This is a genomic window from Paenarthrobacter sp. TE3676 (genome assembly GCF_056279165.1).
The window spans coordinates 1-112081 of sequence record NZ_JBWBQU010000009.1 but is presented as its reverse complement, the minus strand read 5'-3'; the positions used below and the strand labels follow the sequence as shown (position 1 = coordinate 112081).

Sequence of the window (112081 nt, the reverse complement as noted above, 5' to 3'; positions counted from 1 at the left end):
CGCCGTGCCCAGCACGGCGAACACAGAAGCCACCAGCATCTTGGTGAGAATCGGAGAGTCCGGAGCAAGCACTGTGACCACCAGGATCCCGAGCGTCGCTGACTCAACGGTGCCCACGGTGGACGGCTCGACAAAGCGGTTCCGGGCCATGAGCTGCATGATCAGCCCGGCAACGGCGACGGCCATCCCGGCCAGGACCACGGCCAAGGTGCGCGGCACCCGGGAGACCCAGAAGATTTCCCAAGCACCGGCGTCGTTAGCCAACAATGCGGGCAGCGAGACATCACTGACCCCAACGAAGATACTTCCGACCGCGATCACCAGCACAACGGCAGCAGCCGCAACCAGGCGGGCGGTCTCGCCAGTCCGGTTGCGGCTTGCTGGTGCCGTGGGGCGCACGGCTGTAGTTGTCACGTCAAGATTTCAGGTGAGGCAGTATCAGGCGACAGAATCAGCCACTGCCGTGACCATGGCCTGAACGTTGTTCAAGCCGTAGCCGACGATGTACCAGCCGGCGGGGTCCAGGTTGACGATCTTGTTGTTCTTGGCCGCGTTGGTGGACTTCACGAGCTCGTTGTCCAGGATCGGGTTGGCGGTGGAACCTGCGGTGCCGATCGCGGTGTCGCGGTTGATGACATAGAGGATGTCCGGGTTGGTCTCCTTGATGTATTCAAAGGAAACAGCCTCGCCGTGAGAGCCCTCAGACTTGACGTCGGCAGCGGTGGGGACGCCCAGGACGTCGTGGATGATGCCGAAGCGGGAGCCAGCGCCGTATGCGGTAACTTCGCCGCCGGAGGTGAGGACGATCAGGCCCTTGCCAGCCGAGGCCGCCTTGGTCTTGGTGTCCGCAACGGTCTTGTCCACCTCTGCGAGCTTGGAGGCGACCTCGTCTTCTTTCTTGAAGATCTTGCCGAGCTTCTCCGTCTGTGCCTTGAAGCTTTCCATGGGCTTGGCGGCATCCACGGAGAGGTCGATGGTAGGTGCGATCTTGCTCAATTCCTCATAGGCGCCGGCGGTGCGGCCGGAGACGATGATGAGATCCGGCGCGGCGGCGCTGACGGCCTCGAAGTCCGGCTCCTTGAGCGAGCCCACCTTGGTGTACTTGGCCTCGGAGAACTTCTTGAGCGCTTCCGGGTAGCTTGCTTCGGGAACACCGGTGGGCTCGACCCCGAGCGCGTTCATGGTGTCCAGGACGCCGAGGTCGAACGTGACAACCTTGGCCGGGTTCACAGGAACGTTGGTCGTGGAGCCTTGGGCGTGCTCGATGGTGATGGTGCCGGCTTCCTCGGTCTGCGAGGATGCGGTGGCCCCGCCGCCACACGCCGTAACGGTCAGCAAGGCTGCGCCTGCAGCCAGTGCCCCAATGTAGCTCGACAGCCTCTTTTTCACGCCAGTACTCCACTCACTAATAAGTCATAGATGTGTTGCCTAATTGCTTTTTGACTCTATTAGTAAGGTGAGGCTAACTTCAAAACCGAAAGGCTCTCCAGCGGTCGAAAGTGACGGAACTCACTTGTTTTTCTCCCGCCGGAGAGCCTTTGTTACTTTCGGGTGGCGCTTACGCTTCGGCCTGACGATCCTCCACGAGCTTTTGGACGGCCGGGAACAGTGGGTGCGACGGCGTAAGTTCCGTGATGCGCTCGACGGCGGCAGCCGGGTCCAAGTCGGACAGCATGTTGGCGAGCTCCACGGCTTCGTCGTCGTTCCCGTCGTCGAAACGGAGGGCCGCGGACATCGCCTCGAGCAAGGCCACCGGCGTCACGCCACGCTCGGCCAACTCCGCGGCGGGACCGATGAACCGCTCGTGTCGGCTGAGCTTCCGCAAGGGCGCCCGGCCCACTCGATTCACGGTGTCCGGCAGGTGCGGGTTGGTGAAACGGGACAGAATCTTCTGCACATAGGCCTCCTGCTCGGCCTCAACGAACCCGTGCTTGGCCACCAGCAGTTCCTTGGTTTCCTCCAGCACCGCCCGGACCTTCGCGGCAACAGACGGATCCGCCATGGCATCGGAGATCTTCGCCAGCCCGGCCTGGTAACCGAAATACGCCGCCGACGCGTGACCGGTGTTTACCGTGAACAGCTTGCGTTCGATGTACGGGCCCAGCTCATCCACGAAGGTGGCTCCAGGGATGTTCGGCGCGGTGCCGCCGAACGGCGTACGGTCGATGACCCACTCGTAGAACGTCTCCACCGTGACGTCCAGGCCCTGGCCCGGTGCCTGGTTAGGGACGATGCGGTCCACTGCGGTGTTGGCAAAAACCGCGACGGTGTCCAGGTCCCCGGCGGAGTCGTCCCAAGCCGCCCGGATCTCCGTGTGGAGGAGATCCGTGGCGTTGATGGCGTTCTCGCAGGCCATGACCTGAAGGGGTGGCAAGTCCGCGGGCCGGGCGGCCAGCCCGCGGGCGATCACCGGTGCCACGAACTTCAGGATGTGCGGCCCCACAGCAGTGGTGAGCACATCCGCCGTCGAGATTTCCTCCACAACAGCAGCTTCCTGCGAAGCGGAATTGAAGGCACGGAAGCCGCTAACGGTCTTGACCGCCGGGTTCTCGCCCACCTCGTGGACGTCGTAGCTGCTAGCCGAGGCGAGCTGGTTGATCAGCGCGTCCGCAACATCCGCGAACACCACCTCATAGCCGGCCTCGTGAAGCAGCAGCCCCACGAAGCCACGCCCGATGTTGCCTGCCCCAAAATGAACTGCCTTCACTATGCGTTGACCTTTCCGAACAGCTCCAAAACTTCATCAACCGTGGTCGCTTCCTCCAGCTGGGCCACCTGCGCCTTGCTGGTGAAGATCTTCGCAATCGAGGACAGGATGTGGAGGTGCTCATTGTTGAGGCCAGCCACGCCGACCACGAACTTCACTTGCTTGCCGCCCCAGTCGATGCCCTCCGGGTAACGGATGATGGACACCGCCGAGTGGTTGATGTGTTCCTTGGCATCGTTGGTGCCGTGCGGGATGGCCAGGAAGCTGCCCATGTACGTGGACACGGATTCTTCGCGCTCGTGCATGGCGTGGACGTAGCTGACATCAACGGCACCGCGGTCCAGCAGGAGCTTGCCCGCTTCGTCGATCGCTGCGTCCCGGTCCGTTGCCGTTCCGTTCAGGACCACGCTTTCGCGGAGCAGGACACCTTTACCTTCGGCGGCTTGACCGTCGACGGCGGCAACCGGCTCGGCGACATGCGCACCGTGGCCGGCGGCTACTGAGGTGGCGGCGGTGGGCTGGGCTCCGGCGGTGGATTCCGCCGTCGTGCCTGTTTCAGCTGCAGCGCCTTCACTGTTGCTGCTCCGAACCAGTTCAACAATGTCGTCGTACTTGGGGCTGTTCATGAAGTTGTCCACCGAGTAGTGAACTGCGCTGGCCGTCCGCGGCTGGGCGCGTTCGGTCAGGTCCTGGTGCGTGACCACAACGTCGTAGCTGTCGTTGAGGTTGGCGATGGCCGAGTTAGTGACCTTGACCTCCGGGAAGCCGGCCGCCTTGATCTTATTGCGCAGGACCGAGGCACCCATGGCACTGGAACCCATCCCGGCGTCGCAAGCGAACACGATGTTCTGGACGGGGCGGGTGAGCACTGTACCGGCCTGGGCGCCAGCGCTGTTACCGGTAAGTGCCGAGGAGACGGAGCTCTTCTTGCCCTTCATGGCCTCCATGCGGGATGTGGCTGCGGAGAGGTCGTCCTCACCCTTGTTCTTGGACGTGCGAAGGATGACTGCGGCAATGAGGAAGGACACGGCCGTGGCCAGGATGACGGCAAGAATCACACCAACGTAGCTGTCACGTGACGTCTGGGCCAGCACCGCGATGATGGAACCCGGCGCGGCAGGAGCAACCAGGCCGGAATTGGTGATGGCCAGGGTCGCGATGCCCGTCATGCCACCACCAATGGCAGCGAGGATCAGGATGGGCTTCATCAGGACATACGGGAAGTAGATCTCGTGGATACCACCGAGGAAGTGGATGATCGCAGCACCGGGAGCCGAAGCCTTCGCGGCGCCGCGGCCGAAGAACATGTAGGCCAGCAGGATGCCCATACCGGGCCCGGGGTTGGCTTCGAGCAGGAACAGGATGGACTTGCCCTGTTCCAGCGACTGCTGGATGCCAAGTGGAGTGAGCACGCCGTGGTTGATGGCGTTGTTGAGGAAGAGGACCTTGGCCGGCTCGATGAAAATGCTGGTCAGTGGCAGCAGACCGTTGTTGACCAGGAACCCTACAACGGCACCGGCGCCATCAGTGAAGCGCTGGACTACCCAGGAAAGGCCGTAGAAGCCGCCCAAAGCCAACAACGCGCCCCAGATGCCTGCGGAGAAGTTGTTGACCAGCATCTCGAAACCGGGGCGGATCTTGCCGTCCCACAGGGCATCGATCTTCTTCATGGTCCAGGCACCCAGCGGGCCCATGATCATTGCCCCGATGAACATCGGCGCGTCAGTACCTGCGATGACGCCCATGGTCGCGATGGCACCGACCACGCCGCCCCGGACGTCGTAAACCATCCGGCCGCCTGTGTAGGCGATCAGGATCGGAAGGAGGTACGTGACCATTGGACCGACAATGCCCACGTTGGGATCACCCTCGGCGTTCGTGCCGAAACCGCCCAGTTCCGCAACTGGAATCCAGCCCTTCTCGATGAACAGGGCCGTGATAAGGCCCCAGGCGATGAAGGCGCCGATGTTGGGCATGATCATGCCGGACAGGAATGTTCCGAACTTTTGGACACCAACGCGCACGCTGGTGCGGGGCTTCGCAACTGTCTCTGTTGCCATGTGAATTCCTAACGTGTGTCCCGCGGCGGCGCGGGGTCAGTCGATATAGATCGAGAGAGCGCAGCCTTAGGAGCTGCTGGAAATGCGGTGAAGCCATTCAAGGAAGAGCTTCAGTTCAGAGCTGGAAAGTTGGTCCGAATGCGAGGCCTGCAGTGCCGCATTCAGGGCGATTGCCGCAACAACTACCGAGGACTTACCGGAGTCCTCCGCTGCGGCGCCACGGGCGGTGTCCGTGGAGACGGCAAAAATCATGGAATCCCGGGTCATGGTTGAGAGCTCGAGATTCCGTTCCTCCACCGGTTCTGCGATCAACATGAGCGTGACACCCACATTGGCCGCCAGAATGCTTCGCGCCGCTTCGCGGGGCGGCACGTTAATCTGGCCGGAGATAGCAGCCTTGTTCAGCATCTCCTCCAGAAGCGCTTCAGCATCGGCCACGATTGCTGGGCGGCTTTCCGGCCGGATATTGCCGAACATCACCAGATACAGATGGGGTTGACTGAGTCCGAACTGGACGTGGTTGTCCCACATCCGCCGGACATCTTCCAAGGGCTCCCCGGACGGTGCAAAATCCCGCTCCCCCGCCACATACTCTTCAAATCCGGCTGAAACGACGGCGTCGAACAGGCCTTCTTTGTCGCCAAAGTGGTGGTAAAGCGTGGGCGCTGTGACCCCGGCAAGCTTGGTGATCTGGCGCGTTGAGACCGCTGACCCCTCCGAATTCGCCAGCAATTCGGCAGCTGCGCGAAGCAACCGAATTTTAGGCGGAAGCTGGTCATCGAAACTCATAACCGCTACCCTAGCACCTATAGCGTTGCTATATGAAGTGGCTCACAAAGGAATTTTGTAGGCTAGTTTTCGAGGCTCCCGGTGCCGTCGCCGGAGGGCCTGAACCAACAAGCAGGAACAGAGGATTCAGTGCAGAATTTCCAAGGAGTAGGGGTAAGCCCTGGCCGCATCATTGGTTCCGTCCGCCAGATGCCCAAGCCGGTGAGTGAGCCGCCGTCGGGAGATCGATTGGCTGCGGACGTGAGCCCGGAAGACGCCGTCGCGGGCTTGAAAGCGGCTGCGCAAGCCGTCCACGACGAACTCAAAGGACGTGCGGACAGCGCTTCCGGCGACGGCAAGGCCGTCCTCGAAGCCACAGCGCTCATGGCCAAAGACACCATGCTCCTGAAATCCGCGAGCAAGCTCATCAACGCCGGCTCCTCTGCAGAGAGGGCCATCTGGGAAGCCGGTGCGTCCGTCTCCGAAATGCTGCACAACCTGGGCGGCTACATGGCCGAGCGTGCCACCGACGTCCTGGATGTCCGCGCCCGCATCGTGGCCGAACTTCGCGGCGTCCCCGCTCCCGGCATTCCTGCCTCCGACACGCCCTTCATCCTGGTGGCCGAGGACCTCGCTCCCGCCGACACCGCAACACTGAATCCCGCGGTGGTTCAGGCGCTGGTGACTTCAGGCGGCGGCCCGCAGTCCCACACGGCCATCATTGCGCGTTCGCTCGGCCTGCCCGCCGTGGTTGCAGCCCATGGTGTTGACGACATCGCGGATGGAACCGAGGTGTACGTGGACGGCGCGGCTGGCTTCATTGCCGTTTCGCCCACCGACGAGCACCGTGCGGCAGCTACGGCCTGGGCGGAAACCTCCGCCACCCTCGCCGAATTCGACGGAAACGGCACGACGGCGGACGGCCACTTGGTGCCGCTCCTCGCCAACGTCGGTGGAGCCAAGGACGCCGTGGCAGCTGCCGCTTTGGGCGCCCAGGGAGTGGGCCTGTTCCGCACGGAGTTCTGCTTCCTGGAGCGCGACACCGAACCCTCCGTGGACGAGCAAGCCGCAGCCTACAAAGCCGTCTTCGACGCGTTCCCGGGCAAGAAGGTGGTCCTCCGCACCCTTGACGCGGGCGCCGACAAGCCGCTCCCCTTCCTCACGGATGCCACCGAGCCCAACCCTGCACTGGGTGTCCGCGGCTACCGCACCGATTTCACCACACCAGGCGTTCTGGAGCGTCAGCTCGAGGCCATCGCCCGGGCAGCTTCGGAGTCCGAGGCAGACGTTTGGGTCATGGCCCCCATGATCTCCACGGCCGCCGAAGCCGGACGGTTCGCCTCACTGTGTGCCGCCGCCGGAATCCAAACGCCGGGTGTCATGGTGGAAGTTCCCTCTGCCGCGTTGACTGCTGCCACCGTGCTGCGCGAAGTCGGTTTCGCCTCTTTGGGCACCAACGACCTCACCCAGTACGCCATGGCCGCCGACCGCCAGCTTGGACCCCTCGCGGAACTCAACACTCCGTGGCAGCCTGCCGTGCTTCGGCTCGTGCAGCTCACCGTCGAAGGTGCGGAGCAGGAAAACTCTGGTCGCGAAGGTACTGCCAAGCCCGTGGGTGTCTGTGGTGAGGCAGCAGCTGACCCTGCGCTCGCCGTCGTACTGACCGGCCTGGGCGTCACCACACTGTCCATGACCGCGCGCTCCTTGGCCGCCGTCGGGACTGTGCTGAAAACCGTCACCCTTGAGCAGGCGCAGGAACTCGCACAGCTCGCTTTGTCTGCGCCGAGTGCCCTCGAAGCCCGCGACTGGGTCCGCGCCAAGCTCCCCGTCCTCGAAGAACTCGGCCTCTAACCTCAGTTTGTTTTCTGTCAAAGGAGAAACCATGCCCGAACGCACAGCCACCATCGCCAGCCGCTCCGGCCTGCACGCCCGGCCTGCCGCCCTGTTCGCGGAGGCCGCCGGCGAGCAGCCGGTTGAGGTCACCATTGCCATGCAAGGCGACCCTGCCGATGACGCGCTCGACGCCGCCAGCATCCTTTCGCTCATGACCCTCGGCGCCGCTAAGGGCGACGTCGTTGTGCTGCGGGCCGAGGGCGACGGAGCCGACGCTGCGCTGGACGCACTGGTGAAGCTGCTGGAGACGGACTTGGACGCGGAGTAGTTTTTGCCGGGCGGCCGTTTCGATGGTTCCCTGCACACCATGCCGTGCGCACGGCATGGCCCGCAGGGAACCCCCGAAATGGGCAGCCCAACCACACAGGCTAGGCTTCTGCCATGGCATTGATAGCTCCCCGCGTCACGGCTGGCCTCCCCGCCGATGACGCCCGGAATCTGGCGCGCTCCCTTGAGGACAGCAACGACATCACCGTGTTCGTGGATGGCACGGTCCACCGCCTGCCGAACGAGGCGAGGGACGCCGTCGTCGACCTCCTCGCAAGACTGAGCCGCGGCGAAACCGTGACGGTGAGCAGCGTCGAGGAAATGCTCACCACATCCCAGGCCGCAGAGCTCGCGGGCATCTCTCACACCTATCTGCGCAACATGACCGACCGAGGCGAGATCCCGGTGGAGTACCGGGGAACGCATCGTCGGATCCGTCAGGCTGCCATCATGGCTTGGCTGGAAACGCAGAAGAAGAGGCAGCAGGCCGAGGCGAGCGCAGGGGCTGACGAGTCCACCGATTCCCACGGCTAGCCGCCCCGAGTCGCCAGCATGCTGTTCAATAGCGGTATGGCTTCAAGTAAACCTTCCACCGTTTGGCCCGTGGTGCACCATGAACGCCGTGCCCTGTTGAAGGATTTGGAGCCGCTTCCGGCAGCTCAATGGCAGACGCCGTCGCTGTGTGCCGGTTGGAGCGTGCACGACGTCCTGGCTCATGTGATCGACAGCGCCAAGACGACGAGGTTGAGCTTCATCCGCCGGCTGGTTGCCTCCCGAATGGACTTCGACCGTGATAACGCCGTAGGTGTGGAGCGCGAAAAGACACGAGAACCTGCGCAGACGTTGAACGGGCTGCGCGCGGTGCTTTCGCGGACCTCGGGCCCGCCGGCGAGCTTGGCTACCCGGTTGGTTGAGGCGTTCGTCCACGGAGAGGATATCCGGCGCCCTTTGGGGATCCATCGCGACTACCCCGCCGAGCACGTGGCCACCGCCCTTAGCTACCAAGTGAAGACCACCACCAAAATGGGTGGCGGCAAGGAAATCGCTGAGGGCTGGCGCTTGGTAGCCACTGACACGTCATTCCGACATGGCAACGGTCCGGCGGTTGAAGGCTCCGCCCTGGCCCTGCTGTTGGCCGTCTCCGGTCGGCCCATCGGAGCCCACGAAGTGAGCGGGCCAGGGGCTCCCGTGTTCTTGCAGTGCTTGGAAAACCAGTGAACGCGCTGGGCAAGGCGCGCTCCAAAGCGGCAACACTCCTGTCCGCCGACGTCGACGTGATGGGCCTGACCGGACGGATTCTCTGGACCGAGGGCACGCCCCGGCCCGAGCCGGGCGCAGAGCCTCGGAACGAGCCCGCATACGTCTTGATTCATGGCATTGGCGTGTCGCATCGGTACTTGGCGCGCTTGCATGGAGTCCTGGCCTCGAACGCGCCTACCTATTCGTTGGACCTGCCCGGTTTTGGCGGCACACCCAAGCCCGGCCGTCAGTTGTCCGTGGAGGATTACGGCGCTTTCATTGCCGAGGCACTCAAGAGCTGCGGCATCGATTCCTATGTGTTGGTGGGCCACTCGATGGGCGCGCAATTTGCCATCGAAGCGACCTTGCATGCCCCGGACCAGATCCGGCAGTTGGTGCTGATGGGGCCGGTGGTGGATGCCCGGCACAAGAATGTGTGGCGGCAGTCGCTGGCCCTGACCCTCGACGGAATGATTCGCGAGAGCCCCGCCTCCAACTGGATAGTCATCTCCGACTACATCCGCTGCGGCCCGCGCTGGTACCTCACTGAGCTTCCCGTCATGATGAGTTACCCCACGGAGAAACGGCTCGCCGGCGTCCACGTGCCGGTGCTGATTCTGAGGGGAAGCCGCGACCATGTGGCAGGACCGGACTGGGCGCTGCGGCTATCAAGGGCAGTCGCGCAGGGGCGTCTGGTGGAGATTCCGGGGGTCGGGCACGTGGCGCAGCACATGCGCCCCAAGGCTGTGGCGGATGCCATTCGGAGCTTTGTCACCGCGACCACGCCTCACCGTTGACCCCTGACGCACGACGCCGGCGCCTGAGTTGGGGTCCCTTGTTGGGTTAGGTTGCGGGCTCGGTTTGTTGGCTCACCTTGTTGGGTTAGCCGGTCCCGGTTAGGCTGGCGGAGCATGCACATTAGTAAGATTGCTTACGAAAGGGCTGATCGTGACCGACAAAGACTCGAATAAGGAAACCCAAGGCTTCGGCGCAACCGGCGCTACGGGACCCTACGACACTACGTCCGATGCCGACAGCATCCACGAGGATCCCGACATGCGCCAGGATGAGGACGAGGACCCCGCTGCATCCGCCAACCCCGACCCCCTCGACGGCAACGTCACCGGCTTGGAGCCGGGCGGCGGAGTCCCTCCCGGAGAAACCCCGCCGGCCGAGGGCAGCATGAGCAGCGATCAAGGCCACGAGGAGTAACACAGTCGCCAACCCGCGGCTCCGTTGGTACCCAGCGACATAGCAGCGGGTTGGCAACGTTCTAGCTGTTCGGCAGCTGCAGGATCTCCCCGAGATCGTATTCAGCGGGCTCCTCCAGTTGCGAGTACGTGCAGCTCTCGGGGGTCCTGTCCGGCCGCCACCTACGGAACTGCGTGGTGTGCCGGAACCTGTCGCCTTCCATGTAGTCGTACTTCACTTCGATCACGAGTTCGGGGCGCAGGGGCACGAACGAGAAATCCTTGCCCCCGCTCCACCGGCTTTGCGCGCCGGGCATGCGTGAACCCCCGGCAGCTTCGTCCTGGTTGGCCCACTCACCCCAGGGATGCTCGCTGAGTTCGACTTGATACGGCTCAAGCTCGGCCACCAGGGCCTCCCTCCGGGCCATGGGGAACGATGCCACCACTCCCACGTGATGCAGGCGGCCAGTGTCATCGTGGAGGCCGAGCAGCATCGAGCCAACAACCTTCGCGGTCTTGTGCCAGCGGAATCCGGCCACCACACAATCCGCCGTGCGCTCGTGTTTGGTTTTGAACATCACGCGCTTGTTGGGTTGATAGGCCCCGGTCAACGGCTTGGACAGCACCCCGTCCAGTCCCGCGCCTTCCAACTGCACGAACCATTCCTGCGCCCGCTCGAGATCCGTCACTGCGGGGGTCACATAGACAGGCGGCTCGGCCTTGGCGAGCGCACGCTCCAGGATGGCGCGGCGCTCGGAGAACGGCTTGTCCATGAGGTTCTCGTCGCCCAGCGCCAGGATGTCGAACGCAATCATGGAAGCCGGAGTCTTCTCGGCGAGCATCCTCACGCGGCTGTCGGCGGGATGGATCCTTTGCTGGAGTACCTCGAACTCGAGCCTCTTGCCCTCGATCAGGACGATCTCGCCGTCGATCACGCATTTGTCCGGCAGGTTCTTCCTGAGAGCCTCCACCACTTCGGGGAAGTAGCGGGTCATTGGCTTCTCGTTGCGGCTGCCCAGGATGATCTCGTCGCCATCCTTGAAGACGATGGTCCGGAATCCGTCCCACTTGGGTTCGTAGTGCCCAATATCGGGGATGGCCGGAACGGATTTGGCGAGCATGGGCGAGACGGGTGGCATCACAGGCAGGTCCATAGACAATGTCTACCTGCCGGTGCACCGCGAAGCTAGTGTTAGGCCATGGATATCTTGCTCGTGTTGGCGGCAGTGCTCGGATTCCCGGCCCTGCTGGCCGGCGTTTGGTACTGGTCATCGCGCCGGAGCAGCCAGGGCAAAGTCCGGCGTGGAGCCACCGGCGGAATGCTTGGAGTCGTGGAGGAAGTCTTCCGCCCGGAAACTCATCAAGCCGTGCAGATCCAGAAGATCCAGCATGAGTTGCCGGCTCCCTCACCGGCACCGAAGCCTAAGTCATAGAAACCCCTCGGTTGGGCAGGCCTACCGCCCGTTACATTAATGTGACTTTACTTTCCGGCTCATGTACCGTCGTAGAGCGACCCGTATGTCCGCTGGGCCGCTTCCGGATTGACGCCGAGCTCTGCCGCAATCCGGGATCCGCCAGACCCGCGGCAGAGGCGGGGGACCCACAGTTCCCGGGCTTGGTATCCAAGTCCTCGGGGTGAAGCCGCTTAGGCGGCCGGACGGCCTCGTCCGAACCCGACAGCTAACCTCGAAGGCGTTGAGAGGCAACCACCATGTCCCCAACCATGGATCAGCCGCGCCGCGCCCAGACTGAAGGCGAGCGCACCAAGCCAACCGGACGCCGTCGGGCCCAATCCAGCGGATTCCCCACCGGAAACCCAGATGACACTGGCGCCACTAACACTGAAGCTGCTGTTACAGGCACGGTTAACACAGGCACGACGCCGGAACCCGCCACTGCGGCCATGCCCACCACGGTGGCGCCTGCCACTCGTGCGGAAATTCGTGCAGCCGAGCGGGAGCGTGCAGCCCTTGCCGTGATTGCGCCTGAGGCCTCGGCCCCACAGCCGGCGCCCGAACCGTCCGAGCAGGCGGAACCCATGACTGCCGCGATACCTACGGGGCAGCCAGCGGCACGGAGGTCGACCCCACCGGGACCCCCTACCGCGGCAATCCCCATTGTGACCCCGGCAAGTGCGCCCCCTGCCAGCGCACCCCCTGCTGGCGTGGAGCCGGATCCTCAGGAGCTGAGCGCCCAGGAGCCCGCAACCGCAGCAATTCCAGTGGTGCAGGCTTCAACGCCGGAACCTGCCACGACGGCCATTCCGGTAGTGCCTTCCCGCGAAGAATCCACGAGCACCCCCGAAGCCGCCGAGTCACCGAGCAACGACTCGCCCCGCACCGAGTCCCTGCAAACCGAGTCACCTCGGGGTAAGTCTCAGGCGCAGCTTGCTGCCGCGGCAACGGCGTCGGCAGCACTGGCAAGCCGCAAGGATGTTCGCCGGCAGGCTGCCGCACCCGCTGCGGCACCCTCCGCGGCCAGGCCCAGCGTGGGGTCCACCTCATCCTTCGGCCGCGAACCCCACGCCGCCCTTCGGAAAGCAGCGTCGGTCAAGCACATGAGCCAGCGCATGGCCGTGGTTGCAGGTGCGCTTGGACTAGTACTGACGGCCGGGACTTTGGGGCAAGCCCTTGAGCTTCCGTTCTTCGGCCAGGAAACTCCTGCGCATGAAGCCAGCGGTGCCGACAGGAATTCGGGCTCCGCAGCCCCTGCGCCCAGTGCCTCGTATTCCACGGCTTCCGCACCATCAGCGTCGTCGCCATCAGCCTCTTCACTTGCCACAGCGTCCTCGGAGGCCGGCCAGCCCGCGACATTAGCCGAGGCACCCACGGCCGGGTCGTCGTCGCCGGCTCCGACCCCGAAGGTGTCCCTTGCCAACCCGGTTTGGGTTCCATCGGCTGTCCCCTCCTCAGTCCCGGCCGTCCCTGGGGTGATAAGCCCAGCCCCCACCCAGCCAGCTCCCGCGCCGAGCGAGGTGCCGTCGGACACGGTAACCACACCGCCCACGACTCCGACGCCCACAACCTCACCAACCCCGACGGTCACACCAACACCGACGCCGACGCCCACACCAACGGAAACTGCAACCCCGACGTCCAAGCCCCGGCCGAGCAAGCCGCAGGCCGCCTCGGCTCCCCAGCCCAGCGAATCTGCGCTTCAAGACATCCTGGACGCAGCCCAGAAGGTCCTCGGTTGAGCACCCGCCTGCCCCGTACCTCCACTCACGCGGGGTGGCATAGCCGGTACTGCAGCAGCAGCCGGACTGCCGCTTTCCGTCGCCGGATGGGACGTTGGAGCTGCCAGCGTTTGCGGCGCTCGTAGGCTCAGATCCGCGGCCGCCCGGCCCAGCGCCGAGCCTTCAGGGCCGCATGTAACTCGAGCCGGATCGCGCCACTCAACGGATCAGCACCGATGAGTTGGCGGATCCGGCCGAGCCGGTTGTAGATGCTGCTCCGGTGGAGGTGAAGTTTGGCGGCGACGTCCTGCACCGAGCCGTCATTGTCATAGAGCAGTTCCAGGACAGGCAGGAGTTCGCCGTTTTTGTCCTGGTCCTCAAGGGCCTGAAAATGCACCGATCCTGTGTCATCCCAGCCTCCGGGTGCCACCAGACGATCGAAAAGTTGATAGACACCAACGGTCCGGCTGTCCACGAGCTCACCTAGCGGGAGGTCCACGGCGGCCGCCTGCGCAGCAACCTTCGACTGACGGTAAGCGCCCGATAGCTGCCGGATGACTTGGAAGGGTTCACTGATGCCCAGGATCACCCTGTCCACCTTGCGGCCAGCGCGCTTCGCAAGCTCCAGTTGATAATGCACCAGCACCTGGGCATGGTCTGCCCGGCCGCCCGACTCGCGGAACAGGACCACCGAATGCGTCTCCGTTCCGGCGCTGAACAAGGCGGCGTTGACGCCGATAGTGGACTGCAGCGCCGCTGATCGATGCGTCAGGGTAGCGGCAATAGGATCGACGTCGGACCTCGCACCATCCGGGTCGAGTATGGTTACCAACTGCCACGGACCGCGCCCCTGGATTTCCTTCCAACCCGCGACGGCGGCCACAGCGTTCGATTCGCCGCCGCAGGCTGACAGGAACTCCTGCTCACGCCTTCGCCGGAACTCAGATTCGGCCGTATTGGAATCAAGGAGCAAGCCCGCCAACAGGTCCAGCTCGTCCCGCACGCCGGGCAGTTCGGCGAGTATCGCCGTCGCACTCTGCTCTTCAAGGTCCAGCTGCACCCACAAGTACCCCACACGGAAACCGCGGACCAAAAGCGGCACGCAGACGCGGCCCAGCATGCCGAGTTCGTTGTTGGCAGGAACGACGACGGGTCGCACGGCCGTGGCGATGCCATGAGCGAGTTGCCAGGCGCTGACGTCGCCGGGGACCCGCTTGCTGAGGAGGAAGTTCACGCGAACGCGGTCGGCGTGGGACTGGTTGGAGCTATAGGCGAGAAGAACGCCGTCGAGATCTTCCAAGGACAGTCCGCGGCCCAGCTTTAAGGCAACGCGTTCAACGATCTGTTCCACGTCCTGCAGCATCTGGAAAGCGTACCAACAGCAGGCGACACTTGACGCTCCAGTGCTCGACAAATGTCGAGCTGGCTGGCAAAAGATCCCTGGATTTTCGGACTTTCCGCATGAGGGCGGCCCCGGGTCCATGTCGCCTGCCTCACAGCCGGATCTATTCTGGAATCACAGCCCGCAACACATTTTTCGGCCGAAGAGGCCGCTAACGATGGAGCCCACAGATGATCATCGGTGTCCCCAAAGAAATCAAGAACAACGAGTTCCGCGTAGCCATCACGGCCGCCGGTGTCCACGAGTTCCGCACCCACGGACACACCGTTCTGGTTGAACGCGGCGCAGGCCTTGGCTCGGGCATCACCGACGAGGAATACTCGATCGCCGGCGCCGAAATCGTCAACGAAGCAGATGACGTCTGGGCCCGCGCGGACATGGTCATGAAGGTCAAGGAACCCATCGCGGCCGAGTACCACCGCTTCCGCAAGGGCCTCATCCTCTTCACCTACCTGCACCTTGCCGCAGAGCCCGAGCTCACCGCCGAGCTCATCAACTCCGGCGTCACGGCCATCGCTTACGAAACCGTGCAGGAAGGCCGCACCCTTCCGCTGCTCGCCCCGATGTCCGAGGTCGCAGGCCGCCTGTCCGTCGTGGTTGGCGCTTCCTCGCTGATGGCTCCGGCCGGCGGCAAGGGCGTCCTCCTTGGCGGCGTACCGGGCGTGCGCCCTGCGAAGGTTGTTGTCCTCGGCGCAGGCGTTGCGGGAACCAACGCTGCCGCCATGGCGCTGGGCCTCGGTGCTGATGTCACCATCATGGACATCAACATCAACCGGCTGCGCGAACTCGATGCCCTCTACCAGGGCCGCCTGAAGACCGTCGCCTCCAACGCCTACGAGATCGAGAAGTCAGTCATCGACGCAGATCTGGTGATCGGCTCCGTCCTGATCCCGGGCGCCAAGGCTCCCAAACTGGTCACCAACGAACTCGTCTCCCGCATGAAGCCGGGCTCGGTTCTGGTGGACATCGCCGTGGACCAGGGCGGCTGCTTCGAAGACACGCACCCCACCACCCACCAGGAACCGACGTACAAGGTCCACAACTCGATCTTCTACTGCGTTGCCAACATGCCTGGCGCTGTTCCGAACACCTCCACATACGCACTGACCAACGTCACCCTGCGCTACGCCGTGGCACTGGCCAACTTGGGCGTCAAGGCCGCCTTCGACCGCGACCCCGCCCTGGCTGCCGGCCTCAATATCGCCGCCGGCCACGTGGCGCACCACTCCGTTTCCGAGGCGCACAACCTGCCCCTCGTCAACGACTGGCACACGCTGGTCTCCGCATAGCTTCAAGCTCGACGGCGGGGTGCGGCTTCCACGCGAAGCCGCACCCCGCCGTCGTGGTTTAACGCGCGCCGAGATGGCACTTAATGCCAATGTTCGCGAAGAACATTGGCATTAAGTGTCACTTCGCGGGGAGGTTTGGGGCCTGGAGACTAGGGCTTTCCGGGGAGCGACGGGATCAGTTCCGAGGGAACCGGGACGGGGACGCCCGAAGGGCCGAGCTTTGAGGGATCGATCTTGGAAGGGTCGATCTCCGGTGGGGTCACAGGCAACCCTGGCGGTGTGGGGATGACGCCGTTGCCGGGCTCCCTGTGCGACGGAGCCTTAGGTGTGTGCGGCGACGCTCCACCGGGCTGCGGCTCAGGAGCGGGAACCACCGGGATGCGCGGCGCGGCCGGCGTCGGCTGGGGTACGACCGTCGCAGGAGCTTGCTGCGGCTCTTCCCCGACAGGCAAGGGCTCTGGGCTGGTACCGGCTGGGGCATCGGGCTGGGGAGCACTGCCGGAACCGGGGTTTAGTTGCGAGACCACCGAACCGATGGCTGCCCCGAGGTGCTGGAAAGCACCCGGCAGGCCGCCCTCGGAGGCGACGGCAGCGGTCGCGCCGCCAGCCAAGGACACAGCTACGGCGAGGCCTGCGATGGCCGTCCGACGCTTCTTCCGACGCCGGGCGGCAAGTTCGTCAACAGGCAGGTCGTTCGCAGGAGCGGATTCCGCAGCAACCGTGGCGAGTACCGCCGTCGGTGCACCCGCGGACGCCGCCGGAGCGTCCGCCGTCGTGATCCTCTGAGTGGCTGTGATCTGCTGGGTGGCTGCGGCCGGGCTGCTGACCATGAGCGCGCGGACTGCTGCGGACGGCAAAGGGGCAGTGTTCGCCAGGGAACGGAGCTCGAGGAGTTCAGTGCGGAGGTCGGCGTCGCCTGTGAGGCCGGCGTCGGCCAACAGGAAGTCGATTGCCTGCTGGTCATGACGTCCGCGAGGCGTATGTTGTTCGCTCATGATGTGCCGTTCCTTAGTAGTGCACGCTTCTTCAGTGCACTCAATGCCCTGCGCTGTAGCTGCTTGACGGCTCCCTGGGACTTGCCCATGATCGCCGCCGTATCTTCCACCGACACGTCGGCGACGACCCGGAGGGCCAGAACCTCCCGATAATCGTCGGGGAGGTCGTCCAAAATTTCAGTGACGCCCAGGCCTGCAACCCGTCCGAAGGCCTGGTCCTCGGCCGATGGCGACCGCCGCGCGTCCAGGTCCGGTTCGTACGGCGTCGCGTCGGGCGTTCGTTCGCGTTTGCGATAGTGGTCCACCATCCGCGCATGCGCGATGGAGAACAACAAGGTTTTTGCCCCTTGCAGCCCGCCGTGGAGCGTTTCCAGCTTCGGATACAGGGCGAGGAAGACGTCCTGCGTCACGGCCTCCGGGTCGTCCACGCCCCGTGCCCGGAGGTAGCCAAACACCGGTCCGGCGAAGTTATTGTAGGCAGCCGTGAAGAGCAGGGCGGGATCGTCCTGATCCGCCTGCACATATTCATCAGCCAAAGGGTCAAGCACCCGTGGATGCCTCCGTCCCACACACTACGTAGCGGGGCTCCTTGTCCTAAGCCAAGGAGCCCCGCCCTTAAACCGTAACCGCTGCTTGCTTAGCGGACAGAATCGAGGGGTGCAGCCGGAACGTCGGTGGGTACCTGTGTCGGCAGCTCAGGCGTCGCGGGGACGGCAGGCACTGCGGGGACAGCGGGCGTCGCGGGAACGGCAGGAACTCCCGGCACAGCGGGCACTGCAGGAACAGCAGGCGTTACCGGCAGTTCGGACGTCACGGCAGCATCGACGTCGGCCTCTGCCGTCGCCGAACCGTCAGCCTTCAGGCCGGCAGCCTTACCCGCCTCCACCACAGCCTCGCAGTGCGCCTCCACCTTGGCTTCGCCACCGGCAGCAATGGTCAAGGACTCGAAGCCGGGGACCTTGGCGTCAGACTTCAGGCCGCCGTTGAGGAGTGCGGTGCAGAGGCCAAAAGCCTCCGGGGAAGTGGCGTCTTCCACCGTTGCTTTGGCATCGGACAAGGCGTCGGCGGCCTTGGCCTGGCCTGCTTCAGCGGCCTCGGTTGCAGTTGCCTGCGCGGTCTCGACGGCGTCAGTTGCCTTGGTCTTGGCGGTTTCGGCTGCATCGGCTGCTTCAGCGGCCTTCTCAGCAACAGGGGCCGGTGCGCCAACGAGGTCATGCGCGGATTGCTGGATTCCGGTGGGAAGCGCGCCATTGAAGGCAGCGACGCCGGTTCCACCGGCAGCTACAGCTCCGGCAGCCAGGACGCCCGCGGCGACTTTGCTGGTGGCAAGGATAGTGAACAAGGACATGAAACCCTCCGACAAACGATTTTGGGATTGCCCCGGCCGCGGTTGGGTCGCGACCGGATGATCAGCGTGCGGACGTGGCCCGCACTCCCCTTACATCGTTCGCGGTGTCGGTGAGGTTACGCGTTGTCCAAAATTCTTTTTCATGGCTTTGGCGTGCTGCTCTTTATCCACACTGGTTAGAGGTCCCCATGGCCGCGTCCGACGTAGCCAACTATGCTCAGGAAACGCCTGGCCCGTTGGATGCCCGGCGATCGACATATCACTACGTCAGGGGATACGTAATGGGGTTGGGTACCTAGTGGGACAGGGATTGGTGGGCGCGGACGTCGGAGATCTCCGACGACTTTCGGCCGTGATGGACTCCGAGGCGGAGAAGATCACCAAGCTTCAACAACAGCTCAATGCGCTGATTCAGAACGGCAACTTCTGGCGGGGGAATGACGCCGACCAGTTCAGAAGCCGGTGGCAGAGCGATCTCCAGGGACGATTGGGAGCAGCAGCTTCTTGCCTGCGCACCAATGCCCGCGCCCTGAAACTCAACGCAGAGCAGCAGGAACAAGCTTCCACGGGCAGCCCCGGAGGAGGGCTCAAGGGGGGACCTTCCACAGGGCAGGGAAAGAGCACCCCTGGGGCACCCGGGTTTACTTTTGATCCCACCAGCTACGGCCCCGTCACCGTGGAAGGCAGCGGTTCAATCGACAGTCAAGCAACGGGCGAAACCCACGGCTCCGTTGGTCCCGGCGGAATCGCGTTCGGAGGATCCGGCAAGGCGTCCACCGGAGGTGAAATGACCTGGAAGGCAGAGACCGGGTTCGGGCCCGGCACGACAACTATCACCAACGAAACGTTCGTCGGCGCCCGCGCGGATGGCGAGTTCGAGGCCAGTGTGCCATTCGGACTCGGACTTCCCAATGCCCACGTTAACGGTGAAGCATTCGCTGGCGCGGAAAACGTCACCACCATACGATCCGACTTCTTTGACGGCTGGGTCAGCAACACCTCCACGACGCGTGCAATGACTGGAGTCGAGGCGAGCGCACACGCCAACGCGAGCAGCCCCTTTCTGTTTTCGGCTGGTGGTGAGGGCTTCGCGGGTCAAAAACTCACCGTGGACAACAAGACCGAGTTCGCTGGCGGGCTGTTCGCCTTGGGGCAAGGTGGAGAATTCCGCGCCGGGGCGTGGGCCAGCGCCGGTGAAGGCGAAATCAGCGTCAAGGGCCGCGATGTCTCAGGCACTGCGTTCAGCGCAGGAGCGGGCGCGGAGCTGACAGGGAGCCGGTATGTCGAAGTCCTGGGCCAAACACTGACATTCAACGCGACGGTGGCCGCCGGAGCGGGTGAGGGGCACTTCTTTACGGCTTCCGTGGATGAAGACGGGCTCACTCTGGGCGCGGGAGCCAAGCTCACCGCCGAACTGGGACTGGGTGCGGGTGGCCAGATCACCCTCAGCCCCAAAGGACTAGTGGATTCCGTGACCGGATTCGTCGACTTCCTGAACAACTGACCTTCGCCACCACACCACCGCCGGAAAGGCTCAAATGTCGCAACAGGTTTTCCCGTCCGCATCTTTCCCCGCCTACCCCACCATCAAACTCAATCCACCATCCGGTTGGACACATCAAGTGGTCCCCGATGCCTTGGGTGCCCTGATGGCCCCGGCCGCCGAAGGTCGCTACACGGCAAATGTGGTGATCTCCGTGTCCCGCCGCTTGCCTGGCTACCAGCTGCGGGATATCGCTGCATCCGTGGACTCGTTCCTGGACGCCCTGCCGGACGCCGTCCTGCTCGCCACGGAGCCAGTGGTTATCAATGGCCGGGATTGGCACGTGCGCGAGGCACGCTACACGCACCCACAGGCAGGTTCGCTGGCGCAGTTCACAGCCGTCACGGTGGTCCACCAAGACGCCGCAGCTGATGTCGTCCAGCTGACCGGGAGTTGTCAGCCGATTGAAGACAACAGCGATCTCAAGGCCATCTATTCGCTGGTTGCCAGCGCGGACGTTACGCCAGCGCCCTAGCCTGCTCAATCAGCTTCAGCACCGCAACGGAGTCGGCCGGATCCACCGGTACCGCAAGTGCGGAGGCGGTGCCGCCGCCGTCGAGCTTGTCCGCCAGCATGCGGTAGAACTCGGGGTAGGCGCCGCGCTCCGTGGGGATGGTGGTGCGCTGCCCGTTCCGTTCCAGCGTGCCGTGGTTTTCTGGAGGCTCGACGCCGTACTCCGCGTCCGTAGGCAACCCACCGCGCAGCACGTAGGGCTCCTGTGGGTCGGTGCCGAACTTCACGAAGCCACCTTCCGTGCCGAGGATGCGGAAGCGCGGGCCATGGAGGTGGCTGTTGAGGTTGATGGTGACGTGGCTGACCACGCCCGACTCATGCTGAAGTGCCAGGAAAACGTCGTCGTCGGCGCTTTCCTGGGGGCGGCGGGCCGTGATTTCTGCGAAGGTGACGGTGGCCGGCCCAAAGAACCGGAGAGCGAGATCAAGGACGTGCGTGCCGAGATCGAACAGGACACCACCGCCGTCTTCCGCCGTGGCACTGGCTTTCCAGGCCTTGGCGATCTCCGGCGCCCAGCGCTCCATGCCCACCTCAAACCTGGTCACGGTACCCAGCGTTCCGGCGTCGAGCAGTTTTTTCACGGTGAGCGAGTCACCGTCCCAGCGCCGGTTTTGGTACACGGTGAGGACTCGGCCCAGCTTCGCAGCCAGCTGAATCAGCTCCTCGCCCTCGGCGCTGCGGACCGTGAACGGTTTATCGACGACGACGTCCAGCCCGGCTTCCAGCGCAGCTTTCGCCAGGGGGAAGTGGGTTGCGGGCGGGGTGCCCAGGACGACGAGATCCAGTTGGTCGGCCAGTGCCAGGATGTCTTGAGGGGTGTTGACGATCTGCGTTGCCGGGTAGCGCTCTTTCGCTTTCGTCTGGCGCGCCTCGTCCGAAGTTGCGATGACGGCTAGCTCGTACGCGGGGTTGCTGGCGATGAAGGGCGCGTGGAAGACGCTGCCGGAGAGGCCAAAACCTGCGACGGCGGTACGGATCGGCTGGGAAGTCATGCCCCTAGGCTACCGATCCTCTCTCACGTAATAGCCCTTTCACGCCAACCCTCTATCACCGGGGTGAGCGAGCGTTGGGGTGAAACACCCGGGACGTGAGCGAGCGTCGGGGTGAAACACGCGGGACGTGAGCGAGCGTTGGGGACGGCGAAGGCCGGGAACCTCCCGAACCATGGAAAAGTTCAAGGAAGTTCCCGGCCTTCAGGAAACTACACTTCAGGAAACTACTGCTGAGGGGCTACTTCTTGGTGCCCTTTTCCCAGCCGATGGTGGTCCAGTCCGGAACGTTGGAGTTGCTCTTGAACAAGGACGGACCGTAGTTGGCCAGGCCCGTGCGCACAAACTGGATCTCCGGGCCGTTCAGCAGGGTACCCATGGAGAAGTACTTCTCCATGTGCTTCTTCTCTACCTCCATGGCGGCCTTGTTGCGCTCTTTGTCATCAGCAATGGTCGCCAGGCGCTTGATTTCAGCGTCCAGCTCGGCATCGCCGAGTTTGTTTTCGTTGGTGGTTGAATCGTAGAACTGCTTGACGCCGCTGGTAGCATCCGGGCCAACCGTGTAGCCCGAAATCGTCAGGTCAAACTCCCGCGACCCCAGAACCTTCTGGAAGTCCGCGTCACCGCGCTGCTCAACCGCAACGTCCATGCCCGCTGCCTGAAGCTGCTTCTGCAGGGTCTGTGAGACGGCCGCCCGTGTGGGATCCTCTCCAAAGTAGGTCACCTTGAAGGTTACGGGGACGCCGTCCTTGGCCATGATGCCCTTGTCATTGGCAGTGTAACCCGCGTCGGTGAGGACCTTCTTGGCGGCCTCAGCGTCCGCGTCCTTCACGGGGTAGTTGTCCTGGTAGTACTCGGAGAACGGCATGAGCATCATGGAGCCCGAGCTTTCCTCGGACCAGTTCAGGCCATTGAACTGAACATCTCGGAGAGCTTTTCGGTCCACGGCCGTGAAGATCGCCTTCCGGACGGCCACATCGGCGAGGGCCGGCCGCTCGGCATTGAGGTTGAGACCACCGGCGAACAGTCGCTGACCGCGGCGAACCTCGGCGTTCTTGGTTCCTTCAAGCTGCTTGTAGCGGCTCAGGGAGCGAGCGTCAGTAGCATCAATTTCGCCGTTCTTGAAGGCGGCGATGGTTGCGCTAGGTTCCATCTGGCGCCAAATGATCTTGTCCAGGACAGGCTTTTGACCCCACCACTTGTCGTTGGGAACCATGGTGACGGTCTTGGCGGTGGTGTCGTAGTTTTCCACCTTGAACGGGCCGGCCATCCATTCAGGATGCATGTTGCCCGCAAAGCCATTGTTGAAGATGTCCGCCGTGTTGACGGCAGGGTGGATCAGTCCGAAGAAGAGATCCTCAAGGGGATAGACCGGCTGCGTAGTGGTGACAATGACTTCCTTGTCGTTGGCACCAGCTTTGACTGATTCAACAAACGGATATGCCCCCGGGTTGACGATGTCAATCGCCTTATCTTCACCGCGGGACATCTTCCATGTGTTCTCGAACGTCTTGACGTCGATAGGCGTACCGTCGTTCCAGGTTGCCTTGTCATTCACCTTGATGGTGATGGTCTGCTTGCCGTCCTTGACTTCGCTCTTGACCTCTTCACAGAAGTCCTTGTTGGGCTCAGCCTTGCCGTTGAAATCCAGCTTCCAGCAACCGCCGATGCCGCCGCTGCTCAGGCCTGCCGGATTGACTGGAGTCAACACAGCTGCGGTGGGGCCACTATTCCCGACGTTGGAACTATTGTTGAAATCCGGCCCGAGATCCACGGTTGGCAAGGTGACTGTGCCGCCCGGCTCCAGATCTTTCACTTCCTTGGCGTTGACGCTGATCAGCTTGCTGATGTCACCGCCGCTCTCTTCGGCCTTCTGCGAGGCCGGACCCGACGGCGTTCCCCCGCCGCAAGCGGTCAGCGTAAGCGCTGCTGCGAGCGCTACGCCACCGATCGTCGTGTATTTCTTCATGGTTTGCCCTTCATGTTTACGACTGGAAATCTTTGCGAGTTGAATAACAGGGTTTCAATCGATGCGTCATATGTCGTCAGGCATGCACCACCAGCATGTCGGCATCTATCTCTCCGTCCGGGAAGAAGCATGCGAAGTCCTGTGTGTCCCCCTTCTCCGAAGCCAGTGGCGGCTCCAGAGTAAGGCACTTCTCCTGCTTTGCGGCAGGTAATGCGGCAAACACGGGACAACGGGTCGCAAAATTACATCCCTTGGGAGCATCAAGCGGGCTGGGTAGGTCGCCCTGCAGGATGATGCGTTCGCGGGTCCGTTCCAGGTTGGGGTCCGGAACCGGGATCGCTGACAGCAAGGCCCGCGTGTAAGGGTGGCGCGGGTTGTCGAAGACGTCGTCCACATCGCCGGTTTCCACGATTTTTCCGAGGTACATCACGGCAACACGGTCCGAGATGTGGCGGACAACGGAGAGGTCGTGGGCCACCATCAGGTAGCTCAAGCCCAACTCAGCGCGGAGCTTGTCCAGCAGGTTGATGACTCCGGCCTGCACGGACACGTCCAGCGCAGAGACCGGTTCGTCCAGCACCACGAGCTTCGGATTGACCGCGAGTGCCCGGGCGATACCGATGCGCTGCCGCTGCCCGCCGGAGAACTGGTTGGGGAAGCGGTTGACGTGGTCAGGCTGCAGGCCCACCAGCTTCATGAGTTCCATGATGCGTTTCCTGATGGCAGCCTTGGGCATCCCGAGGTTTTCCAGCGGCTCAGCAAGGACCTCGTACACAGTGAAACGCGGATCCAAGGCACCCGTGGGGTCTTGGAACACCATCTGCATTTCCTTGCGCATGGCCATCTTGGTCTTGTGGTCCGTGGCGACTTTGTTGCTGACGCCGCCAATGACCACTTCGCCCACCTGGTCCGGGTGGAACTCCATGATTTCCAGGAGTGTGGTGGTCTTGCCGCAGCCGGACTCCCCCACAATCGAAACGCACTCGCCTTCGCGGATATCGAAGCTCAAGCCATCCACGGCCTTCACCGTGCCGATCCGTCGCTTGATCAAGGCACCCTTGAGCAGCGGGAAGTGCTTTTTCACGTCTTTGAGTTCCAGGACCTTTTCGCGCTCGACGCGAGCGACGCCGTCGAACTTTGAAACCGGCTTGGGCGGTGCGTGGAAAATTTTGTGGGCGTCAGCGTTGCCGGACAGTTCATTAGCTTTGATGCAGGCTGCCTTGTGCCCCAGCGTCTGGCCCTCAACACCGGGGACGGTGATGAGCTCCGGTTCGCCGTGCAGGCAGGCGTCGCTGACCAGCGGGCAGCGGGCCGCGAACGAACATCCAGTCACCGGCAACGCCAGGTTGGGGGGTGTTCCCTCGATGGGAACCAGCGACTGCCGGGTGGCGGTATCCACGCGCGGAACCGCACCAAGCAAGCCCAGCGTGTACGGCATCCGCGGGTTGTAGTAGATGTCCTCCACAGTTCCGGTTTCCACCGGCTTACCGGCGTACATGACCATGATGTCGTCAGCCATGCCGGCTACGACGCCGAGGTCGTGCGTGATCATGACGACGGCGGCGCCGGTCTCCTCCTGCGCGGTGTGCAGGACTTCCAGCACCTGCGCCTGGATGGTGACGTCCAGCGCCGTCGTGGGTTCATCCGCGATGAGTACCCGCGGATCGTTGGCGATGGCGATGGCGATCATGACGCGCTGCCGCATGCCGCCGGAGAACTCGTGCGGGAACGCTTTCAGGCGGTCCTTGGGGCTCGGGATGCCCACCATGCGCAAAAGGTCGACGGCGCGGGCTTCTTTGGCCTGCTTGCTCATGGTGGGGTTGTGGACTGTGAGGGCTTCGATGATCTGGTTGCCCACCGTGTAGACGGGTGTCAGCGAGGACAGCGGGTCCTGGAACACCATGGCGATGTCACTGCCGCGGTGCTTGCACATGGCTTTGTCGCTGAGGCCAAGGAGTTCCTTGCCCTTGAAGCGCACGGAGCCGGTGATGTCCGCGGTTTCCGGGAGGAGTCCCATGATGGCCATGGACGTGACGGACTTGCCGGAACCGGACTCACCCACAATGCCTAAGGTCTTGCCAGGCATGAGGTCGAAGTCGACGCCGCGGACAGCATGGACCACACCGTTTTCGGAGTTGAAGCGGACGTTGAGGTCGCGAATGCTGAGGACGGCGTCGCCGGGAGCGTAGAGTCCAGCGTCGCGGAGCCGCTCGACGGGAGTGATGTTGGTGCTCATTTGTTGATCTTCTTTGCGGTCTTGGTCTTCGCCCGGCCAATTGAACTGGAGCTTGGGTCGAAAGCGTCACGGAGTCCGTCGTTCATCATGGCCAGCGAACCGGTCAACAGGAACATGACGGTCAGCGGAACCCAGAACATCCAAGGGAAGGAGGACACCTGGCCCGTCGCTTGGCCGATCAGCACACCAAGGCTGACGTCCGGGAGCTTGATGCCGATTCCGATGAAGGAGAAGGCGACTTCGGCGAGGATCGCACCGGTGATGCCCCGGGTGAAGTCGAGGACCAGCAGCGAGCCGATATTCGGTACGAGGTGGCGCCACACGATGCGCCGGGACGGGACACCCATGTACTTGGCGGCTTTGACGTAATCACGCTGCATCAGGGACATGGACAGTGAGCGCACCAGGCGGGCGGTACCCATCCAGCTGAAGAAGAGCAACACGACGATCAGCAGGAGCCAACTGGGGAGATCTTTCAGGCCGCCGCTTCCGCTGGTGGCGACGGCGACCACCAGGATGGCGGGCATCATGATGAGCGCTTCCAGGATGAACAGCATGGTGGCGTCCACCTTGCCCCCGAAGAACGCCATGGTGCAGCCGTATACCGCCGAAATCAGGACGGAAACGCCGCCCACGATCAGGCCGATAAGAATGGACGTCCGGGTGCCGTCCACAATGAGCGCCATGAGGTCGATGCCGGCCTGGGTGGTCCCCAGCAAGTGGTCTGGCGACGGTGGCATGCCGATGTTCAACGGATCAAGGGTGTCTTTGTCCCACGAAGTCAGGAACCCGCCAAAGATCGAGAAGAGGAACAGCGCAAGGAAGATGAACAAGCCGGCGACGGCGGTCCGGTTCCGCATGAAGCGACGGAAGATGATCCGTGACTTCCCGATGACGACGTCCTGGTCAGCTACCCGGGCCTCGTCGATTTCCGCAATGGGATCAATGATGTTGGTCATTACTGGACCCTCACTCGTGGATCGACCAGCGTGGTGGCGAAGTCGGCAAGGATGGCGCCGATCGCGAAGATCACTGAGCCATAGGCCAGCGTGGCGGTGGCGACGTTGACGTCCTGGAGGCTGATGGCCTGGATGCTCCAGAGACCGATGCCGGGCCAGGCGAAGATGGCCTCCGCGAAGAAGCCACCCGTGAAGATGGCCGGGATGGTGAAGGCGATACTCTGCGCCACCGGAATGAAGGAGACGCGCAGGGCGTGCTTCCTGATGGCTTGGTTTCGCGTCAGTCCTTTGGCGCGGGCAGTGCGGACGAAGTCGGCATTGACGTTGTCCAGGAGGTACTGCCGCTGCGCGATCTGGTAACCGGCCCAACCGAAGATGGTCATCGCGAAAGTTGGCACGGCGTAGTGGGCCACCAGGTCAACGAAAGCCGGCCAGCCCGGCTCAATTCCCGGCGTCGAAATTCCCGTGACGAAGAAGATGCGCTCACCGACCGCCTCGTTGATGCTGATGGCACCGAGCTGCACCAGGAAGTACGCGATGGGTGCAGGGAGGATGTGCACCAGGTAGCTGTAGGACGTGATGGCGCGGTCCTGGAACTTGTACTGGCGGGCGGCGGAGTAGACACCGAGGGCTACGCCGATGACCAGGGTGAGGATGATCGAGGCGATGAACAGCCGGGTGGAGACCATCACGCGGTCCGCGAATTCGGCGTTGACGAACGCGCCGTTCGGGCTGCGGCCCCAGTCCCAGCGGGTGACGATGCCCCATAGCCACTGAATGTACCGTTCCCAAGGGTTCAAATCCGGATCCAGCCCGAGTCCCCGGAAAGATGCAGCTACTTGTTCAGGGGTTGGCCTCGGGATCTTTTCCTGCTCGAGCACTGCGGGTTTCAACGACGAGACCGCAAGGAAGTAACCCGCACTCGTGGTCAGGAAGATCATGATCAGGTAGATGCCCGACCGCTTCATCAGATATTTCAGCATGTCGGGCGGCTGCCCCGAATCGTGGCAAAACTCAATGCTCGTCCTTCCGCGGTTCCCGGCTGTGGCCGGCGTCAGCTACGAATTGGCGCAGCGGGTTCTTGGGCCCCCCGCACCCCTTCAGTGATCACCAGCCCTGTATGGCATGCGTCACATTCAAGAGGAAACTACCACAATAACTGCTTCACGTTTTGCTTCGAGGCGTCCGGTTTCGCGCCTGCAGCCAGATTGTTATGTGCAGGTTGCGTCATGTTTACGACGTCGGCAGCCCTGTCGCGCTTACTGCGCCGGAAATGAGGGCGCTAACAGAGGTTTCCTGCCTGGGCTGCGCTGGTTGCGGCTGATGTAGCGGCGCGACTCAGTCGGCGCCCAGGAGGCGGGTGACCAGCTCGCGCCAGGAGTCCACGAGCCGCGTGGGTGAAATGCCGCGAACGCGGACATCGTCCACTATTCGCTCGGGGTCCAGGGCGTAGGTCAGTGACATCGCCATCACCCACGGATCAGCGATTCCCGCCTCCCTCAGCAGGACTTCCATATGTCGATGCGAAAGCTTGGTTGCCGGAACATCAAACCGGTTGCGGGTAGCGGCGCCCGCCGCTTTCAAAAGTTCGCCGTTTTCCAGGACAAAGTAAATGCGCCCCTCGCCGAAGGCCACCAATCGATCTTTTGCCGTGGCCCCGGGACCGAGTGGCGGCGGCCCGAACATGAAACCGTGCTGGAATTCGGATTCGGAGTCGCTCAACAGGGTCATCATGAGCCCGGCGCGGCTACCGAAACGGCGGAAGACTGTCCCCTTGCCAACCTTGGCCTTGCAGGCGAGCGCGTCCATGGTCAGCGCTTCGGCGCCGAACTCGGCCACCAGATCCCGGGCAGCGTTGAGCAATCGCTCGCGATTCCTCGCTGCGTCACTGCGCTCGTGGGGCGCGCCTAGGGGCACGTCCGGCCGAATGGGGATCGAGCTCACAGAAATATTCTAGACCCCGGGAATAGAAAGCGGACCATAGTCCGTTTAGTATCGATGAAGGCTCCAAGCCCAGACATCGAACGGCCGGCACCTCACCCGGCCAGACAAAAGGAGACACCATGTCAAAGAGCACCGTTCTTACCCTCGTCGGCAGCCTGCGCGCCGATTCCCACAACAAGAAGCTCGCCGAAGCCATCCAGCTGAACGCACCCGAGAATGTTGATGTGCAGATCCACGGCTCCCTGGGCAGCATTCCCTTCTACAACGAAGACATCGACGTCGAAGGCCAGGTTCCCGCCGAAGCCGCCGCCCTCCGCGCTGCAGCGGCCGACGCCGACACCATCCTGCTCGTCACGCCCGAGCACAACGGCACCATGCCCGCCTCCCTGAAGAACGCCATCGACTGGCTGTCCCGCCCGTTCGGCGCCGGCGCCCTCTCCGGCAAGCCGACCGCCGTCGTCGGAACCGCTTTTGGCCAGTTCGGTGGAGTATGGGCCCAGGACGAAGCCCGCAAGGCTGCCGGCATCGCCGGCGCCAAGGTACTTGAAGACGTAAAGCTGGCCGTCCCGGGTTCCATGATCCGTTTCGCTGAACTGCACCCGAAGGACGACGCCGAAGTTGTTGAGCAGATCAAGGGCATCTTCGAGCCCCTGACCGCCGTTCAGGACGAAGAAGCAGCAGCCTAGCCTCCTCGCTTTTTCGATGCCCCCGTTCCGCATTCCGCGGGGCGGGGGCATTCGCATTCCTGCCGCTGCGGACGGGGCGTGACCAACTCTTGTCCGAACCGTCACCGTAACGGCATGTTGTGTTCCGCCGTCCCGTCCTAACGTTGGAGATACAGGTGGACGGACAGGAGCGCTGGGCTGTCATGCATGCCGGACGGGGACCAAAAAGTACGACGGCGATCACGGCTGCCTGCCTCATCTTCGGCCTGTGGATGGCTGGCTGCACTACTGTCCCGGCCGAACCCTCCGAATCAGGGGCCGCAGGCCCCTTGCCCATAGTTTCCATGACTTCGCCTGCCCCTACAGCTTCGCCCATTGCTCCCGCGGCAGCCGCCTCGACTCCTGCGCCTTCGAGCCCGGGTACTCCATCCGTTGCCGTCCCCGCCGCGTCGCCCCCGGCAGCAACACCAACTCCAGCACCGTCCGAGAGCACTCCCGCTTCCTCCTTGGCCTCGCCCACCCCACCGGCTGCCGTCGTCGAGCCTTCACCCCAACCGGGCACCAGCGCGCCAGAACCAACAGCCACCGCAACAGTCATTCCCGTGGATTCGGAAAACTCCGGACCGGCGGTCTACTACGTGGCAATCGACGACGGCGGCGCCCGCGGCGTGCGGTTCGGCTGCAACGACAGCTTGGTACCCATCAGGGGCGTTGCCGTGCCCGGGGACCCGCTGTCCGTGGCACTCGGCCGCCTGCTGGAGGCCGGAATGCCAGTGGACAGTGATGCGGCCCTCTACGACTCCCTGGCTGATTCGTCGCTGCGCTACCTCTCGGGCTACATGAGCGGTGCGACGGTGGTGGTTAACCTCAGTGGCTCCCTGCGGCCCGGGGGCGTGTGCGACATCCCACGGATCCAGGCGCAACTGACGCAGACAATCGTGTCCGCCAGTGGTGCATCGAGAGCCGAAATCTATGTGAACGGCCGGACACTTACGGAGGCCCTGAGCGTACGGTGATTGCGGGGCCTGCTGCGCGTGTTACCAGGCACGGGGTAGCGGCTTTGCCTGTTCATGCCGTTGCGATCGCCAGCACCCTCCGGAGTGCCCAAGCCACACGCAACAGGGCAAGGACTGAGGCGAAGGTCAGCACGAAGGCCAGTGCTTCAGGGACCCACAGGCCCGTGACGGCATCTCCTTCCAGGACCACCGTGGCCAAGGCGGCAACCACCAGGAGGCCCAGCCCAGGGATGGCAAAAAGGAAGACTTCGCCGATTTGGCGCCGATGAGTGGCGGAGAGTTTCTCCAAGGGAAGTTCCCGTTGACCCGGGGCAGCCTTCTTTCCCAGCACGTTGATCAGCATGGACACACTGGTCAGCGTCAGGCCAGCCGTGGCGCCGGCCAGCGTGGCGAGAGTCTGGAACAGGGTTCGCCGTGCACCAGGGTCCACGCTTTCCAGCATCAACGGTTGATCCGCAAGCAGCGCGATTCCCAGCCAGATCAGGACGACAAGCGCAGCCCATCCGAAGTCTGCACTGGGATGCAACAGAAACCAACGCCACAGAGTCCTGCGGCGCCCGGTTCGCTCAACGTCAACCCCGTACAAGCTCATGATCTGCACCGCCTTGGTTCTCCTCGGATGCTTGACCGGCCTTGTCAGCGCTCTCCACGGCCGCCGCCATAGCTGCCCGAACAGTGGCCATTCCGCCCGCAACGATGTCCGGAACCAACGCGGAATCAGCCGAACCCTTGATGTCCGGCAGGGTCTTGGCGAAAAATGCCTCGTTGTCCCTGGCCTGTTTATTGAGAATGGCGATCGCCTCGGTGGCGGACTTTTGGGGGTCGTTGAAGACATCCGGATCCACCTCGATATGCGAGATGAACCGCTCCTTCAGCAGGTCCACCACCTCTCGGTCGCCCGTCAGGGAGTCCTTGCCCTCGGCCACCACATAATCGAAATGCTCCACGGACCCGGCCCTGCGGAAGAGATCGATCAGTTGCTGGATCCGGTCCCGAATCCGCTGTTTGTCCTCGGCCTTGCCTGATCTGCCAACGCTCAGGGAAATCCTGAACGTACCCTCATTCATGAGCCGCGAGGCGCTGTCCAGAACGTCAGCCCACTCCCCCTCCATAAGCTTCCCGGAGAGACGTTCGGCAGGAAGCGCGAACTCGAAACGGCTCACCTCCAGCCGGGTAAGGATTTCTTCGATGTCCTCGCGCACAACCGGCACCAGGCTTGGCTCAAGCCCCAGCATTCCTTCGAGGTACTCACCCATCCTGGATGCGCGGGGTCCATTGCCGCTGGTCAGCACCGCTATGACATTCCTCTTCAAGAAGGCGAAGTAGGTGGTCTCCAGCAAATGGTCACCCGGAGCCAACGGCAGGGGCTTACGCCGCCCGAGGGCATCGCCGACGCTGGGAAGATTAGTGTCCCGCACCCGGTCCAAAAGCAGGACGGGAAGGGGCGACGACGCCACAGCCTGGGCGAGCAGCACAGTCCCGTCCGCACTTGTGAAGTGCCGGTTCACCCCTGAGTCCTGGGCCTTCTTCAGCACCTCGGCCAGACGGCGCGCCGGAAATGGCCGGCTGAGCTCGTCCCCGTTCAGCTGCTCGATCCGCCAGAACTGTACACTGCGCCGTGCCATGGATCCTCCCCTCGTTTTCCATGACCCACGCTAACGGCGAGGTCTGACATTAAAGCCGGGTGCCGGCGTCGCCCCTAAAGCCCGCTGGCGAGGACCGCGTTCAAAGGCTGTATCGCGTTCAAAGGCTGTATTTGGGCCCTGGCGCGAACAGGGAGTCCATTTCGTCGTGGCTGCGCGTGCCAGCCAGCCCCGCCCAATTGCCGTCACCAAGGATTTCCTTCGCCACCCGCGCCACCTTGGCATACGCTGCTTTGGCCGTATTGCCGCCAATGCTGACGCGACGGACCCCTGCATCGTGGAGCTCAAGGGGCGACGGCGCCCCGACGCCCGCCAACGCGTTGAGCGGTGCAGGAATCCTGCTGGACAGCTCATGGAGGACATGTAGATCCACGACGCCGGGCACGAAGATTCCATCCGCACCCGCAGTGAGGTAGGCCTCGGCACGGCGCAGGGTTTCGTCATAGGCAGTGTCCGCGAACTGGCCCGACAGGAAGGTGTCGGTGCGGGCATTGATGAACAGTGGTATTCCGCGATCGTCAGCAACTGCGCGGATCAAGGCAATCCGGCGCGACTGTTCGTTGATGTCCGTGAGCGGCTCAGTGGCGGAGTCCTCAATGTTGATGCCCACGGCTCCCTCGTCCAGGACGGCGTGGACAGTGGCACGAAGTTCGTCGTCGGTGCGCCCGTAGCCCGTCTCGATGTCTGCCGAAACCGGCAACCGGGTTGCCCCGGCAACCCGGCCCAGTGCAGCCATTGCCAGGCCCCACGGCACGTGGTCGCCATCCCGGAACCCCAGGCTCCAGGAGACAGCCGAGCTTGAGGTGGCAATCGCCGTCGCACCCGCCTCCTCCACAACGCGGGCGGAAGCTGCATCCCACACGTTCACGAGCACAAGCGGCGTTGGCCCGGCGTCGTGGAGTTTATGGAAGTGTTCTGCTTTGGTCACGGATCCCCTGTGCGCTGTCATAGCTACATTCCAGCCCTTCACGATCGCGGCGTAAAGGATAGGCTGCGAAAATGAAGTGATCCGAAAACAACTGTTGCCTCTTTAGCAACATCGAGGAGTATCCTGTCACTGTGACCCACGAAACATTGGATGCCGGCGCAACGTTGCCCGCTGAAGCCATCGACGCCATTGAACGGGCCGCAACGGCCGCTCACCCGCACGAGGAATTGTTCTCCGCGCGGGCCGCCAATATCAAACAGTCCGCTGTCCGGGACGTCTTCGACATCTCGATGCAGCCAGGCCTTGTCTCCCTTGCCGGCGGCAACCCGTACCTGCAGTCGCTACCTCTGGAGAAGCTGGGCCAAACCGCGGCCCGCATCATCGCCGAAGAGGGTATGACCGCCCTGCAGTACGGCGGCGGCCAAGGCACGGAAGAACTCCGCGCGCAGATCTGCACCATCATGGCCGCCGAGGGAATCGTTGACGCCGCCCCAGAGAACATCGTGATCACTGCGGGATCGCAGTCTGCGCAGGATGTTGCCACCAAGGTCTTCTGCAACCCGGGCGACGTTGTCCTGGTGGAGAACCCCACCTACGTGGGCGCCCTGAACACATTTGAGGCGTACCAAGTCCAGGTGGAACCCATCGAAATGGACGACGACGGGTTGGTACCCGAGCTTCTTGAGGCCAGGATCGCGGCACTTCAGGCAGAGGGCAAGAACATCAAGTTCCTCTACACGATCCCCAACTTCAACAACCCCTCAGGCATCACGCTGGCCGCGGAACGCAGGCAGCAAATCGTCGATATATGCCGTAGCGCGAATATTATTGTCCTCGAGGACAATCCCTACGGACTCCTGCGGTTCGATGGCCACCCGATCGCCCCGATGCGAGCCGCCAACCCGGATGACGTCATTTATCTGGGCTCGTTCTCGAAAATCTTTGCCCCCGGACTGCGCATCGGCTGGGCCATGGTTCCCGCGCACTTGCAGCGTCGTTTCTACCTCGCCTCCGAGGCCGTGACACTCTGCCCGCCTCCCCTGAATCAAATGCTCGTCTCGGCATACCTCCGTGAGTACGACTGGGAAGGGCAGATCGAAACCTACCGGGCGCTCTACGCGGAACGCTGCCGGGCCCTGTTGTCCGCACTCGACGAGTACATGCCGGCAGGCCTCACCTGGACACGCCCGGACGGCGGCTTCTTCGTGTGGGTCACGCTGCCCGAAGGCGTGGATACCTATCCCCTGCTCGGAAAGGCGATAGACGCGGGGGTCGTCTTCATCCCGGGTGCCGCCTTCTCCCCGGCTGACGGACCTTCCAACAAGCTCCGTCTCGCTTTCAGCGCCGTACCGCCGGATACGATAGCTGAGGGTGTCCGCCGCCTGGCCCCTGTCCTGGCGGATGCCATTGAAGCTACCAATGAAGGAGCACCACAATGACCGGAGTTGTGATCGTCGGAGTAGACGGCAGCGAGACCGCAATGAGGGCAGCACAGGCCGCCCAGCAGTTGGCGATCGGCCTCGGAGCCAGCCTTCGCGTGGTCAGTGCCTTCGACAGCAACCGGACAGAGGTGGTTGAGATAGGCACCGACAAGTGGATCGTCTCCGACGCCGCGGAAGCTGAAGCTGTGGCTCGCGCCGTGGCGGAGCGCCTGGTGGATGACCGGCTCGAGGTTACCTACTCCGCTGCGCGCGGCAAACCGGGTGAAGCCTTGGTGAAGGAGGCTGAGGTGCAGGATGCCCGCTTGATCGTGGTGGGCAACCGTCGCATGCAGGGCTTGGGTCGCGTTCTTGGAAGCGTGGCCAACACCGTAGCGCACACCGCGCCCTGCGACGTCTACATCGCCAAGACCGACCAGCCGTAACGCGAGCTGAATCACGCCGCCGGGTGGGGAGCCTCACCCGGCGTTTGGCGTCTTTTGGGCCGGCTGCCTGAAGTCATCGTTATAAAATTGAGATGCCCGCAATGGCGCGCGCCACCTCCACTTACTGACTTCAGGGGATCATTTACGTGCTTACTTTGCAGCCGCGCCAGCGCGTGGGACACGATATTCTTCTTGCCCGCCACGGCAACCACATCAGCACCATGCGCTACGACCGAACCAACGACCGCGTCATCGCCATGCTCGACGACGGCTCCTGGGACAGCGCCCCCAACATGATCGCCCCCCGCCTGGAAATGCCCGAAACTTTGGGCAGCGTCTTCCGCAAGGATTGGCGCTTCCTTTCCGTGGCATGTGTTGCCATGGTCACCGTGGCCGCCGTCGCGATGGGCATCAGTGTGGAGATGGCAAACCACATGTCGACGACGGAACTGCAGGCGCTGCTGGTCAGTTACCCGGCGTTCTAGCTGCTAGAGCATCCACTCCCGCAGCAGCCACCACAGGCCGGCGATGACAATGCCTCCAAATAATGAGCCTGCAATAACCTGAGGAAGGGTGTGGGCGCGCAATACCAATCGTGACCAGCCAACCGCCGGCACGAGGAGCAGCAGGGGAAGCCACTCCGGCCCGAACATCATCACGGAGATAACGACGGCCGCGGCAAGAGCCGATGCATGCCCGCTCATTTTCCAGAAGGCACTGACTACGGCCAGAACTCCAATTCCTCCGATGAGCGCAATGACCATCACCGTGACACTCACCGGACCACTGAGCAGATGCAGGACGAGCAGGCCAACCAGCACTGACGCCAACGTCATCAGAAGCAAAACGGGCCGCTGGCGTCGATCGCTGACATGGTGATCCGTGATCCTGCCCAGCTTCACCATCACCAGCACGTAGGCCAGCGGCAGGACGCAGACGAACATCGCCGCGAGCAGCCCAGACCACATGGTTCCCGGGAACCCGGGTTCAATGGCAGGGCTGATCAGCAGGAGGACAAGAACAACAACCGGTGGCTGGAATACTTCCGTCAGCACCCGGGCAACCGTGCGCCATGGTCCCGTCAACAACTGAGGGGGCACATGGCCCGGCTCCTCAGTTATCGTCTCCGTGTTACGGCCAGCGCCTGGGTCGGCTTGCTCGTCAGTCAAGCAGCAGCGCCGGTTCTTCGAGAATTGATGCGACGTCCGCCATGAAGCGTGCGGACAAATCCCCGTCAACCACGCGGTGGTCGAAAGAACCACCGAGTGTCGTAATCCAGCGCGGGATGACTTCGCCATCCAGCACCCACGGCTTCTGCTTGATGGTTCCGAAGGCAATGATGGCTACTTCACCCGGGTTGATGATAGGGGTTCCGGTATCAATGCCAAGCGCGCCGATGTTGGTGATGGTCAGGCTTCCACCCTGCATCTCAGCCGGCTGCGTCTTCCCTGCCCGGGCTTTGGTTGCCAACTCATTAAGCGCAAGGGCCAGTTCCTTGAGGGAAAGGTCCTGGGCGTCCTTGATGTTGGGCACCATGAGTCCGCGCGGGGTTGCGGCGGCGATGCCAAGGTTCATGTAGTGCTTCACCAGGATCTCCGCGCCGCCCTTACCGTCAGCGTTCTCCACCCACGTTGCGTTGACGCTGGGGTTCCGGGCAGCAGCCCAGATCACTGCCTTTGCAAGAATGAGCAGCGGCGATACCTTGATGCCTTCAAAGTCGCGGGAGACCTTCAGCCGCTTCACGAACTCCATGGTGCGGCTGGCATCCACGTCCACGAAAATGCTGACGTGGGGAGCCGAGAAAGCTGAATCAACCATGGCCTTGGCGGTTGCCTTACGAACACCCTTGACGGGCATCCGTTCCACGCGCTGATCCTGCGGTTTCTTCGAGGCACCCCAAAAACTATCTGCTTGGTCATGCTCGGCGTCGCGCTGGGCTTGGTAGCTCACCAGGTCCTCGCGAGTCACTTCACCGCGCTCACCGGTAGCCACGACGTCAGCGAGATCGATGCCGAGGTCCCGGGCAAACTTGCGGACCGGAGGCTTTGCCAGGACCTTGTTGACCAAGCCACTGATGGTTCCGCTGATCGCCGCACCGCGGGAGGCCGCCGCTTGCGGCGCCTGGGGTTGAGGCGCGACGGACTGCGCTGGGGTGGCAGTCGCAGGGGTGAGGGGTGCGACGACGGCGGGGCCCGCCGTCGTGCGGTGTGAAACCGGCGATTCGGCTGCTTTGGCTTCTACCGCTGCTTGGTGGTCCTGGACAGTACCTTCGGCACTCTCGGCGACCGTGGCTGCCTCAACCACTGCCCCGGCCGGACGTTTGCGCGCCCGACGCTTCACGGCGTCGGCCTTGGGTCCTGAACCGACCAGCGGACCGCCAGCCGGACGGTTGTCGTCGGTGTCATCGTCGGCGGGCAGCTTGCCATACAGGGGCATCTCGACGGCGGGTGCCTTGGGCGCAGCAGGCGTCACCAGCGCAGCTTCACCCTCCTGGCCTTCCGAAACAGCGATGATCGCCGTGCCGACTTCAACCGTGATGCCTTCCTCAACCAGCAGCTCCGTGACAGTACCCGCAAAAGGAGAAGGGAGTTCGACGAGGGACTTGGCGGTCTCGATCTCGCACAAGACGTCGTTAATGGCGACGACGTCACCTGGCTTGACCTTCCAAGCCACTACCTCGGCCTCGGTCAGGCCTTCGCCAACGTCCGGCAGGTTGAATTTCTTTACAGTCACAGTGGTCCTCGATTTCCGGTCACCCGGCAGCGAAGCCGGGCTGGATCAGGGCGGTTGGTAGGACGGTTTAGTAGGACAAGGAGCGGTCGAGCGCCTCAAGGATCTTGTCGATGTCCGGCAAGTAGTCCTCTTCCACCTTGGCCACCGGGTAGGGCATATGGAACCCGCCAACGCGAATGACGGGTGCCTCCAAGTGCAGGAATGCCCGCTCGCTGATGCGCGCGGCGATCTCACCGCCGATGCCACCAAAGGTAGGGGCTTCGTGGGCTACGATCAGGCGGCCCGTCTTCTTGACCGATGCTTCCACGGTGTCAAAGTCCAAAGGCGAAATGGAACGGAGGTCAATGACTTCAATGCTCCGTCCGTCCTCAGTGGCAGCGTTGGCGGCCGCCAGCGCAACCGGCACCAGCGGGCCATAGGCCACGATGGTCGCGTCCGTTCCTTCACGGACAACGTGAGCTTTGAAGGGGTCCTCGGAAAGACCTGCATTCTCGACGTCGACCTCGCCCTTGAGCCAGTAACGGCGCTTGGGTTCGAAGAAGATGACGGGGTCCTGGCATTCGATGGCCTTTTGGATCATCCAATAGGCGTCATGGGCGTTGGAAGGGGAAATGATGCGCAAGCCCGCGGTGTGGGCGAACAACGCTTCGGGCGACTCTGAGTGATGCTCGATGGAGCCAATGCCGCCGCCGTACGGGATGCGGATGACCACCGGAACGGTCAGCTTGCCGAGGCTGCGGGAGTGGATCTTGGCCAGCTGGGTGGTGATCTGGTTGAAGGCAGGGTAAACAAAGCCGTCGAACTGGATTTCGCACACTGGTGAGTATCCGCGAAGCGCCAGGCCTATGGCGGTTCCGATGATGCCGGATTCAGCCAAGGGGGTGTCCACGACGCGTTCGTCGCCGAACTCCTTAATCAGGCCATCCGTGACACGGTAAACACCGCCCAGATGTCCGATGTCCTCGCCCATCAGCAAGGACTTGGGGTTGTTCGTCAGCGATGCCCGCAGACCCTCGTTGATGGCCTTCGCAATGGTCATTGTTGCCATCAGTTAGCTGCCTCCTGGTCGCTCTCGAAGCCGGCAGAGTATTCCTCGAACCAGGCCAGTTCCTCCGCGATCAGCGGGTGTTGTTCGGCGTAGACACTGGCGAAGGCTTCACGGATATCCGGGACCTCAAGGCCATGTGTTGTGCTGCGGACGTACTTGGCGAGCTCATCGCCGTCGGCCTTGACCTGGTCGAAGAACGCTTCATCCGCCAAACCCTCCACGCGCAAGTACTTTTCCAGGCGGTCCAGTGGATCTTTCTCCCGCCAGGCAGCTTCTTCGGCGGATTCCCGGTACTTGGTGGGGTCGTCGGCAGTGGTGTGTGCGCCCACCCGGTACGTGTACGCCTCGATGAGCACAGGGCCGCGGCCCTCCCGGGCGTGTTCGAGCGCCCACTCAGTAACGGCATGGACGGCGATGACGTCGTTGCCGTCCACCCGGATTCCCGGGAAGCCATAGCCCTTGGCGCGGTTCGCCAGCGGAACCTTCGTCTGGACTTCAGTAGGCACGGAAATGGCCCAATGGTTGTTCTGGCAGAAGAAAACAACCGGAGCGTTGTACGACGCTGCAAAAACCATCGACTCGTGGACGTCGCCTTCGGAGCTGGCGCCGTCACCGAAGTAAGCGATGACTGCAGCTTTGGGGTCTGTGGAGTCTGAGGCCGAGGCGAGCTTCTGGTCCCTTTGGATGCCCATGGCGTAGCCAACAGCGTGAAGCGTCTGGGCTGCGAGCACCAATGTATAGAGGTGGAAGTTGTTCTCCCGCGGATCCCAGCCACCGTTGGACACACCGCGGAATTGCTTGAGCAGCTCGGCGAGGTCTACATTGCGGACCAGCGCGACGCCGTGTTCGCGGTAGGTGGGGAAGATGTAGTCCTGGGCCTGGCTTGCGTGGCCCGAACCAATCTGCGCGGCCTCCTGGCCAGTCAGCGGCACCCACAAGGCAAGCTCGCCTTGGCGCTGCAGCGCGGTGGCCTCCTGGTCAAAGCGACGGATCCTCGCCATATCCGTGTAGAAAACACGGAGCTTCTCCGGATCGATCCGCTTGGCGTAGTCCGAGAAGACGGGATCGGAGCCCAGTTTGCCGTCGGGCCCGAGCAACTGCACCATTTCCACTGGTTCGCCTGGTGCGGCTGCTGCCGCGGTGGTTGCCGCGAGACTTTCTTCCGTCCCGTGGGGCAGTTGTGTCGAGCCCATTCCGTCTCCTTGCTTGCCGTGGCGAGGCGCCGGGCAATGTCTGTCGCTGGGATATATGCCTGTTCCGGAATGCATTCCGGAACAGGCATATATTTTGGCTTTCGTCCCTTACTTTATCGGCAGTAAGTAGCGATGGCGCATTTGTTAACCGCTAGGAACCTTGCGGAGCCTTTGTATAACCTGCACAGAGATCCAAGAACCGGGTGTTGGCTTCCACCTCGCCGATGCTGACCCGAACACCTTCATTTCCAAAGGCACGAACAGACAAGGCCTGTCCTGCCGCCAAGGCAGCAAACTCCCCGCTATGCTCCCCGAGATTCAACCAGACGAAGTTGCCTTGAGCCTCGGGAACGAACCAGCCCAGTTCCCTCAGGCCAGCCGTCACGCGATCCCGTTCGTCCACCAGGCTTTGTACCCTTTCCACAACCTGATCGAAATTCTCGAGTGAAGTAACGGCGGCACGTTCTGCAATTTGGGAAACGGCAAAAGGAGTGGCCGTGACCCGGAGGTGCTGGGTAAGCAAAGGGCCGGAGACACTGTAGCCAACACGCAGGCCAGCCAGGCCGTGCGCCTTGGAGAAGGTCCTCAACACAACCACATTGGGGTATTTGCGGTAGAGCTTGATGCCGTCCACGGCCTCCGCGTCCCGCACAAATTCCTGGTAGGCCTCATCGATGACCACCACAACATTGGGCGGCACGGCTTGGATGAACTGCTCCGTTTCCTCAGCCGTGAGGATCGGTCCGGTGGGATTATTGGGCGTGCACAGGAGAATCACTTTGGTGCGTACGGTGACTGCGGCAGCCATGGTCTCGAGGTCGTGGCGCCCGTCCGACAACAGGGGGATTTGCACACTGGCTGCCCCTGCGAGGCCCACGCAGATGGGGTAGGCCTCAAAGGACCGCCAGGCGTAGATCACTTCGTCCTGCTTGCCGTCCTCATTCTGGCCGGCAAACGTGGCCAAAATCTGGTTCAGCGCCCCAAGGCTCCCGGCGCCGGTGACGACATCGTCAGCGGGAACATCCAGGAAGCCGGCCAAAGCGTTCCGTAGCTTCGTCGCCAGGGGGTCCGGGTATCGATTGATGTCGGTCTGGTCCGCAATTGCCTGCAACACTGCAGGAATCGGAGGCAGAGGGTTTTCGTTGGACGACAATTTGTAGCTGGTGAGGCCCTCAATCGCAGCAGGGGGTTTTCCAGCCGCATACTTAGGGAGCCTGTCTACGACCGGACGAGGGAGTACGCCCTCCGGTACGTTGTCAGTAGTAGTCATGGCTTCAAGCCTACTTGCCCATCTACGGCTTCCGCCGAGCTCTTTAACAGGCGCGTGTGAAAGCATGGGCCCATGGGTTCCTTCATCATTCGTGTCCTGATCAACGGGCTTGCCCTGTGGGTTGCAACCTGGCTCCTGCAAGGCATGGACATCTCCACAAGTGCCACAGAGTCGGCCGCAGCCAACGCAGGACTTACGCAGGGGGCAGACACCGCCGGCATCATTCTGGCGTATTTGTTCATCGGCCTGATCTTTGGAGTGGTGAACGCCTTTGTCCGTCCGCTGGTCAGGCTGTTGTCCCTCCCAGTGACCATCCTGACGCTTGGCTTGTTCACCATCGTGATCAACGCAGCGATGCTGTACCTGACGGCATGGCTGAGCACCTTCACGCCCGTGCACCTCACTATCGATTCCTTCTTCTGGACAGCCATCCTGGCGTCTATCATCATCAGCATCATCTCCGTGGTGGCGGGCCTGATTCCGGGTGCAAGGAAGCGCTAGCAGCTCCGGATACTCGTCGTCTCCTCCTTAGGGCTTTACCTTGTTCCGGCTCCAGCCCTCGTATCCGGAAGTGGCTGGCGTTCCGGGACGGAGAGCCGGGATCGGCGCTCTTTCCAGCTTGAACCGCGTCACCTTGGCCACCCCGCCAGCCCCGACAACACCCGCAAACGCGGCAGTAGATGCCGCTAGTGACTCGTCACGGCTTGCCTCAACGAGTTCTGCTCCGGCCGCGTAGTTTTCCTGATCGTGTCCAGGGCCGATGCCGGGATCTTCGCCTTCGGGTGTCTTGACTTCATTGGTCAGCGTGACCGTCACCCTGTCCTTAGTATCGGCGTTGACCCGGCCGTCTGCTCCTGGAACCCAGTCTTGGACCTGCTCCAAATGGAGCGAACTGATGCCGGGCTCCGCGGTGATGCCGCCGACAGGTGCCCCGGCCGTCAGCACATACTTGAGATCGAATTCGCTGAGAAACGCCTTGTCCCGGCTGAGGTTCATGGCGTGGACACCTCCCTGACTGTGTCCCACTGCCACCACTTGATCGCCCGCTTCAGCCCCGGCTTCACGCAGTGCCGCGCCAACAGCCGGGACAACTTCTTCGGAGTCGTAGCCCAGTGCTTCACCTATTCCTTGAATGTCGAAAGGATTGGTATGGGGTGAATCAGGCTGGGTTCCAGGGATCAGCACCATCCATGAAGCAGAGCCGTTGTTGTCAAAGCGAATCACTTCAATTTCTCCGCTGTTGCGGGCGTGGAGCCTCTCGAGACGACGGAGGCTTTCCGCCATGGACGGATCCACGTCCGCCACCGATTCGTCCACTCTTTCAACACTCACGGGTCTTGGCCGCAGGTCCGGACGGAGAGGCGATTCAAGGACGCCGCGAGCGACGCCCCCTGAACTCGTCCAATAAGGAAAAACTGCACCCGCCAGGTACTGGCTCATGTCCCGCGTGGGCGGCCAGGCCAATTTCATCTCGTCAAAGGTCGGGAGTCGCGGGAGAGCGTTCTCGGCCTCCGCTTCCACATAGTCCCTGTGACTGGCCCGCACACTTCCACTGATCTCCACCAATTCCTGGCGAACCTTTCCCACTTCCTTCCGGCTCTCGGCCACAGCGTTGAGGGCGCTACAGCCAGTGTCATAGGAATCGTAGAGAAAGGGTTCCAGGCAGTCTTGAACCTGCCGCGCTTCTTCTTCGATGTCCAGGAGCTGCTGGACCAGTTCGTCAAGCGTGCCCGCACCCCTCAGGAGCTCCTCGAGCTGAAAAGACATTCCTCCCACCCCTCCCCTGATAGTGAGGATTCCGTCACTGGCTGGGCGAGAGGGCTGTGGTGCTGCGCCGGCCCCGACGGGAGCTGCATCTGCCATTACGGACCCCGTTCGCCTGAGACGGAGACGTTTTGAGAGTGTCGGAGCACCATGGCAACGGAGGCTTCCACCGACTCACGTGCACGCATCAGCGCTGAAGCATTCAGGGAGAGCGTGGTCCGGTAGGCCCGTCCCGCGGGAGAGAGCCAGTCATCCACCTGTGCTCTCCGCAGGGACGTGAGAACCTGGTCCACTTGGTCTACGCACGCTTGCATCCGCCACGCGAGCCTTTGGACTTCGTGGCTTCGGGAAGCACACTCCAAGGGATCAAAAGTAGGCGGGTTGGGTGCAGGCATCAAGCCGACGCTCATTGTCTGTGTACTCCGTTGATTGTTCTGCTGATCGGTAGGGTCGACGCTACGCAGCGGCCGAACCCAACGGAAGGGCCGCCGTCGGCTATGTGGATAACCCGATCGGCCGTCCACATAGGCTCGTCATCGACTCCCGACCCCTGCACGGAGCATGAAAGAATAGGCGACATGGCTGAATCCACCCGAGTGTCCCTCGCTTCCGAACCTCTCGCCCTTGGCGCCCTTGACGGCCGCTACCGTGCCGCCGTCGCGCCCCTCGTTGACTACTTGTCCGAGGCTGCGCTTAACCGCGATCGCGTTCACGTCGAAGTTGAATGGCTCATCCACCTGACCGGCCAGTCCGTATTGCCCGGCGCGGGGCCGCTGTCCGACGAGCAGGTGGCCCAGCTGCGTGCCATCGTTAATGAATTCGATGCCGCCTCTGTCAACGAACTCGCCGAGATCGAAGCCGTCACCGTCCACGACGTCAAGGCTGTTGAGTACTACATCGGCCGCCGACTGCCGGCCATCGGCATCGAGAACCTCACCGCCATGGTGCATTTCGGGTGCACCTCCGAGGACATCAACAACCTCTCCTACGCTGTGGGTATCAAGGGTGCCGTGGAGAACGTGTGGCTGCCCAACGCCACCGCCCTCGTGAAGCAAATCGAAGCCATGGCCGAAGCAAACCGCTCCGTGCCCATGCTGTCCCGCACCCACGGCCAGCCCGCAACGCCCACCACGCTTGGCAAGGAACTTGCTGTCATAGCGCACCGCTTGAACCGCCAACTGGCGCGCATTGCAAAGACTGAATACCTCGGTAAGATCAACGGCGCCACCGGCACCTACGCCGCGCACGTCGCTTCCGTCCCTAGTGCTGACTGGGAAGCTGTCGCCAAGACATTCGTGGAAGGCCTGGGCCTCACTTGGAACCCGCTCACCACTCAAATCGAAAGCCACGACTGGCAGGCAGAGCTTTACGCCGACATCGCACGCTTCAACCGCATCCTGCACAACGTCTGCACGGACATCTGGAGCTACATCTCAATCGGTTACTTCCGCCAGATCCCGGTCGCCGGGGCCACGGGTTCCTCCACGATGCCGCACAAGGTCAACCCGATCCGCTTCGAGAACGCCGAAGCCAACCTGGAAATTTCCAACGGGCTCCTGGACACCTTGGGCGCCACACTGGTCACCTCGCGTTGGCAGCGCGACCTTACGGACTCCTCCTCGCAGCGGAACATCGGCGTTGCCTTCGGCCACTCGCTGCTCGCGATCTCCAACGTAGCCAAGGGCCTGAAGGCCCTGGACGTCGCAGAGGAAGTCCTCGCCGGTGACCTCAACACCAACTGGGAAGTCCTGGGCGAAGCAATCCAGATGGTCATGCGCGCCGAAGCCATCGCCGGCGTCGAAGGGATGGAAAACCCGTACGAACGCCTCAAGGACCTGACCCGCGGCCAGCGCGTGGACGGCGCCCGGATGCAGGAATTCGTCCAGGGTCTTGGCCTCTCCCCCGACGCCGAGGCACGCCTGCTCGCCCTTACGCCGGGCAAGTACACGGGCATCGCGGACAAACTGGTGGACCACCTTCAGTAAGGATCACCTGCAGGTAGGACAGAATGCTCGACGACGGCGGGCCGGGGCTGAGTGCCTCGGTCCGCCGTCGGCGTTTAAGCTGGTGAACAGAACCCCAAAATCGCGGAACAGTTACCAACGTAAGGAGCGGAGCAAGCATGAAGCTCCTGTTGATCAGGCACGGACAGACACCCGGCAACGTCGCAGGCCAGTTGGACACAGCGTTCCCGGGGCCAGGGCTCACCGAGCTCGGCGAACGACAAGCGGCCGCACTGCCTGAGGCCTTGGCTGACGAAGCCATTGAAGCCCTGTACACCTCGACGTTGCTGCGCACCCACCGGACCGTCGCGCCTTTGGCGAAGGCCACCGGATTGGAGCCGACGATTCTGGACGGCGTCCATGAAATTGAGGCAGGGGCTCTGGAGAAGAAAACCGACCACGAATCCCACCTCCGCTACATGAGCACAGTCTTCGCTTGGACAGACGGCGACTTGGATGTGCGCATGCCCGGAGCATTCAGCGGCCACGACTTCTTCGCCAGGTTTGATGCTTCAGTACGGAAAGTTGCCCAAGCTGGACACTCCACAGCGGCCATCGTCAGCCACGGTGCCGCAATCCGCTGCTGGGCAGGACGCAGGGCAACGGACATAGATACGGTGTTCGCAGAAACCCATCAACTCCCCAACACCGGGATTGTGGCCCTGGAGGGCGATCCCGAAGGCGGATGGCGCGTACTGCATTGGGACCAGATCCCGGTTGGAGGCATGGCGCTGGCAGACCAAACCGCCGAGGATCCCACGGGCGAGGCACTTCAGCCCTGATCCACCTTGGCCCATTCAGCGACGTTGCGTGATTCAGGGATGTTGCAGGGCTCCGGTACGTTGCGGGGCCTGCTTAGCACGCAAAACCCACTCCGGAGGGCGCAGAGCGGGCCTCACAACGGGAGAACTGCCTGCATTTCTCCCGACGCTTACGCGCAGGAAACACCGCGGTAACCACAGTTCCCTAGGCTTAAGACGCATAGACACCTCCCCGAAACCCGGCGAAATGAGGCAAGATGCAGACCAACCCACGGCTCAACATCCGGCAGGTAACTTGGGCGAACCCCGTGGGCGCAGACCTCCGCGCCGCACAGCAGGCAGAACTCGATGCCAGGTTCGGAACCACTGATCACGAGCCCGGTCCCCCGCCGTCGGAGGCCGACACCGCAGTATTCGTTGTGGCCTACGAGAAGTGCTCCGGCCAACCTCTCGGCTGCGGCGGCCTGAGAATGCTGGATGAGAAGACCGCCGAGATCAAGCGGCTTTACGTTGTCCCCTATGCCCGGGGCTCGGGAGTGGCGAGTTCGATCCTCGCAGCGCTCGAAGCGCAGGCTCATTCCCATGGGTTCAGTGTGATCGCGGCTGAGGCAGGATCGGCCCAGTCGGATGGGCGGAGTTTCTATGAAAGTGCGGGGTTTGCCGCCGTGCCAAATTTTGGTCCCTACGTTGGCGTTAGCGAGTCGTATTGCTATTCCAAGCGGATCGACTCACACAGCGCGTCGCACACTGCAATGGCCTAGGTCACGGGCGCAATATCAAGCGAAGGTTGCGCCGGTTCGATAATCTCGGATTATGGAAAAAGCAGACATCACCTTTCGCACCCGCAAATGGGTGCGGCCCGAGGACCTTAACGCCAACGGCACACTCTTTGGTGGCAGCCTGCTGAAGTGGATCGATGAAGAGGCTGCGATCTACGCCATCCTCCAACTGGGCAACGGCCGCGCCGTCACCAAGTACATTTCCGAGATCAACTTTGTGAGCTCCGCGGTCCAGGGCGACTTGGTGGAGATGGGGCTGACGGCGAAACGCTTCGGACGCACGTCCCTGACCATGCGGGCCGAGGTCCGCAATATGATCACCCGGGAGGCGATCCTCACCATCGAGGAAATCGTCTTCGTGAATCTCGGCGCCGATGGCCGCCCCCAGCCGCACGGCTACACGGAGATTACGTACGATCGCGACCGCATTCCCACGCACCACCTCACGGAAACCTTGGACGAGGACTAAACCAACCGGCGTCGTGCGTTCCCGCAGCTTGGCGGCGTGTAACCAGCCCGCCAACCAAGCTTGAACGATGGGCAAACAGCGCAAGCCACCGTTGAACCCCAGGCCATCGGAGGGTAGAACGGATAAATGACCAACGACGTGAACTCTTGGATGGATCAGTACGTACGCGCGTGGACCTCGAATGACCCCGACGATATCCGTGCCCTGTTTACTGAAGATGCCGTCTATTCCGATCGCCCGAACACCGAAAAACAATGGAACGGCCACAACGAGATCGTCAAAGCCTGGGCAGACGCCGGCGACAAGCCCGAGGACTGGACCTTCGAATGGACGCTGCTCGGACGGGATGGTGACACCGCGTTCGTCCAGGGCCTCACCACGTACCTGAATGGCGAGCCCACCTATGACAACCTCTGGGTTATCCGTTTCGCCGATGACGGTCGCGCCCGCGAATTCACGGAGTGGTACATGGCCCGCAAGAAGTCATCGGCCAACTAGCCCGCGCAACTGGCTCAGTAGCTTTCGCGCTCAGACGTTTCAGGCACCGGAATGAACGTTGATGCGAAGCCCTCGGAAGCGCGGGCAAGCACAGCGACATCGGCGCCGACCAGTACAAAGGAGGCACCGGCGTCGAGGTATGCGCGGGCAGTTGCCTCGTTGAAGGCGTTTACGCCAGCCGGTTTTCCGGCTGCTTTCGCGGCTGCAAGGCAATGCTCGACGACGGCCCTCACCAGGGGATTCTCCTGCTGTCCCAGCAGGCCCATGGAAGCGGCAAGGTCCGAGGGACCAAGGAAGATGCCGTCAACGCCATCGACGGCAAGGATCTCCTCAACGGCGGATGCCGCGGCCTCTGACTCGATCTGAACGGTGAGGCTTATCGAGTCGGAGGCGTTGGCCAAGTAGTCCGGGACGCGGTTCCAACGCGAGGCTCGGGCAAGTGCCGAGCCAACACCACGGACGCCAAGCGGCGGATAACGAACAGCGGCAACGGCGGTGGCTGCCTCAAAGGCCGAGTTCACCATGGGGATCAGCAGGTTCTGCACGCCGAGGTCCAAATACTGCTTGATTACCACTGTGTCATTCACGGGCGGCCGGACCATGACCTGCAGAGGGTAGCCGCTCACGGCATGAAGCTGTGCCACGATGGATTCCAGGCCGTTCGGGCTATGCTCTGCGTCAATCAGCAGCCAGTCCAAACCCGAGCCGGCACAGATCTCTGCAACCAGCGGACTTCCGGAACACACCCACATGCCGGCCACCGGACGCCCCGCGTCACCAAGGGCCGAATAGAAGGTAGGGCTCAGCTGAAGTGACATGTCACAACTCCCAACGGTCCGTAGTCCGCGTGTACGGTATCACCTTTGTACACCCATAAGGGGCGTGTAAACGAGCCCGCGAGGATGATATCTCCAGCTTTCATTGAGTCCCCGTGTGCAGCGATCTTGTTGGCCAGCCAATGCACTCCGTTGGCCGGATGATCGAGCACTCCGGCAGCCACTCCGGTCTCCTCCACGGTCTGGTTTTTGTACAGGATGGCGGATACCCAGCGGAGGTCGACGGCGTCGGGTCGCACCGGTCGACCACCCACCACCATGGCGCCCATCGCGGCGTTGTCCGAGATGGTGTCCACGATGGTCCGGCCCTCCATCTCGATCCTGGAGTCCAGGATTTCGAGGGCCGGAACCACGTAGTCGGTGGCGTTGAGGACGTCGAAAATCGTGCAGCCGGGTCCTTTGAGACCTGACTTGAGCACGAACGCCAGCTCCACCTCAACCCGGGGATGGGTGTACTTATCCCATTCCACGGAGCACCCGGTCTCCAAGACCATGTCATCAAAAATGGCTCCGTAATCCGGCTCCGTGATGCCCGTGGCGGCCTGCATGGCCTTGGACGTGAGGCCGATCTTACGCCCCACCAACGTGCGCCCCGCTTCCTCGTTCCGCCGCATCCACAACTGCTGCACGGCGTAGGAATCCTCCACCGTCATGTCTGGGTAGCGGGCGGTGAGGCGCGGTACCGGCTTGCGGTTGCGTCCGGCCTCGAGCAGTTCGTCGGCAATGGCTTCGATCGTTTTCGCGTCCAGCATGGCCTTAGACCTGCGCTCCCAGTTTGAAACCCTCGGCAGCCTCGCCGGATGCGCCATCCGGACGAGTGTAGGAGAATCCGTCGGCGCCCACGGTGACAGCCATTTCCGAGGCGTCGGTACGCTCGATCACGGGTTGCGGGTTGCCGTCGAGGTCCAGGACCAGGGAGGCTTCGGTGTACCAGGACGGGACCACCGGGTTGCCCCACCAGTCGCGGCGTTGGTTGTCGTGGACGTCCCAGGTGACGGTGGGGTTGTCCGGATCACCCGTGTAGTAGTCCTGGGTGTAGATCTCTACGCGGTGGCCGTCGGGATCAAGGATGTAGAGGTAGAAAGCGTTGGACACACCGTGGCGTCCGGGGCCGCGTTCGATGCGGTCGGAGATGCGCAGGGCGCCCATCTTGTCGCAGATCTGGATGATGTTGTGCTTCTCGTGCGTGGAGAACGCGATGTGGTGCAGGCGGGGTCCGTTGCCACCGGTCAGCGCGGTGTCGTGCACAGTCTGCTTGCGGTGCATCCACGCGGCGTACGTGACGCCGTCGGAATCCTTGATGTCTTCCGAGACGCGGAAGCCGAGGTCCTCCAGGTACTTGCGGCCGCGCGGGACGTCAGGGGTCACCTGGTTGAAGTGGTCCAGCCGGACGAGTTCTCCGGCGGAGTAGAGGTCGTAGCGCTGGGTGAGGCGTTCGACGTGCTCAACGTCGTAGAAGAACTCGTACGGGAAGCCCAGCGGGTCTTCCACGCGGACGGAGTCGCCCACACCTTTGGTGAAGCCTTCCTTGCGGCGCTCAACCCGGCAGCCCAACTCGCGGTAGTACGCCTCGGCGGCGTCCACCTCGGCCGGGGACTTCACACGGTACGCGAACGCTGCGGCTGCCGCGACCGGGCCTTTGCGGAGGACCAGGTTGTGGTGGATGAACTCCTCGAAGGAGCGCAGGTAGATGGTGTTCTCATCTTCCTCGGTGACGTGCAGGCCCAGAAGGTCCACATAGAACGCGCGGGATTTGGCCAGATCCGTGACCACGAGTTCCAGGTAGGCGCAGCGGACGATGTCCGGGGCGGGAACTGTTGGAGTGATGATGGGGCCGGTAAACGGGTTGCTCATGATGGTCTCTCTTCGTTGAAAGGGGTCGGTGGGAAGCTTTAGGCGCCGAACTTGGGCGTGTGGACGGAGCCGAGCGTGATGTGCACGGCTTGCTGATCGGTGTAGAAGTCGATGGAACGGTAGCCGCCCTCATGACCAAGACCGGAGGCCTTGACGCCCCCGAACGGAGTACGCAGATCGCGGACGTTGTGGCTGTTGAGCCACACCATGCCGGCCTCCACGTTCTGGGAGAAGTTGTGCGCCCGGGTCAGGTTCTGGGTCCAGATGTAGGCCGCCAGGCCGTACTTGGTGTTGTTCGCCAAGGCGAGGGCTTCGTCGTCGTTCTCGAAAGGCGTGATGGCCACGACGGGACCGAAGATTTCCTCTTGGAAGATCCGCGCGTCAGGCGCGACGTCGGCAAACACAGTGGGTGCGATGTAGTTGCCTTCGGGCAGGTGGGCGGGTCGGCCTCCGCCGGCCAGGAGCCGCCCTTCGGACTTGCCGATCTCCACGTACGACGCCACCTTCCGGTAGTGCTCGGGGTGGACCAGTGCGCCTACCTGGGTCTTGGGATCGTGGGGATCGCCCACCACGATGTTCTTGGCCCGGGCGGCGTACTTTTCGCAGAATTCGTCGTAGATGGCCCGCTCAACCAGGATGCGGGAGCCGGCGGTGCAGCGTTCGCCGTTGAGGGAGAACACACCAAACAGCGCGGAATCAATTGCGGCATCCAGATCTGCATCGGCGAACACGACGCATGGGGACTTGCCGCCGAGCTCCATGGACAGGCCCTTGAGGTTGGCTGCGGCGTTGCGGAAGATCGTCTGGCCCGTAGTGGTCTCGCCGGTGAAGGAAATCAGCGGCACGTCCGGGTGCTTCACCAGTGCGTCGCCGGCTTCTTCGCCCAGGCCATTGACCAGGTTGAACACGCCGTCGGGCAGGCCTGCGTCCTTGAAGATCTGCGCCCACAGTGAAGCAGAAAGCGGTGTGAACTCGGCCGGTTTCAGCACCACGGTGTTGCCGGTGGCCAAAGCCGGGGCGAGCTTCCAAGACTCCAGCATGAACGGGGTGTTCCACGGCGTGATCAGGCCAGCGACGCCGATGGGCTTGCGGTTCACGTAGTTGATCTGCGAACCCGGGACCTTCATGGCGTCATCGAACTGGGCAACGATCAAGTCGGCGAAGAAGCGGAAGTTCTCGGCAGCGCGGAGGGCCTGGCCCTTGGCTTGGGTAATCGGCAGGCCGGTATCGAAGGTTTCGAGCTCGGCGAGGCGGGCTTCCTGTGCCTCTACTGCATCGGCGATCTTGTTCAAGACCCGGGCACGCTCACGCGGCTTCATCTTCGGCCACGGACCATTGACGAATGCTTCGCGGGCCGCGGCGACGGCCAGGTCGATGTCTTCCTTCTGGCCCGCAGCAGCCGTGGCGTAGTTGCCGTTCGATACCGGGTCCAGGACATCGAAAGTCTTGCCGGACAGGGAGTCAACGAACTCGCCGTTGATGAAGTGCTGGATATGGGACGGAAGGTTCTCGGGAATGTAATGCTTGGCGGTCTCTACTGAGGTCGTCATCGTTGAAGTCCTAACTAGTGATCAGTGGCTGGTAATTACTGTTTGGCCTGGGCCAGGTAGGCGTCCAGGGTGGCTGCGCGGTGCTGGCGAGCTGCTTTTTCGATGGTGTCGGCGTCTGCAGCGCCCTCAATAAGCTGCAGCAAGGCCTCGTGTTCGCGCACCGACTCCTGCGCGCGGCCGGGAACGAACCGGAAAGTCGAAGACCTCAGCGAGGCCAGCCGGTTCCATCCCCGATGCACCAGGTCAAGAATGTGCGGATTGGGGCAGTGCTCAAACAGGACGCTGTGGAAGTCTTGGTTCAGCGCGGTGAAGCGGACGGGATCGAAGTGCTCAAGGCACTCCCGCATTTCCTCGTTCACCGCACGAGCACGGGCGATAGCTACCGAATCGATCAGCGGTGCCGACAACGCAGTGGCCGCGCCCTCCACAATGCTCAAGGTCTGCATCGTGTACAGGTATTCGGTGGGGTCGATTCCGGCCACCGTGGCGCCCACGTTCCGCTCGAACTTGACCAGCCCTTCGGCCTCAAGCCGGCGGATCGCCTCCCGGACCGGCACCACACTGAAGCCCAGGTCCTCGGCGATCTTCGCGAGCACCAGCCGGTACCCCGGGGTGTAGGTCCCCTCAACGATGCGCGCCTTCACAGCGGCATACGCCTGTTGGGACTTGCTTTCGGGATTAGCTTTCAAGGAAGGACTTCCGACGGCGGTTTCAGTCACCTGAGGCTCCTTCCGGGCTTTGGCTGGCCGACCACTCCGCGTACCGCGCCTGCCATTCCTTGTTCATCGGGTACAGCCCATCAACGCTGTTCCCTTCCTGGACCATCTGGAAGATGAACGTCTCTTCCTTCTCCTGCTGAATGCAGTTGTCCACCAGTTCCTCGGCAATGGCCGGCGGGATCACCAGGATGCCGTCCGAGTCGGCCACGATGATGTCGCCCGGCTGAACGGTCGCGCCGCCGCATGCGATGGTGATGTCGGTGTCCCACGGAATGTGCCGGCGTCCCAGGACTGCCGGGTGCGGGTTGGCGAAGTAAGTGGGCATCTCCAGATCGGCCACGGCCGAGTAGTCGCGGACGCCGCCGTCGGTGATGATGGCCGCTGCCCCGCGGACCTGGGCCCGCAGCGCCAGGATGTCCCCCACTGTGCCGGTGCCCTTCTCGCCGCGGGCTTCCATGACCAGGATTTCGCCCTCATTCACGGAGTCAATGGCGCGCTTCTGGGCATTGAAGCCGCCGCCGTGGGTCTTGAAGAGGTCCTCACGGTTGGGCACATAGCGCAGGGTCCGGGCCAGGCCCACTACCTTGCGGTCCGGGCGGGTGGCCTGCAAGCCGTCAATGCTCACATTGTTCAGTCCGCGCTTACGGAGCTGGGACGACAATGTGGCGGTGGCGACGGACTCCAGCTTCGCCTTCAGCTCCGGCGTCAGGACGGAAGCAGCCTCAGCGGCAGCGGCCAGACCGGCAGCCTCCCGCGATCCGTACGCTTCCTCCCGCTGGGTGTCATCAGTCTTGGGCCGGGCACCAAAGTCCGCGAACGGCGTCGTGCCTTCCGTGACTTTGGTGGCCAGGCGGCCGCTGCTGAAGTCACCGCCGGTGACCTCAATCTCGACGACGTCTCCGGGCTTGGCAACGGAGGCGTCGGCGGGGGTGCCGGTGAGGATGATGTCGCCCTCTTCGAGCGTGAGCAGCTGGGAAAGGTCCGCGACGAGCTGGGCGAACGGGAAGAGCAGGTCCTCGGTGGTGTCGTCCTGGACAAGGTCCCCGTTGTGCCATGTACGGATCCGCAACCGGGTGGGATCCACGGCGTCGGCAGGAATGAGTGCCGGGCCAACGGGAGTGAAGCCGTCGCCGCCCTTGGACCGGACGTTGGATCCCTTGTCTGCGTAGCGGAGGTCGTACACACCGAGGTCGTTGGACGCGGTGACCCACTCGACGTGACTCCACGCATCCTCCAAACCCACGCGCCGGGCCGACTTGCCGATCACCAAGGCGATTTCGCCCTCGTAGCCGAGGAGTTCGCAGCCGGCCGGGCGCTCAACCGTTCCGGGAGCATCCGTGGAGCCGAGTGCCAGCGACGAGGAAGGCTTCAGGAAGTAGGACGGCTGCTCGGGAGTGCGTCCGCGCTGGGCCGCGCGGCTGGGGTAGTTGATGTGGACCGCAATGACTTTGCGCGTCCGGGCCAGCATCTCCTGGCTGACTTCCTGGGTCCGGAACTCCAGTGTCACGGCGCCTCCTCTTCCTCGAGCTGCATCAAGTACGAAATCGTATACGATAACTATGGACCGGAAACGTGATCTGCGTCAACCCCCTCCCCAAAACCCATCTAAGTAGCAGCTGAGGGCGTTTTGAGCGTCCAAAACGGCCTCTGCTGCTACCTACTTTGGGGGATGCTGGTACTTGAACCAGGAGCAGTGGGAAGGTAAGAGAATGGAGCAGAAGAGTGAGCCGGAGCTGCTGAGTTTTGCCAGCGGCGCGGAGTGGGAAGACTGGCTCTCCGCGAACCACAACACCAAGGCCGAAGCCTGGCTTGTCATCGGGAAAAAGAACTCGGGCGCCGGACTCATTGAGATACAGGACGCCTTGGACGGCGCCCTCTGCTTCGGCTGGATCGATGGCCAACGCAAGGGCCACGACGATAAGACATTCCTGCAAAGGTACTCCCGACGTCGGGCCCGAAGCTCGTGGTCCCAAGTGAACGTGGGCAAAGTGGAAGCACTGATACGCGCACGACGCATGCAACCTGCCGGGTACGCCGAAATAGATGCAGCCAAAGCTGATGGCCGCTGGGAAGCCGCCTACGTTTCGCAAGCCAACGCAGAGGTTCCGGAGGACCTGCAGGCCGCACTCGCCGGAAACCGGGCCGCCAAGGAAACCTTTGAAAATCTGGGCAAGACAGAGCGCTACCTCATCATTTTGCAGGTGTTAAAAGCCCGCTCCACGGAGTCCCGCGCCAAGATCCTGGCGAAGGCGGTAGAGACGCTGGCGGTGAGAAGCTAGCTGCTCTTACAAACTGTCGGTGGGCTCCCGTAGGGTACCGGCATGGACATCATCCTTGTACCCGGTTTCTGGTTGGACGCGTCGTCGTGGGAGGAGGTGACGCCGCCGCTGGAAGCAGCCGGCCACGCGGTTCATCCGCTGACGCTGCCGGGGCTGGAGTCGGTGGACGCATCACGCGCGGGCATCGGCCTTCGCACCCACATCGACGCCGTGGTGGCGAAAGTGGACTCCCTCGACGGCAAGGTCATCCTGGTGGGCCATTCAGGTGGCGGCGCCATCATCCATGGCGTAGCAGATGCCCGCCCGGACCGAGTGGCCCGCGCCATTTACGTTGACAGCGGACCGCTCGGTGAGGGCGGGGTCATCAATGACGAACTGCCCGACGACGGCGTCGACGTCCCGCTGCCGCCGTGGGAATTGTTCGAGGAAGAAGACCTCGTAGACCTGACTGACGAACTCAAGGACGCGTTCCGGGCACGGGCCATCCCGGAGCCAAAGGGCGTTGCCTTCGACCAGCAACACCTGAGCGACGTCCGGCGCTACGACGTACCGGCCACGATCATCACCTGCCAGTTCCCGTCGTCGCTCCTCAAGGAGTGGATGGATGCCGGGCACCCGTTAACGGCAGAACTCGCCAGGATCCGGGACGTCGAGTACATCGACCTCCCCACCGGACATTGGCCTCAGTTCACCAAACCCCAAGAGCTGGGTGAGGCGATCCTGACGGCGGTCGAACGCGCCAAATAGACCTCCGACGGCGGCACTTACCCGACGCGGCCGCCCTCAGCGAGGAGAGTTCAGGCCTTGGGCGGCGTATTGGTCGCCGGCCCTTCCGGTGCAGCGCCGCCCTCGCCTGTCCAGTCACTTCCCGTGGCGTCATCCAAGGCAGGATCGGACACCACGTCCGACTTGATAGTGGGCACGGTGGTGACGGTGGGCTTGCTGCTGGAAGAGGAGTCAGCATGCTGACCCGCCTTGGGGGAAGTGATGCCAGGGAACATCGCTTCTGCCTTTTCCAGTAACTTCTTGCCGGCCTCATACAGGTTGTCCAGAATGTCCGGCACGGATTCCTGGACTGCTTCCGTGGCCTGGTGCACGTTCTCTTGAACCTCAGGGTTCTTCCAAAGCTTCTCGGTGCCTCCGCGGACCCGCCGGTACACCTCCGGCCAGGACTTCGATCCCCATACGTAGCCGACAGCCACGCCAACGGCGAACAATGCTTTGCCTTTCACAGCAATCACTCCTTCCGAGGTGTTATTCCTCGACACTATCCCTGCCGGGCATGCCGTGTCACCTGCCCATTGATTGCGGGCCGGTTAATAGTGATTTGCCGAAATAAAACATTCGACTAAACTGTTATGCCAACCAGCGGATAACCGCAGGAAGTAACCGCATGAAACCCGAGGAGTGAAACCATGGGACTGGGTGACAAGATTAGTAATGCCGCCGAAGAAGCAGGCGGCAAGGTCAAGGAAAAGACCGGCGAAACCACCGGCGACAGGAACCTGCAGGCCGAGGGCGTCGGCGAGCAATCTGAGGCAAACCTCAAGCAGTCCGGCGAGAAAGTCAAGGACGCCGCTCAAGGAGTCAAAGACTCCCTCAAGGGCCACTAGGCCGCGAACCCGCAGCATTCGGGGCCCGCAAGCAAGGGCTGACTAATAGTCAGGTTACTTGCTACTTGCCCCGGGAGCCGCTAGCGTTGCTGGTGTAGTACCGAGTCCGACCCAATCGGCAGGAGTGCTTTATTGGCTGCATTTCATAAATTCATCGGGGTTGCATAAATAGTTCCAATCCCCACATTCCATAGGGCCTCCAGGGGCCCCATTACGGTGCCTACACCTTGGAACAGGCACCCGATGAACATACTCGCTTCATCACGTTCATGGAATTTCCATCAACAAGAAAGTAGGAGCAAAAATGGGTTTCTTTGGTTTTCTTCTGCTCGGTCTTTTGGCCGGCGCTATCGCAAAGCTTATTCTTCCCGGTCGCCAGGGTGGCGGCTGGCTGGTCACCCTCCTGTTGGGCGTCGTCGGCGCACTTCTGGGCGGCTGGATTGGCGGGCTCATCTTTAACACGGGCCTGCAGGAATTCTTCTCCCTCACCACGTGGCTCCTGGCTATCGGCGGCTCCATCATTGTGCTGCTGATCTACGGCCTGGTCACCAACCGCAGGACACACCATGGCTAACAACCAGAACCGCGACGCCAACGGCGACGAACTCGAAGGCCAGTATTCTGAAGGCGACTACGGAGACACAGGTGTGTCCCCGGAAACACTGAAGGACGATGCCGGAGGCGACTACACTGAAGGTGACTACGCCGAGAGGACGGTACCTTCGGCTGATGCCGAACTGGATGAAAAGAACACGGAAGACGTCCCTGAGGACCGACCTTTCTCCTCCGAACCGGACGAAGAAGCTTCAGGCTCCAGTCGACCGTAACAACTGAATACAGCCAAGAACCCGGAGAACTGCAGATGCAGTCTCCGGGTTCTTGCGTTGTGCGGGTTCATACATTGTGGGGCCCGATATTTTCGGGCATGAGTTGTTGGGGCATCGACTCGGAAGTCCGCGTAGCGTCGAAGAAAAGGATGGAGCACCGGGTGCAAGACGGAGGCATGATGCAGGGTTGGAATCGGGCCATAGAGCTCATCGAGCAAGACCTCACCGCGGATATCGAGGTGGGTGTCTTGGCTCGTGCTGCCCTGACCTCCGAGTACCACTTCCGCCGGATGTTTTCCTCCCTGGCTGGCCTGCCCATATCTGAGTACATCCGCAGGCGGCGCCTGACGGCAGCCACTGCGGAAATCCTCGAGGGCGGGACTGTGCTGAACGTTGCCGTCCGCTATGGGTACGGATCGGCAGAGGCATTCACCCGTGCGTTCAAAGCCCTGCACGGGTTGAGCCCCTCTGAGACACGACTGCCGGGCGCGGTTCTCCATTCCCAACCTCAATTGAGGTTCCACCTCCGAGTTGAAGGAAACGCCGACATGAAGCACCGCATAGAAGATCAACCTGCTTTCCGCCTCATAGGCCTGAAAGCCCGTGTCCCTTTGGTCCACGAGGGACCCAATCAAGCCATCATCGACTTCCAGCGAGGACTGGACCCCGCTGTCACCAAGCAATTGTTGGAGATTGCGGACATGGATCCCGCCGGCCCGCTCTCAGTCACTGACAACATCGAAGAGCAGCGCAACGAGGGAAGCGAACTGGACTATTGGCACGCAGTAGCCTCTACGAAACCGGTCCCGGAAGGTTTCGAGTCCCTGGAGGTCCCGGCCGGCCTGTGGGTGGTCTTTGAAGCCGAGGGAAAGTTCCCGGAAGTCCTGCAGGGTATGTGGGCTGATGCCGCCACGGAATGGTTTCCTGCCAACCCCTACAGGTGGGCACCGGGACCGGAAATGCTCAGCGTCCAGGTGGAACCCGGCGGCACGCATGGCCGCGGGCAACTGTGGATTCCCATTGAAAGGGAAGAACTACGCTGAGGGAGCTGATCCCAGAAGCTGCCGAATTTCATCCAAGGGCAACACGTTCTGCCGGTATTCACGGGTGAGGACCTGCAGTACGGACTCTGCGGCTTCCGCGTTCTCCGTCCCAATGGCCTCGGCCGCATATATCACCTTGATGTTGTGTGCAAAGGCGTCAGCGGCCGTTTGGGCGATGCAGTTATGGGCTGAAATTCCGGCAAGAATGACGGTGTCGACGCCCCAGTTCCTCAGGCGCATGGCAAGATCTGTTCCGAAAAAGGCGCTGTCCCTGGTCTTGATCAACCGGGGAAGATCGGCAGTGAGCAGCCCGGGAACGAACTCGGCCTGCTCACTGCCCCTGAAGATAAATCCCTGATCATCGTCGAGCATGTTCAGGCTCCACGTGGATTTGTCCCGTTCATGCACGGTTCCTACCAGGATCACTTTGGTCCCGGCTTGGAGCGCTGCGCTGGTCAACGAATTGCAGGCAGCAACAATTTCTTCCTGGCGCCCCTTGAGAGCGGGGTCCTCGAAGTAGGCGTTCTGCATGTCGATCACCAACACAGCGATCATCGTTGTACTCCCTAAACCGGAACCTCAACAAACCGCCTGGACAGAGATCAGAGTCCCTTCCCGCCCGTGACGGGAAGGACTGCTCCCGAAATATAGGAGCCTTCATCGGACGCCAGCAACACGTAGGCTGGCGCCAGCTCGGCAGGCTGGCCGGCACGACCCAGTGGTGTGTCCTGCCCAAAGGTGGGGAGCTTGTCCGGCCATTCGGTGGCTGGGATCAGTGGAGTCCAGATAGGGCCAGGCGCCACTGCATTAACGCGGATCCCCTTGGGCCCGAGTTCCTCGGCCATGGCCTTGGTGAAGGCCACCTGGGCCGCTTTGGTCATGGCATAGTCGATCAACTGGGCGGACGGATTGAACGCCTGGATGGATGCCGTGACAATGATCGAGGCGCCCGGCCGGAGATGCGGAATGGCTGCCTGCGCCGTCCAGATCAACGAGTACAGATTGGTTTTGAAGACACGGTCGAACTCCTCCGTGGGTATGGTTTCCAGGCCTTCGCGGTTCTTCTGGTAAGCCGCATTCAAAACCACGACGTTGAGCCCACCAAGCTCCTGCACTGTACGTTCCACAATCTCGGCCGCGAAGCCTTCATCCCGCGCATCACCGGGCAACAGCAGGGCTTGCGCTCCGCACTCACGGATCCAATCCGCCGTCGACTGCGCATCTTCCTCTTCCTCCGGAAGATAACTAATGGCCACGTTGGCGCCCTCGCGCGCGTAGGCAATGGCTACCGCGGCGCCGATGCCGGAGTCACCGCCGGTGATCAACGCGGTCTTACCCTGCAGGCGCCCGTGCCCCACATAACTCTTCTCGCCATGGTCCGGTTGCGGATCCAGTGGTTTGGTGAGGCCGGGCTGTTCCTGCTCCTGCTGGGGGAATTCGCCCGAGTGGTACCCGCGGCGGGGGTCTGCCGGTGCGGAGGTGAGACGGTTCCCGTCGGTTTGCGGCTTGTCAGTCTGGTTCGGATCACCTTGAGTCATGGTTCTGCCCCTTTTCAGATTGCACGGCACGGTGCTTTGTTCACTCCACGGTACTTTTGCCCTGTACCCGTACACCCGAGCTCCTAAACGCAGTCAGGACTAGGTCCGGAGGGTCCTCGCTTTGACCATAAGGAACAACCCGTAGGCAATGAGCCCCAGTGCGACGGCAGACAACAAGTACGGGCCATAGGGCTGCTCCTTCAAGGCTTTCAAACTTCCATCAAGGCCCGTTGATTGCTCGGGCTGCGCGCGAACCGCGGCGATGACCACCAACAGCCCCACCAGGAAGAGGGCGATCCCCTTGGCGATGTAACCCACCACGCCAACCCAGAGTTGGAACTTGTGCACGCCCGGGTTGGGTGAAAGGGATAGGTCCTTGGTGAACTTTCGACGAAAACCCCTCACAGCGAAGACGACGGCGGTAATCGCTACGCCGGCGCCGATGGCGATCAGCAAGAAGACCCCGAACGGCGCCTTCATAAGAGTGACGGTGAAGTCGCTGCTGGACTCCCGGCTGTTCTGGCCCTGCCCCACTACGAAAGAAATGATGGTGGCCGCCAACGCAGCGAACACCAAGGCCTGGCCTAAAGCCGATAACCGCTTGGTCAGTTTGTTGTCAGAGGCGATTCGATAGCCGAGGATGGCATTTCCCAGTTGCCATAAAGCCAACGCCGCACAGGCTCCAAAGCAGGCCCAGAGCAGGAGGGGCCCGGCTGGTTTGTTGGCCAACTCGGTCACAGCGCCGCTAACATCAGCCTCGCCGCCGCGGCCCACCGCGAGTTGGATCGCTATGACGCCAATGAGCAGGTGCAGGAGCCCGCTCACGGCATAACCGGCCCGGGCGACAGCTGCGAAAGCCTGCGAATTCGCGGCTTCCTCGGCCACATCAGCGGCCTTTCTCATCTCTTCCTTGATGGCAAGCCTCCTTATTTTCGCGCTGGACTCCATCGTCCCTTAAACGGCGTCGGGCAGGTACTCGCCCGAATAACGAGGTGCCTTCCCTAGTGAAGGTCTGGCGCCCTAGAAGCCGACGACCGACTGCGGCCAGATGCTCCTGAGCCCCGCGCCAAGGGGGTTGAACTGCTCACGGACGGTCACCACTGCACGGGTCTGGCCAACGGTTTCCCCAGCGTGGCCCGCGGCGTCGGGGGCACCTGTGAGGGCTTCGGACTTCGTGTGGGCGGCGCCGGCAGTCCCGGACTTGGCGGAGATCTGGTCAGTCATTTCGGTGGTCCTTCCTGGAAGTTCCCGTCAGGTGATTGGCTGATGTTTCAACCATCGGACGGGGTCCTCAAGAAGGACGCCGGGTCATCTCAAGATTCCCTCAAGATTCCTCCCGGCGCGTCGAGTCCGCCCCGCCGAGGTGGCAGTTAATGACAATGTTCCGCGTCGCGATTGTCATTAAATGCCACCTCGGCGGGGCAAAGGATCTAGCGGGCGTCCTTTTTGGCTTGGCGCTGGACACCTTGCGAACGGCTGGAAGCGTCCCGCTTCACTCCGCCGGTGGTCTTCTGGTGAGACCGGGTCCGACCCGAACTGGTAGTGGATTTGGTGCCGGTTCCGGCGCTCTCCGGCCCGGTGGACTTGTCTGCGCCGGCGCGTTCCAGTCGCTCATCCTTGAGTTCTTCTGCCGCCTCGTGAGCCACCCTGGCCAGTTCGGTGCTCACGATGGAGAGTGCTTCCTCGAACACCAGCGCCCGGGCACGCGCTTTGTCCGACTTGTTGGCTGCGGCTCCGCGACCACCGGCTTCGAGTACTTCGTCTGCCGCTTTGCGTCGATAGTTCGTGGTGTATTTGTTCCGGGCCTTCCGCACCCGTTTATGGAGTTGGAGCAGGCCTTCCTCGTCGAGGAGCTCAAGTCTTGCTGGCTCCAATTCGCGAATCAAATCAAGTTGATCTTGTTTCAACACCCACAGATATTGGTCCATTCGCCGATGATTCCACACCTCCTGTTGGAGGTATAGAGCGTCACGGAGTTCTCACTCAACTGCACGGCCCTGGTGCGGATCGATTGCCTGCTAATCCGATTCCAAGAGCCAAGTCATTGCCTCAGCTTCGGAGGTAAAGAACCTCGTGGGGCAGGGCGCGGGCTGGGCGGCCAGTTGGTAGTCGACGAGTATGCGGTCAACAGGATTTTCACCCAGCAACGCGATTCTGGAGGCCGCACAGGGCTCGATGAAAACGTCACGTGCCGCGCGACTCAAATGGCTTGCATTGGCCATCCTGACCAGCAAGGGATAGCGTCTACCGGCAGCGAACTCGTTGACAGCGTCCACGGCAGCCCGGGCGTTGCCGGCTTCAATTCTGACGCCCGGGTCCCAAGCCAGTAACAAGACATTGTCCGGCTCGAGCTGAAGGGTGTAGTCGACGTCGTCCGCTTCGGCCATGGAACCGTCTCCATCTCTGCAGGATTGCAGGACTGCCCGCATGCCACGGGCTGACTCCACCCTGCACCACCCAGTATTCACCCCGTCTCATCCGAAAAGAGTGATCTTTGCTTTGGTTTCCGTGTCATGCCGTGAAAGCTGTCAGGCGGTAAAGCGGCGCCTGTAGTCCGTGGGTGAGGTGGAAAAGGCGCTGGCGAAGTTCTGCCTGAGGGTCACGGCGCTGCCGAATCCGCAGTCGGCCGCAACCTGGTCAACAGACAAGCCGGTGGTTTCCAACAGGCGGCGGGCCGCATCCAGGCGGCGAGTGCGTATCCAGGCCGACGGCGTGGTCCCGGTTGAGGCGCGGAAGGCGCGCAGGAAGGTTCGCCGGCTCATGTGAGCCTGGGCCGCGAGCCGGTCAATGCTGAGCGGCTCTCCCAGCCGACCCAACGTCCACTCAAGCAAACGGGCCATCGGATCCCCCTCGGCTCGCGGCGGAAGGGGATGCTCGATGTACTGGGCCTGCCCACCTTCACGGTGCGGAGCGATGACCAGGCTTCGCGCCACCTGGTTGGCTGCTTCCGCTCCCAAACGGCCTCTCACAACGTGCAAGCACGCATCGAGTCCGGACGCTGTGCCCGCAGATGTCAGGACGTCGCCGTGATCGATATACAGCACTGTCTGGTCGAGGGAGACGTCGGGATGCCGGACAGCGAGGGAATCAAAGGCTTGCCAGTGGGTCACGGCAGATCGTCCGTTCAGGAGACCGGCGTCGGCAACGGGGATCGCTCCCAAACACAGACCCACTATGGTTGCGCCCCTGCCATGTGCTTCCCGGAGGACGTTGCTGAGGACTTCGCCGGGCTCGCGTTCGTCGTCGAACCAGGACGGCACCACTACGACGTCGGCGTGTACCACCTTCGAGGGTCCCTGGACTTCCCCCAACACGTAGCCCTCGGCCGTTTGGATGTGGCCCGCCCGGTCCGAGAACAGGACGGTGTTCCACTCGGCCAAGCCTTGGCGGGTGACCTCGTCGAATACCATTTGCGGCACGGCCAGATGGAACATTGTGACGCCATTGAATGCGTACACCGCGATCTTCATGGTCTCCCCGCTGGTCTTTGGCCCGAATCCATCGTATATGGGCATTCGTGCCACTGGTGCCCAGCGCGCAATGGACCAATGATGAAAAGGACCGCCGAATGGCCCCCAGCAACCACTACGGGAGAACACCATGAGCACACCCCGCCGCGCCCTCGTCCTTGTCGATGTCCAGCAGCAGTACTTCAGCGGCCCGCTGGAAATTCAGTACCCGCAGCACCAAGAGTCTCTTCCGATGATCGGCAAGGCCATCGAGGCGGCAACTGCAGCCGGCATCCCCATCGCAGCCATCCAGCACAGCGAAGCTGAAGGCGCGCCCGTCTTCGCCCCGGGAACAGCGGAATACGAGCTGCACCCCGAGGTGGAAGCCCGCCGGACCGGATCATGGAAAAAGGTGGTCAAGCAGTACGGTTCGGTCTACGCCGGCACGGATGTCGCCGCCTGGCTGCGGGAGCACGACGTCGACACCGTCACCTTGGTGGGTTACATGACAAACAACTGCATCCTGGCATCGGCCGTTGAAGCAGAATTCCTCGGCTTCGCCACCGAAGTACTCTCGGATGCCACGGGAGCCATCAACCTCAGCAACAACGCCGGAACCGTGGACGCCAGGACCGTACACACCACGTTGCTGGCGTTGTTGAATTCCAACTGGGCCGCCGTTGCTCCCACCGAAGCATGGGCCGAGGCCGTCGAGTCCGGGCAGGCGCTGGAAAAGAGCGATCTGGGCAGCTCCGCCATGGCAGGGGCCGCGTTAAAGCCAGCGTCCTGAAAAACTTCTTGACCCGCTTGGATCAATGCGACGACGGCGACTCCGCATCCTGGCTTTCCCGTTCTTCCGCCGCTGTCTGCGCATACGAAGCAGATACCCGGCGGTAGACGGGAGTCAGGAAAGCGATCAAGGCGACGATGATCATGATGATGCCGGCGGCCAGGAACACCAGGGCGATGCCACGGGAAATCCCTTCGCCCAGCAGGGGGGCAAGGCTGGCCGCCCCTTCCTCGGATCGGGCGTAGGGGATGATCCAGAATTGGGCGATTGGTGCGATGAGGAAGGCGGTGATGGGCGCCGCCGCGGACTCGAACGCCATGGCGAAACCAAACACCCTGCCCTGCCGCGGTAGTGGCACCACCTTTTGGATGACGGTCTGTTCAGCGGCTTCAACCACAGGGACCAGCGCCATGTAGAGCCATATTCCCACGATGTATAGCCAAGCCCACTCGCGGACCGTAAACACCGCACCGATGAAGCCCATCAACAGCACGGCAATGAGCATGGTCCGCAAAGGATTGGACCCGAGGCCGAACTTGCCGATCAGCGCCCCTCCAACAATGAACCCCGTGGCGCCAATGGCGAAGACAACTCCCCACATCTCCACGGAGAACATCTCCAGGCCGTACGGGTCCATCAAAGCCATGTACACGCCGCCAATGAAGTTGTTGAACGTGGAGAAAAGAATCAGCGCAAAGAGGCCGGATACTGCCATGACGGCAGCCCACGACCCCCTCAAGTCGAATCCGCCCTGGGCGTCGGAAGCGGCTGCACGCACTTCCTCGGGCAGGCGCAGCATGAGCAAGTGCCCGAAGGCCAAGGCGGTCAGCACCAAGGCGACAACCACCGTCCACCCCATGCCCAGCAGTCCTACCGATAGCCCGGACAGGACCGAGGTGACGATAAACATGAGCCCCTGCACCATGCCGACGAGCCCGTTGGCATTGGCCCGCCGATCCGGTTCGATCAAGATGGTGACAGTGGTGGACAGGGCAATATTTCGCATGTTCTCCACCACTGCGCCGATCAGGATGATCATGGTGAAGATCCAGAACCATGGCTGTGTCAGGTCCAGTAGGGCCTGCTCGGGTGTCAGCAGGAACATGACGCCCGAGAGGACGAACATCACCATGGTGAAGGCGGCGGCGAAACGCATCACGGCCAATTTGCGGTAACGGTCAACGAAAGTTCCGAAACTGATGCTGGAGAGGGCGATCAGCAGCATGTACGCGCCGCCTATTACCCCTGTGGCGATGACATTCCGTGTCTCCAAGTACACCCAGAACGTCAGTGCGAACCAGAGATAGCTCGTTGTGATGTTCGCGAGGGCGGTGTTCACCAGGATCCCGGTAAAGGTCCGGGATCTTTGCGCGGGAGTGCGTAGGGAGAGATCGATACTTTCAGTAGACGCGGCGGAGGCCGGTTCCTGCTCGGTCATGCGTCCCAGTAAACCACCGCCGCCACGGTCCCGGTAGTATCGGCAAGGAATCCTAAAGACGCTTGGGGGAGTAACAACATGACGGAAGTTCAGGGGCAGCTGTCCTTCACCGATGACATCAGCCGGGATCTGGAATTACAGGAATATGGCCTGGACCCGGCAGTGGATTCCACTCTCCTTCCCAATGCCGCCGTCATGAGCGCACTGCAGAACCTCGTGCGGCTGGCAACGGAGCTTTGTGGCGCTCCGTTTGGCGTGGTCAACATCATCAGCGCGGAATACCAGCACCAAATCGGGGCTTGGGGCGTGGACCCCGGAGTCTGTTCCCGCGAGGATTCCATGTGCGCCAAGGTGTTCCTTTCCCGCGAAAGGACCGTGGTTGCCGATGCGTCACAGGATCCGCGATTCGCAGACAATCCGTTTGTCACCGGTGAAATCGGGAACGTCCGTTTTTATGCATCGGTCCCGCTGCAGACAGAATCGGGATTCGTCCCGGGAACACTGTGCGTCTTCTCGGATAAAACCAATGAGCTGAGTCCGGAACAGCTGAGCATGCTCGAAGTCCTGGCCAAGCAGGTTGTTGAGCTTCTGGAGCTTCAGCACCGCACGGTACAGCTTGACCGCACCTATGCCGAGTTGAGGCACAGCAACGCAAAACTCGCCGCATTCGCCGGCCGCGTCAGCCACGATCTCCGCATTCCCCTCACCACCATCCTGGGCTATGTGGAACTGGTGGAAGACGATCCCGACGTAGAACCGAACAGCACCGCCGCGCGCTATCTGGACCGAATTGGCTCCAGTGGACGGCGGATGCTCGGAATGCTCGAGGATGTGCTGAGCTACTCCCGGGTGGGCGGCGCGATCCAGCCGGCCCAGGTGTCCCTGCGCGAGGTCACCGAAGAAGTTGCCCGTGACTTGGGAATCGAGAATGACGGCGTGGTTGAAGTCCAGGACCTCAGGCTTCACGCCGACCGCGGACAGCTCCGCACGCTGTTGCAAAACCTGCTCTCCAACGCCATGAACTACCGCAGTCCCGACCGTGATCTGCTTGTCAGAATCAGCGGGGTTTCCAACTATCACGGAGCCACGATCTTCGTGGCGGACAACGGTAAGGGCATCAAACCCGAGGACCGCGCCAAGGCCCTGGAACCCTTGGTGCGCCTGCGTCGGGAAGGTGACGGTCCCGGTTCCGGACTCGGCCTGGCCACGTGCAGCAGCATCGCGAAAGCCCATGGTGGCGACCTCACCCTGGCTGAAACTCCCGACGGCGGAACCACCGTTACGATTAGTTTTCCAGCCGGTCTCTAGCCGCTCCGGGGTGTCTCCGGGGTCTTTGGTGTTGCGCCTGCCATCATTCGAGGCATGACCACCTCGTACTTCCGGTAGAGGAAACCATGCAGCGGCCCACCCCAGTCCGCTCACCGTTCACGATCCCGCTCGTAGTCATCGTGCTCTTCATAGCGGCCTGCGTCCCCATGACCACCCAACAGGCACCGCACGCACCAACCGCGGTCATCGGGGCGCCTCCGTCCAGGATCGCCCTCCAACCGTCAATCGTGGACATGACCACGCGCACAGCCGGCACAGCGCCCACCGTTGCCACGTGGCAATACATCAGCGGTGCCCAGACCTTCAACAGTCAGCTCGATGCCCGGCTGCTCAGCATCTTCGATGCCCGGGCCGGCGGTCGCCACGAACCGGCGGCACTGCCGGCTACCCCCGCTGCGCTGCTGGCCGACGGCGTTTCGGTCACCCATGAAATTGTCCTGGCAACCGGAAGCGTTGTTGGATCCAGGTTCGTGCAAACAACCATGGACGGAGGCGTCCGGGCCGCTCGCAGCGAGGAGATCACCTATGAGGACCTCAGCACTGGCGTTGTTACCGGCAGTGCCAGCTTGATCAACCCGGCCATGACCAGCACCTTACGGACAATACTCGGAGACGCCATCGGTGCGGCGTCCCCGACGCAGGCTCCGGGCCCGGACCGGAGCTCGCCAACCGACTCCGTTTCCGACGCCGAGTTGCTCACCGCCGTCGCCTTTACCTCTGCCGGGGACCTCAGCGTCACCGTCCATCGACACCTCGGAACAGGCGCCGCGTTGCCCACCTCCGTCACCGTGACTTTGAATGCCGCAGCAACAGCCGAGGTCATTTCCCCTGCAGGGCAGGCCTTGCGCACCGCGGTCATTTCCGGGGCTCCGTTCAAGGCCCCCCAGCCCGCACCCGGCGGCCTGGCTCCTGTCAACTGCGACCTGGTGGCCTGCGCTGCCCTCACCTACGATGACGGGCCCAACGCCCAGACCACTCGCCTTCTGGCGATACTCGACAAGCACAGAGTGTTCGCCACGTTCTTCCAACAGGGCGGATACGTCAAGGCCAATCCGACGGTGGCGAAGGCGGTGGCAGCTGCGGGTCACACCATCGCAAACCACACCATGAGCCACCCGTACCTCACCAAATTGTCTCCGGCGAGCATTGCGAGCGAGGTCAAGGGAGCCCAAAACGCCATCGAGCAGGCAACGGGAGTGGTGCCCGCCTACGTGAGGCCACCTTACGGAGCAACCAATAAGTCAGTGGCCGCTTCTGTAGGGTTGCCCCAAATTATCTGGGACGTCGACTCCATGGATTGGCAATCCAAGAATAAATCCGTGTTCCTCCCCCGGATCATGAGCCTGGTCAAGCCAGGATCCATCATCCTCCAACACGACGTCCACGCTTCCACCGTGGACGGCCAGTCCGAGCTCATTGCCCAACTCAAAGGCAAGGGCTTCTACCTGGTCACGCTCCCGGAGCTTTTCGCGGGCATCGACCTGAAGCCCGGCGCGTCATACAAGTGCCGCGGAACCGGCCCGGGATGCGTTGCCGGACGCTGACGGCCAAGAACGCTGACCTGGCGGAACTCAACGCTCGACGGCGGCAGGTCGCCGTCGAGCGCTAATTCACTTTGCCAGGGCTACTTGCCCTCCCCGTTTCCTTTGGCTTTCTCAGGCTTTTTCTCGCTCTTGCCGTCGCTCTTTTCCTTGGCGATATCCGTACCCGGCTCCGCTGCGGGTGCTGGCGCCGGTGCCTCTACCGGCGCGGGTGCCGGCTCCTGAAGATTGATCACCTCAGCGGGCTGGTCATCCGCGGGGACAGCTTCGGCAGGCACGGCTTCGGCAGTCGCCGGCGCAACAGGAAGGGCGGGCGCCACCGGCGTCGTCGGCTGCGGCTCAGCCTGGGAAACCCCGGTGTCCGCGGGGTGGGAGGGGTCAGTTGTGTTGCCCGTGGGCGTGAGCCCCTGGGAGAGGATCAGCAACGCAAGCGGAATGGTTACCGCTGCTGCGGCCACACCCCTAACGGTTCTGGGTCGCCGCTTATTGAAGTCCCTAAGGCTGGTGACGGTGGCCTGCCGCTTGGTTGGCGTGCGGAGTGGTGGCCTCGACGGCACGGCCGGCAGCAGCGCGGTCCTGCGCCCGGACTGGATCCCTTCATTCCCGAGCGCCTGCTCGACGTGTTGTGCCGTTGGGCGCTTTTCGGGATCCATGTCCGTCATGGCTTCAAGGAGCTCCCGCAGCGGACCAGGCAATTCCAAGGGGACCTGCGGTGCGCGGTGGAGGCGGGCTGATGCCGTTTCAATAGGCGTGCCCGGGTATTCAGCCTTTCCGGTGAGGCATTCGAGGAGTACCAAGCCCAGCGAGTAGATGTCGCTCGCGGGAGTCAGCGCCAGTCCCTGCGCCTGTTCCGGGCTGAGGTATTGGGCGGTCCCCACTGTAAAGCCTGTTGCGGTGAGGCGGTTGTCGTTCATGACCAGCGCGACGCCAAAGTCCGCCAGCTTCACCGACTGTCCCACGCCGTCGTCGTCGGATACCAGGATGTTGGCCGGCTTGATGTCGCGGTGGATAACTCCATGCTCATGAACCTGGGACAGGGCCCCGGCGAGCCGGATCCCGATGCGCGCGGTCTCGGGAACAGTGAGTGGTCCGTCAGCCAGTATGGCGCGCAAATCCCGGCCATCTGCCAGTTCCATGACCAGATACGCGCGCTCTTCGTCGTTGCGCGTATCGACGCCGGCGTCAAAAGCGGCCACCAACCCTGGGTGATCAAAGGCGGCCAGAAGCCGCATTTCATTTTCCTGGCGGGCACGGAACGACTCATCGCCTGAACCGGGCAGGAAAATCTTGATGGCTACCTCGCGGCCAAGGAGCATGTCCGTTGCCTGGTAGACGGCAGACATGGCACCCCTGCCCAGCAAAGAGCCCAGCTGGTAGCGGCCTTCAAGTGTTTCAGCGGCGTCTATTCCTTCATCGCCTGTTCCTGCGGTTTCGCTGGAGGCGGGGAGTTGGGGGTCCACGGCCTCGTCATTGTTGCCCACGAATGTCACGTCCTTCAGGCATACCTGGAGCCACGGAACCACTGTCCCTGCGTCACCCGGCAATGCCGTCAATCAAACTTTCACGATGGCCGCGCGACCGACTGCTTCAGCCACGAGCGGCCCAGGCAATGAGCCCAAACAGCATCATCCGGTTTCACCAGATCAGTTATCAGGATACTGATTAAATCGCGGGAAGGGCAATGTGAAGGCTCAGCGACTGCGAGAGTCAGCCGGCTTGCAGTCGGTCCACAGCCGCGCGAAGTTCGCCCGCCCGAACGCCCAGCGACCATTCAGCGACGTCGGTGACGAACCGCGTGAACGCCTCGTAATCAAAGGATCCGGCGTTGTTGACGTAGGAGCCCACGCCGTCGATGGCCACCCAGATCCGGATGCAGGCTGCGAACGGATCATCCACCGCGAAGTCACCGGAGCTAACACCATCCTCAATAAGGACGGTCAGCCGCGTCCTGTCCAAGTATTCCTGCGCCAGCAATGCCTCGGACAAAGCCGGACTGAAGCGGGATAGATGCCGGGCATTGAGCCACAGCCTGGTGAGCTCAAATGCGCCATTCCCCTCGATGCGCGAGACGAGGTGGGCCATTCGCTCAAGGGGAGTCCCGTCGTCGGGAAACAGTTCTTCCCGCTCCTCCGAAACGGCGCGCACAAAGGCGGCGATCACCAGGTCCTCGGCGGCCGGGTAGTAGTGGCTGATCAGTCCGGGACGCACCCCCAGGCGGTCAGCTACGGCGCGGAGGGTGATCCGCTCCAGCCCCTCATTCAGGGCAATCGAAGCAGCTTCGACCAGAATTTCGGCGCGGCGCTCGCCGGGTAACTTTCGGACGCGTTGGGATGCGGGGCTTGACACCATGCCGTTCAGTCTATTGGATTAGTGACCAATAGCTCATTGGTCGTGCGACCAATAGTGTCGATGGACCGGTTTCCCAGCGTTGCGAGCCGGACCTTGCCCGAGAGGAACAGCGTTGTCCCACCCTCACATGACCGATCCGGTCAGTTACCCCGAACCGCTTGCCCACCCCGAAACCCGCGGCATCGAAGTCATCGAAGCCTCCGAACGGCACGGCCGCGCCCGCGACCTCTTCCCGGTCTGGGCGGCCCCAAACGTCAGCGTCCTCAACTTCACGGTGGGCGCGTCCCTGATCCTGCTCGGCATGGAACTCTGGCAGGCCTTCGTCGTCATCGTCGCCGGAAGCCTCCCTTGGATCCTCACCGGCATCGTCGCCACCAGTGGTCCGGCAGCGGGGACGTCGGGTTCGGTGATCACCCGCGCCATCTACGGAATCCGCGGCAACAGAGTTGTGGTCGCCTTCTTTGGATGGTTCATCTCCGCAGTCTTCCTGGCCCTGAACTGGCTCGCATCCTCGTTCATGGGCGCTGAACTCCTGGCACAGCTTGGTTTCACGGATCCTGTCCTGGTTCCGGTATTCGTCACCGTCCTGGTTGCCGCGATCACCGTTCTGGTGGCGGTGTTCGGCCACAGCCTGATCCTGCGCAGCTACCCCGTGGTGGCCTCCGTGTTGCTTGCAATCTTCCTGCTGGTTACGGCGTTCGTCCTGCCCCATGTGCAGTGGGGCTACGCTGCACCCGCGCCCTTGGAGGGTGCGCCACTGTGGTCTGCGATGACCATCGGTTTCGCCATCCTCGCCTCCAGTCCCCTGTCCTACTCGAACAGCCCGGACCTGGCCCGCTACCTCCCGAAGTCCACCAAGCGTTCGCACATCATCGCTGCCACAGCGCTTGGGGGCGCCCTGCCCTCCATGTTCTTCACAGCAGTAGGTGCGCTGCTCGCCACGGGAATTGATGCCGCAGCGATGGATCTTGGCATCGAATCGGCGCTCCTCGCCCTGCTCCCGGCCTGGCTCGGACCCATCTTCGTGGTGGGCGTCATCATCAACACCATCTCCCTCAACGGCATGACCACATACACGGCCAGCATGGCGTTCCAGTCCATCGGCGTTCCCATCCGACGCATCCCCTCGGCAGTGGTGGTTGGAGCGATCGGCACTGCGCTGACTATCTATTTGGTGATGTCCACCAGCCTCCTGGACGCCGTCAACCTGATGCTGCAGGTGCTGGTCCTCATATCCGGACCCACCATGACGGTCTTTGCCACGGACGTCATTGCCCGCCGCAACCGCTACCGTGGACAAGACCTCTTCAACGAAAAGCCCGGCAGCCCCTTCTGGTACTCCGGCGGCTGGCACGTCCCCGGGTTGCTCGCCATCGTCGTTGGCGCGTCCGTGGCATCCCTTTTCCTCACCAGCGCCGTGTGGACAGGCCCCATCGCAGCGGCCATGGGCTACCTGGATCTCTCGGTTCCGGTGTCCATGGTGGTTACTTCCGGGGTGTACATCGTCCTGACGCACCTGGCCGCGAAACGCCGCCCTACCGCAATCCCCTCCATCGAAGGAGCCAACGCATGACCACCACCGGGCCGCACCCCGCCCGCTACACCGGCGCCGCCGAGCAGCCAACCCTCGACACCTGGCAGGAGGGACCGCACAACCGCTGGACCTTCGCGCATCTGGGCGAATTACTGCCGACGGCGTCAGTCACCCGCCGCTTCCCGGCCGCCCCGGCTGGGGCTACTGAGCGCTTGAGCTCCTTGGCCGTTCCCCACCTAAGGCAACGGCTGGAGGAGACATACACCGACGCCTTCCTGGTCCTGCACCGCAACGAGGTGATCGCGGAGTACTACCGCCCCGGCTTCGCTCCGGACGATCTTCACCTGGTCATGAGCGTTTCCAAATCCATGTGCGGCTTAGTGGTGGGGGCTTTGGTGGACTCAGGGGACATCGCCCCTTCCGCCCAGGTGGTTGACTATGTCCCCGAGCTGGCCGGATCAGCCTACGACGGCCCCACCGTGCAGCACGTCCTCGATATGGCTCTCCACCTCAACTACAGCGAGGATTACCTGGATCCGGCCTCCGAAGTCCAGACGCATGACCGCTCCTCAGGCTGGCGCACCCGGCAAGCGGACGACCCGGAGGACACGTACGCCTTCCTCACCGCCCTCACGGGCAACGGCACTGCGGGCACGTTCCAGTACTGCTCCGCGAACACGGACGTGCTGGCCTGGATCATCGAGCGCGTGACCGGGCTCCGGTATTCGGACGCACTCTCCAAGTACCTGTGGTCCAAGCTCGATGCAGATCGGGACGCCACCATCACCGTCGATTCCGCCGGGTTCGGCTTCGCGAACGGCGGGGTCTCCTGCACCGCCCGCGACCTCGCGAGGGTGGGCCGGTTAATGCTCGACGGCGGCGTAGGTCCGTCAGGCCGGGTGGTCTCCGAGGGGTGGGTCGGCAGCATCCTCGCGGGCGGAGACCCCGAAGCCATGGCCGACTCCTCATTCACCGCCCTTCACCCCCACGGCTCGTACACCCGGCAGTGGTGGTGCACCGGCAATGAGCGCGGCAATGTCACCGGGATCGGGATCTACGGCCAATACCTCTGGCTCGACCCCGCCACCGATACCGTGATCGTGAAGATGTCCACTTGGCCGGAACCGGACAGCGAGCACCTGCACGGGCTTCAGAACCAACTGCTCCTCGATGTCAGCCGTTCCCTGGATGAGCCACTAGCAACACGAGAAGTCCCAGCAGAAGCAACAGCCCCGGAAAGCAAGGAAAACGCAGCGTGACCACCAAGCTCTACACCAATGCCCGCATCTTCACCTCCGATACCCGCCGCTGGGCTGAAGCGCTGCTCGTTCAAGGCGAGCGCATCCTCTACGTCGGGGACACCGACACCGCGGAACGCCTTCGACCGGACGCCGAGCGGATTGATCTCGAGGGTCGCTTGGTTGTCCCCGGCTTCGTCGACGGCCATGCCCACGTAGTCGGTACTGGCGAAGCCTTGGGGCAGGTCAGCCTGTGGGGTGCCAAGTCAGTGGAGGAGATCCAGCAACGAATCAGGGCAAGGGCAACCGACCGCCCCCATGCTGAGCGGATCCTTGCCACCGGCTGGCTGCATGGCGCAATTCCCGGCGGTGTCCCCGACGCTCCGATGCTCGATGCCGTGGTCCAGGACAAGCCGGTTTACGCTTTCGCCTACGACTTCCACTCCGTGTGGGTGAACTCGGCGGCGCTGGCTGAACTGGGGATTGACGACCACACCAAGGACCCGCACGGCGGCACCATCAAGCGCGACGCAGACGGCCACGCCACCGGCTACATCGACGAGAACGCGTTCTACGACATGGTGCTCCCCTACCTCGATGCCCAGGTAGGCAAGGAGGAGCACGAGGCCAGCATCGCCGCCGTCCAGCAGGCCTACCGCGAGACCGGCGTGACCACCGCGTGCGATATGGGGTTCAACGAGACTGACCTCGAAGGCTTTAAGCGTGCCGACAAAGACGGAACACTAACCAGCCGGCTCATCGCCTACTGGCGCGTCAACAACGCTGGATCGACGGAGGAAAACATCGCCCAGGTCCAGCGGGCGGCGGCGCTCGCCGTCGAGCATGAATCGCCGTTCCTTCGCGTGGTGGGAATCAAGGTCATCATTGACGGCACCATCGACGGGTGCACGGCCACCCTCGGAATGCCGTACGCCGATGGTTCGAACGCGGAACCGATCTGGAGCCTGGAGGAACTCGCGCCAGTGGTTGCCGCTGCCGATGCCGCCGGTTTGAAGGTTGCCATGCATGCCATCGGCGACGAATCGGTGCGGATCGCCATCGGAGCTGTGGAACACGCCGTGGCAGAGAACGGGCCCCGCGAACGCCGCCACCGCATCGAGCATCTCGAGTTGGTGGACAGGGCCGACGTCGATCGCCTCGCCGCACTGGGCATCACCGCAAGCATGCAACCGGTCCACGCCGATCCTGCCATCAGCGAAAACTGGGCGGCCAAATTGGGTGATGACCGCGTGGAGCGCGGCTTCCCGTGGCCATGGATTACTGAGGCGGGAGCACGGCTGGCCTTTGGCACGGACTCCCCCACGTCCCCGCACGCGCCGTTGCCCAACATGTACGTAGCCACCACCCGGGCTTCGGCCTTGGACGCTTCCGCTGGAACCAATGTCCCCGGCTTCGCCCTGCCCCTCGCCGAGTCGATCGAACATGCAACGCGCGACTCCGCGTGGACCTGCGGGGCGGAGCACCAAATTGGTCGGCTGACTGCTGGCCTGTACGCGGACTTCGTGGTCCTGGACACCGATGTGCTTGCGTCCAGGAGCCCGGCCTCGTTGCTGGAAGCGAAGGTCCTGCAGACGGTGGTGGGCGGGCGGACTGTGTACGAAATGGACCAGGCCAAGAAGCACTAGCCACAAGCAAAGCGCCCGACGGCGACCTCCCGCCGTCGGGCGCTTCATTACGTGACGTAACGGTCGTACGTGACGCAGGAAACTGCGGGCCGGCGCACCCGCAAGGCACAATGGAAAGCATGACCCTCACAACTTTCGCCCTCGTCCGCCATGGCCAGACCGATTGGAACGCAGAGCGCCGGTTGCAGGGGTCCACTGACATCCCGCTGAACGACGTCGGCCGCGGCCAGGCGCGCGACGCCGTCGCCTTCCTGTCGGACCAGTCGTGGGACGCAGTGGTGTCCTCGCCGCTGGGCCGTGCAGCCGAAACTGCGGAGATCATCGCCGAAGGACTAGGCCTGAAGGTTGCGCGGCTGGTTCCCGAGCTGACGGAACGCAGCTTCGGACCCGCCGAAGGGCTGCAGGCCGGCCCCGAACTGGAGGCACTCCGCATACCGGGAGGTTTCCGCGGAGGCGAATCCGACGAGGCAGCGGCTGACCGTGGCATGGCTGCCTTGGAAGAGCTGGCCGGAGAGTTCGCCGGCAAGCGCGTCCTGGTGGTGGCGCACGGTACTTTGATCCGACTGACGTTGAGCCGGGCTATCGGGCGCACTTTGGACAGCGTGCAGAATGCAGTGCTCAACCTGGCCCATCACCACGTCACTGACGGCTGGCAACTGGAGTACTTCAACGGCGAGCGTGTCACGGCCGACGTCGAGGCCTGATTTCAGGTAACCAGCGCGGCGGCGTTCAGCGTCGCGGCGCCGTTTCCAGCACCATTGAGGCCAGCTCCTTGGCAATGCCAACGGCTTGGGGTTGCGCGTCGAGGTTGGAACCGGCGACTGCGCCGTCATACAGCAGGCAAAGCCGCGCGGATACGTCCCCCGGATGGGCGTAGCCCGCGTCCTCGCATAAGGACAACATGGCGTTGGCCATCCAGTCACGGAATGTGCGCAGCGCGGCGGACTCAACGCTCCCGGGGCGGGCTTCGGCATTTGCGTTGGCAAACGGGCAGCCTTTGTAGCCCGGCTCGGCAACGGCCTCCCCGAGGGCCTCAAAGATGGCCAGCAGCTTGTGGGCGGGGTCGTCCAACCCATGCTGGAATTTGGCAATTCGATCGCGTCGGCGTTGGTCGCGTCCCGCCAGGTAGGCGGCGATGAGATCGTCTTTGCCGGAAAAGTTATAGAACAAGGAGCCCTTGGCGACCCCCGCTTCTTCGATGACCCTGTCAATCCCCACCGTATGGACGCCCTCGGAGTAGAACAATCGGTCTGCAGCCTCGAGGAGTCGCTGACGTGCGGGAACCTTGGCAGGGGACATAGCAGCAGCATATCAGACAGATCTGTCTAAATTTTCTTGACTTTATTGAACAGACCTGTCTAACTAAAGCTGATAGACCACTCTGCTCAAGGAGCCTTCCCTTGCCTCGTTCCACCCCCTCCAAGTCGACATTCATCGGGCTCGCCGCGGTGTTCGCAGCGTTCTTTTTTGCAGCGGGAGCGCCCACACCCCTACTCTCCCTTCGCCAACAGGAGTGGGGCTTTTCTGCCGCCACGCTGAGCATCGCCTTCTCCATCTACGCGATCGGTCTGCTGGCAGCACTCCTCATCGGAGGGTCATTATCCGACCATTTGGGGCGCCGCCCGGTCATGCTCCTGGCCCTCTACGGCGAACTGCTTTCCATGGCCGTCTTCATCTTTGCCCCCAGCATCTCCTGGGTGATCGCTGCTCGAGCACTCCAGGGTCTCGCCACGGGGCTGGCAACCAGCGCCTTCAATGCCGCCATCGCCGAACACGCACCCCCTCACCGCAAGAAGCTGGCCGGAGGGCTTGCGGGTGCATCCGTAGCCGGCGGCCTTGGCGTTGGGGCGCTCGTGACCGGAGCCGCAGTTCAATTCACATCTGACGCAAATACGCTGATCTTCGCCATCCTTGCCGTGGTCATGGTCATCGCGGTCGTCTACGTGAGCCTCACGGAAGAAACAGTCACACCCAGGCCAGGAGCGTTTCGATCGCTTGCCCCTCGGCTGGGATTGCCGGCTTCAATCCGTCGGGAGTTCGGCGCCGGCCTGCCGGTCCACATCGCGGGTTGGATGTTCCCGGCACTGTTTCTTGGGCTCTCACCAGCATTGCTTAGAGTCCAATTCGGACTGGAGGGCGGGCTGGTTGCGGGCTTCACGGCTTTCCTGGGGCCGTTCACCGCGGCACTGGCAGGCTTCTATTTCACCCGGCATCCCGCCCGTCACAGCACACTGGCAGGAGTATCCCTGGTACTCGCTGGAATCATTGTGGTCCTGGTCGGGATCAGCGCATCCTGGTTGCCTGCAATCTGGATTGGCGCAGTGCTTGGAGGCGTTGGTTTTGGTGGATCTTTCGGCGGTCAGCTTCGCTTGATCGCACCCTTGGTTGAACCTCAGCAACGCGCGGGGGTATTTGCCGGCATTTACATCGCCGCGTACCTCGCGTTCAGCATCCCGGTTGTCATTGCCGGCTTACTGGTTCCCACGTGGGGAATCATCCTGACATTGCAGGCCTATGCGGCGACCCTCTTGGCGTTCGCTGCAGCGGGTGTGGTGATTCAGGCGGTGCGCCTTCGCAGGGAAGCGGCGGAGAAACCTTTGTTGGTGAGCGTAGACGCCTGATGGCTCCTCGCGAACGCCTGACAAACAGGCACCTCAAACAAGCCAACTACCGCTCTTCGAGCCGCGCTTTCAGCTGCTCAGCATAGTCCGCGTAGGCTGCGGCAATCTCTTCCAGGTCAACCGTTTGCGGGAAGTCGATCACGGGCTGGTGTTCTGCCAGGTAGTTGGTGGTTTCTTCGACAATCAGCTGCTCGTCGAAGCCGCCCAGGCCCACCTCGGCAAGGAAGTCCGGGTTGGTGTGAACCAGGGATTCCCCGTTCTGCCCTTCCGATGCCCAACGCACCAAGTACTCGTTCTGATTGACCAGTTCAATGTCGAATGACTTCTCCATGGCAGCAGCCTACGCCGTTAGCTAGCAGGCGCTGAGACATCCCGGACAGCGATGAGCTCAAGCAGGGCCTCTGCCTTGAGCCCAAGAAGGGCGGCTGCAAGGTTTCCCACCAAATCAAGCACATACTCGCTGGTGGCACTCCCGGCGAGCACATCCATGACAAGGCCGTCTTCCTGGGCAACAAGGGTCCGGGCAATTTTGGCTGGATCCAGCAGCGGAGAGAACTCACCTGAGCTGGTTCCGGCGTCGATGATTTCCCGGTAGACGCGTTCCTGTGCGCTGGTGAGCTCTTCCTGGATCCGGCGTTGTTCGGCGTCGCGGAGCATGTGGGGCCAGTACTCGTACAGAATCCGGGAGACGTCGTCGTCCAGTCCTGCAGTAGTGCCGGCGCCGATGACGGCGGCGAGCCTGGCGGTGGGAGTCATGTTCAGGTCAACGGCTTCGGCGAGCTTCTCCAGAAATCTGCCGGAGGAAGCCTGCACGGCGGCAGCGATGATGTCGGCATGGCTGCCGAAGTAGTAGAGCACTGCGTTGGCGGCCATGCCTGCCTCGGCGGCAATGGCGCGGAGCGTGGCGCCCTCAGCGCCGTCGCGGGCTGCCACGGCCTGTGCTGCCGCAACGATTTCCTGCCGCCGAATGTCCTTCTTGTCTACCTTGGCCACTGCCGCTCCCCGTGGACGCTTGAAGATTCCTGTTGACATTGACTCTAGACCGGTATTGAATGGCATTCAAATTTGAATGTGATTCAAATTACTGATTCCAGATACGACTTACTGATTCAACGAGGAGTCTCCGTGTCACATCCCCCGTCCCCCACCCCACTCGCAAGCGACCCAACCCCAAAAGACGCACCATCAAAGAGCCCGGCACCAAGCGAGCCAACGTCCAAGGGCCTGAAAGCAGGCTCCATCGGCATCGGACCGACCGTGGCCCTCGGACTGGCCGCCGTCGCTCCGGCCTATAGCCTGGCCGTGACGCTCGGCTTTGTGGTCCTTGCCGTGGGAGCGAGCACCCCTGCCGCGTTCCTGCTGGGCTTCGTCCCCATCCTGTTCACCGCCCTCGCGTTCAGGGACCTCAACAAGGAAATGCCCGACTGCGGTGGCGTGTTCGTCTGGATCACCCGCGTTTTCGGGCCCACCGCTGGCTGGTTCCTTGGCGGATGGGTGCCACAAGTGGCCACCTTCATTGCGAGCGCCGCACTCGCCCAAGTGGCCACCACTTATCTGCTCAACTTTTTTGGTCTGGCCTGGATCGCCGCGGAACCGATCGCCGTAGCTGCCATCGCATGCGGGCTGATCGCCTTGAGTGCACGGATCGCGGCGAGGGGAATCGAACTCTCCGCCTGGGTACAGTACGCGCTGATTGGCCTCCAGCTAGTGGCACTGGGCGGATTCTGTGTCGCCGCCTTCACGGCCATGGCCACGGGCAACGCCACAGGCGGCGCCGAAAAGCCGGGCCTGGAATGGTTCAACCCCTTTGCGTCAGGAGACATGTCCGGACTCGTGTCCGGCGTCATCCTGTGCCTGTTCATCTACTGGGGCTGGGATGCACTGATCGCCGTGAACGAGGAAACCACGGACCGCAAGGGAACGCCCGGTAAGGCAGTGGTCATCACCACGGTCATCCTCCTGTTCTTCTATGTAGTGACCGCTACGGCCGCCGTCGGATACGCCGGAACTGCAAGCATCACCAACCCGGAAACCGTCTCGGATGTCCTTTCAGTCCTCGGGCCGCAGGCGACCGGAGAAGTGTTTGGCCAGGTCATCATCTTGGCGGTGGGACTTTCGGCTTTGGCAGCACTGATGACTGTTGCTGTCAGCACGCCGCGGACCTGGCTCAGCATGGGCACGTATGGCGCGCTGCCCAAGTCGACCACGAAGATGCATCCCAAGAGGGGAACGCCTACCACCTCCATCGCCTGGTGGGCAATCATCACCATGGCCATAACGTTGGGGTTGACGGCAATCAGCCCGGACTTCATCGGGCTGGGTATCCTTTCGGTGGGCCTGATGATAGCGGCCTATTACGCCGCGACAGCCTTGGCCTCGGTGGTGTACTTCGCCCCGCTGATGCGCACCTCTGCATCGGCGCTGATCCTGAAGGGCATCCTTCCCGGCCTCGGAGCACTCCTCATGATCGGAGCGTTCGCATACAGCGCCGTCGACATGCTGTCCCCCGAGTACGTCGGGCTGTCGTGGATGGGCATCGGATCTGTGTTCTGGATAGGCATCGGTGCGCTGATCCTGGGCCTGCTGGTCACCGCGATCCTGAGGACCCGGCTGCGCCGTTTCTTCTCAGGCGAATCCATCCCCCGCGGAAACATCACCACCCGCCACCAACTTCCGTCCATCCTCAGCAACGACACTCATCACAACGAAACCGAGGCATAAATGCGCATCCTGTCCATCGCAGCCATTCAGACCAACCCCGTCCCCAATGATCTCGAGGCCACGTGGGCCCGGTTCGAGGCCCAAGCCGAATCAGCCAAGAAACTGGGCCCGGATGTGGACGTCATCGTGGTTCCGGAACTGCTGCTTTCCGCGCCGGGCGAGTTCCTGCTCCCGGACCCCGACGGCGAAACCCGTTCCGCCGCGCCCATCCCGAGCCCACTCACCCACCGCATCTCCGCGCTGGCCCGCAGGCTGAACGTGTGGCTTGTGCCCGGCTCACTGCTGGAAACGGATAATGGGAACACGTACAACACCGCCATTGCTGTCTCCCCGCAAGGAGAAATTGTGGCGCGCTACAGGAAGCTCTTCCCGTGGCGACCGTTCGAAACCACCACTCCTGGCGATTCCTTCGTCACTTTCGACATCCCCGGCTGTGGACGCATCGGCCTGGCCATCTGCTTTGACGGCAGCTTCCCCGAAGTCGCCCGCCAATTGGCATGGCTCGGCGCAGAGGTCATCATCCAGCCCACACTCACCACCACGCGGGACCGCGCCATGGAAATCGTCATGTCCCAGGCCAACGCCTTCGCCAACCAGGTGTACGTGGTGAACGTCAACGGAGCATCCCCCTCCGGCGTGGGCGAGAGCGTCATCGTCGACCCCGAGGGCACCATCATGCAGCACGCCCGGGGCGGTGAGGAGATCCTGTTCGCCGTCCTGGACTTGGACCGCGTCACCCAGCTCCGCCGCTATGGAACTCACGGCATCAACCGCCCTTGGGCCCAGCTCCGGGACCAGGAAGGCCTGCTGCGCTTCCCGATGTTCGGCGGAGCTCACTTCCAATCGCCGGAGTGGAGTGGCGATTCCACTTCAGCACGGCAGGGCAGCGGCAGCCGACGGGCCTGACGACACGCCCAACCTGAGAAGCGTTCGACGGCGGGCTGCCGCCGTCGAACGTTTTTTCCTCACCCTAGAGAAGATCAGGTTACTTACTTCTATACTGGCGTTGTGATGGCATCACTATGGTTCGGATTGATTGCCTCCAGCGCCCTGGTCATAGGCGCAATCATCGGCGTGCGTTTCGAGCTGCCAAAACGGCTTCTGGCCATCCTGCTGTCCTTCGCGGCCGGCTCACTCATCACGGCTTTGGCCTTCGAACTCTTCGAGGACGCGTACGAACAAGGCGGAATCGTGCGCGCGGCGGTGGGGCTCCTTGCCGGGGCCATCGTTTTCACGGCGTTGAGCGCCCTGTTGGACCGCTGGGCCCAACCCGGGAGAACCTCGAAATCCAAACCCGCGGACGAAATACAGGGCAGTCCCAAGCTGGACACCGACGCCGCCGCGTCCGATAAAGCCGCCACCTCCGCCTCAACACGAGGCGCCGCCGGCATGGCCCTCTTGGCTGCGGTCACCTTGGACGGCGTGCCGGAGAACGTCGCCTTGGGCATCTCCTTGGGAGAGGGCTCCGGCGGCCTGGCACTGCTGGCGGCTATCTTCGTTTCCAACCTGCCCGAAGCGTTGGTGGGAGCGTCGTCCATGCGCAGCCAGGGTCGCAAAGCTGGGCGGATCATGCTGCTCTGGAGCGCGTGCGCGGTGTTGCTGGTTGCCGCCGTCGTGCTCGGAGCGGGGCCGCTCTCCTCAGCCGAGCCCGAGACGATCTCCCTACCCTTGGCATTTGCAGCGGGCGCCGTGATCGCATCGCTAGCGGACACTCTTATGCCAGAGGCCTACGAACACGGCGGCCCGGCCGTTGCGCTGAGTACGGCAGCAGGATTTGTCTTGTCGTTCACCCTCTCGCTCGCCTGAGCCGCTGGGCGCTTAGCCTCAGAGGTACTGACGAAAGAAAGCGCACGACGGCGAGTATCCGCCGTCGTGCGCTTCTTCCGCAGCTTGAGTTGCTAGACCTCGGGGCGCCGCTCGACAATCGTGTGGGGTTCATCGCGGCGCTCAACAACGGTGCGGGGATCGCCGCGGCGCTCAACGACTGTGCGACGGGTCCGGTTGGACATGGCGATGGAAATGATGAGACCGACGATGCCGACCCCGATCAGAATGTAGCCGACCAGGACCTGGTCAAGGAAGGGGATGATTCCTGGGGCGAGCGCGAAAGCCAGAATAGCTCCGATGGCAATCAGGGCGATGGAAGAACCAATTCTCATAACGTGCTCCTCATGTTTTTTCGACGCAGTCAGGGCCTGCAGCCGAATCCGTATCATCAGGATACTTACGTTCCACCTCGCCGACCAGCATCAACCCGGCGCCATTGTCAGTGGCCGTAGCGTGCCGCCACCCTGGCAATGGCGTCCTCGGGGGTCGGCGCGGGGCCGAAGACCTGCTCCTGGCGGGTGACGTCCGCAACGTATTTTCCGGTCTCGAACCACGCCACCATGCTTGCCATATCGCCCACCAACGGAAGGATTTTCGCAGTCACCTTGCCGAGTCCAGCGATGGCGCCGGCGGGTATGGACATCACCTTGATCTGTTTGCCGGCCCGGCGTCCGGCAATTTCCGCGGCTTCGTGGATACTCAAGGGCCGACTCCAGCCAATATCAATGCGCTCTCCCTCAACAATGTTCGCGTCAACTGCCTCCGCAAGGTAGCCGGCAACATCGCTCGCCAGGACGAACGTGAGCCTGGCGTCTTTGGAACCGAGCCAGACGAAGCGGCCTTTAGCGAAGGGATCACCACCCATGCCTACCGCCTGGTCAAAGAAGGCGCCTGGCCGGAGGGCCACAAAGGGAACGCCGAGCTCCTCGAATTTGTCCTCGGCCAGCTTCTTGTTCCAGAAGTGGGGAATTTGGGGAGTTTGATCGCTGGTGACGATACTGATCAGCACAAAACGCGGCACTCCGGCGTGTTTAGCCGCGACGGCCAGATTGCTGTTGCCGAAGGTGTCGATGGCCTTGGCGTTCTTGTCATTCCGCGTATATCCAGCCGCCGTCGATATTGCCGCGGAAACGCCGGTCATTGCGCTGATCAAAGAGGCGGCATCCAACATGTCTCCGCGGGCGATCTCAACACCCTTGGCCTCAAGCTTGGCGGCATTGGACTTGGGCCGGACCAGGGCCCGAACTTTCTTTCCGCGCTTGAGCAGTTCGTCCACCACTTGTGCACCCAAGAAACCAGTGGCGCCAACAACAAGGACAGGCAGGTCTTCGGCCACTGTTTCTCCTCAGAGGTTTGTTCCTAGGGTCAGTGGTAGCACGAGGCCGGAGCTTGGGGCTAGTGGGCGTTTCAGCTACACACTAAAACTCAAATGGTGATGACAACCTTCCCGCGGGCTTTACCGGCGTCGAAATAGCGCATGGCATCAGGGACCTGGGCCAGCGGATAACTTCGGTCTATTGCAGGGGTAATGATTCCTGCTTCGAGGATGCCTGCAAGGTATTCCAGATCCGCTGCGGTTTGGGTGCCCACGATCATGGTGAGCCGCTGGCGGATGAAGGGAGAGAGCGCCACGGCCCGGAACTGGCGATCCAAGCTGCCCGTCCAGGACCCGCCTTCCTCACCACCGGTGATCACTGCTGTTCCCGAAGAAGTAAGCGCCCGGCGAAGACGGGAAACCGATGGGTTGCCGGCTATGTCGATAATGACGTCGTAGCGCTCGCTGCCATCAGCGAAGTCCCGCGAGGCGTAGTCGATGATATGGTCAGCGCCGAGTTCCCGAACCAAGTCCGCCTTGGCGGCACTGGCCACCCCGGTTACCTCGGCGCCGGCCGCCTTGGCGATCTGCACTGCGTAACTGCCCACGCCGCCCGAGGCGCCAGTAATCAGGACCTTGAGTTCCTTCGCTACGGGGCCTTTGCCCGGATCGATACCGCCCGCACGCAACGCGATCAAGGCCGTGCACGCGGACACGGGAACCGCGGCTGCTTGCTCGAAGCTGATGCCCGCCGGTTTGTGGGCAAGTTGGTTCTCGTGGGCAGTGGCGTACTCCGCGAATGATCCTTTGCCTGACCCGAAAACCTGGTCGCCCACGGCAAACCGCGTGACTTTAGCCCCGACAGCCTCCACAGTGCCCGCGAGGTCGAGCCCGGGCACGGGGTTCCTTGGCGCGCGGAATCCGTAGGCCAGGCGCAACGCAAACGGCAAACCTGTGGTGACGTGCCACGTACCGCGATCGAGCCCGGCTGCCCGGACCTTCACCAGAACCTCGTTTTCCTTGATGGCCGGGCGAGGAACCTGCGCCTCGTGAAGCACATCGGCGGAGCCATACGCTTCCTGCACGATGGCCCTCATGTTTCCGGGCGACGCCTCTTCCTTGCGTGCTTCCTTGGACTGCTGGCCAATGGTCATGGGCCGGACCTTTCTTTTCGTACGCTGTACTAACGACGTTACCGTACACTGTACTAAACCGCTAGAGCCTGACACTCAACGTAAGGAGTCCACGTGTCCACCGCAGCATCCCAGCGCCTGCCCCTCAGCAGGGAACGAGTACTGGAGTGCGCAGTTGCGCTCGCTGACGAATCCGGACTGGCCGCGCTGACCATCCGCACGCTTGCCCAGAGCATGGGAACCAAGCCCATGTCGCTCTACTACTACGTAGCCAACAAGGAAGAGATCCTTGATGGGATCGTGGATATGGTCTTCAGCGAAATCCAACCGCCGGAACCGGGGGGAGATTGGCGCGCGGAAATGCGGCGGAGGGCTCACGGAGTGCGATCAGCGCTCAGGCGCCACCCGTGGGCAGTCGGGCTGCTGGAAAGCCGGTCCGCACCGGGACCGGCCACACTCCGGCACCACGAAGCAACGTTGGCAACACTGAGGGAGGCAGGCTTCTCCGTCCAGTTGACGGCCCACGCCTACGCCCTGCTGGACAGCTACATCTACGGCTTCGCCCTTCAGGAAGCCGCACTCCCGTTCGAGGGCAGGGACACCGCGGCCGAGATCACCAACCCCATCATGGAGCGCTTCGCCACAGGTGAGTATCCGCGCATGGTGGAGATCGCCGTCGAGCATGTCCTCAAACCCGGCTACGACTTTGGCGACGAGTTTGGGTTCGGCCTGGACCTGATCCTTGAAGGTCTCAACCGGCTGAAATCCGACGGGGAATAAGTGCCTTTCGGCTGGAGGCGCGAGTCTCATTGAAGGCGCTCAGGCCAACGGGGTACGGTCAGGCATAGCTGACGACGCCGAGTGAGGGAGCTGAGTTCATGGCCAGGATCGAGGACTATGCGATCATCGGGGACTTGAACACGGCTGCCCTGGTGGGGCGCAGCGGCTCCATCGATTGGATGTGCCTGCCGCGTTTCGACTCCCCCGCCTGCTTCGCCGCGCTGCTGCACACCCCCGACGCCGGCCGCTGGCTGCTGGCGCCCGCCGGAACAGCGGACGGCGGCGACTGCACGCGACGCCAATACCGTGAGGACACCCTCATCCTGGAAACGGAATGGGAAGTTGACGGCGGATCCGTGCGGGTCCTCGATTTCATGCCCGTCCGCGACGACGCCGTGGATCTGGTGCGGATCGTCGAAGGAGTGTCGGGCGAGGTCACCATGCAGATGGAACTGGTCCTGCGCTTTGATTACGGCCGGGTGGTGCCGTGGGTCCGACATAGCGAGCACGGCATCAGCGCGGTGGCCGGCCCCGACTCCGCCTACCTCACCACCCCCGCTCCTCTGGAGGGCCGGGACAAGCGCACCTTCAGCGAATTCACCGTCCGCGCGGGCGAACGCGTTCCCTTCGTGTTGCGCTGGGCCCCAAGCCACGAACGCGAGCCACGTCGAATCAATCCGCTGCATGCACTGGAGGCGACGGAGTCGTTCTGGCTGGAGTGGATCGGCCGCAGCGAGATGACGGGCAAGTACAAAGAACCGGTGGAGCGGTCCCTTATAACCCTCAAGGCACTGACGTACCACCCGACCGGCGGCATTGTGGCCGCCGCAACAACATCCCTTCCCGAGCAAATCGGCGGGCCCCGCAACTGGGATTATCGGTATTGCTGGTTGCGCGACGCCACCTTGACCCTGCAATCACTGCTCGCCGCCGGCTACACGGAGGAGGCCGCCGCTTGGCGCGACTGGCTGCTGCGCGCGATAGCCGGCGACCCGTCGGAACTTCAGATTGTGTACGGGCTCGACGGCGCCCGGAGACTTCCGGAGGCGGACATTCCCTGGTTGTCGGGTTACGAAGGTTCACAGCCCGTCCGTACCGGAAATGCCGCTGCCCCGCAGCTTCAATTGGATGTGTGGGGCGAAGTCCTGGACGGGCTTTCACTGACCCGGGCGGCATCCCCGGATGGCAGTGTGGATAGCTCCTGGGACATTCAAGTCGCTCTGATGGAGTTCCTCGAAGGGGCATGGGACCAGCCGGACAACGGGCTGTGGGAAATGCGCGGACCACGGCAGCACTTCACCCATTCCAAAGTGATGGCGTGGGTGGCTGCCGACCGAATGGTCAAAGCCGTCCGAACATCGGGCTTCCCAGGTCCTGCCGACAGGTGGGCTGCGCTCCGCAGCGAAATCCATGCAGATGTCATGGCCAAGGGCTTCGACGATGAACTCAACAGCTTCGTCCAGTCCTACGGCAGCAAGGAACTGGACGCGAGCCTGCTCCTGATCCCACGCGTCGGCTTCCTGCCCCACCGGCATCCGCGGGTTATAGGAACTGTGGACGCCATCCAGAAAGGACTCACCGACGACGGACTGGTCCTTCGGTATCGCACCCAGTCCGGACACGACGGACTCCCGGGTGATGAAGGCGTGTTCCTGGCATGTTCGTTTTGGCTGGTGGATGCGCTGCTGGGAATCGGCCGCTCCGGTGAGGCTACCGAGCTATTTGAGCGACTTCTTAGCTTGCGTAACGATGTGGGCCTGCTCAGTGAGGAATGGGATCCGCGGACGCAGCGGCACCTCGGCAACACCCCGCAGGCCTTCAGCCATTTCCCGTTGATTCACAGCGCCCTGCAACTTCATCAGGGCGAGGCCCACAGCAGCGACACCCCACTTCACAAACCCAAGCATCCGGACAGCGCCAGTGGCTCTACCCTTCGGAATGATCCTCGCCTTCGGTAGCTGATGGTTCGCCCTTGTGGCTCGCTTCCTCCAAGTGGAGGTCCAGCTTACGTTCGGCTTCGCGCCGCCGCTGACCTACGGTCCGCATCTGCTGCGTGGTGGGGTCACCCCGATCTTCCGACGCTGCGCCGATTGGCGCGGCGGGCTGCACGTGCTCTTGTTCGCCCATACCCCCATGGTCCCATCACCAGTTCGTCAGCGATAGCTAAAACTGCCGTTGCGAGGCCCGCTCTGCACCCTCTCCCGGATCTTTGGGGCGCAGAGCGGGCCTCACAACGTGCGTCTAGCGGCGGGTCTCGCCCGTGCCGGTTCCTTCTGTTTCGATGCGCTCCTTGCGGACTTCCTCGTCAACCTGGACCTCGTCAGTGACGGTGTCCTTTTCGAGGCGAACCCGCTCAACAGGAACGGTTTCCTTCTCTACAACGGGGCGTTCCTCATGGAGGGTGACCTCGTGCTCGCTCTCCGTCAGATCCGAACCGGACATGGCGTCACGCGAGTTGGCGTCCGTAATGGGCTCACGCTCCAGCCGGACTTCCTCACGCTGGACGGGGACGGTGGTGGTGACATTTTCGGTGGTGATGTACTTGCGCAGCCGCGCTTGGCCGGTGGCTTGCCGTTCGGTGCCCACGTTCAGCCGCTCTTCCGAACGGGTCATGGCGTCGTCGTCGCGGTTGGTGTCTGTATCCCGCGTGTAATTGGCGTCTGTGTCCACAGCATCCCTAGTGCCGGTAGTGCCCGCCGTCCCGACCGTGCCGGAAGTGGTGCCGGCATAGTCGCCATGGCCACTGAAGCTGTCCCTGCCCTCTAGTCCATAGTGGTTGTACAGGCGACTCTCCTCGCCCGGATCCAGGTGCCCGTCTTCGGCCACACGCGGAGCATCCTTGATGTGGTCCTTGCTGAAGGGAACCACCACGTCGTCACCTTCCACTGTGGCGTCCTGCAGGGGAATGAACGATTCCGAACTGCCAAAAAGGCCGGTTTTGACGGTCACCCAGGTGGGCTCACCCGTGTCGTCGTCGGTGTAGAACGTGCCAATGGAGCCGACCTTGTCACCTTCGGTGGTGCGGACGTTTCCGTTGAGGCCCATCAAACGGTCAATGTTTTCCCTCGCGAGCATGATGTCTCCTTGGAATGCGGTTCTCTTACTGTGGATTGCCAAGCGGGCTGCATCACCAGGCATGGTTTCCGGACGCCGGAACGGGGAGTGAATTCAACCCGTCGGCTTTAAGGAACACCAAATCATAAGCATGCTTAGTGTTTGCTTGGCAAGCCCCAATTGAAGAATCAGTGGCGCTTACCCCGCCGCGGAGTTTCCCTGCGATGAGTACGGGTTGCAGAGGGAGATTCCCGACTAACCTCAGCTTGCGCTGGACTTCACCGGTGCTAACTTCACAAGCGCTAACTTGACCGACACCAGGGCGAAAAGAGCGTACGACGGCGAGCTACCGCCGTCGTACGCTTTCTGCAGCGCTTCGGAAGCCTTGGGTGGGCGGCCCGTCCCGGGTAGCGTGAGCCGAGGACAGGTTGCGCCCCGCCGCGAGCGGACGATCCCAAGGAGTTGCCCCATGAGCAGATCCCACCGAGCGTCACAGCATGAACCGGACACCGCCGTCGAACTCAATCCCTTGTTCAGCAGGCCCGGAGAATCCAACATCTTCCCCCGTTTCACCCTGCCGGACGGCGAATCGTTGCCGGCCACGGCTTACCAGGTTGTCCACGACGAAGCGATGTTGGACGGCAATTCGCGGCTGAACCTGGCCACGTTCGTCGGGACATGGATGGAGACGGAAGCATCCAGGCTTTATGCCGAGACGTTCGACAAGAACATGATCGACAAGGACGAGTACCCGCAGACAGCACTGATCGAGACGCGCTGCTGGCGGATGCTCGCGGACCTGTGGAATGCGCCGGATCCCGAGAAGAGCATCGGCACCTCCACCATCGGGTCCTCCGAGGCCTGCATGCTTGGCGGCTTGGCCTTGAAGCGACGCTGGCAACATGACCGGCGCGCTGCCGGCAAGACCACGGAGAAGCCCAACCTCATCCTCAGCTCCGCCGTCCAGGTGTGCTGGGAGAAGTTCTGCAATTACTGGGACGTGGAGCCCCGGTTTGTCCCGGTCTCGGCCGAGCATCCCACATTGGACGGCCATGACCTGGACAAGTATGTGGACGAGAACACCATCGGCGTCGTCGCCATCCTGGGCGTCACCTACACCGGCAAGTACGAGCCGGTGGAGCTCATCTCCGAGGCCTTGGACGAGATTCAGGCACGTCGCGGACTGGACATCCCCATCCACGTGGACGGTGCTTCCGGAGCCATGGTGGCACCGTTCCTGCAACCCGAAACCGTGTGGGATTTCCGGCTCCCCCGCGTCGCTTCCATCAACACCTCCGGCCACAAGTACGGACTGGTGTACCCGGGCTTGGGCTGGGTGGTGTGGCGGGACGCGGCGGCACTCCCCGAGGACTTGATCTTCCACGTCAGCTACCTCGGCGGGGACATGCCAACGTTTGCGCTGAACTTCTCCCGGCCCGGCGCCCAGGTGTTGCTGCAGTATTACCTGTTTCTCCGCCTCGGCTTTGCCGGATACAGGTCTGTCCAAGCGACGTCCAGGGATGTGGCACTTTACCTCTCCAGCGAGATAGGGGCGATGGACGCGTTCACCCTCTGGAGCGACGGGTCGGATATCCCAGTGTTCGCATGGCAGCTTAGCGACGGCCACACGGAGCATTGGGACCTTCACCACCTCTCGGAACGGCTCAGAATGAACGGCTGGCTGGTTCCGGCCTACCCGTTGCCCGATGGGTTGAGTGAGGTCACAGTGCAAAGGATCGTGGTCCGCAACGGTTTCACCCGGGACCTCGCCTCCAGCTTCCTGGCTGACCTCAAGAAGGAAGTCGACTACCTCGATAGCCTCACGGCGCCGATGCCCACGGACAAGCAGTCAGAAGGCTTTCACCACTAACTCCGGGAAGGGAAGTTCCATATGTGTCGGCTCTTCGGGCTCCACGCCGGTCCACGGCCGGTGCGTGCCACCTTCTGGTTGTTGGATGCGCCGGACAGCCTCTCCGTGCAAAGCCGACGCGAGCCCGACGGCGCCGGCATAGGTACGTTTGATACGGCAGGCAGGGCGCACGTAGCCAAACAGCCTTTGGCGGCGTGGGAGGATCACGCTTTCGCCCGCGAAGCGAGGGACCTGAAGAGCACCACGTTCCTGGCCCATGTTCGGTACGCCAGCACCGGCGCGCTCACCATGGTCAATACGCACCCGTTCGAGCAGGACGGGCGGCTTTTCGCGCACAACGGTGTCCTCCACGGTTTGGACCAACTTGATCAGCGCCTCAATGAGCTCGGCCTGATGGACCTGGTGCTGGGACAGTCGGACAGCGAGCGCCTTTTCGCACTCATCACGGCGGAAACGCGCCTCGCCGGAGGGGACGTAGGGACCGGCATAGTGAAGGCCATCAACTGGGTCGCTCGGGAGCTCCCCGTTTTCAGCCTCAACTTCATCCTGACCACCGCAACGGACATGTGGGCGCTGAGATACCCGGCCACCCACGAGTTGTACGTGCTTGAACGGCAGGCCTCTGCATCGGCCCCGCTCGACGCCCGAAGTCATCGGATCCGTTCGAAGAGTACCGAGCTTTCCCGTTCCCCACATGTCCTCTTCGCCACCGAACCCATGGACCCCAACCCTGGCTGGCGGCCCATGGAGTCCGGCGAGCTGGTTCATGTCGGTCCGGATCTCTCCGTAACCTCCACTGTTCCGTTGCCGAAAGCTCCTTCGCATCGGCTCACCCTCGCCGATCTCGAACCGACCGCGGCGGCGTCGCAGCAGCCTTGATCGCCGCTTCGGCGGTCCGCACCAAACGCGGGAAACGCACGACGGCGACCTTCCGCCGTCGTGCGTTTCCCCGCCAATGCGCCTCGGCAGGTATGTCAGCCAGCGACTGGTGCCGCTTCCTTCTTGAGGAACACCGCCACGGCCGCGGCAGCCGCGAGGCAAAGGGCCGCATTCACGGCGATGGCTACCGTGACGCCGTTCAGCACCGCGGGTGCGTCGCTCGCGCCGAGGGCAAGCAGCTGAGCGGTGAATACCGCGCTCATCACCGGGATCCCCATGGTGATGCCGATCTGCTGGCTCATGGTTGCCAGCCCGGTTGCCATGCCGTGATCTGCGTCGGGCAGCCCTGAAGTGGCGGTCACCATAAAGCCCACGATGACCACCAGGTTGGCGACACCCCCAACGAATGTCGCCACCAGGAGGAGCCCGATGGACCCCGGATCCGGGCTGAGCAACACCAGCACTCCGGTGGCCGCTGCCTGAACCACGAACCCGTACACGATTGCCTTTTTGCTGCCGACCCTCGCAATTACTTTGGGTCCGAGCATGCCGCCGAGCACTGTGCCCAAGCCCAGGACGGCGAAGGAAAGACCCGCACCGAGCGGCGTATAGCCGAGGACCTGCTGCAGGTACAGGGTTAGCAGGAACACCAGCGATGTCTCGGTAACGAAGGCCAGGACTCCGGCGACGTTGCCCCACGCCACGCTCGAACACTTGAGGATGGCAAGAGGCACCAGCGGATGCGGCGCCCGGCTTTCAACCATGGCAAACACCGCAAAGAGGACGACGGCGGCCGCAAGCGCACCGAGCGTCAGAGGGTGGGTCCAGGAGTGTTCCGCGGCATGCGTGAGGCCGAAGACCAGTGCGAGCAGGCCAAGGGTGACTGTAACGGCGCCGGGAACGTCGAGCCGGAGCTTGGACGTTGCCCGGCTTTCGGCGAGTACAACGGGTGCAATGAGGAGAACGGCTGCCGCAACGGGCACATTGATGAAGAACGCCCACCGCCAGCTGAGGAGGTCGGTCAGCAGCCCACCCAGGATCGCCCCAGTGGTGAATCCGGCGGCCATCAGGGACCCATTGAGCCCGAGTGCTTTGTCCCGAAGAGGGCCTTCCGGGAACGAAACCAGAAGCAGTGACAGGGCGGCCGGTACCACCATCGCCGTTGCGATGCCTTGGCCCACCCTTGCCAGCAGCAGCAACGCCGGTTCAGTGGCCAGGCCACCAGCCAGTGACGCTACCCCGAGCAGCGCCATACCGATCAGGAACATCCTCCGCCGACCCGCCAAGTCTGCCACTCGGCCGAACAGCAACGTGAAGCCAGCGGCGCACAGCGCAAAAGCCGTTGCGACCCATTGGAGGTTTTCCAGCGAGAAACCGACATCGGAGCCGATTGCGGGCAGTGCGACGTTGAGGATCGAGAAATCGACGGCCAGCGTGAAACTCGCTGCCAGGAGGACGATGAGCGCAAGCCGTTGTTTGGTGGTCATGCTTTGTGGGGCCTTGTTTTGTGCTGGCTCGATGTGGGGATGGCTGGCTCTATTGGTTGTTGGCATGCGTTTGGTTGTTGGCATGCGTTCAGCGTGACCGTCTTCGTGGGTGGCAACCACACCCCGCTGTGGGTACCACTGGCAGTGACAGGACAACCCCGGCAATCAGCTGAACAATGGGGGCATGGGTACACATAGCGAACTTGGGGAGTTCCTTCGCATCCGTCGGGCATCCTTGCAGCCCGAGGACGTGGGCGTCCTAAATTACGGCATCCGACGCGTCCCTGGCCTGCGACGGGAGGAACTGGCCATGCTGGCCGGAGTCAGCACTACGTATTACACACGGCTGGAGCAGGGCCTGAGTACAAACGCCTCAGAAGCTGTCATCGATGCAATCGCTCGTGCCCTGAACCTCAGCAAAGACGAACGCGTGCATCTCTTCAACCTGGCTCGTCCGGGAAAGACGAAACGCCGCACGCCGGCAAAGCCGGACAAAGTGCGGCCCGGGACACTGCGGTTGATCCAGTCCATGCCCGGCACTCCGGCGGTGGTGCTGGGGCGTCGAAGTGAAGTGTTGGCGTGGAACGTCTTGGGACACCGGCTCGTTGCCGGCCACTTGGACTTCGCAGCGCCGGAGGCCCCCTCTACTCGTCCCAACATGACCCGGCTGTTGTTCCTCGACGATCACACACGGGAGCTGTACACGCGTTGGCCGGAAGAGGCGAGAAGGGCGGTCGCGTCATTGCGCCTCGTGGCGGGAAAATCCGCCGATGACCAGGAACTGGCGTCCCTGGTTGGTGAGCTGACATTGAAAAGCCCTGATTTTGCGAAGCTCTGGGCCCGGCACCCGGTGGAGAACTGCATGTCCGGTGTGAAATACCTGCACCATCCGGAAGTGGGATATCTGGAGCTGAACTTCGAGGTACTCACGCCGCCGGACGAATCGGGGCATCGGGTGCTCCTGTACGCCGCAGACCCGGGGTCAGCGGCTGCGGGAGCCCTGCAGTTGCTTCAGGTTTCAGGTGACACCCGGAAAGTCCCGCGCGGTTTGGCGGAAATCGACTCATAAGGCATGCGGCACTTTAGTAAGTATGCTTGCTTTCTTGTCGGGGGTGGTGTTTTGCTTGATTAACCAAGGGCACCCGGATTAGGAGCTGACATGGTCTACGAAAATGGTGCGGGCTCAAGCACTCCCGAAGCCCGTAGGGACGACGTCGTCAGAGCGGAAAAGGAACGCTTCGGCGGCATCAAATGGGGCTCGGCTTTCTTTGGCTGGCTGACGGCCATCGGGATGACGGTCCTGCTCAGCGCCTTAGCCACTGCCATCGGCGTGGGGGTAGGAGCCGCAAATCCATCCGGCGCAGAACAGGCGGCAGACCAGGCCCAGCAGAATGCGGAAACCTTGGGCATCGTCAGCGGAATCGTCCTCGCAGTGGTCTTGTTCCTGGCTTACTACTGCGGAGGGTACGTCGCTGGCCGCATGGCCCGTTTCGACGGAGCCAAACAGGGGCTCGCCGTGTGGCTGTGGGGCATCATCATCGCCATTATCGTGGCGGTCCTCGCGGCGGTGGCCGGGAGCCAGTTTAACATTCTCGACAATCTCAACGGCGCACCGCAGATTCCCGTCGACGGAAGCCTGATGACCACCAGCGGCATCATCGGTCTCGTCATCGCCCTGATCATCCCCCTCCTCGGCGCCATCGTCGGCGGCAAAGCCGGCATGCGCTTCCACCGAAAGGTCGATCAAGCGGGCATCGATCACCAAGACGGAGTCGTCTGATAGGCGCCGCCTAAAGTTGGGGCCGGCACACGCGACAATGGCTCAAGGTCGTTTGAAACCGGGCTTCGAGCTTCGTTCTTCGATGGCTTCAAGCTCTTGGAACAGCGTGATCTGGAGACCTGCGGGTGCTTCGAGTCGCGAATTCAATGACTTCCACGGGGTTTCCCTGGGTTCAGCAATCAAAGTGCCCCCTGCTTCGACCAAGTCTCTCGTGGTTGCTGCGGAATCATCCACTTCGAAGGCTAGGCGAATCTTGGCACTGGGCTGGCCATCGGCCTCTACCTGGTCGATCAGCCGGACCTGGGCGGGATTGGAAATCTCCAAGGTAGCCCGACCGGCTTCGAGGATAGTGACGCGCGCATCCCCCTCTCCTTCGAAAGCAGCCTGCTCGGTGAGGCCCAGGGCATCGCGGAAAAATGCCAACGCAGCTTCGTAGTCCTCAGCCTCCACGACGAGGCGCAACTGCCGGACCGGTGATTTTGGACTTGGATCAATAGTCATGTTTGTACGGTAGGTCCTGAAGCCCTGATCTTTCGACAACCTGGGCCGTGGACTGACTTTTTCCACATAGCGTCGATGAGGGCTGATAGATGTGGCGCCATCCTGACAGGGTTGAGTTATGGAAGGCATAGGGCAGGTTTTGGCGCGGCGGACGGGTCCGTCCGACGCCAGTGAGATGCCCACGCGCGTCTCGCCCTCCCCGCTCGACACGTTTTCCCCGCTTCCAACGCGTGTGCGCCCGACGACAGCAGGCACCGACGCGGAAACCTCACTGGTTCCTGAGCTACTTCTTCGACTCGCGTCGGCGCCCGATGCCCGGGAATCTGCGCCTCCAGGGTCCCGCGAATGTTCCACGCCCGAAAATGCGGCGCGCGAGGAGGAGGCGCCCCAGCAGTTGCCCTCGCCCAGGGCCTCCGCCCCCGAGCAGGCGCCGGAGCCGCTGCGGCCGGAGTTGCTGCGGCCGAAATCCTCGGCGCCGGGTTTGCCGGTACTGGAAGCGGCGCTCCATGAGTGTGCTGCCGCAGCCGATGCGTTGCGATCAACGGCTGCCGATGAGGCGCGGTTGTTTGGTTTTGTTGAGGCTGCCGATTTTGCGGGCAGGGTCGAGGAGATCTCCCGGTCGTTGGAGTACTTGCAGGTCGTCGCGGCGCAGGCGGTGGAACGGACCCGGAAAGAAGCACAGCAAGCGTCGCCGGGGGCGTGCGAGTTCGGGGCCGGGCCGGGATGGCGGACGGGGTGGACTGAACCAGAGCCAGGATCCGAGGTGGCGCGGGTTTCCGTTGGTGAAGCACGCTCCATAAGCGCAGGAGCTTCCGTGGGCGGGGCCGGTTCCGTGACCGGTATGGAGTCAGTAACTGAGGCCGGTTCCGTCGTCGGTGCGGGTTCCGGAGGACGGGCCGCCGATTCAACAGTGAGCCCCTTGGATGACGGGTACCGGACTGCCGCTGAGTTCCTTCGGGCCCGGTTGCGGATCAGCGTCGGGGAAGCCCGGCGCAGGCTCGCCCTCGCGGCCGATGTCCTGCCCCAGACCGGAATCGCCGGGCAACAGATCCCGGCCCGGCGCGAAGTGCTGGCCGACGCCCTCTCCTCAGCCCTGGTACCGTCCCGTTCGGCGACGATCATCAGCACCGCCCTGGACACCGTCCGGCAACTCACCGATGAGGACACCATCACCCGGATGGAACAGGCCCTCACCACCACCGCGATGGAATCCGACCCGGACTTCGTCACCAAAATGACCAAACGCTGGACCGACGTCATCGACCAAGACGATGCCGAACCATCCGAAGAAGTTCTCCGCCAACTCCAAGGCGCATTCCTCCGCCGCCGACGCCGCCACGGACTCCACCACCTCGAAATCTTCGCCACCGCCGAACAATACGAAACCCTCACCACCGCCATGAACACCGCCACCAACCCCAGACTCACCACCGGCACCAATCCCACCGACAACAAGCCCACCGGCCCGGACCTGGACCGCCGCAGCCGGGCCCAGAAACTCCTCAACGGCCTCGTCGGCGCCTGCGCCCTGGCGATGACCACCGGGAAACTGCCCTCCAACGGCGGACTCCGACCCCAACTCACCGTCACCATCGACCACCGCGACCTCTTCAAACAAGTCAACGACCACCAACAACTCAGCACCGGCACAGCAACCTTCACCGGCCCGATCCACCCGAACACCATCCGCAAAATCGCCTGCGACGCCGACATCATCCCCGTCCTGATCGGAACCGACTCCCGCGTCCTGGACATCGGCCGCACCACCCGGATCTTCCCACCCCACATCCGCAAAGCCATCACCGCCCGCGACGGCGGCTGCGCCTTCCCCGACTGCACCATCCCAGCACCCTGGTGCGAAGCCCACCACACCACCTACTGGTCCCACGGCGGCACCACATCAACCAACAACGGCACCCTGCTCTGCAGCCACCACCACCACCTCATCCACAAAGAACAATGGCGCATCGACATCACCACCGGAGTCCCCTGGTTCATCCCCCCACCCCACCTCGACCCCCAACAAACACCACGACGCAACCACCACCACACACCCCAGAGAACATAAAGGTGGTGTAGCCCGGCTGACGTGAGTCGGGGTGCGAGGGTCTGCGACCAGACCTACCGCGAAGTCGGCCAGCCTGTGTACGACTCAGCCAGATACGCCTTGGCGTGCTCAGATGTGACAACGGAGTGAAGCTCGCCAAGCTGTCGCGCGCGATCGAAGTCGTCGGCTCCGGGAACGGTGTGCAGCATGGACGTCATCCAGTAAGAGAAGTGCTGGGCCTTCCACACACGGTCCAGGGCCCGCTCGCTGTAGGAATCGAGCAGCGCAGTTGAACCGTTCGAGTAGAACGAATCGAGGCCTTCGAAGAGCACCTTGACGTCGTGGATGGCCAGATTGAGGCCCTTGGCGCCGGTGGGTGGGACGGTGTGCGCAGCGTCGCCCGCGAGGAAAAGGTTGCCGTGACGCATGGGGGTGTGCACGAAGCTGCGGAAAGGCAGGACCATCTTTTCCAGGACGGGTCCTTCCTTGAGCTCAAAGCCGTTGCCGTTGACGCGCTTGCGGAACTCGGACCAGATGCGTTCGTCGTCCCAGTCGGCAACGTTTTCCTTGGGGTCGCACTGGAAGTACATGCGCTGGACAGTTTCGGTGCGCTGGCTGATCAAGGCGAAGCCGTTTGCTGAGTTGGCATAGATGAGCTCGTCGGCGCTGCGGGGGGCCTCCGCGAGGATTCCGAACCATGCGAACGGATACTCGTGGAAGTACCACTTGCGGTTTGCTTCGGGGATCTGGAAGCGGCAGTGGCTGCGCGACCCATCGGCACCCACCAGGAAGTCGGCCTGGATTTCGAAATCCTGACCGTCGGCGTCGGTGAACCAGACTTTCGGCTTGCCTTCGAGGTTGTGAACAGTGGTGTCGGTGACGCTGTATCGGACGTCGCCGCCGTCTGCCTCGCGCTTCGCGGCGAGGTCCATGAACACGTCCGTCTGCGGGTACAACCACACGGACTCACCCACGAGTTCCTTGAAATTGATGCGATGGCTCTCACCGTTGAAGCGCAGTTCAATGCCGTCGTGCCGGTCACCTTCGCGCAATACCCGGTCCGAAACGCCGGAATCGACCAGCAGGTTAACGGTGCCGTGCTCCAGAATTCCAGCGCGGACAGTCTCCTGAATTTCCTTGCGGCTGCGGATCTCCACCACCGCGGATTCGATGCCCTGCTTGGCCAGCAAGTGCGAGAGCATGAGGCCCGCGGGACCTGCGCCCATGATGGCGACTTGGGTGGTGATTGGTGTACGTGCCATGGTTTTCCTCGCTTCGTTGCGGATCCCGGCTTACTCGGAAGCGGGATGAATCTGGAATCAGTGTGGCCCGCATGGCGTGATTGGCGTTACAACAATTCCGTTGAACGGAAGGAAGGGCTAGTCCCCCAATTGGCGGCCGATCCCCCGGGCCGCTGTTTGGAGCGCGGGCACCAGAGCCTGCAGCCGCATCTCCGCAAGGGGCACCACTACTCCGAGCGCCGCCACGGTTCGACGCTTGGCATTGATCACCGGCACGGCAATGCCCCACGTGTCCGGGTCCACCACGCCAGCCAGTTGCGCGTACCCCTGCTGGGCTGCTTCGGCCAGGAAATGACGCACGACGTCGGCGCTCACCTTTCCAGCTGGATCTGCGAACTGCTCGAGGTACTCCGCCTGCAGTTCACGCGGCTGGTGGGACATCAGGGCAAGACCCGCAGAGGAAATGTGGACCGGCATCCGCCCGGCGATACGCGCCCGGTTGGCTACCGACCCCCGCCGGGAAAGCCGCTCCACAAAAAGCGCTTCCCATCCGTCAAGCACAGCCAGATTCACGTTCTGATTGAGGACTTGCTGAATGTCTTCCATGAAGGGCATGGCTGCCTGTCGCAGAGCCAGCGTGGGCGAATTTCGGTTGACGAGCTCCCACAAACGCAGTCCCAGGCGAACAGTCCCGCCGGCACCAAGATCCAGCAGTCCATGCTCGGAAAGTTGCCGGACCAGCCGATGAGCTGACGACAGCGGGAGTCCGGCGCGGTCGGCCAGTTCGCTCAATTGAAGGGAGGTCACCCCTTCCGGGAAAGCTTCCATGACCCGCACAACACGGTCCACCACGGAATCGCCGGATGCTGAGTTGGCCACATGGACTCCTGGTTTATCGGTCGGTTTCCATTCAATGGTAGAACGTGTGCCAGGCAACATGATGCGGTGATACAACTCTCATGACTGACCGAACGTTCTGTGGTCGGCACCAACCACCAAGAAGTACCGAGGACGCTATGCCAACGATGTCATCTGCCCGCCGCTCCCAATGGCCTGTCTGGCTCTGTTGGCTGGCCATGGTCCTGGACGGCTTCGACCTGGTGGTCCTGGGCACCGTCATCCCGACACTCATCAAGACCGGCGAGCTAGGCTTCGACGCAGTCGGAGCCACTTTCGCCGCCACCATCTCCTTGGTGGGCGTGGGCCTTGGCGCTCTCTTCATCGCACCGCTCTCAGACAAATTCGGACGCCGTAAACTGCTGATCGCCTGCGTGGCAAGCTTCTCGCTGTTCACCATCGGAGTTGCCTTCGCCCCGAACGTCGCCGTCTTCTCGCTGCTTCGTATGCTGGCCGGGCTGGGCTTGGGCGCCTGCCTCCCCGCGGCCCTGGCATACATCAACGACTACGCTCCAGCCGGGTCCGCCGGCAAGTCCACCACCCGAACGATGACCGGGTACCACGTTGGCGCTGTAGCAACGGCACTCCTGGCCATTTTCATCGTTCCGAACTGGCGACTCATGTTTATCATCGGAGGCGTAGCCGGGCTGCTTCTCCTGCCCTTCCTGTGGGTCAAGCTGCCGGAATCGCTCCCCGAAGCAGCCTCCGCCAAGATCGGCCCGGCCAAGTCCGGTCCGGCCAAGACCAGCGAACTGAAGGCGAGTGAACCCGCGAACACAACAACCGCCGTCGAGCATTCACCGGACACAAAGCCAAAGACCGGCTTCCGCGACCTCCTGCAGAAGCCCTATCCCATGGTTGCCGTGGGCATTGGCATCGCGTCGTTCATGGGGCTGCTGCTGGTTTACGGCCTGAACACGTGGCTGCCGCAGCTGATGGCAGCGGCCGGATACCCCGTGAGCACTGGCCTGACGTTGCTGCTTGTCCTGAACCTCGGTGCCGTCGCGGGCCTGTTCGTAGCCGGAATCCTGGCCGACAAACACGGGACAAAGAAGATCGTGCTGATGTGGTTCGGGTTGTCCGCGGTGTTCCTGGCAATTTTGAGCGTCAAGATCCCGAATGAGTTCCTCCTCAACGCTGCCGTGTTTGTCACCGGCGTTTTTGTCTTCAGCTCGCAGGTGCTGGTCTACGCCTGGGTCAGCCAGCTGTTCCCACCCCGGCTCCGCGGAACCGCTCTGGGATTCGCCGCAGGAGTGGGCCGGCTCGGCGCGATCGTTGGACCTGCAGTTACGGGAACCCTGGTCGCTGCGAACATTGCCTACCCTGCCGGTTTCTACGTGTTCGCCGCCGCCGGTGTGTTGGCCGTGGCCGCGCTGTTCCTCGTGCCGCATGAGGTCCGGACCGCCGACACCGGCGTCCTGGCTGAGCGCTGAACGGCGCCTTGAGCGCTAAAAGCTAGTCCGGGGCGTGGAGCAGAGCGACTCCCGCGCCTTCCCCAGCAACTGCGGTCCTGCAGCAAAACAGCGGTCCGTCGAGTTTTGAAGCGCCGTGAACGCCTGTACGGCGGAATCAAAGTGGTCTTCGCGGATCATCATTTCCATGGCTCGGCACTGACCCTCTGTTTCCAGGGCGCCAACCATGCCCGAGGCGATCTTGAGGCTCAGGATGGCGTCCATGCTCGCGTTGACGTCGTGCGTGCACAGGCCGCTGGAGATACTGCGAATCCGGTCAGGCAGCATGGACAGGTAAGTAGAGAGAAAGCGGAGCACTGGCGTGGAATCTCCCAACTCGTCAGCCAAGGCCTGTAGCCTGCACGGTTCCAGGGTCATCGCCGTCGGCGTGGGGACTGGATCCTCACTCACCGCTTGCTGCCTGAGCTGCTGCGGCGTCTTCCGGCGCTGACTTGGTGGGCTCTTTAGTCCAGATGGAGGCGAGCATTCCGATGACCAGGATGGCAGGTGCGCCGTACATGAGGGTGTTCATGACGATCGGTTCGCGGAGGGAGCGGATGGCGTTGCCGACGTACGGGATGGTGGCGATCTGCTTGTCCACGGTTTTGCCTTGGAGGGTGGCGATCCAGGGGTCGATGCCGTTATTGGCGTCGCCCTTGGTTTGCACCGCGACGCCGCCATCTGCGGTGGTGGTGATCTCTGTAATGCGGTGGGTTTCCACACGCTGGTCTTCGACGGGGATGTGATAGGTGATGACATCGCCTACTTTGATGTCCGTGACGGGCGTGGGGACGGTCACGACGACGTCTCCCGGGTTGATAAGCGGGGCCATGGACCCGGTCAGCATGGTTGAGGTCTGGTAACCGAAGACCCGCGGCCCGATGGCCAGGAAGAGGAACACCACGGCAGCAAGGACCAGCATGCCCACACCGATTCCCTTAACCACCTTGCCGGCAACCCGTCGAAGAGCACGCGGCTTGACGCTGACCGTACCTGCGGCGGCAGGTTCCGGGGGAATCACGACGGCGTTGGGCCGGGTCGGGGAGGTGGGCGTCACCGCGGTACCCGCCTCAGAAACTGGTGCTGCGGTTTCAATGGCCTGCGCGGCGGAACGCCGGCCCTGGACTGCGGGTTCGTTGATGCTGGTGATGGTGCTCATTGCCTGGCGTTCCTTTCGTTGTTCGGTAGGGCTTTACCGGCGGACCTGATCGGGCAGGGGGGCGCCCGATCAGGCCCGGCGGGGCTGTTGTGTTGCTGTGTCTATTTGGTGGTTTCGGTGCGTTGGGTGCCGGTGAAGGCGAAGGCGATGGTGGAGGCGGCGCCTTGGAAGTCGTTGTTCGCGGTGGTGGGGAACGCGGTGGTGACTTTGAGGTTGTCGGTTTTGGCCGAGGTCAGGGAGGTGAGGTTGTTCAGGACCTTGTTCGCGGCGATCACCGGTGAAGAGGCCGCCACGGTGGTTTTGGTGCCGGTGCAGTTGTAGGGGGCTGCGGCGCCGGTCCAGGCTACGGAGCAGTTTTCGATGGTCAGCTGCAGGCCGTTGGTGACATCGGTGGTGAGCAGGGACGCGGTGGTCCCGGCGGAGGTGGTGAGGGTGACGTTGTTCAGGTCCGAGTTGCCGGTGTTGGCCAGGGTGACGAGCTTTTCGACTTTGTCGCCGGGGAGCAGGCCTGCGACGGGGACGTTGAGGGTGTTGGCCGGGCCGGGTGCTCCGAGGGCGATGGTGACGGTGCCGGCGGTGACTGCCTGGGAGGCGGAGGTCGAAGAGGTGAAGGCGCCGTAGGTGCCCATGCCTGCCACTGCGGCTGCGGTGCCGAGCAGTGCGACGGACGCGAGGATCTTACCGGAGGTGGTCTTAAGGCTGATGGCCATCTGAGTATGGTCCTTTCGGGAGGCCACCGTGGTCCGGCCGGCCATTCGTTTTCCAGCCTCTCTGGCTGACAAGAACTACTGTGCAGGGCCCGGATCAAGAACAAATCCTGCTCTTCCTCAGGAAATCATCAAGACTTTCAGCAGCCACACAGACCTCATGTGCAACACTTCTTGATGCACGTGAACGGCTGATGGGAGGGCACGACGAATGCCAATGTGGTTGCAGGCCTTGATGTGGGGAACTCTGGCTGGCGGTGCGCTGGTCCTCGGGGCGGGTATCGCATGGGTATGGAAAGTGCCGCCCAAAATCGTGTCCACAGTGATGGCCTTCGGCGCCGGGGTTTTGATCTCTGCGTTGGCTTTCGAACTGGTGGACGAAGCCGTGGAAGGCGGCGGGCTGCTCCCCACGGTCCTGGGCTTTCTCCTGGGCGCGCTGATCTTTGTGGGCTCCAATGCCCTGCTTGCCCGCGCCGGAGCCAAGCATCGCAAGCGCTCCGGCGGAGCTCAGCCCTCAGAAAAGGACTCCCCTGGAAGCGGCACTGCCATCGCAGTAGGTGCACTCATCGACGGCATTCCGGAATCAGTGGTTCTGGGGGTCGGCCTCCTCGCCGGAGGGGCAGTTAGTCCGGCCATGCTCGCCGCAGTCTTCATTTCGAATGTTCCGGAGGGCCTGTCCAGCACGGCAGGAATGAAGAAGGCCGGACGCAGCCCCGTATACGTCTTTGGCACGTGGGCCGGCATCGCGGTGTTCAGCGGGCTTGCCGCACTCCTGGGGTACACCGCTCTGGAAAACGCTCCGGAGACCGTCATCGCGTTCATCACCGCTATCGCTGCAGGTGGAATCCTGGCCATGCTTGCCGACACCATGATTCCCGAGGCCTTTGAGGAGCACCACAACCTGACCGGGCTGACGGCCGCCGTCGGATTCCTGAGCGCCTTTACAATTCACCACGTCGGCGGCTGAGCTGTCCGAAAGAGGCAGCCGGACGAGCGAACTGTCGCGGGCCAAGTCCCGCGCAAACTAGGGCAGCAGCCCAATCACGGGTAAGGCAATCGCCGTCGAGACGGCCATGGCCGCTGTATTGCCGATGACCGGGTGGAAGCCGGCCGGCAACCGCGCGGAAATTGCCCTGGCCAGAGGCGGTGCGAGGACCGCACCCACCACGGCGCCGCCCACCATTCCCGTCCAGGAGCCGCCATACGCGAGGACTGCCGCAGGAGCCACTGACACCACGGACGCGTAGGTGGCCGCCCACCCGCCGTCGCGGTACCAGCCCCGCCACAGCGTGACGCCGATGGCCGAGGTCAACGCTTGGGCAAACAGTATGTGAGGGAGCAGACCCGTCCCGTACGACGGCAGCGCCGGGTTCAGGACAAATGCCGCCGCCACAGCCAGGATCACACAGGCGGCGGCGAGCTCGTTGGCGAAAAAATGCGTTTCAGTGAAGTCCTTGAGCACCCTGCGCGCAGCCCAGGCGGCGTCGCCAGCCAAGTTTCGGTTGAAGCTCGACGGCGGCACCTCCGGTTGCGTAGCCGGTCGCGGCTCCCGCAGGACAAGCCACGGCATCCGCCGGGCAACCAGGAACGAGATGACCGAACCCACCGACATTGCGAGGACACCCCCAACCACGGGGGGCAGGCCGAGCGGTTCTGAGACGGTAACTATGAACAACAATGCCAAGGGTGTGGTGGTGGCCGCCCCAAGGACCGCGCCGGTGATGCAGGTCCGCCAACCCGCTCCGTACATCAGGACCAGAGCGGGCGCGACGCAAACGAAAGGCACGAACGTTGGCTGCCATCCGTCGTCGAGCATCCAGCCGAACACCAGGTTGGACAGAATCAAACTCATGGACGCGGATACCAGGACCCAAGGCCAAAGGCCCGTCCCATAGCCAAGCGAGCCCGCCCATTTCGCACCTCGTCGGCCAACCCACCACGCGACCGCGGCGCCCGCGAGTAGTCCGAGCGCTGCGAGATCGGACTTGTAGAACAGTGGCTCTGTCATGTCGCCCAGGAACCAGCGCACGGCGCCCAACGGGGTGTCAACGGCGTCTTGCGGCCATCCCGCGTAGCCAGGACCAGTCCGCGGCGAATGCTGCGCCAGCGTGTGGAGGAGAAGCGCGAATACACCGACGACGGCCACCATTCCGAAGGCTCCCAAGGCGGTGCCGGCGGCGCTGTGTTCGATGGGTTCGGGCGAAGGTTTGGGCGAACTTCCCTTCTGCGGGGTGGCGTGGTCAGCTGCAAAAGAGTGCGTCATTGGTGGCCCTATGCGTGCGGAGTGGCGTGGCTTCGAGCAGCGTAACCGACCCTTGGATGTCGTCTGCAGTCGTCCAGCTACGGGAGAATTGTGACCGACGGGCTGGTGCACGCCGGGATTCTGACCAGTGACCGCATTGCGGGCCACCCGTCGTCGAGCCCTCAAGCACGCGCTTACCCGTACCGGGTACAAGACCGGATATTTGACCCGGCCGTGACCTCGGATGACGCGTGGCATAGCAAGGGTGCCACGGGATTGGGCGCCCGCCTGTTCATCGACCAGGCACTCGGCTACTCGGCCGGATTACCCACTAGAACGCAGCGAAGAGGCCCCGACCCTGCAGAAACTGCAGCAGCGTCGGGGCCTCTTGGTGTTCAGGCAGTTATGCCTTCTTGCGCGTGACCAGTCCCCAGATAATGAGGACCAGCAGTGCGCCGCCGATCGCGAGCAGCCAGGTGGACAGCGACCAGAACTCGTTGATGCCCACCTTGAAGAGCGCGCTTCCGATCCAACCACCCAGAACGGCGCCCACGACGCCGAGGAGGATCGTGGTGATCCAGCCGCCACCCTGCTTACCGGGCATGATGGCCTTTGCAATGGCGCCGGCAATCAAACCCAAAATAATCCAACCGATGATTCCCATTTTTCATTCTCTCTTTCATAAGGAGGCCCCAGTTCGGCATAAGGACGCATGCCGCTATCTGCCTGATTGTTGGCTACCAGCTGAGCCGTCGGAGCATGCCGACGGCTTGGCTGGCAGACGGCCTGCCGGCAGGGTCGGGGTCTGTCATGGCATGAAGCACCATGGACCAGCGCCGCCGCACCGTGCCGGGAATTCGGGGTTCCCCCAGAGTCCTTGCCACCATGGACTCGAGGGGAGGGCCTGGGAACGCTTTGGTTCCGGTCAGGCATTCGAGTGCAACCAGGCCCAGCGAGTAGATGTCGCTGGCGGTTGTGGACGTTCCGCCGCATACCTCTTCGGGGCTGAGGTAATGCGGTGTGCCCGAGGAAGAGTTGGGCGCCGAGTGGCGTCCGTTGAGGGCAATTCCGAAGTCCGCCAGTTTCGCGATTCCAAAACCGCGCGGGTCGGACGCGAAGTCCACCAGGATGTTGCCGGGCTTGATGTCGTTGTGGACGATTCCCCTGCGATGGACATGGGCCAAGGCGCGGGCAATATCGGTCATCCAGGCCGCCGTTTGCTCCGGGGAGGCGGGATTATCCTGCAGGAACCCACGCAGGTCCTTGCCGCCTACCAGCTCCATCACGACGAAGCTGCGGCTTTTCTGGCTGCCGGCGCCTGATGTGTCCCCCGAGTCGAGGACCCTGACGATATTCCTGTGCCGCAACCGTCCATGGATTTCCAGCTCCCGCCGAAAGGGGGCGTTGTCCATGGAGTCCGTTGACCTGAAAATTTTCACCGCTACCGTTTTGCCTGAAAGCAGGTCCCGGGCCTCGTTGACATACGCTTCCGAACCTCCACCCAGCTGGGCGCCGAGTCGGTAGCGTTCTCCAAGAACCACCTCGGGGTGCACCTCGTTGGCAGCTACTGCGTGGTGGTCAGCTATTGCCCCACGATCAGTTCCGGCGCCCTGCCGATCAATTCCAGCGGCCCCGCGATCAGCGCGGACAGCCGCCCGTTCAACGAGCGTCACTGGAGGAGGGATTCGATTTCGGTGGCAGGCACTCCGGTCACGTCGGCCAGAGCGCGAGGATCGACACCGCCGTCGACCGCCTTTTTGAACGCCAGCTCGAGGGTGTTCTGGGCAACGGCGAGCTCATGCTGCAGGCTCTGCCGGCGGAGAGCCGCGATCCAGACACCGCTGACGGGGTCCAGTGCGTCAATATCCATGCGAAAGCCGCAACCGCAGGCCCACTCCGGCCAGATCGGCTCTACAGAAACCCACTGCATGGAGTCGTAGGATGGCCCGGCGGAGATAGCCATATGGGAACCGCAGTGCACGGGTCCCTGCGGGATAGCCTGTTCCGTGACAATGTCCACGGTATTTTCAGCCACTGGTGTGGAGCTTGGTTCACGCAGCGCGACTGTCATCGTTCTCTCCCACACATTCCCTAGTAAGTAGCTTGGCTATCTAGTTATATGTGTACTTACTACTTAAGTCCAGTCGGGATCAGGTGGCAACGGCGTCAATCGCTTCTCGCATACGCCTAAGAAAGTCCACCACCACTGCAGACTCCTGCGCACCAAGGGTGTCCGCCACCTCCATCATTCGGGCATGCATATCGCCCAAAGTGCTGCGGACCTCCTGGTCCGATCCTGGAGTTGGTCGGAGAATAAGCGCTCGTCGATCGGTAGGATGCGGCTCCCGGGTGACATAGCCCGACCTGACCAACCGGTCCACCAGCGAGGTCATGGAAGCGGAAGTAATCCCCAAGCGGACAGTCAATTCCTTGGGCCCCACATCCCGGCCTGCGCGCTCGGCCTCCAGCAAATAGCGGAGCGCCATGAGGTCCGTTTCGCCCATCCCCATGGAAGCCTGGGTTCGGCGCCGCATGTCGGCTTCGGCCGATCGGTAGTCCCTGAGTGCGTTCAGGACATCCACGGCCCCCATCTGCTTGCGGCTCTCCAAGCCGTACCAATAACCCTGTCGTTCACTTTTATCGCTCATCAAGAATCCTCTGGTAGACATGTATCTCGCTTGTCTAACCAGTTGATCCTAGGTGATATGACGAGGCGATGCGGACCGAACCCCTTGGCATCAGAGCTTATGCACCCGGGCCACCCGCCCGCAGACGCCGCCAAACAGCCGGAGCAACTACTACCGCAACTCCGACGGCGGCACCAATGACGGTTTCGATGATGCGGTCACGGAGCAGCAAAGCCGGGTCAACCGGCGCGGCCAACAGCGTGGCAATCAAGGCCAGCGGCGTCACGAAGACCTGCGCCACCAGATACTGGCGCGCGATGAACATCTCCGCCCCGAACTGGCACGCAGCAATGACCAGGACCATCGCCCACGGTGCAGGGTTGAGCCAGAGAATGCCGGCCAGCAGCACCAGTCCGATCACCGTTCCCGCGATCCTTTGGATGCCACGACTGACTCTGTGACGCGTCGAGCGGCCCACCAACGGAACCACAGCCGCCACCATGGCCCAGTAGGTGTGCCCGAACCCGAGTCGCTCCCCAACCAACGTTGCGATGGTCCCCGCCAGGCCCGCTGCAACGAGATAACCACCGCCCTCAAGCCAGATCGCCCGGCGCTCAGCTGCGGTGTGACGGATGCGCGGAGGCCGTTTCCACGGTGTCCGGTGGCTTCTGAGCACGCGCGAAGACATGCCGATGAGCAAGCAAAAGACTGTGGTCCCCACCGCCACCAGCATTGCTTCCCAGAGGGGAGGTTGCGCGGCGATGGAGGCAATGGCAGCGAAGGCAAAAATGTGAAAGAGCGAGCCGCCGGGCCGGAGCCGCCAAGCGGCCACCACCACGGAGCAGACACCGGCCACCACAGTGGTGGCAGCCGTCAGGAGCCAGGAATAGGCTGCACCTTCCATGCCCGCGGCCTGCGCAAAACGGGCCATGAGTGTGGCCAGAAGAACGATCAAAAGCATGAAGCCGCCGGCGCGCAACTGGCTCCGGAAACGCACGCTGTGGGGTTCGTTCCTGCCATAAATCCCGGTGAACGCACCGAACGAGGCGAACACTGCCAGGTCCAGTCGACCCAGCAGGGTCAAGGTAATCAGCGGGACAAACACACCTACTGCGCAGCGGAGTGCGGGATGGTGGTCCTTGTTCCCAGGACCCATCGTGAACATTTCCGCTACAGCCTTCAAGTGGCAGCTCGCCTTTCGTCGCAGGATCAAACGTACGACGGCGGCGCTGGCGTCCGCTTCAAGGTTACGCCCGGGTTTTAGGGCTTCCCCGGCATTAGGTACAGATAGTGCCCCTCATCACGTATATGAGGGGCACTATCTACGGACAAATTCCAGAGGTCAGAAGCGGGAGGGAGCCCCTGGAACTGGCGAGGTGCCAAGCGGGTTGCCAGCGATGTCAGTCAGGCCGGAAGCGGGGGTGTACGTCGGGAAGATACTGGTTGAAGTAAGGGTCGCCCCTCCAGCGTTCCCTCCACCCAGAGTGATGGTGAGTGATTGGGATGTCGAGCTCCAGTGCATAACGCCGCCACTGTTAGCTGTATTGAAGCTCAAATTGCTCGATGTGTAGTCTCCTCCGAGAGCAACAGAGCCTACCCTGAGGACCGGGCAGCTATTGGTGGTCACGGAGAGAACGTCGTTAGCACTGACATTCACCACAACCCGGTTGTTGCCGTTGCCGCTCACAGTTTGTGTGCTGGCGGGGCTGGTCCAGGTACTGCAGATGGTGCTGGCCTTGAGCGGCTCGGAGAACGTCAGCGTTACATAATCGTTTGACTCAACCTTGCCGGCCGTGGCTCCGCCATTGGTGAGCTGAACCCCGGTCACCGTCGGTGCGGTCACGTCCTTCGTGGAATCTGCCGTGCCTGCAGGGCCGGTATTGCCGGCTGCATCCGTTGCATGCGCTGAGTAGTTGATATTCCCTTCGTTGAAGGCGCTCATGTTCAGGGGTGCTGCCGTCCAGTTTCCGGAACCGTTTGCCGTCATGGTTTGCGTCAATGGCTGGGCCCCGCCGCCGGTGACCGTGAGCACTACGGTTGAACCAGGTTCGGCGGTGCCGCTGACGGGAACGTTGTTCACATTGGTGGAATACACGTACGCAGGAGCACTGATAACAGGTGCTACGGGTGGGGTCGCGTCCAAGGCCGTAGCTGCGCTCCGGGTGCTTTCCGCGCCTTGCCATGCCGAGAGCAACGGGGTGACTGCGTAGTACCAGGTCCCGGTAGGAACGTTGTTGTCCACACAACTGAGGGCGGCGATGGTTCCCGTGCAGGTTCCTGCCGCGGCGATCCCGGTACCCTCGGTCGCTGTGGCGTAGCGGGCGATGCTGTAGCCGGTCACCGGCCGTCCTGCCGCCGTCGTGCTTGCAGTCCACGTAACCGTCACGCTGGTGCCGGAAACGGCGGTGGTGGGCCTCGCGCCCTGGGCTACGGCGTCAGCCTTGGCCGCACCAAAACCGCTGCTGACCGAGCCCCAGAACGCGCTGGCAGCCGGCCCTCCCCAGGAAACCAGGAATATGCCGAGGACAATCACCACGATCCTGTTCCAGCGCCCAAGGGTGGCGGGCGAGGACGTCGCCCGGCCAGTGGTCTGACGAAGCCGGCTCACTTCCGTACCTCCAGAGTGACGGGAACATCGAACGTAGCGCCTTGGCAGGCTGACACCGACGCCGCACTCATGCTGGCTGCATTGCCAAGCGTGAGCTGGAGGGAGGTGTTCGCCTGAATGGTGACTGCGGGCGCCAAGGGTGCCGGCGGAGGCGTGAACGTCACCCCCGTGGTGATGCAGCCGGGGTGGTCCTCATCAGCGGTCACAGGGCCGTTCGACGCGAATCCGTAGATGGTCACGGCATGCGGGTTCGGGTTGTAGGCCCGGAGGATGACGTCGGCAGTCCCACCGGGGACCAGACTGGTTTGCAGGGTATCGCCCGGGACGAGTGCGTCCACCGTGACGGTCTGCATGGTGCCATTCGTTGCGGATCCGCTTCCCGCGCCAGTGGAGGCCCAGTACGCGTAGGCGGTCCCTACGCCGCCCAGGATGCAGAGGGTCACGGTGGCAGCCGCGGTTCGCGCCAGGCGTCCTTTGCCCGGAATGCGGGGAGTTCGGACTGTGGTCTTCATGTCAGTTCGCCTGTCCCGTGCCGGAGTATGCGAGCTGGAGGGTCGCGCCTTTGCAACCGTCCTGGAGCATGGATGTGTCGAGCATGGCGATCTGCGGTCGCTTGGACTCCGGCACGCCGAGTGCGGAAAGTGAGCGGGTGCCCGGTGCAACCGTCAGCGGATACGTCCCCGAATACTGGGTGATCTTGTAGTCCGCCGTGGTGCAGGGCAGGTTGGCAGCCACCGCCTCGGGAGTTCTGACCACCTGGCTCATAGCAACGGTCAGGTTGGTCACCGCGATGCTCTTGTTGTTGTAGTTGGAAATCTGAAGGTTCACGGGCCGGGTGGTTCCCGGTGCAAGCAAGCCGTCCACCGAGCCGGTGACGTCAAATGTCCGCTTGACCTCCAGGACCTGCAGCTGCGCCGGAGCTGAAGCCTGCACAGATCCGCTGGTGCCTTTCACCGTGAAGTCCGTCTTACCGGCGGCTGTGGTGGGTGCGGTTTGCACTGTCATGGTCACCTGCGCGGTGCTCCCGGAGGTGAGAACTACCGACGTCGGCTGCCACGCCGCTACCGCTCCGGCCGGCAAACCGCTGGCGGCGAACGAGACGGTTCCCGTGAAGCCTCCCGTGGAGGTGGCTGACACGGTATACGTGGTGGACTGCCCCTGGTCCAGGCTCCGGCTTGAGGGAGACAGCGTGACCACAATCCCTTTGGAGACCTTGGTTTGGTTCCCTTGGGAGCCGCCCTGCCCGCTGCTGGCCGCGAGGGCCGCCACCGGGACCAAGGCAACTACGAGCGCAAGTATCAGTGCACGGAGTGGCACACGTGCTTGGCGGAACGGCGTCGTTCGCTTTGGCCGGGGGTCCATGGAAGCTCTTTTCGGACGTGTTTGGTGCTGCGGGCAGAAATGCGTAGGCCGGGGACCACCACTCGCAAGGTGGTCCCCGGCTGTCAGGCGCTACAGGCTGGTGACGTTGACGGTCACCACTGCGCCCTTGCAGGCGTCCTGGTTCTCCGTGGTGCTGTCGTTGAACTTCAGCACGCCGCTGCCCACGGACGTTCCGATGGCGCCTGCTGCCACATTGGTGTTGGTGGTGTTGGCCGTGACCTCGAACCAGGTCGGAAGACAGCCCGCCGCATTGGTGGTCACATTGGCGCTGAGGGCTCCAACCACGGTGCTGGAGGTTGTCGCGTTGTCTGCCGAGTAGGCCACATTCACCTGGTTGCCCGGGGCGAGGCCGCCGTCGAACGTCGCATGGAGGGCGACCGTTCCGCCGCCGGCCGAGTTGGTTGCCGTTCCGTTGCCCGAACCCGTGGTGGTCCAGTAGGCGTAGGCAGCTCCGCCACCCACTGCTACCAGTGCCACGCCGGCGACGGCTGCTGTGATCCGGCTCTTCTTGGAAAGCTTGCGCATGATAAGGCTCCTTGGTTGATCTACGTCCCGGGGAGCCGCATCGCAACCCCCAGCATCCGATCGGTGTTGTCGGATGAAGCGATGAACCCAATAATTCAGCCAGCGCAAGCCCTCTGGCTAGGTTTCCGAGTACGCCACTTTTCATTCGAACAACCGGAGAAAGATACCCACCTTCGCGATGCCATTACTCAGTTTTAGAACCCGCACTACTTGGGCCGCTGCCGGAGACCGCTGTCATGTCGGGGGTGCGGGTACTCGCCTTCCCAGGGCCTGTCCAAGGAGTGGACATAGCTAAATTTCCGCGGAGCTGTCCCAGCCTGACTGTTGTGCGCGAACATTGTGCCCATCTTGAGCAAAAACTGCGCTGGCGTTCGATGGCTTCGGCAACGCGTCCAGGCCCGATGCCGTGGTGCGGCAGGCAGGTGATGCTGATGGTGGTTAGCCGTGGGCGGCGAGGATGGTGGAGGCTTCCTGGCGGGTGGTGCCGGAGGACTCGATGTGGGCCAGGGCGGCCGGGATTTCCCAGCCCTTCT

The 112081-nt window shown here is 62.7% G+C and carries 116 protein-coding genes and 1 riboswitch (1 of these 117 cut by a window edge); of the genes, 48 read left to right on the top strand and 68 right to left on the bottom strand.

The features are described from left to right. From ACZ881_RS19855 to ACZ881_RS19835, 5 genes are all read right to left on the bottom strand, one after another. A protein-coding gene (locus ACZ881_RS19855) for an ABC transporter permease (protein WP_476117722.1) crosses the window boundary here: on the bottom strand, positions 1–414 show its 5' end (the start). Its footprint begins 594 nt before the window's first position; only the first 414 of its 1008 coding nucleotides appear in the window; it begins with the start codon at positions 412–414; its stop codon lies beyond the left edge, outside the window. A 24-nt stretch (positions 415–438) separates the two neighbouring features. Next, the gene (locus tag ACZ881_RS19850) at positions 439–1389 is read right to left on the bottom strand and encodes a siderophore ABC transporter substrate-binding protein (RefSeq protein ID WP_476117721.1); all 951 of its coding nucleotides are present in this window, start codon (positions 1387–1389) and stop codon (positions 439–441) included. A 169-nt stretch (positions 1390–1558) separates the two neighbouring features. After that, positions 1559–2707: a mannitol-1-phosphate 5-dehydrogenase gene (locus ACZ881_RS19845; protein ID WP_476117720.1), complete on the bottom strand. Its 1149-nt coding sequence runs from the start codon at positions 2705–2707 to the stop codon at positions 1559–1561. Next, on the bottom strand, positions 2707–4767 hold the full coding sequence (locus tag ACZ881_RS19840) for a PTS mannitol transporter subunit IICBA (RefSeq protein ID WP_476117719.1): 2061 nt from the start codon (positions 4765–4767) through the stop codon (positions 2707–2709). Before ACZ881_RS19840 ends, ACZ881_RS19845 begins: the two co-directional genes overlap by 1 nt. 66 nt (positions 4768–4833) lie before the next feature. After that, complete coding sequence (locus ACZ881_RS19835; protein WP_476117718.1) at positions 4834–5556, bottom strand: TetR/AcrR family transcriptional regulator; 723 nt, start codon at positions 5554–5556, stop codon at positions 4834–4836. 129 nt (positions 5557–5685) lie between these two features. Between ACZ881_RS19835 and ptsP the strand changes: the two genes are divergently transcribed. The 6 genes from ptsP (at position 5686) to ACZ881_RS19805 (ending at position 10146) form a co-directional block, all read left to right on the top strand. Further along, on the top strand, positions 5686–7386 hold the full coding sequence (ptsP, locus tag ACZ881_RS19830) for a phosphoenolpyruvate--protein phosphotransferase (RefSeq protein WP_476117717.1): 1701 nt from the start codon (positions 5686–5688) through the stop codon (positions 7384–7386). 31 nt (positions 7387–7417) lie between these two features. Next, entirely contained in the window at positions 7418–7696 is a 279-nt protein-coding gene (locus ACZ881_RS19825; RefSeq protein ID WP_011776464.1) for an HPr family phosphocarrier protein, read from the top strand. 113 nt (positions 7697–7809) lie between these two features. After that, positions 7810–8229 (top strand): helix-turn-helix domain-containing protein, encoded by a 420-nt coding sequence (locus ACZ881_RS19820; protein WP_476117716.1) that lies wholly within the window; start codon positions 7810–7812, stop codon positions 8227–8229. A gap of 18 nt (positions 8230–8247) precedes the next feature. Continuing rightward, complete coding sequence (locus ACZ881_RS19815; RefSeq protein ID WP_476117715.1) at positions 8248–8913, top strand: maleylpyruvate isomerase family mycothiol-dependent enzyme; 666 nt, start codon at positions 8248–8250, stop codon at positions 8911–8913. A gap of 59 nt (positions 8914–8972) precedes the next feature. After that, entirely contained in the window at positions 8973–9731 is a 759-nt protein-coding gene (locus ACZ881_RS19810) for an alpha/beta fold hydrolase (protein ID WP_476117780.1), read from the top strand. Positions 9732–9882: 151 nt separating this feature from the next. Then, positions 9883–10146 (top strand): DUF6480 family protein, encoded by a 264-nt coding sequence (locus ACZ881_RS19805; RefSeq protein ID WP_476117714.1) that lies wholly within the window; start codon positions 9883–9885, stop codon positions 10144–10146. Positions 10147–10207: 61 nt separating this feature from the next. On the opposite strand, the gene ACZ881_RS19800 is transcribed toward ACZ881_RS19805, so the two are convergent. Further along, entirely contained in the window at positions 10208–11278 is a 1071-nt protein-coding gene (locus ACZ881_RS19800; protein WP_476117713.1) for an ATP-dependent DNA ligase, read from the bottom strand. 45 nt (positions 11279–11323) lie between these two features. On the opposite strand from ACZ881_RS19800, the gene ACZ881_RS19795 reads away from it, so the two are divergent. Next, the gene (locus ACZ881_RS19795; RefSeq protein WP_476117712.1) at positions 11324–11557 is read left to right on the top strand and encodes a hypothetical protein; all 234 of its coding nucleotides are present in this window, start codon (positions 11324–11326) and stop codon (positions 11555–11557) included. Positions 11558–11686: 129 nt separating this feature from the next. Further along, positions 11687–11833: riboswitch (cyclic di-AMP (ydaO/yuaA leader) on the top strand. A 2-nt stretch (positions 11834–11835) separates the two neighbouring features. After that, entirely contained in the window at positions 11836–13320 is a 1485-nt protein-coding gene (locus tag ACZ881_RS19790; RefSeq protein WP_476117711.1) for a hypothetical protein, read from the top strand. Positions 13321–13447: 127 nt separating this feature from the next. On the opposite strand, the gene ACZ881_RS19785 is transcribed toward ACZ881_RS19790, so the two are convergent. Continuing rightward, a complete protein-coding gene (locus ACZ881_RS19785) occupies positions 13448–14662 on the bottom strand; it encodes a PucR family transcriptional regulator (RefSeq protein WP_476117710.1) in 1215 nt (404 codons plus the stop codon). A 209-nt stretch (positions 14663–14871) separates the two neighbouring features. Between ACZ881_RS19785 and ald the strand changes: the two genes are divergently transcribed. After that, on the top strand, positions 14872–15990 hold the full coding sequence (gene ald / locus ACZ881_RS19780) for an alanine dehydrogenase (RefSeq protein ID WP_476117709.1): 1119 nt from the start codon (positions 14872–14874) through the stop codon (positions 15988–15990). 149 nt (positions 15991–16139) lie between these two features. Here the strand turns inward: ald and ACZ881_RS19775 are convergent, their stop codons facing one another. The 3 genes from ACZ881_RS19775 to ACZ881_RS19765 form a co-directional block, all read right to left on the bottom strand. Beyond that, positions 16140–16985 (bottom strand): hypothetical protein, encoded by an 846-nt coding sequence (locus ACZ881_RS19775; protein WP_476117708.1) that lies wholly within the window; start codon positions 16983–16985, stop codon positions 16140–16142. Then, on the bottom strand, positions 16982–17533 hold the full coding sequence (locus tag ACZ881_RS19770) for an RNA polymerase sigma factor (RefSeq protein WP_420179316.1): 552 nt from the start codon (positions 17531–17533) through the stop codon (positions 16982–16984). The genes ACZ881_RS19775 and ACZ881_RS19770 overlap by 4 nt, the downstream gene beginning before the upstream one ends. Before the next feature lie 89 nt (positions 17534–17622). Then, positions 17623–18333: a hypothetical protein gene (locus ACZ881_RS19765; RefSeq protein ID WP_476117707.1), complete on the bottom strand. Its 711-nt coding sequence runs from the start codon at positions 18331–18333 to the stop codon at positions 17623–17625. Positions 18334–18631: 298 nt separating this feature from the next. Here ACZ881_RS19765 and ACZ881_RS19760 point away from each other — a divergent pair, with 298 nt between their 5' ends. Both ACZ881_RS19760 and ACZ881_RS19755 read left to right on the top strand, forming a co-directional pair. Beyond that, positions 18632–19837: a WXG100 family type VII secretion target gene (locus ACZ881_RS19760; protein WP_476117706.1), complete on the top strand. Its 1206-nt coding sequence runs from the start codon at positions 18632–18634 to the stop codon at positions 19835–19837. Positions 19838–19871: 34 nt separating this feature from the next. Next, the gene (locus ACZ881_RS19755; RefSeq protein ID WP_054808837.1) at positions 19872–20351 is read left to right on the top strand and encodes a hypothetical protein; all 480 of its coding nucleotides are present in this window, start codon (positions 19872–19874) and stop codon (positions 20349–20351) included. Here the strand turns inward: ACZ881_RS19755 and ACZ881_RS19750 are convergent. The 6 genes from ACZ881_RS19750 to ACZ881_RS19725 all read right to left on the bottom strand — a co-directional run bounded on the left by ACZ881_RS19750 (position 20335) and on the right by ACZ881_RS19725 (position 28486). After that, positions 20335–21381: a Gfo/Idh/MocA family protein gene (locus tag ACZ881_RS19750; RefSeq protein WP_476117705.1), complete on the bottom strand. Its 1047-nt coding sequence runs from the start codon at positions 21379–21381 to the stop codon at positions 20335–20337. The genes ACZ881_RS19755 and ACZ881_RS19750 overlap by 17 nt on opposite strands. Before the next feature lie 238 nt (positions 21382–21619). After that, entirely contained in the window at positions 21620–23347 is a 1728-nt protein-coding gene (locus ACZ881_RS19745) for an ABC transporter family substrate-binding protein (protein WP_476117704.1), read from the bottom strand. Positions 23348–23423: 76 nt separating this feature from the next. Further along, positions 23424–25583: a dipeptide ABC transporter ATP-binding protein gene (locus ACZ881_RS19740; RefSeq protein WP_476117703.1), complete on the bottom strand. Its 2160-nt coding sequence runs from the start codon at positions 25581–25583 to the stop codon at positions 23424–23426. Further along, positions 25580–26542 (bottom strand): ABC transporter permease, encoded by a 963-nt coding sequence (locus ACZ881_RS19735; protein WP_475037474.1) that lies wholly within the window; start codon positions 26540–26542, stop codon positions 25580–25582. The genes ACZ881_RS19740 and ACZ881_RS19735 overlap by 4 nt, the downstream gene beginning before the upstream one ends. Beyond that, a complete protein-coding gene (locus ACZ881_RS19730; RefSeq protein ID WP_091463741.1) occupies positions 26542–27525 on the bottom strand; it encodes an ABC transporter permease in 984 nt (327 codons plus the stop codon). The genes ACZ881_RS19735 and ACZ881_RS19730 overlap by 1 nt, the downstream gene beginning before the upstream one ends. A gap of 355 nt (positions 27526–27880) precedes the next feature. After that, positions 27881–28486 (bottom strand): TetR/AcrR family transcriptional regulator, encoded by a 606-nt coding sequence (locus tag ACZ881_RS19725; protein WP_476117702.1) that lies wholly within the window; start codon positions 28484–28486, stop codon positions 27881–27883. Positions 28487–28605: 119 nt separating this feature from the next. On the opposite strand from ACZ881_RS19725, the gene ACZ881_RS19720 reads away from it, so the two are divergent. Beyond that, the gene (locus ACZ881_RS19720; RefSeq protein ID WP_091463742.1) at positions 28606–29172 is read left to right on the top strand and encodes an NAD(P)H-dependent oxidoreductase; all 567 of its coding nucleotides are present in this window, start codon (positions 28606–28608) and stop codon (positions 29170–29172) included. 155 nt (positions 29173–29327) lie between these two features. Beyond that, complete coding sequence (locus ACZ881_RS19715) at positions 29328–30167, top strand: GerMN domain-containing protein (protein ID WP_476117701.1); 840 nt, start codon at positions 29328–29330, stop codon at positions 30165–30167. Between the two features lie 52 nt (positions 30168–30219). Here the strand turns inward: ACZ881_RS19715 and ACZ881_RS19710 are convergent, their stop codons facing one another. From ACZ881_RS19710 to ACZ881_RS19700, 3 genes are all read right to left on the bottom strand, one after another. Then, a complete protein-coding gene (locus tag ACZ881_RS19710) occupies positions 30220–30759 on the bottom strand; it encodes a hypothetical protein (protein WP_476117700.1) in 540 nt (179 codons plus the stop codon). Further along, positions 30740–31792: a hypothetical protein gene (locus ACZ881_RS19705; protein WP_476117699.1), complete on the bottom strand. Its 1053-nt coding sequence runs from the start codon at positions 31790–31792 to the stop codon at positions 30740–30742. The genes ACZ881_RS19710 and ACZ881_RS19705 overlap by 20 nt, the downstream gene beginning before the upstream one ends. A 118-nt stretch (positions 31793–31910) precedes the next feature. Further along, positions 31911–32738, bottom strand: coding sequence for an isocitrate lyase/PEP mutase family protein (locus tag ACZ881_RS19700; RefSeq protein WP_476117698.1), 828 nt, complete (start codon positions 32736–32738; stop codon positions 31911–31913). Between the two features lie 131 nt (positions 32739–32869). Between ACZ881_RS19700 and ACZ881_RS19695 the strand changes: the two genes are divergently transcribed. The 3 genes from ACZ881_RS19695 (at position 32870) to ACZ881_RS19685 (ending at position 35087) form a co-directional block, all read left to right on the top strand. Continuing rightward, entirely contained in the window at positions 32870–34177 is a 1308-nt protein-coding gene (locus ACZ881_RS19695) for an aminotransferase-like domain-containing protein (protein WP_476117697.1), read from the top strand. Then, a complete protein-coding gene (locus ACZ881_RS19690; RefSeq protein WP_054808836.1) occupies positions 34174–34602 on the top strand; it encodes a universal stress protein in 429 nt (142 codons plus the stop codon). Before ACZ881_RS19695 ends, ACZ881_RS19690 begins: the two co-directional genes overlap by 4 nt. Before the next feature lie 173 nt (positions 34603–34775). Next, entirely contained in the window at positions 34776–35087 is a 312-nt protein-coding gene (locus tag ACZ881_RS19685) for a hypothetical protein (RefSeq protein ID WP_091467374.1), read from the top strand. Between the two features lie 3 nt (positions 35088–35090). On the opposite strand, the gene ACZ881_RS19680 is transcribed toward ACZ881_RS19685, so the two are convergent. The 5 genes from ACZ881_RS19680 to ACZ881_RS19660 form a co-directional block, all read right to left on the bottom strand. Then, positions 35091–35687 (bottom strand): phosphatase PAP2 family protein, encoded by a 597-nt coding sequence (locus tag ACZ881_RS19680; protein ID WP_091467376.1) that lies wholly within the window; start codon positions 35685–35687, stop codon positions 35091–35093. A gap of 76 nt (positions 35688–35763) precedes the next feature. Continuing rightward, positions 35764–37335 carry a dihydrolipoamide acetyltransferase family protein gene (locus ACZ881_RS19675; protein WP_091463752.1) on the bottom strand — a complete coding sequence of 524 codons (1572 nt, stop codon included), beginning with the start codon at positions 37333–37335 and terminating at the stop codon, positions 35764–35766. Between the two features lie 67 nt (positions 37336–37402). Then, positions 37403–38383: an alpha-ketoacid dehydrogenase subunit beta gene (locus ACZ881_RS19670; protein ID WP_091463755.1), complete on the bottom strand. Its 981-nt coding sequence runs from the start codon at positions 38381–38383 to the stop codon at positions 37403–37405. After that, entirely contained in the window at positions 38383–39576 is a 1194-nt protein-coding gene (pdhA, locus tag ACZ881_RS19665; protein ID WP_476117696.1) for a pyruvate dehydrogenase (acetyl-transferring) E1 component subunit alpha, read from the bottom strand. The genes ACZ881_RS19670 and pdhA overlap by 1 nt, the downstream gene beginning before the upstream one ends. A gap of 151 nt (positions 39577–39727) precedes the next feature. Then, positions 39728–40846 carry a histidinol-phosphate transaminase gene (locus ACZ881_RS19660; protein ID WP_178993705.1) on the bottom strand — a complete coding sequence of 373 codons (1119 nt, stop codon included), beginning with the start codon at positions 40844–40846 and terminating at the stop codon, positions 39728–39730. A 72-nt stretch (positions 40847–40918) separates the two neighbouring features. On the opposite strand from ACZ881_RS19660, the gene ACZ881_RS19655 reads away from it, so the two are divergent. Beyond that, the gene (locus tag ACZ881_RS19655) at positions 40919–41347 is read left to right on the top strand and encodes a phage holin family protein (RefSeq protein ID WP_476117695.1); all 429 of its coding nucleotides are present in this window, start codon (positions 40919–40921) and stop codon (positions 41345–41347) included. Between the two features lie 27 nt (positions 41348–41374). Here the strand turns inward: ACZ881_RS19655 and ACZ881_RS19650 are convergent, their stop codons facing one another. After that, a complete protein-coding gene (locus ACZ881_RS19650; protein ID WP_476117694.1) occupies positions 41375–42613 on the bottom strand; it encodes a hypothetical protein in 1239 nt (412 codons plus the stop codon). Between the two features lie 95 nt (positions 42614–42708). Further along, complete coding sequence (locus ACZ881_RS19645) at positions 42709–43020, bottom strand: hypothetical protein (protein ID WP_476117693.1); 312 nt, start codon at positions 43018–43020, stop codon at positions 42709–42711. Positions 43021–43188: 168 nt separating this feature from the next. Between ACZ881_RS19645 and purB the strand changes: the two genes are divergently transcribed. The 5 genes from purB to ACZ881_RS19620 all read left to right on the top strand — a co-directional run bounded on the left by purB (position 43189) and on the right by ACZ881_RS19620 (position 47120). After that, positions 43189–44595 carry an adenylosuccinate lyase gene (gene purB / locus ACZ881_RS19640; RefSeq protein ID WP_476117692.1) on the top strand — a complete coding sequence of 469 codons (1407 nt, stop codon included), beginning with the start codon at positions 43189–43191 and terminating at the stop codon, positions 44593–44595. 137 nt (positions 44596–44732) lie between these two features. Beyond that, entirely contained in the window at positions 44733–45395 is a 663-nt protein-coding gene (locus ACZ881_RS19635; RefSeq protein WP_178993712.1) for a histidine phosphatase family protein, read from the top strand. A gap of 236 nt (positions 45396–45631) precedes the next feature. Continuing rightward, complete coding sequence (locus tag ACZ881_RS19630; protein ID WP_017198825.1) at positions 45632–46135, top strand: GNAT family N-acetyltransferase; 504 nt, start codon at positions 45632–45634, stop codon at positions 46133–46135. A 52-nt stretch (positions 46136–46187) separates the two neighbouring features. Then, the gene (locus ACZ881_RS19625) at positions 46188–46622 is read left to right on the top strand and encodes an acyl-CoA thioesterase (protein ID WP_017198826.1); all 435 of its coding nucleotides are present in this window, start codon (positions 46188–46190) and stop codon (positions 46620–46622) included. Positions 46623–46748: 126 nt separating this feature from the next. Beyond that, entirely contained in the window at positions 46749–47120 is a 372-nt protein-coding gene (locus ACZ881_RS19620) for a nuclear transport factor 2 family protein (RefSeq protein WP_476117691.1), read from the top strand. Between the two features lie 14 nt (positions 47121–47134). Here ACZ881_RS19620 and ACZ881_RS19615 read toward each other — a convergent pair whose 3' ends face one another. From ACZ881_RS19615 to ACZ881_RS19590, 6 genes are read right to left on the bottom strand one after another with little or no spacing between them, the layout of a single operon-like run. After that, a complete protein-coding gene (locus tag ACZ881_RS19615; protein ID WP_476117690.1) occupies positions 47135–47938 on the bottom strand; it encodes an HpcH/HpaI aldolase family protein in 804 nt (267 codons plus the stop codon). Further along, on the bottom strand, positions 47923–48708 hold the full coding sequence (gene hpaH, locus ACZ881_RS19610) for a 2-oxo-hept-4-ene-1,7-dioate hydratase (RefSeq protein WP_018779811.1): 786 nt from the start codon (positions 48706–48708) through the stop codon (positions 47923–47925). Before hpaH ends, ACZ881_RS19615 begins: the two co-directional genes overlap by 16 nt. Before the next feature lie 4 nt (positions 48709–48712). Beyond that, positions 48713–49810, bottom strand: coding sequence for a 3,4-dihydroxyphenylacetate 2,3-dioxygenase (gene hpaD, locus ACZ881_RS19605; RefSeq protein WP_159706395.1), 1098 nt, complete (start codon positions 49808–49810; stop codon positions 48713–48715). Positions 49811–49848: 38 nt separating this feature from the next. Next, positions 49849–51360, bottom strand: coding sequence for a 5-carboxymethyl-2-hydroxymuconate semialdehyde dehydrogenase (hpaE, locus tag ACZ881_RS19600; protein ID WP_091463774.1), 1512 nt, complete (start codon positions 51358–51360; stop codon positions 49849–49851). Positions 51361–51395: 35 nt separating this feature from the next. After that, positions 51396–52079 (bottom strand): GntR family transcriptional regulator, encoded by a 684-nt coding sequence (locus tag ACZ881_RS19595; RefSeq protein ID WP_476117689.1) that lies wholly within the window; start codon positions 52077–52079, stop codon positions 51396–51398. Continuing rightward, positions 52072–53586: a fumarylacetoacetate hydrolase family protein gene (locus ACZ881_RS19590; RefSeq protein ID WP_476117688.1), complete on the bottom strand. Its 1515-nt coding sequence runs from the start codon at positions 53584–53586 to the stop codon at positions 52072–52074. The genes ACZ881_RS19595 and ACZ881_RS19590 overlap by 8 nt, the downstream gene beginning before the upstream one ends. A gap of 202 nt (positions 53587–53788) precedes the next feature. Between ACZ881_RS19590 and ACZ881_RS19585 the strand changes: the two genes are divergently transcribed. Then, a complete protein-coding gene (locus ACZ881_RS19585) occupies positions 53789–54358 on the top strand; it encodes a YdeI/OmpD-associated family protein (protein ID WP_474662049.1) in 570 nt (189 codons plus the stop codon). A gap of 42 nt (positions 54359–54400) precedes the next feature. Next, positions 54401–55105, top strand: coding sequence for an alpha/beta fold hydrolase (locus ACZ881_RS19580; RefSeq protein ID WP_476117687.1), 705 nt, complete (start codon positions 54401–54403; stop codon positions 55103–55105). Between the two features lie 50 nt (positions 55106–55155). Here ACZ881_RS19580 and ACZ881_RS19575 read toward each other — a convergent pair whose 3' ends face one another. Then, complete coding sequence (locus ACZ881_RS19575) at positions 55156–55590, bottom strand: hypothetical protein (RefSeq protein ID WP_091467377.1); 435 nt, start codon at positions 55588–55590, stop codon at positions 55156–55158. Between the two features lie 183 nt (positions 55591–55773). Here ACZ881_RS19575 and ACZ881_RS19570 point away from each other — a divergent pair, with 183 nt between their 5' ends. The 4 genes from ACZ881_RS19570 to ACZ881_RS19555 all read left to right on the top strand — a co-directional run bounded on the left by ACZ881_RS19570 (position 55774) and on the right by ACZ881_RS19555 (position 57841). Then, positions 55774–55971, top strand: coding sequence for a CsbD family protein (locus ACZ881_RS19570; RefSeq protein ID WP_091463788.1), 198 nt, complete (start codon positions 55774–55776; stop codon positions 55969–55971). A gap of 304 nt (positions 55972–56275) precedes the next feature. Then, a complete protein-coding gene (locus ACZ881_RS19565; RefSeq protein WP_178993727.1) occupies positions 56276–56545 on the top strand; it encodes a GlsB/YeaQ/YmgE family stress response membrane protein in 270 nt (89 codons plus the stop codon). After that, complete coding sequence (locus ACZ881_RS19560) at positions 56538–56798, top strand: hypothetical protein (RefSeq protein ID WP_476117686.1); 261 nt, start codon at positions 56538–56540, stop codon at positions 56796–56798. Before ACZ881_RS19565 ends, ACZ881_RS19560 begins: the two co-directional genes overlap by 8 nt. 161 nt (positions 56799–56959) lie before the next feature. After that, a complete protein-coding gene (locus tag ACZ881_RS19555) occupies positions 56960–57841 on the top strand; it encodes an AraC family transcriptional regulator (protein ID WP_476117685.1) in 882 nt (293 codons plus the stop codon). On the opposite strand, the gene ACZ881_RS19550 is transcribed toward ACZ881_RS19555, so the two are convergent. From ACZ881_RS19550 to ACZ881_RS19520, 7 genes are all read right to left on the bottom strand, one after another. Beyond that, positions 57833–58396 (bottom strand): cysteine hydrolase family protein, encoded by a 564-nt coding sequence (locus ACZ881_RS19550; protein ID WP_476117684.1) that lies wholly within the window; start codon positions 58394–58396, stop codon positions 57833–57835. The genes ACZ881_RS19555 and ACZ881_RS19550 overlap by 9 nt on opposite strands. A 47-nt stretch (positions 58397–58443) precedes the next feature. Continuing rightward, a complete protein-coding gene (locus ACZ881_RS19545) occupies positions 58444–59379 on the bottom strand; it encodes an SDR family oxidoreductase (protein ID WP_476117683.1) in 936 nt (311 codons plus the stop codon). Positions 59380–59478: 99 nt separating this feature from the next. Continuing rightward, positions 59479–60282 (bottom strand): DUF1206 domain-containing protein, encoded by an 804-nt coding sequence (locus ACZ881_RS19540; RefSeq protein WP_476117682.1) that lies wholly within the window; start codon positions 60280–60282, stop codon positions 59479–59481. 117 nt (positions 60283–60399) lie between these two features. Then, positions 60400–60603 carry a hypothetical protein gene (locus ACZ881_RS19535; protein ID WP_364308444.1) on the bottom strand — a complete coding sequence of 68 codons (204 nt, stop codon included), beginning with the start codon at positions 60601–60603 and terminating at the stop codon, positions 60400–60402. A gap of 206 nt (positions 60604–60809) precedes the next feature. Then, positions 60810–61253 (bottom strand): hypothetical protein, encoded by a 444-nt coding sequence (locus tag ACZ881_RS19530; RefSeq protein WP_476117681.1) that lies wholly within the window; start codon positions 61251–61253, stop codon positions 60810–60812. Between the two features lie 144 nt (positions 61254–61397). Then, positions 61398–61766, bottom strand: a complete 369-nt coding sequence (locus ACZ881_RS19525; protein WP_476117680.1) for a DUF7793 family protein — start codon at positions 61764–61766, stop codon at positions 61398–61400. Positions 61767–61907: 141 nt separating this feature from the next. Then, the gene (locus ACZ881_RS19520) at positions 61908–62894 is read right to left on the bottom strand and encodes a GlxA family transcriptional regulator (RefSeq protein ID WP_476117679.1); all 987 of its coding nucleotides are present in this window, start codon (positions 62892–62894) and stop codon (positions 61908–61910) included. 85 nt (positions 62895–62979) lie between these two features. On the opposite strand from ACZ881_RS19520, the gene ACZ881_RS19515 reads away from it, so the two are divergent. Then, a complete protein-coding gene (locus tag ACZ881_RS19515; RefSeq protein ID WP_476117678.1) occupies positions 62980–63618 on the top strand; it encodes an isochorismatase family protein in 639 nt (212 codons plus the stop codon). A 22-nt stretch (positions 63619–63640) separates the two neighbouring features. Here the strand turns inward: ACZ881_RS19515 and ACZ881_RS19510 are convergent, their stop codons facing one another. Continuing rightward, positions 63641–65056 (bottom strand): MFS transporter, encoded by a 1416-nt coding sequence (locus tag ACZ881_RS19510; RefSeq protein WP_476117677.1) that lies wholly within the window; start codon positions 65054–65056, stop codon positions 63641–63643. A 78-nt stretch (positions 65057–65134) separates the two neighbouring features. On the opposite strand from ACZ881_RS19510, the gene ACZ881_RS19505 reads away from it, so the two are divergent. Beyond that, positions 65135–66364, top strand: a complete 1230-nt coding sequence (locus ACZ881_RS19505; RefSeq protein WP_476117676.1) for a GAF domain-containing sensor histidine kinase — start codon at positions 65135–65137, stop codon at positions 66362–66364. 86 nt (positions 66365–66450) lie between these two features. Continuing rightward, positions 66451–67929 carry a polysaccharide deacetylase family protein gene (locus ACZ881_RS19500; RefSeq protein WP_476117675.1) on the top strand — a complete coding sequence of 493 codons (1479 nt, stop codon included), beginning with the start codon at positions 66451–66453 and terminating at the stop codon, positions 67927–67929. Between the two features lie 80 nt (positions 67930–68009). Here the strand turns inward: ACZ881_RS19500 and ACZ881_RS19495 are convergent, their stop codons facing one another. Beyond that, the gene (locus tag ACZ881_RS19495; RefSeq protein ID WP_476117674.1) at positions 68010–69407 is read right to left on the bottom strand and encodes a serine/threonine-protein kinase; all 1398 of its coding nucleotides are present in this window, start codon (positions 69405–69407) and stop codon (positions 68010–68012) included. Positions 69408–69633: 226 nt separating this feature from the next. Further along, a complete protein-coding gene (locus ACZ881_RS19490) occupies positions 69634–70275 on the bottom strand; it encodes a TetR/AcrR family transcriptional regulator (RefSeq protein WP_476117673.1) in 642 nt (213 codons plus the stop codon). A gap of 127 nt (positions 70276–70402) precedes the next feature. Between ACZ881_RS19490 and ACZ881_RS19485 the strand changes: the two genes are divergently transcribed. The 4 genes from ACZ881_RS19485 to ACZ881_RS19470 all read left to right on the top strand — a co-directional run bounded on the left by ACZ881_RS19485 (position 70403) and on the right by ACZ881_RS19470 (position 75397). Then, a complete protein-coding gene (locus ACZ881_RS19485; protein WP_476117672.1) occupies positions 70403–71848 on the top strand; it encodes a purine-cytosine permease family protein in 1446 nt (481 codons plus the stop codon). Next, on the top strand, positions 71845–73068 hold the full coding sequence (locus ACZ881_RS19480; RefSeq protein WP_476117671.1) for a serine hydrolase domain-containing protein: 1224 nt from the start codon (positions 71845–71847) through the stop codon (positions 73066–73068). Before ACZ881_RS19485 ends, ACZ881_RS19480 begins: the two co-directional genes overlap by 4 nt. Next, positions 73065–74693 (top strand): amidohydrolase, encoded by a 1629-nt coding sequence (locus ACZ881_RS19475; RefSeq protein ID WP_476117670.1) that lies wholly within the window; start codon positions 73065–73067, stop codon positions 74691–74693. Before ACZ881_RS19480 ends, ACZ881_RS19475 begins: the two co-directional genes overlap by 4 nt. Before the next feature lie 110 nt (positions 74694–74803). After that, positions 74804–75397, top strand: coding sequence for a histidine phosphatase family protein (locus ACZ881_RS19470; protein WP_476117669.1), 594 nt, complete (start codon positions 74804–74806; stop codon positions 75395–75397). Between the two features lie 25 nt (positions 75398–75422). Here the strand turns inward: ACZ881_RS19470 and ACZ881_RS19465 are convergent, their stop codons facing one another. After that, a complete protein-coding gene (locus ACZ881_RS19465) occupies positions 75423–75992 on the bottom strand; it encodes a TetR/AcrR family transcriptional regulator (protein ID WP_091463821.1) in 570 nt (189 codons plus the stop codon). 101 nt (positions 75993–76093) lie between these two features. On the opposite strand from ACZ881_RS19465, the gene ACZ881_RS19460 reads away from it, so the two are divergent. Further along, on the top strand, positions 76094–77314 hold the full coding sequence (locus ACZ881_RS19460; RefSeq protein WP_476117668.1) for an MFS transporter: 1221 nt from the start codon (positions 76094–76096) through the stop codon (positions 77312–77314). Positions 77315–77360: 46 nt separating this feature from the next. On the opposite strand, the gene ACZ881_RS19455 is transcribed toward ACZ881_RS19460, so the two are convergent. Both ACZ881_RS19455 and ACZ881_RS19450 read right to left on the bottom strand, forming a co-directional pair. After that, positions 77361–77645 carry a hypothetical protein gene (locus tag ACZ881_RS19455; protein WP_091463824.1) on the bottom strand — a complete coding sequence of 95 codons (285 nt, stop codon included), beginning with the start codon at positions 77643–77645 and terminating at the stop codon, positions 77361–77363. A 17-nt stretch (positions 77646–77662) separates the two neighbouring features. Beyond that, positions 77663–78346 carry a TetR family transcriptional regulator gene (locus ACZ881_RS19450; RefSeq protein WP_476117667.1) on the bottom strand — a complete coding sequence of 228 codons (684 nt, stop codon included), beginning with the start codon at positions 78344–78346 and terminating at the stop codon, positions 77663–77665. Between the two features lie 93 nt (positions 78347–78439). Here ACZ881_RS19450 and ACZ881_RS19445 point away from each other — a divergent pair, with 93 nt between their 5' ends. The 3 genes from ACZ881_RS19445 to ACZ881_RS19435 all read left to right on the top strand — a co-directional run bounded on the left by ACZ881_RS19445 (position 78440) and on the right by ACZ881_RS19435 (position 81841). Then, complete coding sequence (locus ACZ881_RS19445; protein ID WP_476117666.1) at positions 78440–80035, top strand: APC family permease; 1596 nt, start codon at positions 78440–78442, stop codon at positions 80033–80035. After that, positions 80036–80941: a carbon-nitrogen hydrolase family protein gene (locus ACZ881_RS19440; protein WP_476117665.1), complete on the top strand. Its 906-nt coding sequence runs from the start codon at positions 80036–80038 to the stop codon at positions 80939–80941. It begins immediately after the preceding gene. Positions 80942–81043: 102 nt separating this feature from the next. Then, entirely contained in the window at positions 81044–81841 is a 798-nt protein-coding gene (locus ACZ881_RS19435; protein ID WP_476117664.1) for a ZIP family metal transporter, read from the top strand. A 92-nt stretch (positions 81842–81933) separates the two neighbouring features. On the opposite strand, the gene ACZ881_RS19430 is transcribed toward ACZ881_RS19435, so the two are convergent. From ACZ881_RS19430 to ACZ881_RS19420, 3 genes are all read right to left on the bottom strand, one after another. Further along, positions 81934–82194, bottom strand: a complete 261-nt coding sequence (locus ACZ881_RS19430) for a DUF6458 family protein (RefSeq protein ID WP_476117663.1) — start codon at positions 82192–82194, stop codon at positions 81934–81936. Between the two features lie 107 nt (positions 82195–82301). Beyond that, positions 82302–83198 (bottom strand): SDR family oxidoreductase, encoded by an 897-nt coding sequence (locus ACZ881_RS19425; RefSeq protein ID WP_476117662.1) that lies wholly within the window; start codon positions 83196–83198, stop codon positions 82302–82304. Between the two features lie 89 nt (positions 83199–83287). Next, entirely contained in the window at positions 83288–84331 is a 1044-nt protein-coding gene (locus ACZ881_RS19420; protein WP_476117661.1) for an NAD(P)-dependent alcohol dehydrogenase, read from the bottom strand. 93 nt (positions 84332–84424) lie between these two features. Here ACZ881_RS19420 and ACZ881_RS19415 point away from each other — a divergent pair, with 93 nt between their 5' ends. Further along, the gene (locus ACZ881_RS19415; protein WP_476117660.1) at positions 84425–85090 is read left to right on the top strand and encodes a TetR/AcrR family transcriptional regulator; all 666 of its coding nucleotides are present in this window, start codon (positions 84425–84427) and stop codon (positions 85088–85090) included. A gap of 98 nt (positions 85091–85188) precedes the next feature. Further along, positions 85189–87048 carry a glycoside hydrolase family 15 protein gene (locus tag ACZ881_RS19410; protein ID WP_476117659.1) on the top strand — a complete coding sequence of 620 codons (1860 nt, stop codon included), beginning with the start codon at positions 85189–85191 and terminating at the stop codon, positions 87046–87048. On the opposite strand, the gene ACZ881_RS19405 is transcribed toward ACZ881_RS19410, so the two are convergent. Both ACZ881_RS19405 and ACZ881_RS19400 read right to left on the bottom strand, forming a co-directional pair. Beyond that, positions 87017–87217 carry a hypothetical protein gene (locus ACZ881_RS19405; RefSeq protein WP_091463847.1) on the bottom strand — a complete coding sequence of 67 codons (201 nt, stop codon included), beginning with the start codon at positions 87215–87217 and terminating at the stop codon, positions 87017–87019. The genes ACZ881_RS19410 and ACZ881_RS19405 overlap by 32 nt on opposite strands. A gap of 114 nt (positions 87218–87331) precedes the next feature. Further along, a complete protein-coding gene (locus tag ACZ881_RS19400) occupies positions 87332–88165 on the bottom strand; it encodes a PRC and DUF2382 domain-containing protein (protein WP_476117658.1) in 834 nt (277 codons plus the stop codon). Positions 88166–88613: 448 nt separating this feature from the next. On the opposite strand from ACZ881_RS19400, the gene gad reads away from it, so the two are divergent. Together gad and ACZ881_RS19390 are read left to right on the top strand one after the other, a co-directional pair. Beyond that, the gene (gene gad, locus ACZ881_RS19395) at positions 88614–90014 is read left to right on the top strand and encodes a glutamate decarboxylase (protein WP_476117657.1); all 1401 of its coding nucleotides are present in this window, start codon (positions 88614–88616) and stop codon (positions 90012–90014) included. 21 nt (positions 90015–90035) lie between these two features. After that, the gene (locus tag ACZ881_RS19390) at positions 90036–90893 is read left to right on the top strand and encodes a class II glutamine amidotransferase (protein WP_476117656.1); all 858 of its coding nucleotides are present in this window, start codon (positions 90036–90038) and stop codon (positions 90891–90893) included. A gap of 95 nt (positions 90894–90988) precedes the next feature. Here the strand turns inward: ACZ881_RS19390 and ACZ881_RS19385 are convergent, their stop codons facing one another. After that, the gene (locus ACZ881_RS19385) at positions 90989–92380 is read right to left on the bottom strand and encodes an MFS transporter (protein WP_476117655.1); all 1392 of its coding nucleotides are present in this window, start codon (positions 92378–92380) and stop codon (positions 90989–90991) included. Positions 92381–92564: 184 nt separating this feature from the next. Between ACZ881_RS19385 and ACZ881_RS19380 the strand changes: the two genes are divergently transcribed. Further along, entirely contained in the window at positions 92565–93449 is an 885-nt protein-coding gene (locus ACZ881_RS19380; protein ID WP_476117654.1) for a helix-turn-helix domain-containing protein, read from the top strand. 90 nt (positions 93450–93539) lie between these two features. Continuing rightward, a complete protein-coding gene (locus ACZ881_RS19375) occupies positions 93540–94160 on the top strand; it encodes a hypothetical protein (RefSeq protein WP_091463864.1) in 621 nt (206 codons plus the stop codon). Positions 94161–94202: 42 nt separating this feature from the next. On the opposite strand, the gene ACZ881_RS19370 is transcribed toward ACZ881_RS19375, so the two are convergent. Next, positions 94203–94661, bottom strand: a complete 459-nt coding sequence (locus tag ACZ881_RS19370; protein WP_476117653.1) for a VOC family protein — start codon at positions 94659–94661, stop codon at positions 94203–94205. 118 nt (positions 94662–94779) lie between these two features. Here ACZ881_RS19370 and ACZ881_RS19365 point away from each other — a divergent pair, with 118 nt between their 5' ends. Beyond that, entirely contained in the window at positions 94780–96729 is a 1950-nt protein-coding gene (locus ACZ881_RS19365) for an HNH endonuclease signature motif containing protein (RefSeq protein ID WP_476117652.1), read from the top strand. Positions 96730–96782: 53 nt separating this feature from the next. Here the strand turns inward: ACZ881_RS19365 and ACZ881_RS19360 are convergent, their stop codons facing one another. Both ACZ881_RS19360 and ACZ881_RS19355 read right to left on the bottom strand, forming a co-directional pair. Then, positions 96783–97970, bottom strand: a complete 1188-nt coding sequence (locus ACZ881_RS19360) for a 4-hydroxybenzoate 3-monooxygenase (protein ID WP_476117651.1) — start codon at positions 97968–97970, stop codon at positions 96783–96785. A gap of 117 nt (positions 97971–98087) precedes the next feature. Then, positions 98088–98828, bottom strand: coding sequence for an IclR family transcriptional regulator (locus tag ACZ881_RS19355; RefSeq protein ID WP_476117650.1), 741 nt, complete (start codon positions 98826–98828; stop codon positions 98088–98090). A gap of 137 nt (positions 98829–98965) precedes the next feature. On the opposite strand from ACZ881_RS19355, the gene ACZ881_RS19350 reads away from it, so the two are divergent. Further along, entirely contained in the window at positions 98966–100279 is a 1314-nt protein-coding gene (locus ACZ881_RS19350; RefSeq protein ID WP_476117649.1) for an MFS transporter, read from the top strand. 15 nt (positions 100280–100294) lie between these two features. On the opposite strand, the gene ACZ881_RS19345 is transcribed toward ACZ881_RS19350, so the two are convergent. From ACZ881_RS19345 to ACZ881_RS19335, 3 genes are all read right to left on the bottom strand, one after another. Next, a complete protein-coding gene (locus tag ACZ881_RS19345) occupies positions 100295–100708 on the bottom strand; it encodes an Hpt domain-containing protein (RefSeq protein WP_476117648.1) in 414 nt (137 codons plus the stop codon). Further along, the gene (locus ACZ881_RS19340) at positions 100701–101456 is read right to left on the bottom strand and encodes a signal peptidase I (protein ID WP_476117647.1); all 756 of its coding nucleotides are present in this window, start codon (positions 101454–101456) and stop codon (positions 100701–100703) included. Before ACZ881_RS19340 ends, ACZ881_RS19345 begins: the two co-directional genes overlap by 8 nt. Positions 101457–101557: 101 nt before the next feature. Further along, positions 101558–102166 carry a TasA family protein gene (locus ACZ881_RS19335; RefSeq protein ID WP_476117646.1) on the bottom strand — a complete coding sequence of 203 codons (609 nt, stop codon included), beginning with the start codon at positions 102164–102166 and terminating at the stop codon, positions 101558–101560. A gap of 208 nt (positions 102167–102374) precedes the next feature. Here ACZ881_RS19335 and ACZ881_RS19330 point away from each other — a divergent pair, with 208 nt between their 5' ends. Next, the gene (locus ACZ881_RS19330; RefSeq protein WP_476117645.1) at positions 102375–103130 is read left to right on the top strand and encodes a ZIP family metal transporter; all 756 of its coding nucleotides are present in this window, start codon (positions 102375–102377) and stop codon (positions 103128–103130) included. Between the two features lie 57 nt (positions 103131–103187). Here ACZ881_RS19330 and ACZ881_RS19325 read toward each other — a convergent pair whose 3' ends face one another. The 10 genes from ACZ881_RS19325 to ACZ881_RS19280 all read right to left on the bottom strand — a co-directional run bounded on the left by ACZ881_RS19325 (position 103188) and on the right by ACZ881_RS19280 (position 111548). Continuing rightward, entirely contained in the window at positions 103188–104426 is a 1239-nt protein-coding gene (locus tag ACZ881_RS19325) for a hypothetical protein (RefSeq protein WP_476117644.1), read from the bottom strand. A gap of 382 nt (positions 104427–104808) precedes the next feature. After that, entirely contained in the window at positions 104809–105069 is a 261-nt protein-coding gene (locus ACZ881_RS19320; RefSeq protein ID WP_091463889.1) for a GlsB/YeaQ/YmgE family stress response membrane protein, read from the bottom strand. 73 nt (positions 105070–105142) lie between these two features. Further along, positions 105143–106078, bottom strand: coding sequence for a serine/threonine-protein kinase (locus tag ACZ881_RS19315; protein WP_476117643.1), 936 nt, complete (start codon positions 106076–106078; stop codon positions 105143–105145). Continuing rightward, positions 106075–106476, bottom strand: a complete 402-nt coding sequence (locus tag ACZ881_RS19310; RefSeq protein ID WP_091463893.1) for a hypothetical protein — start codon at positions 106474–106476, stop codon at positions 106075–106077. The genes ACZ881_RS19315 and ACZ881_RS19310 overlap by 4 nt, the downstream gene beginning before the upstream one ends. A 79-nt stretch (positions 106477–106555) precedes the next feature. Next, a complete protein-coding gene (locus tag ACZ881_RS19305) occupies positions 106556–107053 on the bottom strand; it encodes a MarR family winged helix-turn-helix transcriptional regulator (RefSeq protein ID WP_429330827.1) in 498 nt (165 codons plus the stop codon). 97 nt (positions 107054–107150) lie between these two features. Then, on the bottom strand, positions 107151–108215 hold the full coding sequence (locus tag ACZ881_RS19300; RefSeq protein ID WP_476117642.1) for an FUSC family protein: 1065 nt from the start codon (positions 108213–108215) through the stop codon (positions 107151–107153). Between the two features lie 159 nt (positions 108216–108374). Continuing rightward, positions 108375–109640, bottom strand: coding sequence for an Ig-like domain-containing protein (locus ACZ881_RS19295; protein WP_476117641.1), 1266 nt, complete (start codon positions 109638–109640; stop codon positions 108375–108377). Then, the gene (locus tag ACZ881_RS19290; protein ID WP_476117640.1) at positions 109637–110152 is read right to left on the bottom strand and encodes a hypothetical protein; all 516 of its coding nucleotides are present in this window, start codon (positions 110150–110152) and stop codon (positions 109637–109639) included. Before ACZ881_RS19290 ends, ACZ881_RS19295 begins: the two co-directional genes overlap by 4 nt. Before the next feature lies 1 nt (position 110153). Continuing rightward, positions 110154–111002 (bottom strand): COG1470 family protein, encoded by an 849-nt coding sequence (locus tag ACZ881_RS19285; RefSeq protein WP_476117639.1) that lies wholly within the window; start codon positions 111000–111002, stop codon positions 110154–110156. 90 nt (positions 111003–111092) lie between these two features. Beyond that, the gene (locus ACZ881_RS19280; RefSeq protein ID WP_476117638.1) at positions 111093–111548 is read right to left on the bottom strand and encodes a hypothetical protein; all 456 of its coding nucleotides are present in this window, start codon (positions 111546–111548) and stop codon (positions 111093–111095) included. Positions 111549–112081: the final 533 nt, after the last annotated feature.

Coding starts and splice junctions, on each gene's coding strand:
- ACZ881_RS19310 (WP_091463893.1), bottom strand. CDS start 106,476: ATGACAGTCGCGCTGCGTGAACCAAGCTCCACACCAGTGGCTGAAAAT.
- ACZ881_RS19730 (WP_091463741.1), bottom strand. CDS start 27,525: ATGCTGAAATATCTGATGAAGCGGTCGGGCATCTACCTGATCATGATC.
- purB (WP_476117692.1), top strand. CDS start 43,189: ATGGCTGAATCCACCCGAGTGTCCCTCGCTTCCGAACCTCTCGCCCTT.
- ACZ881_RS19440 (WP_476117665.1), top strand. CDS start 80,036: ATGCGCATCCTGTCCATCGCAGCCATTCAGACCAACCCCGTCCCCAAT.
- ACZ881_RS19615 (WP_476117690.1), bottom strand. CDS start 47,938: ATGTCACTTCAGCTGAGCCCTACCTTCTATTCGGCCCTTGGTGACGCG.
- ACZ881_RS19480 (WP_476117671.1), top strand. CDS start 71,845: ATGACCACCACCGGGCCGCACCCCGCCCGCTACACCGGCGCCGCCGAG.
- ACZ881_RS19380 (WP_476117654.1), top strand. CDS start 92,565: ATGGGTACACATAGCGAACTTGGGGAGTTCCTTCGCATCCGTCGGGCA.
- ACZ881_RS19635 (WP_178993712.1), top strand. CDS start 44,733: ATGAAGCTCCTGTTGATCAGGCACGGACAGACACCCGGCAACGTCGCA.
- ACZ881_RS19545 (WP_476117683.1), bottom strand. CDS start 59,379: ATGACTCAAGGTGATCCGAACCAGACTGACAAGCCGCAAACCGACGGG.
- ACZ881_RS19375 (WP_091463864.1), top strand. CDS start 93,540: ATGGTCTACGAAAATGGTGCGGGCTCAAGCACTCCCGAAGCCCGTAGG.
- ACZ881_RS19705 (WP_476117699.1), bottom strand. CDS start 31,792: ATGGCACGGCGCAGTGTACAGTTCTGGCGGATCGAGCAGCTGAACGGG.
- ACZ881_RS19580 (WP_476117687.1), top strand. CDS start 54,401: ATGGACATCATCCTTGTACCCGGTTTCTGGTTGGACGCGTCGTCGTGG.
- ACZ881_RS19565 (WP_178993727.1), top strand. CDS start 56,276: ATGGGTTTCTTTGGTTTTCTTCTGCTCGGTCTTTTGGCCGGCGCTATC.
- ACZ881_RS19660 (WP_178993705.1), bottom strand. CDS start 40,846: ATGACTACTACTGACAACGTACCGGAGGGCGTACTCCCTCGTCCGGTC.
- ACZ881_RS19790 (WP_476117711.1), top strand. CDS start 11,836: ATGTCCCCAACCATGGATCAGCCGCGCCGCGCCCAGACTGAAGGCGAG.
- ACZ881_RS19540 (WP_476117682.1), bottom strand. CDS start 60,282: ATGAGAAAGGCCGCTGATGTGGCCGAGGAAGCCGCGAATTCGCAGGCT.
- ACZ881_RS19430 (WP_476117663.1), bottom strand. CDS start 82,194: ATGAGAATTGGTTCTTCCATCGCCCTGATTGCCATCGGAGCTATTCTG.
- ACZ881_RS19775 (WP_476117708.1), bottom strand. CDS start 16,985: ATGAGCGAACAACATACGCCTCGCGGACGTCATGACCAGCAGGCAATC.
- ACZ881_RS19820 (WP_476117716.1), top strand. CDS start 7,810: ATGGCATTGATAGCTCCCCGCGTCACGGCTGGCCTCCCCGCCGATGAC.
- ACZ881_RS19755 (WP_054808837.1), top strand. CDS start 19,872: ATGTCGCAACAGGTTTTCCCGTCCGCATCTTTCCCCGCCTACCCCACC.
- ACZ881_RS19620 (WP_476117691.1), top strand. CDS start 46,749: ATGACCAACGACGTGAACTCTTGGATGGATCAGTACGTACGCGCGTGG.
- ACZ881_RS19710 (WP_476117700.1), bottom strand. CDS start 30,759: ATGAGCTTGTACGGGGTTGACGTTGAGCGAACCGGGCGCCGCAGGACT.
- ACZ881_RS19455 (WP_091463824.1), bottom strand. CDS start 77,645: ATGGAGAAGTCATTCGACATTGAACTGGTCAATCAGAACGAGTACTTG.
- gad (WP_476117657.1), top strand. CDS start 88,614: ATGAGCAGATCCCACCGAGCGTCACAGCATGAACCGGACACCGCCGTC.
- hpaE (WP_091463774.1), bottom strand. CDS start 51,360: ATGACGACCTCAGTAGAGACCGCCAAGCATTACATTCCCGAGAACCTT.
- ACZ881_RS19280 (WP_476117638.1), bottom strand. CDS start 111,548: ATGCGCAAGCTTTCCAAGAAGAGCCGGATCACAGCAGCCGTCGCCGGC.
- ACZ881_RS19765 (WP_476117707.1), bottom strand. CDS start 18,333: ATGTCCTTGTTCACTATCCTTGCCACCAGCAAAGTCGCCGCGGGCGTC.
- ACZ881_RS19655 (WP_476117695.1), top strand. CDS start 40,919: ATGGGTTCCTTCATCATTCGTGTCCTGATCAACGGGCTTGCCCTGTGG.
- ACZ881_RS19515 (WP_476117678.1), top strand. CDS start 62,980: ATGAGCACACCCCGCCGCGCCCTCGTCCTTGTCGATGTCCAGCAGCAG.
- ACZ881_RS19625 (WP_017198826.1), top strand. CDS start 46,188: ATGGAAAAAGCAGACATCACCTTTCGCACCCGCAAATGGGTGCGGCCC.
- ACZ881_RS19525 (WP_476117680.1), bottom strand. CDS start 61,766: ATGGCCGAAGCGGACGACGTCGACTACACCCTTCAGCTCGAGCCGGAC.
- ACZ881_RS19285 (WP_476117639.1), bottom strand. CDS start 111,002: ATGGACCCCCGGCCAAAGCGAACGACGCCGTTCCGCCAAGCACGTGTG.
- ACZ881_RS19785 (WP_476117710.1), bottom strand. CDS start 14,662: ATGCTGCAGGACGTGGAACAGATCGTTGAACGCGTTGCCTTAAAGCTG.
- ACZ881_RS19330 (WP_476117645.1), top strand. CDS start 102,375: ATGCCAATGTGGTTGCAGGCCTTGATGTGGGGAACTCTGGCTGGCGGT.
- ACZ881_RS19745 (WP_476117704.1), bottom strand. CDS start 23,347: ATGAAGAAATACACGACGATCGGTGGCGTAGCGCTCGCAGCAGCGCTT.
- ACZ881_RS19320 (WP_091463889.1), bottom strand. CDS start 105,069: ATGGGAATCATCGGTTGGATTATTTTGGGTTTGATTGCCGGCGCCATT.
- ACZ881_RS19410 (WP_476117659.1), top strand. CDS start 85,189: ATGGCCAGGATCGAGGACTATGCGATCATCGGGGACTTGAACACGGCT.
- ACZ881_RS19835 (WP_476117718.1), bottom strand. CDS start 5,556: ATGAGTTTCGATGACCAGCTTCCGCCTAAAATTCGGTTGCTTCGCGCA.
- ACZ881_RS19795 (WP_476117712.1), top strand. CDS start 11,324: ATGGATATCTTGCTCGTGTTGGCGGCAGTGCTCGGATTCCCGGCCCTG.
- hpaD (WP_159706395.1), bottom strand. CDS start 49,810: ATGAGCAACCCGTTTACCGGCCCCATCATCACTCCAACAGTTCCCGCC.
- ACZ881_RS19470 (WP_476117669.1), top strand. CDS start 74,804: ATGGAAAGCATGACCCTCACAACTTTCGCCCTCGTCCGCCATGGCCAG.
- ACZ881_RS19735 (WP_475037474.1), bottom strand. CDS start 26,542: ATGACCAACATCATTGATCCCATTGCGGAAATCGACGAGGCCCGGGTA.
- ACZ881_RS19840 (WP_476117719.1), bottom strand. CDS start 4,767: ATGGCAACAGAGACAGTTGCGAAGCCCCGCACCAGCGTGCGCGTTGGT.
- ACZ881_RS19535 (WP_364308444.1), bottom strand. CDS start 60,603: ATGACTGACCAGATCTCCGCCAAGTCCGGGACTGCCGGCGCCGCCCAC.
- ACZ881_RS19465 (WP_091463821.1), bottom strand. CDS start 75,992: ATGTCCCCTGCCAAGGTTCCCGCACGTCAGCGACTCCTCGAGGCTGCA.
- ACZ881_RS19570 (WP_091463788.1), top strand. CDS start 55,774: ATGGGACTGGGTGACAAGATTAGTAATGCCGCCGAAGAAGCAGGCGGC.
- ACZ881_RS19385 (WP_476117655.1), bottom strand. CDS start 92,380: ATGACCACCAAACAACGGCTTGCGCTCATCGTCCTCCTGGCAGCGAGT.
- ACZ881_RS19650 (WP_476117694.1), bottom strand. CDS start 42,613: ATGTCTTTTCAGCTCGAGGAGCTCCTGAGGGGTGCGGGCACGCTTGAC.
- ACZ881_RS19335 (WP_476117646.1), bottom strand. CDS start 102,166: ATGGCCATCAGCCTTAAGACCACCTCCGGTAAGATCCTCGCGTCCGTC.
- ACZ881_RS19720 (WP_091463742.1), top strand. CDS start 28,606: ATGTCAAAGAGCACCGTTCTTACCCTCGTCGGCAGCCTGCGCGCCGAT.
- ACZ881_RS19405 (WP_091463847.1), bottom strand. CDS start 87,217: ATGGGCGAACAAGAGCACGTGCAGCCCGCCGCGCCAATCGGCGCAGCG.
- ACZ881_RS19810 (WP_476117780.1), top strand. CDS start 8,973: ATGGGCCTGACCGGACGGATTCTCTGGACCGAGGGCACGCCCCGGCCC.
- ACZ881_RS19485 (WP_476117672.1), top strand. CDS start 70,403: ATGACCGATCCGGTCAGTTACCCCGAACCGCTTGCCCACCCCGAAACC.
- ACZ881_RS19815 (WP_476117715.1), top strand. CDS start 8,248: ATGCTGTTCAATAGCGGTATGGCTTCAAGTAAACCTTCCACCGTTTGG.
- ACZ881_RS19400 (WP_476117658.1), bottom strand. CDS start 88,165: ATGCTCGCGAGGGAAAACATTGACCGTTTGATGGGCCTCAACGGAAAC.
- ACZ881_RS19505 (WP_476117676.1), top strand. CDS start 65,135: ATGACGGAAGTTCAGGGGCAGCTGTCCTTCACCGATGACATCAGCCGG.
- ACZ881_RS19325 (WP_476117644.1), bottom strand. CDS start 104,426: ATGACGCACTCTTTTGCAGCTGACCACGCCACCCCGCAGAAGGGAAGT.
- ACZ881_RS19690 (WP_054808836.1), top strand. CDS start 34,174: ATGACCGGAGTTGTGATCGTCGGAGTAGACGGCAGCGAGACCGCAATG.
- ACZ881_RS19630 (WP_017198825.1), top strand. CDS start 45,632: ATGCAGACCAACCCACGGCTCAACATCCGGCAGGTAACTTGGGCGAAC.
- ACZ881_RS19370 (WP_476117653.1), bottom strand. CDS start 94,661: ATGACTATTGATCCAAGTCCAAAATCACCGGTCCGGCAGTTGCGCCTC.
- ald (WP_476117709.1), top strand. CDS start 14,872: ATGATCATCGGTGTCCCCAAAGAAATCAAGAACAACGAGTTCCGCGTA.
- ACZ881_RS19670 (WP_091463755.1), bottom strand. CDS start 38,383: ATGGCAACAATGACCATTGCGAAGGCCATCAACGAGGGTCTGCGGGCA.
- ACZ881_RS19510 (WP_476117677.1), bottom strand. CDS start 65,056: ATGACCGAGCAGGAACCGGCCTCCGCCGCGTCTACTGAAAGTATCGAT.
- ACZ881_RS19365 (WP_476117652.1), top strand. CDS start 94,780: ATGGAAGGCATAGGGCAGGTTTTGGCGCGGCGGACGGGTCCGTCCGAC.
- ACZ881_RS19290 (WP_476117640.1), bottom strand. CDS start 110,152: ATGAAGACCACAGTCCGAACTCCCCGCATTCCGGGCAAAGGACGCCTG.
- ACZ881_RS19420 (WP_476117661.1), bottom strand. CDS start 84,331: ATGACCATTGGCCAGCAGTCCAAGGAAGCACGCAAGGAAGAGGCGTCG.
- ACZ881_RS19450 (WP_476117667.1), bottom strand. CDS start 78,346: ATGTCAACAGGAATCTTCAAGCGTCCACGGGGAGCGGCAGTGGCCAAG.
- hpaH (WP_018779811.1), bottom strand. CDS start 48,708: ATGCTGGACGCGAAAACGATCGAAGCCATTGCCGACGAACTGCTCGAG.
- ACZ881_RS19560 (WP_476117686.1), top strand. CDS start 56,538: ATGGCTAACAACCAGAACCGCGACGCCAACGGCGACGAACTCGAAGGC.
- ACZ881_RS19305 (WP_429330827.1), bottom strand. CDS start 107,053: ATGAGCGATAAAAGTGAACGACAGGGTTATTGGTACGGCTTGGAGAGC.
- ACZ881_RS19360 (WP_476117651.1), bottom strand. CDS start 97,970: ATGGCACGTACACCAATCACCACCCAAGTCGCCATCATGGGCGCAGGT.
- pdhA (WP_476117696.1), bottom strand. CDS start 39,576: ATGGGCTCGACACAACTGCCCCACGGGACGGAAGAAAGTCTCGCGGCA.
- ACZ881_RS19800 (WP_476117713.1), bottom strand. CDS start 11,278: ATGGACCTGCCTGTGATGCCACCCGTCTCGCCCATGCTCGCCAAATCC.
- ACZ881_RS19350 (WP_476117649.1), top strand. CDS start 98,966: ATGCCAACGATGTCATCTGCCCGCCGCTCCCAATGGCCTGTCTGGCTC.
- ACZ881_RS19645 (WP_476117693.1), bottom strand. CDS start 43,020: ATGAGCGTCGGCTTGATGCCTGCACCCAACCCGCCTACTTTTGATCCC.
- ACZ881_RS19340 (WP_476117647.1), bottom strand. CDS start 101,456: ATGAGCACCATCACCAGCATCAACGAACCCGCAGTCCAGGGCCGGCGT.
- ACZ881_RS19825 (WP_011776464.1), top strand. CDS start 7,418: ATGCCCGAACGCACAGCCACCATCGCCAGCCGCTCCGGCCTGCACGCC.
- ACZ881_RS19585 (WP_474662049.1), top strand. CDS start 53,789: ATGGAGCAGAAGAGTGAGCCGGAGCTGCTGAGTTTTGCCAGCGGCGCG.
- ACZ881_RS19390 (WP_476117656.1), top strand. CDS start 90,036: ATGTGTCGGCTCTTCGGGCTCCACGCCGGTCCACGGCCGGTGCGTGCC.
- ACZ881_RS19750 (WP_476117705.1), bottom strand. CDS start 21,381: ATGACTTCCCAGCCGATCCGTACCGCCGTCGCAGGTTTTGGCCTCTCC.
- ACZ881_RS19520 (WP_476117679.1), bottom strand. CDS start 62,894: ATGCCCATATACGATGGATTCGGGCCAAAGACCAGCGGGGAGACCATG.
- ACZ881_RS19740 (WP_476117703.1), bottom strand. CDS start 25,583: ATGAGCACCAACATCACTCCCGTCGAGCGGCTCCGCGACGCTGGACTC.
- ACZ881_RS19500 (WP_476117675.1), top strand. CDS start 66,451: ATGCAGCGGCCCACCCCAGTCCGCTCACCGTTCACGATCCCGCTCGTA.
- ACZ881_RS19550 (WP_476117684.1), bottom strand. CDS start 58,396: ATGATCGCTGTGTTGGTGATCGACATGCAGAACGCCTACTTCGAGGAC.
- ACZ881_RS19490 (WP_476117673.1), bottom strand. CDS start 70,275: ATGGTGTCAAGCCCCGCATCCCAACGCGTCCGAAAGTTACCCGGCGAG.